Origin of the sequence: Mesorhizobium sp. L103C119B0 (assembly GCF_000502235.1) — a bacterium.
Classification (GTDB): domain Bacteria; phylum Pseudomonadota; class Alphaproteobacteria; order Rhizobiales; family Rhizobiaceae; genus Mesorhizobium.
On the sequence record NZ_AYXE01000019.1, the window covers coordinates 1 to 93,849 of the forward strand.

The window sequence follows — 93,849 nt, forward strand, 5'->3', positions numbered from 1 at the left end:
CGCGGAAGCGCGTGCCAACATGCCGACCGCCGAGCAGATCGGTTCCGAAATGGTGGTTCCGGACGCCGAGTGGGATCAACGCAAATAAGGCAGTGCTTATCAACCGCTGCAACGCCTGGATCCAGAACTAACCACCTTCCCTAAGAGCGGGGGCCTGCGGCCCATAGGCCAGGTAGATCCACTTTGCATTCTTCACTGGGGTTCGAAAACATGTCGCTGACACAAGACGTCGCCAATACGGTCGCCAGCCTCACATATGACGAGCTGCCGGATCATGTACGCGACAAGGCGAAGCTTCTCGTCCTCGATCATGTAGGCTGCATGATTGCGGGAAGCACGACGCGCGGGGCCCATCAGATGACACCCTACCTGGCGCGCATCGATTCAGGTGGCCCCAGCACCGTTTTCGGCACGTCGCTGCGCTTCCATCCCGCTAATGCGGCCCATGCCAACGCGCATGGCGTCAGCATGTTGAGCCTCGACGATTCCTACATCCTCTTCGGCCATCCAGGCGCGTCGATTATCCCAGCCGCTCTCGCGGTCGCCGAAGACGTCGGCAGCTCCGGCAAGGAGTTGATTACAGCGATTGTCGGCGGCTACGAAATGTCCCTGCGCCTTGGCACCGCCATGCGTCCCAGCGAGGACCGCGACCGCCAGGTCAAGGGCTACGCCACTTGGCAAATCTTCGGCGCGTGCACCGCGGCAAGCCTGTTGTACCGGTTTACCGCCACGCAGATCGTCGATGCCTATGGCCTGACCCCAATGCATGCCCCACTCCCCTTTCTGCGCAAGTTCCACTCGCGGCCGATGAGCCTTTTGAAGAACAATTACGGATGGGCGAACAAGGGCGCCATCACGGCGGTCGACCTTGTACGCGCCGGTTTCCATGGCAATAGCACCATCTTTGACGGCGATGACGGGTTCTGGGCCATGGCTGGGTCCGATCGCTTCGCACCCCGGGACATGCTCGACCAGTGGGGCGAGCGCTATTTCATCCTCGAGACCGGCTTCAAGCCGTTTGGCGTCTGCCGCTGGATCCACACGGCGGTTGACTGCTTGCGCGCTTTGCTGGCCCGCCACCGTTTCGGCCGCGCCGACATCAGTGGCATTCACGTCGAAACGGTGAGCGAGTTCGTCCGCGACTTCAACGGCCCTTGGCCGCAATCGACCGTCGAGGCCGCGTTCCATATCCCCTATGCGCTTGCTCTCGAACTGCACGACAAGTCGTCCGCGACGGGCCTGCGCGAAGACGACTTGGCGGACAAAGACCTCCAAGAAACAGCGTCGCGAATAAGTCTCACAACACTCGCCGGCGCCGACGAGAAGTTCTATGCGGAAAAGCGCCTGCCGGCTCGCGTCAGTGTCACCCTCGAGAGTGGCGAAACTCTCTCCGCCGAGGCCGAGATTCCGACCGGTGCCCCCGGCGGGCCGGCTTTTGGGCCGTCGGAGGTGGAAGCCAAGTTCCTCACTCTGACAAGCCCCATTATCGGCGAAGCGAATGCCGTGCGTCTGAAGGAAGCTCTCCTCGAACTGGAGTCTCTTTCCGTCCGCGACGCACTTAAATCATGCGCCGTGGCGTGAGNTGTGGGCCCGGCGGGCCGGCTTTTGGGCCGTCGGAGGTGGAAGCCAAGTTCCTCACTCTGACAAGCCCCATTATCGGCGAGGCGAAAGCCGTGCGTCTGAAGGAAGCTCTCCTCGAACTGGAGTCTCTTTCCGTCCGCGACGCACTTAAATCATGCGCCGTGGCGTGAGATCGCGCATACGTGCGGCGCCGTCCGGCGCGGTCGCCGCCAATATCGGCCATGGCAACGAGCGCGTATGCGACGCCATGATCGACGGCGCCCCATGCACCTCCCAAACACAGCACCGTATCCTGGATGTTTTTCAGCGTGAGGCGCAGCGAGTGCATCCATCGCTGCCCACCTACTGATCCTGGTAGTTTTTGAGAATCCCATCCCCGCATAGTTTGTGGGCGGTCATTGCGGGCCATACACCCCATCGCCCAGCTTGCATCTACTTACAACGTGATTGGTGGAACATGAACGCGACCGTTCTGAAATTCGGGGGCTCTTCCTTTATGCATCCTGAAGACTACCGTCGAGTTGCTGGGCACATAGCCGACCGACTGGCGGCTGGCGAAAACAAAATCGTTGCCGTGGTCAGCGCGATGTCGGGAACAACTGGCAACCTGAAAGCAATCATGCTCGACGTCAACAAGCAAGCATCACCATCGAACCTCGATGCGGCACTTGCAACCGGTGAGATGCTCAGTGCTTGCCTGTTGGAGGCCGCCATCAGCCGGCTAGGAGTTCCCGTGACGTCTTTGAACGGCTATTCCCTTGGAATACGCACGAATTCAAACTTCGGTCGCGCGTCAATAGAAAGCGTAGACCCTAGGCCAATTATGGCAGCATTGCAGGAGCATCCCATTGCCATTGCCGCGGGCGCCCAAGCAATTGATCAGTCCGGCAGGTTAACGTTTCTGGGCAGAAACAGCTCTGATTTGACAGCTATCGTAATTGCGTCAATGTTAGGAGAGCACGCATGCGAAATCTACTCGGATGTTCCAGGCGTCTATACGGCAGACCCTTATCTTGTCCCAGGGGCACTACTAATTCCGCAGATCGACTATGGGACGATCGCACAGATGTCGCGACATGGCGCAAAGGTACTGCACCACAGGGCAGTGGAATACGCCGAGAAGCAGGCGGTCACCATTGTTTGCAAATCTCTCACCTGCGACGGAGCCGTCACGGGCACGATCGTAACAGGCCATGGGAACGCCCGTTCCGTCACAGTGGCTCGCGATGCAGCGGTGATATCGTGCGCCAGCCTTACAGAACGCGCCAACCTCCGCGCGCTTCTTGATCAACACGACATCAGCGCGATCTGCATGGAAGACAACTGCGGGACCGGCATATGCATTATAAGCGACGTTGATTTTGCCGTACGGTTGGTCAAGATGACGAGCACTTGCTCGGTCTTTATTGGATCAAAAACCGCGGTGACAGAGCTCGATTTATCAGTGTTGCGCGTCCACTTGGAGGACGATTATGAGCGCGCCATTTTCCTGGCGCGCCAGATCCACGAACGGATGTACCCTGGACCGGTTGGCGAACCGTTTGGGTCGAGAACGGCTAAACAGTGCTCGCCTTATAGTTCGCTGCTCACCCGCGCAAATAATGCGCCGGGAAATCAGCAGTAGCCGCGTCGCTCGGCGATCTAATCGAGCTCGTGGGCGACCCGCTCGCCCGAGAGCGAATTGTAGCGATCGTATGCAGGCATCCCCGGCTGAGTTGTCGACGACCACCGGACGCGGAACCCACGACCATCGTTCAGTGTGTCGGAGACCGAAGTCCAGGCTCCAGCGCTTCGCATCCCGCGGGATGTAGCGATAGAGGCGCGAGCGGTGCCCGCCAGCTCGCACGGGTGAAGTCCTAAACTTGCTGGAAATTGAGGGCGGGGTGCATCCTCTGCTGAGGAATCAGAAGCCCATGCCGGTTGGCGCCGGCAGCAAGGATGCACCCCATGACGACGAGAATACCGGCAACGATGCGCACCCGCCAATCCCTTTCCGACCTGATTGAAGGGCGTCTTTCCACACCGGCGGGTCGCTCGGAGCTGATGAAGCTTGCGACCCGCCTGATCGTGGAGGAAGCCCTGGAGGGGGAAAGCCGGGATGCGGTCGGGCGGGACTATTACGAACATGGCGCCGAGCCCGGCCATGGTTACCGCAACGGCGTGCGCAGCGGACGCCTGAAGACGGCGGAAGGCTTTGTGGAATACTCGGCCCCGCAGGTGGCGGGCCGCGACGAGCCGTTTCGTTCCGGAGATCCGCGAGCATCTGAAGGGACGCACGGAGGCGCTCGAGGACCTGGCGGTGGAACTGCTGGCACGCGGTCTTTCGGTGCGCGGCATCGAGGACGCCTTCCGGGACGAGACAGGGCGGCTGCTCCTGTCGAAGACCGCGGTCAGCGAGATCGGCGAGCGGCTATGGGCAGACTACCAGGAATTCGCCACGCGCGATCTTGGCGAATATGAGATCGCCTATCTGTTCGTCGACGGCATCGCCGAACGCATCCGCCCCAGGCAGAAGCGCGAGCCGGTGCTGGCCGCCTGGGGTTTTACGGCATCTGGCGCCAAAGTGCTTCTGCATCTGATGGCGGGTTCCAAGCAGGACGCCCAGACGGTGAGCGCCTTCTTCCAGGACATGCGCGGCCGCGGGCTCGGCGATCCGCTGCTCGTCGTGTGCGACGGGGCAGCCGGCATCATCAAAGAACCTGGAGCAGCAGATCATCTTCAGCGGTGCCGCCGATGGGGCGGTTCAGGAACACCATCTCCACACCGGAACGACGGAACTCGCCCATCAGCAGCGCCTGATGAGCGTAGCGGCGGGCGAGCCGATCGGGAGCATGGACGTAGAGACGCGACGTGGCCACTGGCAACCGCATCCCTCAGCCGCTCCAACGCCGGGCGAAGCAGGATCGAACCGCTGTAACCGTCATCCTGATAGCTGTAACCTGGCTCAAGCACGAAGCCATCGGCGGCAATGCGTTCGTGCAACGCAGTGACCTGACTGGCAATCGTGTTGTCGCGCGTCTGGGCCTCGCTCGACACCCGCGCATAAAGTGCACATCGCGCCTCGGTCATTGCTCACCTCCCGATCTCGCTGTCACGCCCGTCACCTTCGATGACAGGCCCGTGCGACGTGCTGGCCGCTGGCTCGTGCGCCGGATGGTCGGCACAAGCCGAGCATAGGCCTCGAGCAGATGTTGGGGGCCGGTTCTTGTCGCTTCGAACGACACGTGCACGCGCAGCACAGGGCGATCCATGCGCCGGACCATGTGCGCCTCCATAGGCCGGCTCACAGCCGGGCCGTCGATGGCGCATTAAATCCTGTGGTGGCCCTGATTCGCCCGCGACAAATCGACTCGCATCCCGACCACGACAGGTCTCAACAAGCTGCCACCTACGGCTTGGACGCTCGACGCATACCGACCACTCAAAGCCACATTTGGCAACATTGTACGGGGGTCTGTGGAACGCTTCTTTGCCTGGATCAGCCGCAACAGACAGCTATGCATCAGCCGCATCCGGACGTCTATTCGCGCATGCCGATGTGAGGTCGGTCTGCGTTTGTATTCTTGTTTGAGGCAGGACGATGGCACGCCGGCTAATTGAGGCGGTCTGGTGAACCAGCAGTCGTCATACAAGCATCGAAGTCAACTGATGAGACATTGGAGACATTAAACGTTCGTTGCGATGTTACATATTCAGAAAAACTAGCGCAACCAACACTTAACTTAAAATAGCTTTGTGTGTTGCGGTGATGTGATAGAGCTTTGGCGATGACGGCCCGCAGAGCCGCAGCCTTAAAGCCGGCTTTGTGCACCTGTGCATCAGTGAAAACATCCAGCGCTGGCTGCGGAGGAGAGACCATGGAGCGCCCGCGAATGACTGCGGTCTCTCAACCTGGCGGGCTGGCAACCAGAGTGTCCGACCAATTTTCTTTCGCTTCGTCGATGCATTTACCGAAGGCAGCTAAGGAGGCGTTTGCAGTCGCGTTCGGCCGATTTCTCGACCAGACTGATGCTGTTGCTCAATCCGAGCAGTTGTTCGACCTGTTATCTGCTTTTGCCCTGAATTTTGATTGCCCGTGGATCGCCTATAGCTCTCTTACACCCGACCAAAGATTTTTCAAGCCGCTTCGACGCGGTCCGGCGGTCATGCTGAATTATCCTGATGAATGGCAGGAGCGCTACTTCGAAATGGGTTATGATAGGATAGATCCTATCATCAAGACCAGTCGAAAGCGGGCGGGCCCCTTTCGATGGAGTGACGTGTACAAAGACACAGGCACGACTGAAGACGAACGGCGCGTTTTCGATGAGGCTGCGACGTTCGGCTTAAGGTCAGGCATCAGCGTTCCATTGCACGGCCCCCATGGCAGCTTCGCGATCATGAGCTTTGCTCAACCCTGGAACCGCGAATTCCAAAATAGAACAGTCACCTACTTGCAACTTGCCGCGTTTCATTTCCACTTAAGGGTCGCGAAGTTTAAGAGCTCGAGCGGCTTCCAGGAGGTTCCTAAGCTTTCTCCAAGAGAAATTGAGTGTATTTTATGGGCAGCAAGAGGTAAATCGTCGTGGGAAATAGGAAAGATTTTAGGTATATCTGTAAATACTGCCAATTTTCACATTAAAAACGTAATGCAGAAATTGAATGTCGCTAGCAGAACGGTCGCTGCCATAAAAGCTGTACACCTGGGAATTATCGAATTGTAAAAAACGTCGTCCAAAAGACGTCGTCACGACGGGCACGAAACGCGCATTCTTACGAAAATTTCAGGCATCTGAACCGCGATCGCGCCTGTCTTTTCCCCTCTGTAGGCAATTGTGGGACGGAGGGTTTGTTCAGGCTTTTCGGAATCGCACGCTCTGCCAGAGCGGGGAGTTGGCACGCACTGGACATGATTGCAACTGCTCTGTTTCTACTCGTACTCGGTTGGGCGAGTAAACGGCCAGTGATGGCACTATCATCCTGGGTAGGTAGCACGGGCCGAGGTTGCCGCTTAAAACCGCTGAGCCACCGCGAGATTTCCGATTAGCACTGGCTTGCGGTATCGAGACGATCGGTCTTGGCGCGCGGGTGCTCACGCGACACCGCAACGCCTCCACCTTTCCCCCTAGATGCCTGCCGAGGCGGTCGAGCTTCTCGATGGGCGTGGGTCCAAAGGTGAGCGGATAGCGTTCGAACTTTTCCAGCATGTTCTCTCCGGCAACACGTGGTTGAGCTGAAATTAGCTGCACGGGTCATTCTAAAAGGCGTGTTGGATTTGGGGTTTAGCTGCATCCTCCAACGTTGCAGAAGAGCTCATCATTATTTCCAGCGCCTCGCACGGAGACGAAGCAGCCCGCATGCCGGCGTGCTGCGACGGCTCCCATGCCTACGGAACCCAAATAGCTGCATCTCGCGCCATTAGATGTCCCGGGATGCGGTCACCTCCGCCCATTTCAAGCGTACCTATTCTTGAACGATCAGCCCAATATCCGTGATACGAAAGTGGCGGAAATCCGAGCTCTGATCTTGTCACGGCCGCGCCTCAAGGGGGCAGCAGCGATATAGCTAGCATTAGATTTTGGAGCGAATCTGCCGAGTCACTCGTCACCTCATAATGATCTGGCGATTGGCATCCAACGTCCTCGCAACTGCCGAAATGCTCAGCCATTTGGCCAGCTCTGCTAGCGCAGCTAGACCGCCAGATCAGAAAGAGCACGCTTGCGAAATAGGCGACCTGGAGGAGCAGCGAACAAGCCAGCGTTGTGACGACTACTGCGCGGATGGAATGAGAAGCGAAGTAGACAGTTAGAGCGTTGCTGCATAGGACCAGCCACAGGACGCGATAAAAGATTCTAAAGGGCAACGGCCGTTCTCCTGGTTTGTCCGCAGATCATGCAGCGACCTTGTCGGCCGCAATATGGGTCTGGCAGTTCTTCGGGCAGACGCGGGTGCAGGCTCCGCAGCCAATGCAGCGGCCGGCATGGTCGACGACGATGATCATGCGATTGAGCTCGCCATCGAAATCGTCGTCATCGCCGTCGCAGACGCCGAGAATTTCACCCGCGTCATCGACGCCATAAAGATGCATGACCTCGCGAGAGCAGACTTTGAAACAGCGGCCGCAGCCGATGCAGGTCGTGCCGTCTATAGCGGTGAGATATTCCGGCATCCATCCGGAGCCGTCGCGGGTGGTGAATGTGCTCCTCATCGTAACATCTTCATTGCAGCGAGCTCTCTCTTGGCATCATCCAACTCGGCAAAAACGGCCGACGTTTCCTCGGCAACTTCCTCTATCTCCGTCCATTTTCGCGGGAGATCCTCTGCAAGGTCGCGCAATTTCATCTTGGCAACTGCCGCGCGCAGCTGAAGCTTTCGGACTTTCTTCCCCATCTCATCTAGCTTTGACATAGATCCTTCCTCGAAATCGGTTTCATCACGCCGGCGCCACGCCGGGATAGGCTTCAATGGCTGCAGTCGCATCGTCGACCAGTTTCGTACCGGCCTCCGCGAGCTTCCTGAACGTCTCGAAGCCGAACCTGTGGATGTCTCGACAGAGCGACCAACCGCCCGGCCGTGAACACCAGGCGTCCGAAGCCCCCATGGGTTTCATCTCAATCATTGGCGGTGTCACCAGGCCGGAGCGCTCCTCGATCGCAAGCCCCACGGCGGTGTAAAACATGTCGAGCCTCCACAGCACATCCGGATCGGGATCTCCGATGACAGGGATCGCACGGCGCTGTTTTCTGGTGACGATGAAGTCCGCCAGCAGCTCGGCGTCCGATTTGCCTTCCCATGAGCCGTAGGACTCCTGAGCACGGGATCAGCCGCACGAGGCATTTGACGAACGGGGTGGCAAGGGCCGCCGCGTCCTCGTTGACAGCAGGGCTGACCGCGGCTTCAGACATTTCGTTCTTCTCCTCATGCCAGTCCTCTTCCTCGAAGGACGATTTCTTTTTTCGGGGACGCCTACTTCGGCCACACTTGCGCAGCCGGCGCCCGGCTCGGGGCGGCCGATTCCACGCAATGGATGTCCCAGTGGCCGACCTTGGACACGTCCTCGACTGCGAGGTCTTCCACCCCGGCCGGAATTCGCGTCGAGCATCGCTTCCGCCGCGATGCGGCCGGAGGTCATCGCAAGATTGGAGCCTCGAACCCGCTGCAAGCGATCCACACTGTGCTGCATGGAACCGACTTGCTGCGGCCGCGCCAGGGAAATGGACGAATTGGCCAGTACACATTCCAACCGTCACCCCCTTTTACGGGCGGCGCTTTGACACCTTCGGCAAGAAATTCTTTTGCGGTGCCGCGCAGAGAGCGCCGTGACAAACCTTCTCATCCTTGTAGTTGGCCAAGGCCTGTAGCAACTCCGGTAGAAGGTGCTCTTTCAGTTCGTCAGGGATAGGCTCCGGACCGTCCAGCGACTTCAGTGCCAGCTCGACCAACTCGATCGCGCGATTTTTGTTGCCGCTCTCATGATAATACCGAGCGACCGCCGGATAAGACCAGAACTTTGGGCTGTCGCCTTGCGGGGGATTCAGTGCCAGCACGTGTTCGGACAGCTCTTTGCCTATCGCGAAGCGCTCAGGAGACGGAAAGCGCGAATGGTCAAGGTTCGGATGGAAGAGTTGGTTTAGCGCCGCGATCATCCAGTCCTCGGAGTTTCTGTCGATCGCGTCGCGAACCAATTGGTGCATGAGGGGCAAGCCGGTCCACATGTCGTGTATTTTGTGAAGCACCAGAGTCGCATGAGCCAGGCGGAAATTGAGGTTGTCCGGCAACAAGGCAATGCCCTCTTCGATCGCCGAGAGCGCCGTCTTCCAATCCTCTGTCTTCACCGCCGCCCAAAATCTGTCATCGATCGGCTTCTTCAACGCTTGTTCGCGCGCCATGCGTTCGTTTTTGGCGATCCGCTCCGTATCGGCGGATTTCGCTTGATCGCTGGTGCGCCAGCTGCCGTTATGCACTTTCGGCAAAACCTCATCGAGTTCCGTCGGAAGACCGATAAAGGCGATGTGGCCGTCTCGGTCGACCACGAACGAGGTCGGAATCGCGACAGAAAAGCTGGGTTCCATCCAAAGCTTGTTCATTTCGCCTGTGTAGTCGAACGCCATCCGATAGTTCAGATTCGAGCACTTTTCGGTCAACCACGCGTCCAACTTGGTTCGGGCCTCGACGGCCGTTGGAGCGTCTTCATCAGCCGCGATCCCGACGACCTCAAGTCCGCTGTCCCTGTATTTCTCCTGGAGCTGCATCAGATGGGGCATCGCCGACACACATGGTCCGCACCAAGTTGCCCAAAATTCGACGATATACACTTTGCCGGGCTGGAAGTTCGTGAGGGGCTCGCCACGCAGCCAGTTCTCCACTTTGATCGAAGGAGCCGGTGACTCCATTTGCAATACCATGTTGCTCTCCAAAGCTATGGCCAGAGGTTGCGCGACTTTATGCGCGAGCTTGTTTCCCTCTTAGAGAGGGGCACACGGGCAGGGAAAGGAGAGCATCGCTCGTCGCGCGCGTCTGCGTGCAGCCAGCCTTCCCTCAGTGTTGCCGCATCTCAATTCGCAAAGGCCGTGCCAGCGCGCTCAGCGGGCAGTAAAATCTTGATTATACTTAGACAACTTTGGAGTGCCCAAGATAGCCGGTTGTATTGAACGCGACATGTTTTCTGCCACTGTCAGGTCTTGGACACGCATCAGGCGCTTCGCGTCGCCAGAGAAGCGTGGCCACGGACGACTCGACTTATATTCTGGCCGAGGGACGAGCAGATGGACATCATGACTGCGTTGGCTACCGCCAGGCTCGTGATCATCGTCCGCCTCAAGCCTTGCTTGAGCTTCTTGCCGTTTCGGTCGCTCAGCTGGAAGCGGAACGCCATTGCGATTGCAGGGGCCGCTCCACCCGAGCATCGCCCCTGCCCTACCTCTTCCGCTTTGCGCTTTCCTGGCTCGCAACGCAGAAGTTTCACGAGGAAGCCGGTCATGTCCGGCTGCGGGTCGCGAATAACGCCAGATTGACGATGATGATCGTGGCGAAGAGAGCCGGGATGTGTGCCGGCATGTGCCAGGCCGGTGAACTCTCCCGGCTTCCTGCTTTTTTGTTCTATATTCCCGTGCACAGGTCCAACAGGGACCGCCTGGTGCGAATGTGAGCGTTGTGGGAATTGACCGGCCTCAAGGCCGCTCGGTCGCCACGCGGGCCGGGCCGGACAGAATGAAAGCACTGAAGACGCGGCCGTCCTCGCTGCTAACCCGGCTACCATCCCACGCGATGACAACGTGATTGATGCCATCAATTGCCGCCGACTCCGGCAAGAGCCCGACCGGTCCTTACTCGAAGTTGACGGGCCCCGGCCACGGCACGGTCATCGCGTTGTTCAGCTCCCGGCCAAAATTGAGGAGATCGGGATAGCGCCCATGCGCTGCCGCTACGGGTCCGAACGCGGCCTGCCGCGCTGAAACGACTCTCTTTGACCTGACGCCGACCTGCGATGCTATGGTGTGGGCTGCATTGAGGACTGCCCATACCTCTGCCCGGCCATTGGTCTCCGCATTACGGACCAACTCGGGCGAGCAGAACCCCCGAGCGCGCGTTAGAGACATCCGAAAGGTTCTCGGTGAGGGCGCGTGCAGATTGGCTCCGAGGAACTCCGCGAAAGTTGCGCGTTTGCCGCGACCTTTCTCCGACTTGGCATCAGGATAGGTGATCCAGGGAAGTAGAGCGTCAAACAGCGTCGGTGCTGCTTTGGAATCCGTCAGCGAGCCAAAAACAACGGCAATGCCGGCTTCCCAACTATCCATCTCGTCACGCCGCCGAAGAGCCGCTCACGCAGCCGGCGATTGCCATAAGCGCCCATGACTATCATGTCGGCAGACGTGTCGATTGCGTGCTGTGCGAGCACCGTGGCTGCCGATTTTCCGGCGCTCGCCAGCAGCTCAATCGACACCCTAGCACCGTGCCGAGTGAGATAGGCAGCGATGTCTGCTCCCGGCTTGGCGCCGTTTCCGATGCAGGTCGCCTCCGGATCGACTAGTGCGACGCGAACTTCCTCAGCACCGGCTAGCAGATGCAGCGCTTCGCGAACCGAACGGGACGCCTCGACTCGTGAATCCCAGCCGACCAGCACGCGCCGCGGCGACAGAGTCGCCTCAGCGCCCTCCGGCACGACAAGCACCGGCTTTCCGGTGTCGAACAGGCTGCCGTTGATAACTAGGGGTCCCAGGTTAATGTCGTTGAGAAGTGCGGGCCCGACGATTGTCAGGTCATTGCAAAGCGCCCGCTGTCGCACCGCGTCACCGACGCTGGCCTGATCGCAGTTGGCAATATCGACATCATAGCACCGCCACGTGGCTCTCAGCAGTTTGTGAATTTCCCTGGACCTTTTTTCCAGACTGGCCGTGTCCTGTGAAAATCTCTCGATTTGCCTGTACCGTTTTTCCGGTGCGGCAATGTGGTGTGCGCGATGTCTAGGCCACTCGGGGATGCCACCGCCCAACGGCGGAGGGGACCCAATAAGCGGAGGCGACATCAGGAGCGGCGGAGGCGATATAATTAGTACGGAAAGATACGCGCCGACCTCGGCGCATAAGCGAGCAGCTATTGCGACGTCCTGATCGGAATGGTCAGCTCCCGTCACACTGAGTATTTTCTTGAAGGCCATTTTGGCTGCTTCCCCCTGAGATGTCGGGCCCGTAGCGCGTTTCGAAGCCGTAAGAATTCCCTTCAGCAGAACGAAGATGGAGAGTGGCACACTGCCGTTCGCTATTCAGTCGTCCGGCTTCTCGAGCGAGTAGCCGGCAGACCTGACAGTACGAATGACGCTCCCTGGCGAGGCCGCCTTCAGCGCCTTTCTGATCCGGCTGATATGGACGTCGACAGTGCGTTCACCGATATGGATATTGTCCGGCCAGGCCGCGTCGATCAGCTCGTCTCGGCTGAATACCTTGCCGGGAGCCTCAAGAAATTGCCGCAGCAGGTTGAATTCGAGAGGTCCGAGATGGATGTCGTGGCCATTACCTCGAACCCGGTGAGCATCGAGCTTCATCTCAAGGCTGCCGCAACAGAGCCAGCTGCCGTTTTCGATCCCGTTTGAACCCGGCTTTGGCAGCGCCAGCTTCATCCGTAGACAGTCAAGCAGCTTGGCCGGCGCGAAGGGCCGCACAAAGCTCTCGTCAATGCCTGCCTTCCAGAGATCGAGGTGCTGGTTCTCGGCGCCAGGCGCGATCAGGGCAATAACGGGCAGGCCGCCGGTCCGGGGCTCCCCCTTGAGCCGGGCGCAGATTGTAGAGCCTGTCGCGCTTGCTGGCCCGCAGTCCAGCACTACCGCCTGGAGCTCCCGTTCATCGGCCAATGCAAGTGCTTCCTTCACCCCGCCTGCCGGCTCACTCGTAAAGCCGTCCACTCCCAGAATGTGGCTGAGGAACAGATACAACTCAGCATCTTGCGAACAGATCAGGACCAGTGGCTTCATCAGCGCTACCCCAAGAACCACATCGGCATCGACCGCCTCGGTTGAGTGGGCTGGCCACGGCATGTCCTCAAGGCCTGACATGATCCCCTTGATCCAAAATCGGTTCCATCACGCCCGCGCCACCTCGGGATAAGCCTCAATGGCTGCGGTGGCATCGCCGGCCAGTTGGGTACCGAGCGCAGCGAGTTTCCAGAACGTCTCGAAGCCGAACCGATGGACGTCGCGCAGGGTCTTGGACAGAACGACCAGTCGCCCGGCGGTGAAGAGCACGCGCCCGAAGCCCTCGTGGCTTATCTCCATCATCGGCGATGCCATCAGGCCGGAGCGCTCCTCAATCGCAAGCCCGACGGCGGTGTAGAACTTATCGAGCCTCCACAGCACGTCCGGATCGGGATCGCCGATGATCGGGATCGCACGGCGCTGTTCTCTGGTGATGATGAAGTCGCCCAGCAGCTCGGCGTCCGATTTGCCTTCCCATGACCCGTGGGAATCATTGGCACGGATCAGCCGCACGAGGCATTTGACGAACGGGGTGGCAAGGGCCGCCTCATCCTCGGTGGCGGCAGGGCTAACAGCGGCTTCAAACATTTCGCCCACTCCTCATTTCAGCTTTCGTCCTCGAAGGACGGTTTCTGTTCGGCGACACCTGCCTGCGCCAGCACCTTGCGCAGCCAAGGGGGAGGACACGTCCTGAGCATCATCTGCGTGCGCAAGAGCACCTCTTGGATGGTTTCGGGGTGCGGCACTTTGATCGGATGAATTTTTGCCGAAACAAGTTTGGCTGCCGAAGGTCCGCCGATCGCCAGACAAAACAGGAGATGACAGCCCTTCAGCGCCTCCACCTTCGGCGTGATGCGGTCGCCCCCCTCAGTTACATGCTTTCCGCTCTCGTCGGAAACGCCATCGAAGGCCACGGCCTCGACGAGATTCCACTCCTCACGCGTCACGTCGTAAACAGCAAAGCGCCTGGCCGAACCGAAATGGGCGTTGAGGTTCTTCATGTCCTGCGTGGCGATGGCCACGCGCAATGCGCCGGCTTGGCGTTCCGGCTTCGGTGCGTGAACCTCGTCAGTGACGAGCGAGAGGCGACGAACGGAGCGCATCTGGCATTTCTCGCTTACGGAATGGATCAAGCGCCTCAGGCGTCGGCGCGTGCCGGTTGGCTTCAAAAATGTTGGCGACCTCGAAGATCAGGTCGCGGGTCCCCTGGTAGAGGATTGTGAGCTTGTGCTGGCTGCCGAGCCGGTCGAAGATCGGGAAGCCGACCCGCATGAGCGGAATGCCGAGGCGCTGCGCCGCCTGGCGGCCGTGGGAATGAGTAACGAAAAGATCAGCACCGGCGCCAAGAGCTTCCAAATCGCCGAGATCGCCGACCTGAACCGACTGCGCCGGTACTTCCTCCAGAATTTTCGACATAGCGGCCGTTGTGACCGCCGCCGCGATTTCGGAGCCCATGCCGGTGAAGAAGGTCGCGAGTTGGTAGAGTTGGTCTGGTTCAGCAGCGATCGCAATTTTCTTGCCTCCAAAGTGGAAATGTCCGTCGAGCAACGCGTCCTGCAACTGCGCCCGGCGACGGCGCACCCCAGCCGGCGCTGCCGCGCCCGAAACCGCGGACAGCAGCGAGACGAACCGGTCGGCGTCCTTCAATCCAGTCAGCGACCGGAACAGCACGTAAGGCACGCCGGTCAATCTCTGCAGCAGCTCGGCCGGGCGGCGCATATGCTCACCGATGACGATGCATTGCTCGGCCGTGCCAAGCTCACGGATATCCTCGACACTGGTGCCGCCATAGGTGGTCGTGACCCAGCGGTCGGGCACCGTACCGTCGAGCGAGCCGGAGATGTCCGGCAGAATCACCGGCTTCAGTCCAAAGCTTTCAACCATCTCACGCAAATGCTCGATGTCAGCCACAGTCAGGTTCCAGCCAGGCAGGATCACGATCTTCTTCGACTGCCGCGCCTGCTCGCCGGGCCGCGTAATCCCTTCGATCATAGCGGTGACAGCCTTGGTCCAGCCCTCTTCGATCGCGCCCTCGAAATCCGGTGTGTTGGCTAGCACCACCTCCGTACCTGCGAGTTCTTCCATGCGCTTCAGCCTGATATTGGCGACATCCCCTGCGCAGTCTTCGCCCCGGGTTTCCACCAGCGCGGTCGTGCAAACCCCGATCAGCGTTGGCTTTGTGCGGGCCTTGAGGTTGAGGATCGCCTGTTCCAGATGGTCCGCCCCGCCAAGGATCGTCGCCACCTCATCCATCGCCGTTGTCTGCAAGGGAATGGCTTCCTTGAAATGTCGCACCAAGAGCACGAGCGCGAAGCTGGTGCACCCCTGGCTGCCGTGGAACAACGGCATCGCGCCGTCGACGCCAAGAAAGGCCAAGGCGGCACCTAATGGCTGCGATGACTTCAGCGGATTGACCGCCGCCGCTTTGGTCTGGGGAAGGATCCGGCCCATTGGCTTCCTCAACACTCGCCGAAATCGCCGGCCGTCGTGCCAGAGAATTCCTGGACAGCATGCAAGGTCACGGTATCGCTTCTCGTGCGCGGCCGTTCCTCCCTCACCGTAGGCTGGCAATCCCATGGTGCCGGCTCCCGCACCTGCGCCCAGATCGGATTGTGAATGGCGATGTCGATCTGGCGTACGAGTTCCACCATGCCGTCATAGCCGGCGTAAGGGTGTTGGCGCTCCTGGTTGATATCGAGCCAGGGTGTCTTGGCCTTCAGCGCGATGAATTGCGTGCGCCCGCCCGACAGCAGGATATCCGCCTTGCGTTCTGAGAGCATGGCGTAGAGCTCGCGCGGCGCCATCTGCTCAAATATGTGGTTGTCGTCCTTGAGGATCTGCTTGATGCGCGCCTTGTCTTCGACGGTCGACTTCTTGACAGAGGTTCCGACGATCTCGATGCCGATCTCCATCAGCGCATGGACGACCGACCAGGACTTCACGCCGCCGGTGTTGAGCAGCACGCGCTTGCCTGCGAGCCTCGGCCGGTAGGCGGCTAGCTTCTTCCAAGCGATCGCCTCTTCCTCGGCAATCAATACCTCGGTGCGGCCGAGGATCTCCGGATCGGCGCCCTTCTTCACGAGCAGCTGAGATATCTGTCGGAGCGCTTCAGAGGTGTCGGCGATGCCGTAGAAGGAGCCCTCGAAAAACGGGATGCCCCAGCGCTGCTCCATCTTGCGGGCCAGATTGATGAGCGCGGTCGAGCACACGACCATGGCCGCCCGGGCGCGGTGCGCGGAAGCAATGTCGAGGTAACGTGCGTCGCCCGGAACGCAGGCGCGCACCCGGATGCCGAGCCTATCAAGGAGCGGCTTCACCAGCCAGAATTCGCCCGAGAGGTTGAATTCGCCAAGGATGTTGATGTCGTAAGGGCCGGCATCGTCGGGCTCGGCCGTGCCGATGACATGCTCGAGCAACGCCTCGCCGGCAAGCTTGTTGCCGAGATTCTTGGAGCCGACGAAGCCCGGCGCATTGACCGGCACAACGGCCAAGCCGAACTTTTCCGCCGCGCGCTTGCAGACGGCCTCGATATCGTCGCCGATGAACGCCGTCACGCAGGTCGGATAGACGAAAATGGCCGGCGGCCCATACGCTTCCTTGATCTCGCGGATCGCTTTGAAGAGCTTCCGTTCGCCCTGCCCCATGACAACATCGAGTTCAGTGAGGTCGGTCGTGAAGCTTGTGCGCCACAGGGTTGGCCCGGACGAAGCCGTACCGCGGTTGTCCCAGGAATTGCCCTCGCAGGCGAGCGGCCCATGGACCAGGTGTGCAACGTCGGTGATCGGCTGCAGCACGATCTTGGCGCCATCGAAGGCACAGCCGCCGGCCGCCGCCCCGGGGGTCAGTGGCTTCGAACAGCCCTCCTTGCGCGCCTTGGCATCTTTGCCGCGGTTCTTTTCGCAGCCAGGCTCGTTGAAGACATCCTGGATTTTGGCTCTGAGCAAGGACATTGCGTCGGTCTCCAAAGTCCCTCGGGAAGACGACCGGCCGAAGCCGACCGTCACGCTTAGCGGGTGAGGTCATACGAATAGTCCGTCACGCCCGTCTCGCTTGTCTCGCGATCGAGCTTGTCGAAGATCTTGTCGAGGATCGTCGTCAGGACGCGCAGCCCGCCCTGGTAGCCCATAAGGGCAAAGCGATGGTGATGGTGGCGATCGAAGATCGGAAACGTCAGCCGGATCAGCGGCGTGCCCGTGTCGCGCTCCAGATACTTGCCATAGGAGTTGCCGATCAGCAGGTCCACCGGCTCGGTGAAGAGCAGCGAGCGCAATGCCCAGAGGTCCTTGCCCGCCCAGACTTGAGCACCCTTGCCGAAGGGCGATGATGCAAGCAGCTCCTTCAACTCCGCTGCCCACGCCGAGGTGCCGTTGGTGGCGAGGCAATGGCTCGGCTCGCCGCCCGTCTCCATGATGAAGCGGGCCATGGCGTAGACAAAGTCCGGATCGCCGTAGACGGCGTATTTCTTACCGTGCAGCCAGGATTGGCTGTCGGCCATGGCGTCGACAAGTCGGCCGCGCTCCAGGCGGATTGCCTCGGGGATTTGCTTGCCGGAAATCGCGGAGACCTCCACGAGGAAGTCGTCGGTTGCCTGGACTCCGAGCGGGTAATGGAACGAGGACGTCGCCTGCCCCACCCCCTCGCAATACTCCAGTGTTTTTCGGGTGTTGTAATGCTGCAGCGACAGCGTCGCCTCGGCGTTGAGTGCCTTCCTCACGTCTTCGATCTTCGTGCCGCCGTCATACATGCGGTATTCGCCGTCGGACGGCGTGTCGAATTGGTCAGAGGCGTCTTGGATGAAGGTGTAGGATACGCCTATCAGGTCGAGCAGGCGCTTGAGTTCCCGGTTGTTGCCGACACAGAATCCGTCGAAGCCCGGAATGACGTTGATGGTCCCCTCGGCTTCCGTTCGCTCCTCCCCTTTCCAGAAATGCTCCAAAATGCCCTTGACCGTAACGTCATAGCCGTCGACATGGCTGCCGACGAAGGCCGGCGTGTGGGCGAAAGGCACGTCGAAGTCGCGCGGGACCGAGCCTTCGTCCTTGGCGTTCTCGATGAAGCTGTGCAGATCGTCGCCAATGACCTCCGCCATACAAGTGGTCGAGACGGCGATCATCTTCGGGTCGTAGAGTTGGTACGTGTTGGCGAGCCCATCGACAAGGTTCTTCAGGCCGCCGAACACTGCCGCGTCCTCGGTCATCGAGGAGGAAACCGCCGAAGCAGGCTCCTTGAAATGGCGCGACAGGTGCGAGCGGTAATATGCCACGCAGCCCTGGCTGCCATGGACGAAGGACATGGTTCGCTCGAAGCCTGCGGCCGCGAACACCGCGCCGAGCGGCTGGCAGGCCTTGGCGGGGTTCACGACCAGGGCTTCGCGAGCAAGGTTCTTTTCGCGGTATTCCCACGTCTTGGTGAATTCGCGTTGGTCGGTAACGACCTGGTCCGGGTGCGGACATTCGAAATTCAGCCTCTTCTCGGCGAGCATCTGCCTGTATTCCGGCTCGCGGAACAGGGGCGCGTGGTCGAGAACTTTTTCAGCCGACTGCGGCATGGGTGATTACCTCTTTCCATCTGGCCCGCCATAGGGCGGCACAGGGACGTCGAAACGTTTCAGGTCTCCCGCGGACAAGCGGCCACAGGCGTTCACTGCCTCCCGGCTTCCGGGAGGCCAGGGTTTCATTCGGCTGCGATCGCCGCCGACGGCTCGGCTTTTTTCTTCCAGGGAGCGTCGTAGAGGTTCCAGACCGGGTTGTTGATGGCCAGGTCCATGTCTCGGGCGAAGATGGCGAAGCCGTCGTAGCCGTGATACGGGCCGGAATAATCCCAGGAATGCATTTGACGGAACGGTATGCCCATCTTCTGGACCGGGTACTTCTCTTTGATGCCGGAGCCAACGAGATCAGGACGGATCCCTTCGATGAACTTCTCCAGCTCGTAACCAGTCACGTCGTCATAGATTAGGGTGCCCTTCTTCACGTAGTGGCCGGTGCGCTGATAGTCGTCGTTATGGCCAAATTCGTAGCCAGTGCCGACGATCACCATGCCCAGGTCCTCATATGCCGTGACGACGTGACGGGGGCGCAGCCCGCCGACATAGAGCATCACCGTCCTGCCTTCGAGGCGCGGCCGGTACTTGGCGATTATGGCATCGACCAAGGGCCGGTATTTGGCGATGACCGCCTCGGCCTTGGCCTCGATTTCCGGCCCGAAGTGCTTGGCTATCTTGCGCAGAGAGGCTTCAGTCTGGGAGGGGCCGAAGAAATTGTACTCCATCCAGGCGATGCCATACTTTTCCTCCATGTGCCGGCAAATGTAGTTCATCGACCTGTAGCAATGGATGAGATTGAGCTTCGCCTTTGGCGCTCGCTCTATTTCGGCCAGCGTAGCGTCGCCCGACCAGTTGCCGACCACGCGCAGGCCCATCTCCTCGAGCAGGATGCGCGAAGCCCAGGCGTCTCCGCCGATGTTGTAGTCGCCGACCACATTGACATCGTACGGGCCGGCCTCGAACTCCACTTCCTTCTTCTCGAAAACCCAGTCTCGGATCGCGTCGTTGGCGATGTGGTGGCCGAGGGATTGCGAGACGCCGCGGAAGCCTTCGCAGCGCACCGGCACGATTGTCTTTTCGTGCTCCTTGGCCTTGTTGCGGGACACAGCTTCCGTGTCGTCGCCAATCAGGCCGATCGGGCATTCGGATTGCACAGTCATGCCCTTGTTCAGCGGAAACAGTTCCTCGATCTCGTCGATGATCCGTTCGAGCTTCTTGTCGCCGCCGAAAACAATGTCCTTCTCCTGGAAATCGGAGGTGAACTGCATGGTGACGAACGTGTCGATGCCGGTCGTGCCGACGTAGTAGTTGCGGCGTTGAGACCAGGAATATTGCCCGCAGCCGACCGGCCCGTGCGAGATATGGACCATATCCTTGACTGGACCCCACACCACGCCTTTCGAGCCGGCATAGGCGCAGCCGCGAATCGTCATCACGCCGGGGATGGACTTGATGTTCGATTTGACATCGCATTCGGAAAGGACCTCGCTTTCCTCGCCAGCCTCGTCGCCGCTCTTTGCGACGCTGAGGTGCTTTTTGCGGCGCTTCGCCGACTTGTCAGGATATTGCGACAGCACCTCCTCGATAAGCTTCGCATGGAGGGCACCGTCATTCTCGTATTCCAGGCTCATGGGACCCCTTTCAAGGTTCAGGGTGACGCCTCACAGACGAGGCGCCGTTCTTTGAAAGGCGCACCAGGTCAGGCGGCGCCTCATGTCGGCAGCAGTCGCTACTGTGCGGCAGTCTTGGCCGCTTCCTTGACCTGAAGCTCGGCAAGCATCTGCTCGTCCGTCTTCATGATGCCGAAGTCGAGCAGCATGTCCTCGAGCTCCTCCATGGTGATCGGGGTCGGGATGGTGCCCTGGCCCGAATTCCCATGGATCTTCTCGGCCAGCGCCCTGTATTCGCCGGCCTGCTTGGAGTCCGGCGCATACTGGATCACAGACATCTTCCTGAGCTCGGCGTGCTGGACGATGTTGTCGCGCGGCACGAAGTGGATAAGTTTGGAATTGAGCCTGGAAGCAAGCGCCTCGGCGAGGTCGAGCTCGCGATCAGTTTGGCGCTCGTTGCAGATCAGGCCGCCGAGCCGCACGCCGCCCGAATGGGCGTATTTCAGGATGCCCTTGGCGATGTTGTTGGCGGCATAGAGCGCCATCATCTCGCCGGACATGACGATATAGATTTCCTGGGCCTTGTTCTCGCGGATCGGCATCGCGAAACCGCCACACACCACATCCCCGAGCACGTCGTAGGAGACATAGTCGACGTCGTCGTAGGCGCCGTTCTCCTCGAGGAAGTTGATCGAGGTGATCACGCCGCGGCCAGCGCAGCCGACACCTGGCTCGGGTCCGCCCGACTCCACGCATTTGATGCCTTTGTAGCCGACCTTGAGCACGTCCGCGAGTTCCAGGTCTTCCACCGAACCTTCCTCTGCCGCGAGATGCAGGACCGTATCCTGCGCCTTCGCGTTCAGGATCAGGCGGGTGGAGTCGGCTTTGGGGTCGCAGCCGACGATGAGGATTCTCTGCCCGAGGTCGACCAGGGCGGCGAGCGTATTTTGGGAGGTGGTGGACTTGCCGATGCCGCCCTTGCCGTAAAAGGCGATCTGACGCAAACCTGACATGTAGCTTTCCTTCCTTCGTTCCCATTCATCGCGGCTGCCGCGACTTGAATGCCGGTCGGGCAGCTCTAGCCGCCTCGCACCTAAGGATCTCAAGACTCATGCCAATTTGGCTGATCCAACCAAGAATAATTTCATGGTTGCTTTTCAGGGGTTTAGCTTGAGTTCCAAGAAAGGATCGTCGGAACAGCCCGTGTAGCGGACGCGACATTGGCGACACAAAGCGTCGGATCGCGATCCTCAGTCACCGCATTCGGTTGAACCGCATCGTTGTATTGAGGTGGACGAACAGCATCTCGACCCTCTGCGGGATGCTGCGAACTCTTCTGTGCCCGCGAGCTGACGTGCTTGCTCAACGCGTGTCCAAGTGGACACTCCGCCGACTTTGCGCGCGATCCTAGCATACCACCGATCCACGGCCACTCATCCGGGGCCACGGGCGAATAGTTCCGCTATATCAACCCGAGGGACGGTTTACTTCTCGGCGCAGGAGTTCAGTATCGGCGTCATCGCCTTCACATGTCCGTCGATCCGCTCGAGCACCTTCGCTGCGACAAGGTCGCGCTCAGGCAGATGCCACCAGTGTTCGTTGACGAGTTTGACCGTCTCGACCACTGCATTCAGGACTGCTGGCTCCGGAAGCCGTGCACGGTTCGCAAATGCTTTCCATCGCGGTGCTGCTAGCGCCTTGAACGAGCGCTCTCCTCCAAGCGACAGCGCCATGGCGTCGGCGGGAATATATGGCACGGTGGATAGGAGGTCGTAGATTGGTGCAAGCGCCGGCTTGTCGCCGTTACCCGGATAGATCAAAGACCAGTTCTTCAGGTGCATGTCGCCATTGCCGGTGATGACGATCAGTGCCAGGCGGCGGACGAACTCGAGAGCCGCCGTAGGCGAGACGGCCACGCCAAGAGCCAAGGCTATGTCGTGATAAGCAGCCCCCTCATATTTGCGCAAGGGGTATACACCGAAGACCTGAGCGAAATCCTCGATGTGTATCCTCTCGCCACCGGCGCCGCGATCGAAGCGTTTGACGAGAAGGACCTTGCCGTCAGACAGCGTGTTGAATTCTTCGGGAACGCCCTCAAAATCGGACTTCTCGACCAGTTCGCATTCAGGAACGTCGATGCCGATTGCTGCTGCGAGCGCCAGGTTGGCGTATTCGTTCTCGGAAACGCCCGGAAAGGCCGTCGAAGGGAACTTGGCAATGTACCGGCCCTGCTCGTCGTCCATCGGCAAGGTAAGGCCGCCGCCTTTTCCAATGTTCTTCATGACCGACAGCTTCATCTGCACGCCGGCAAGCGAGAACCGTGCCTTGGGCTGATCCTTTGAAGCATCCTGCGAAACCGCTATCGCGCCGTCACTGGGCAACGCCCGTACGGCTCCCGGCAGATCGGCGCCTAGTGCCGCTAAAAGATCGAAGTCATTGCCTGGCCGCACATTGCCTTCGTGGTGCCTTTCCATCGCCTCGCGCAAATTCTCCTCCGGCAGGAGGTTCGCGAAGAAAGCGGGCAAGGCGCTTGCCAGAGGCTTCGGATCTTTCCGCAATCCTCCCGTCGCTGCCCGGAACGACAGGCTGAGAACCGGAAAGCCGCCCGTCGCGCGGTAGGCCTCATCGAAGTTGAATGCATTGAAATCGCCCGGCGTCCTGACGATTGTGCCGATCTTCACTGCATTCAAGAGCACGTCCAGCGACGGGATCGCCTTAGGTGCGCGAAAGACTGGAGCCATGATCGTCATCGTCAGGTTGAGTAACAAAGGCGGGTCGATCGTCATCATCATGCGGACGCAATAGAGCCTGGACAGCCGGCACCATGACTTGCGGAACCAGCATCATTTCCAGGCCGAGCGCGCGAGCGATATTCATGAGCGTCGTTGCACGCGCGGCTGCGGCTCCCTTTTCGATGTCGCGATATCGGGGACGGGATATACCCGACAAATCAGCGACCTGCTCCTGCGTCATCGCAGCGGCCAGCCTCGCCTGCCTGAACAGCCCGCCGATTTCGCGCAGAATTTCCGATTGAGAGTCCATATGATATGTAAACGATCCATTCCAATGCTAGAAGATATGGCAGCGTATCTTATCTAGCGATCGAGGTCAACGACCTATGATCTGTTAACGTATCTTCCATAGGTAGAGTGATACGCTAAGAGATCAATCTTCCTGCCTTGGCGTCCCCGACGGTGAACGCGGTCCGAAACTAACCCCCGATCAGCGCTCCGAACCCATCGGCATGTTAAATCAAGGCAGTCCGGCAGATGAAGGCGCTCGTCTCTTCGCGTCCATACGACCGACCGGCGCATGACTCGGAATCAATGTGGATCGCTACTCGTTCATTGCAATGGCTTTGTACCATGTACTCCCTGCCGGTCTCCCGCCGCACCTGGTGTTCCGACCCTTTCAGGGGCTCAGCGCGGTTCGCGTGACCGATCATCCTGGATCAAGCATCGACATAGCCGTCGAATACCCTTTGCTCTCGGCTGTCCGTTCGAGCATGGCGGGGCGCCTCCCTGATCACGAAGTAGCACCCGAACAAGCCGCGACCAGCGCGAATCCCCCCGCTTCCGAGACTTTCCGACCCAGATAAGACTAGGCGCCCGCCGCGACGTGCGGGCGACGCCGGCATCAACCGGCGGGCAGATGAGCCAAGGGCAACAAGCGCGCCTGACGCAACGCCGCCAGATCAGCCGAGCCGGTGCAGAAGCAGGCGACGGCCAACTGGCGAATGAGGATCTCGAAATGCGCGACAACCGCCTCGGTGGATACGGTGGCCGCGCGCAGCACGCCGGCTGCCTGCCCCGCGATGTCCGCGCCCAGGCGGATGGCCTTGGCCACGTCGACGCCGTCGCTGATCCCGCCCGACGCGATCAGCTTCACCGCTGGCATCGCCCGACGTACCGCCTGCACGCTGGCCGGGGTCGGGATCCCCCAATCGGCGAACGCCATCGCCACTGCGCGGTCGGCGGCATCGCAGGCGCGCTCGCCCTCCACCGCGGCCCAACTGGTGCCGCCGGCGCCGGCGACATCGATCACCGCCACGCCCGCCTGAACGAGCGCACAAGCCACCGAGGCCGAGAGGCCCGACCCTACTTCCTTGGCCACGATCGGCACGCCGACGCTGCGCGCGGCGCGAGCGATCTGCGCCAGGACGCCTCGCCAGTCGCGGTCGCCCTCCGGCTGTACCGCTTCCTGCAGTGGATTGAGATGGACGATGAGTCCATCGGCCTCCAGTGCATCCACCGCCCGGCGCGCCAGGTCCAGGCCGTCGGCCTCGCGCAGTTGCGCGGCGCCGATGTTGGCAAGTAATGGAACGTCTGGGGCCAGGCGGCGCAGCGCGCGCGTCAGCCCATGGGAGTTGGGGGATCGCAGGCTCACGCGCTGCGAACCGACGCACATGGCGATCCCCAAGGCTTGCGCTGCCTCGCTCAGATGCCGGTTGATGGACTCCGCGCGTGGCATGCCGCCGGTCATGGAGCTGATCAGCAGCGGCGCGCGCATGGTCTTGCCAAGCAGCGAGGCGCTGAGGTCGATCTGCGTCAGGTCCAACTCGGGCAATGCGCAGTGTTCGAAACGAATGCACTCCCAGCCGGCGGCCTTGGCCCACGCCGTTCGCCGATCCAGCACGATGTCCAGGTGGTCGTCCTTGCGCCGGCTCAGCTTGGTGTCGCTGATGCTCGCCCCATCCGCCGCATCGCGCGACGGCGTTGCGTCGGATCGGACCGACGGCAGCGCGCGCACGCCGGCGTTTCCCGCGCGTTCAGGCCGGCGCACGCTCGCCTCCCCCCGCAGCGTCGCTGCGGTAGCGGCTGGTTGAGGTCTGGTAGTACTGCGCGCGGATGGCCGCCATGGCTTCGATCAACGGTCCCCACGGCGGTGGAAAGGGTTCTTGCGCCATCACCCGGTGCAGCATGCGCGTATGGCCGGCCAGCTCGTCGTTGAGGAACTCCACCACAGGCATAGCCGGATAGCGCTGCAGCAGCAGGATCGCCGCGTTAGCTCCCTCGCCGGCCGACTTATCCTTTTCGCGTCCATGCAGATCGTTCTGCAAGCGCCCTATCGCGGAGATGAGCCGCAGGACCTGGCGAAACGCCGGATGCGCGCGCAAGCTCGCCATGTCCAGCCCCCACAGCAAGGACAGGCAACAGAACACGTTCGTGTAGGCGATCGAATCCACGCCGTTCTGCAAGTACTCGGCGTAGGACCAGCGCTCTGCCCCTGCCGCCTGCGCGTGTCCGGCACGCAGCGCCGCGCAGTAGCACCGGGTATGGTAGAGAAGCTGAGCATAGTCGCGACGATCGTAGGCGAGCGCGGCGAGCGAAGCGCGCAGCACAGCACAGCCCTCGAATCCGGGGAGCGCGCACGGCACGCCTTGCCCCAGCGCCTGCTCCACCGCGGCGAGCTGCTCCGGCGCGATCAGGTCAAGGTCGTTGCAATCGTCGAGCCAGAACAGCAGCGCCAGTTCTCGATAGAACGCCACGATCAGCGTCTCGTCCAGCGGATCGCGGCCTGTGCGGGCGCTGGTGTCGCGCAGGCTCGGGTGGATGCGCTGCAGGATGTACTGGCCGCCCCTGACTGCTTCCAGGCCATACTCGTCGGTGAACCCAGTCAGGGAACGCCCCCATTCCAGCACCTGCTGCAGCGCGCGATCGGTCGGGATCATGGCCCGGCTCCTGCTCCCTCGGCCGAGACGCGCCGCCCCCAACGAAGCGCCAGCCACAACCCGGCGAGTTCGGCCACGCGCACCACCCGCGTGGGGCAATACAGTTCCTTGCCGATCCACAGCGGCGTCTGGGGCAATACATGCGCCGCGTGGCGAGCGAGCATCCACTTCAGCGCACCCGCCACCGCCTGCGCGATGCGCCGACGCCCTGCCGGCTCTTCGCTCCCGTCCATCACGTGCAACGCGAACAGCGCATAGGCGGTTTCCTCGAATGAGGACGCGCGACCGGCGCCCCAGCCGCCATCGTCGCGCTGCGCCTGCAGCAGCGCTGCCAGCGCGCGCTCGTCGCGCCACTGGGGCTTGCCTTGCGCCAGCGCAGCGACCGCATGCGCGGTTGGATACAGCCAGGAAACGTGCCATTTTTCGTTGTCCCATAGACCGTGCGGGTTGCGATTGGCCTCGACGTAGGCGCTGGTGCCGGCGGCGGGCTTTCCCAAAATTCGCAACGCATGCAGGGCATGGATGTTGGTCGACACCGAGGCATTGCGCTCGCCGGGGAAGGTGACGAAGAGCTCGCCGGTTGCGAAATGGCGCAACGCGTCGACCGCCGGGTCGCGGCCTGCAAGGCGAAGGACGCACAACGCAACGGCGGTGTCGTCCGCATCGGCCGCGAAGTGCAAGGCCGGGCCCAGACCGCGCGCTCCGAGGCGGGCGTCGAGCTGCGCGATGATCACTTGCACCGCCTCGGCGAAAGCGGGATGCGCGAACAGACCGGCCAGATGCAAGGTGTACAGCGACCAGCATGGCTCGAACACATTGATCGGCCAGACGTTGGGAACGACACCTTCGATGCCGCTGCGCGTCGCCCGCGATGCCGCCTGCAGATACCCGTCGGCGCGCCCGACCTGCGGCGTGTTCCCCTGTGTCACGGCGTGGGCACGCCAGGCGGCGGTGGCCGCTGGACTGATGCCGATGCTGCCGTCGTCGTCCGGGCATGCGGTGGCTGGCGACGTCCCCCAGGCTTCCCAGGAGTGCAGCAACGGATGGCCGCTCGGCAACGTCGCCACAGCCCCCAGCTTGACCAGGCGTGCTTGCCGCAACGGCAACAGCGCCGGGTGGCGCGGAAACGCCAAGCCGCCCAGCAACGATGCGGCCTCGTCGCACAACTGTGGCAGGATCAGCTCCGCGCCGATGGGCGCGTCTTCCGGCACCGAATGCGCGTAGGGATCGGGCTGGCGCTCGAGGAACCGGATTGCAGCCTGGGCTGCGTCGGCAGCGTCGGCAGCGTCGGCAGCGTCGAGAAGAGGATCGGCACGCCGCAATGCCAGCAACGCCGCCCACGTGGGCGCATGGCGAAACAGCGGGAAGTCCGCACTTCCCCATCCGCCATCGGCCTGTTGCTGCGCGATGAGCCACGTGTACGCGTCCTGCCGACCGGTGACGTTGCCGTGGAACTGCAGAGCTCGCGCCGTGTCGTAGATGGACGGGCCGACGCTGCCGCCGTCGCTCATCTCGTTCAGCAGGTGGCGCAATTCGGAAAGGATCTGTTCGGACAGCGGGGATGTTCCTTCTGCAGAGGGCTAACGAGAACAGAAACGGGCAGACGCCGCGCACGTCGCCGCCGACACGGACACAGTGCAGCATGCAGCGCCCGCCGGCCGATCGCACCAGCACAGGGGCGAGTCCTTACGGATGGGCGCGCTCATGCGTATGGCGCGGACAGATAGACGTTGGCCCGCTGCAGCATCTGAGCCAACCCTTCCGCACGCGGCCCCAGAGGGGCGATGGCCTCCCCGGCGTCGTGCAACAAATACAGCGCGAACTGGCGCGCTGCCTGCAGCCCCATGATTGACGCGCAGGTCGGCTTCTGCGCCGCCGCGTCCTTGCCGGGGGTCTTGCCAAGAGTCGCGGTATCCGCCGTCGCGTCGAGAATGTCGTCGGCCACCTGCAAGGCCAGGCCAAAACAGGCGGTGTAGCGATCGAGCGCACAGTACAGCGCAGCGTGCGCGGCATCCTCCGTGATGGAGTATAGCGCGCCCATGCGAACCGACGCGCGCACTAGCGCTCCGGTTTTCATCCGGTGCATCGCTAGGATCCTGTCCAGCCCGGCGTGCTTTCCGGCCAGGGACAGATCCATGGCCTGCCCGCCTGCGGCACCCTCGGCGGACACCGCCTGCGCCAGTTCGCGCACGAGCGCGATACGGTTGTCGCCCGGCGCATCCAGGCTCGCCAGCGTCAGGAAGGCGTGGGCCTGCAGCGCATCGCCGACCAGGATCGCAGTGGCTTCGCCGAACTTTACGTGCACGGTCGGAAGGCCGCGGCGAAGCACGTCGTCGTCCATCGCAGGCAGGTCGTCGTGGACCAGGGTACAGGCGTGCATCATCTCGATGGCGGCGCCAACGTCGTCGAGCATGTGCGCCGGCGTGCCCGCCAGTGCGCCGGCAGCCAGACAGAGCAAGGCGCGGGTGCGCTTCCCGCCATGCAAGGTGGCGTAGCGCATGGCCGCCATCAGCTCTGTCTTACCGTCGTCTTCGGCGCAGAGCAGACGCGCCAGCGCCTGTTCGACCCGCTTTGCGCCGTCCTGCATCCAGATCTGCGGGAGCAGCCCGCCAGATGCGCCGCGCGCCTGCGCGCCCAATCCGCCGGATGCGGAAACGCCGATTCGGTCGCGTGGAGTGGAACCGGTCTGCATGTTTTCATGTCCTTGTAGCTGAGACGGCCACGGCGAGCGCAAGCCGTCACGGTGTCGCCGGCGTCACACGAGCGCGTGCGCTGAGTGCAGCAATGCCGCGCCCCGCCGGCGCCGCTGCCTTGCCACACAGGGCATGCGATGCCAGCTCATGAAAAGCCTATTCGAATTTTCATTGACGGATGTGCGGTAGGGTAATAGCGCCGGCCTTTTTCGACCTCGCTCAGCAACTGCGGCCGCACCCCGGCCTTGTGCATGGTCAGCGCCAAGGCGATGCAGAACTGCACCATTTCCAGCCATACCAGGTGGTAGCCGATGCAGACGTGTGGGCCGGTACCGAACTGCAGCATGTCAACCGGCCTGATCGGCTCTGTGCGTAGCAGCCACCGCGCCAGGCGGAACTGATCAGGCGCCTCGTGCAGCAGCGCCGAGGTCGAGAAATGCAGCAGCGGGATGCATAGATGGGTGCCCGCGGGAATGCGCCGTTGGCCGAGTTGCAATTCCTGCAGCGCGCGACGCGGCAGGAGCGTGGTCGCCGGATGCAGACGCAGTGTCTCGCGGAACAGCGCCTCGGCGACCGGACACTGCGCCAGGTCTGCGTGCCGGGTCGGCACCGCGCCCACGCGTTGCGCCTCCTCGACCAGGGCGTCCCACAGCACAGGCTGCCGCGCCAGCTCGATCACAATCCAGGCCATCGTCGAGGCAGTGGTGTCGTGACCGGCAAGCAGCAGCAAGCGAATATTCGCGATCAGGACATCATCGGAGAGCGGACCGTCGCTGCGGTCGAAGGCGCTCACCATGTCGTTGATCAGCCCGGTGCGCGCGGCATGCGCGCGCGCATCGCGGACAAACCGGCGCAACTGCGCGTCGATCCAGTCGCGGGCGGCGCGGCCGCGCCGCAAAGGCAATCCGGGCAGGTCGACCGGTGGCGCGACGATCAATTGCAGCAATTGCCGGTACTTGCGATGCCATCCCGGCAGGTCCTGCGCGGGGATTCCCATGAGGCTGAAGATGAGCTTCAGCATGAGGTCGCCGGTTTCGCGCAGGATGGGTACCTCGCCGCGGGCGCGCCATGCCTGCACCCGCGCCTGGATCACGGGCGCGAACAGGTCGCCGATCCCGGCCTGGGTCAGTCCCTTGGGCAAGAACGCTGCCTTGATGGCATCGCGCGCCTGCCGGTGCGCGCCGCCGTCCAGGGCGACCAACGTTCCACCAAGCAATTCGGGCGCGATCTCTTCGATCAGCGCCGAGGACACGTCCTTGTGCTTGAGCAGTGAGAATGCGTCCGGATCCACGCAGGTCATCAGATGTCCGGCAGGGCCGAAATCCAGCCAGAAGTGGCTGCCCAGCGTCCGTTCTGCTCGCTGCAGCAGGCGCGGCAGGTCGCAGACAATGGCGGGAAGATGCCCGACCAGGGGGAAAGCGCCAGGCATGACCGGGATGTCGCACCGCAGCCGGTGCCGACGGTTGAGCGGGTTGAGCAGCATGTCCATCAGCAGCGCGCCGCCGCCGCCGATTCGGTGTCGCCTGCAGGGCGCGCGGCGCAGCTGTTGCCACCGTCGGCGTATGTCGGCACATGCGCCAGCATGCCGCCATCGATGCACACGACCTGGCCGGTGATGAACGCAGCATCGGCGGAGAGCAGGAACGCCACGAGCGCGGCCACGTCCTCGGGGCGGCCGACGCGCTGCAGGAGCTGGTGCCGGCGCAGATGCCGTTGCATGCACTCGTCCAGCTTGGCGAGGAGACGCTCGGTCATGATAAGACCCGGCGCAACCGCGTTGCAGCGAATCTGCGCATGACCGTACTGGGTGGCGAGCGAAGCCGAGAGCATGTTCATCGCCGCCTTCGACGCGCCGTAGGACGTCTGCGCCGTGTCACCGCTGAGCCCTTGGCACGACGACATGTTGACGATCGCGCCACCGCCACGGTCGATCATCCGTGGGATGGCCTGCCGGCAGCAGAGCAGCGTGCCGCGCAGATTGGTCGCCATGGTCTGGTCCCAGACTGCCAGGTCCAGGTCGAGGATCGCGCAGTCGCGCGGGGTCAGATGCATGGCGCTCGCATTGTTCACCAGCAGGTCGACCCCCCCGAAGTGCCGCTCCGCCGTCTCGAACAGCGCTGCCACCGCCTGCTCATCGGCGATATCCATGGCTATGGGCAGCGCGTGGCCTGCTTCGGCCGCGATCTGCGCGGTGCAGGCGATGGCCGCCGAGCCATCAATGTCGGCCACCACCACTCTGCCGCCCCCGCGCGCGATGGCGAGAGCGCATGCCTTGCCGATGCCGGCGCCGGCGCCGGTCACCACGGCCACCTTGCCTTCAAACCTTGCCATCGTGTCTCCTGAATTGCATTGGTCTTTCGCAGCATGCCGCTCGGCCTGCGCCGGAGAAGGCGCAGGGTCCGCGCTGGCGCGCTCGTCATGGCCAGCATCGCTTTCGATGACCCGAATGGCGGCGACCGGGCACTGGTTGGCCGCAAGCCGCACGGCGGCGTGCAGCGCCTGCGGGACCGTCGCCACGCACACTTCGGCCACCCCGTCCGGTTCGCGCTGGCGAAAGGCGCCCGGCAGCGTCAGCACGCACTGCCCGGTAGTTCCGCACAGATCCTGATCGACCACGACGCGCATCTCAGCCCTCCTGCCGATGCAGCCGCACCGGCAGCGCGCGGAACGTCCTAAGGAACGCGGAGGGCTCCCAGGTCGGCTGCTCGGCCAATGCCAGCGTGGGGAAGCGCGCCTGGATCCGCGGCAGGCTCTCGGCCAACTGCACCCGGGCCAGTTGCGCACCAAGGCAGAAGTGGATGCCGTGGCCGAAGGCCAGCATGATCTTCCCGTCGATCGATATGCCAGGACTGGTGCCGTAGAACCGCACGGGATCGAAGCGGTCCGGATCGGCGAAGGCGTCCGGGTCACGATTGCCGGCCGCGATCAGAACGCGCACGTCCGCGTTCTTCGGGATCACCACGCCGCCCAGTTCGATGTCGCGCTGGGCGATACGCGGAATGGAGCTGAACATGGCGGGCGCGTCGTAGCGCAGGGCTTCTTCGACGAATGCCTTTACCCCCATGGCATCTCCTTTCAGCCAGTGCCGCTGTTCGGGATACGCCAGCATCGCCAGGACAGCATGGCCGATGGCCGCGGCAGTGGTGGCGAAGCCGCCCAGCAACATGCCCCAGAGCATGCTGATCAATTCCGTATCCGACAGCATCTCGGCATCGCCGTCGTGTGCGCCGACCAGCATTGACACGATGTCGTGGCTGGAATCGGAGCGCTTGCGCTGTATTAGGTCGCCGAAGTACGCCTGAACCCTGGCGCTGGCCGAGTCCGCCGCGGCGAGCTGGGGATCGCTGGCGTGCGGGCTCAGGCCTTCCAGAATGGCGCTGATGCCGGTGACGAGCCCGAGAATGTCGTCCGGGGGCATGCCGAACAGTTCGCCGAAAACCAGCATGGGCAAGGCCAGCGCGAATTCCTGATGCAGGTCCACTGCCTCCCCGCGCTCCAGTGCGGGCGCCATGCCGTCCAGGCGCGCTGCGACAATGCGAGCGATGGCCGGCCTCAGCTTGTCGATCTGGCCGATGGTGAAATCGCGCGAGATCAGCCGGCGCAGACGCGTATGCGTTGGAGGTTCCTTCATCGCCAAAGTGGACGCCAGCAGACTTAGCGACAGGCTGGTCGCCGCACGCGGGAAATAGCGCGCCAGTTCGCCTGGTGCCGGCCCCCGAAAAGCATCGCCAGTGGCTTTAAGCGCCCAGTAGATGTCGGCGTGGCGGCTCAACAGAAAGAGGCCCGACGCCGCGCGATGTACCGGATCGTGCTCGCGCAACCACCGCATGAATGGGTACGGGTCCTGAATGCACGCTGGCGACGCGAGTTCGGCGAAGGCGTCCCGGCATGCTGCCGTGGTTTCTTGCACGTCCATTGGTCACCTGTTGGTTGGCTGATCTGATCGGCGCGCGGCAGGGGCGCCGGCAATTCGAGGACATCGCGATTCCTCGTGGCGTCCGCGCATCACCAGAGCACCGGGAACTCCACGAACCCGCCAGTGATGATCTCCTTGCGCAACTCCAGTTCTTCGGGCGCCACCGCCAGGCGCAGCGCGGGAAAGCACTGGAAGATCGAACCGAACACCGCTTTTAGTTCCAGCCTGGCCAGCGCCAAGCCGATGCAGCTGTGCGGCCCGTAGGAGAACGCCAGGTGCGGGTTTTCGTCACGTCCGATGTCGAAGATTTCCGGGTCGTCGAAATGGCGCGGATCGAACGACGTCGCCGGCAGGCCGACCAGCACCTTGCTCTCTGCGGGAACATGCACGCCCGCGATGGTCACGTCGGTCCTCGGATAGCGCATGATGCCGTCCCAGCCGGCGCCCGGCGGGTACATGCGCAGGATTTCCTCCACGGCCTTGTCCACCAGGGATGGATCGCCCACCAGGCGTTCGCGCTGTTGCGGATGGCGGAACATGGCCAGCAGGCCAAATTCGATCTGTGCCACGGTGCTCTCGTGCCCCGCCACCAGCATGCCTGCCGCCAGGCCGATCGCCTCTTCCTCGGTCGCCTTGCCCTGGTCGACCGCCGCGAGCAGATCCGTCAGCACGTTGTCGCCCGGATCCTGGCGCTTGTCCCGCATCTTGCCGCGAATGTAGGCGCGGAGTTCTTCCCAGGCCAAGCGCGACGCGCTTCGCGGGCCGCTTTCATGCTGGTGCGTCATCACCTCGTCGGACAGCCCTGCAAAAAAGGCGTGATCCTCGTAGAGCACGCCCATCAGCGCGCCAATGACCATCGCAGGAAGCGGAAAGGAGAGGTGGCGCCGCAGATCGGCGGGCTGGGGCTGGGCCGCCAGCGTCTCGAACAACTGCGCGGCGATCGCCTCCACCTGCTGCGCGAGCTGCTTCACCCTGCCGTTGCTGAAGGCCGGCGCCACGATCGTGCGTAGCCGCGTATGCTCGCCCCCCTCGTGCGAGACCAGCCATCCTGGCGAACCGAGAATCACCGAATCCGGGGTGAATGCCGCCGGCGGCATTCCCGCGGGCCGGAACGCCGCGTCGATCAACACCGCCTTGGCCTCGTCATAGCCTGTGACCCACCAGCCTTCGTGCCCGGACGGGAAGCGCACGTGGTGGATCGGACCATTGGTGCGTAGCGCCAACATCTCGGGCGATGGCTCAATGTGATCGAGGCGCCACATCGGCAGCGTCGGCAAGGGTTGTTCGGACATGGTGGCACTTCACTCAATAGCGAGGGCGGAAGGTGACCGGCGAGCGCTGCGGCAGCGAAGACCTAAGACGGCATATAGATGACGTCCTCCGAAGGCAGACCGATTATCAAGAACGGCTAACGCGTAGGCACATCGCGCGGCGAGATGCGGAACGTTATCTTGCACCTTCTAGGTCAGGAAAAAGTCGGCGCGGTGGGCATTTGAGCCGCCGCCGGCCAAGCTTTCCTGCGCAAGGGTCGACAAGGGCGGCGAGCTGTTGGGTAAGGGCGGTTTCGCCGAGCACACCATGCCCATAGACGCTATCCGACGCGGATTTGACATTTTGCTTTTCTTTCTTCGTTCCATTCGTGCCATCCACGAAATGAAAGTCGGTCGGCGGCTCCCGGCCCGCAACGAAGAGGCTTCAAAACTCGTGCCAAGTTGGCCGACCGAAGAAAAAAATCTGTGATGCTTTTAGGGGCTTAGCCTGAGGCCAGAGAAGAGCTAGGCGAAATAGGCCGGTGTCGCGGACCAACAAAGGCGACCGAACAGTGTCGGACAGAACGCCTCGGCGACCTTTAGGTCGGGCTTGCGACATTCTGGTCCAGTTTCGAACATAAGAGGGCAGCAAACAGACACGATTGGGGAATTCGATCCTCACGGGGCCAAGGCGCTTGCCCAAGAGCGTGCGCTCATGTTGCCGCGAAAGGCGCGTGTTCGCGGTGCCTGCGCACCCATGAATGCTAGCGGCACACGCTACGCAATGACTGGAGTGCCCGCCAGCCTCAGGTAGTGCATCGGCTCGGCTTCCGGTCTTCTTTGCCCAGCCGGGGCCGAAGCGCCGAATATCCGCACCACACAGCATCGTTGTTGCCTGTGTGACGAGGCGGTTAAAGCGCGCGCCCGATCTTCCAAGACACGGCCTCCGAGAAGGAGGGGCGGTCCAACGGCACCTCTATTCCAAATGGCACGCCGCTTGCTGCTCCTGGTTAGAGCACCATCAAATCACGATGAAAGCGACTTGTGCCATGCCCGATACGCGAAGCTCTAGACCGTGGCCTGAGGAGACGGTGCCCCTTGCAGCTGAACATCGGGGCATCGTCTCCTCCGGAAGTCCGTTCTGGATGGCCGCTTTGCGCATGGCTGGTCCGATGCCGGCACGCCAACACGGGCAGCGCGCGCAAATGCGGTTTGCCGGTTCTGTTCAGCATGTGAGTGCCGAAAAGCCTTGTCAAAGGGTCGTCACCCAAGCCAAAGCCGGCGGGTCACTGCCACATATCGACAACATGCTGAACCAGTCCAGTGACGCGGAATCCAGTGAAGCGGGTCTGTTGCGTGAAGTGACATTTCAGGCCCCCACATGCTTTGCGATATTGGCTCCTTCCGGCCGCTATCCCTTTTCCAAACGCACTATCGCTAGTGACCGATCCCGCTTCCGGCGCCATAGCCGTGGAAAGCAACCGGCTCGACGGTGTCCAGCTCGCTCAGATCGATTGCGTTCGGGTGGCCAAGACCAACCGCCAAGACGTTCCCATACGTCGGGAGGGAAAAAAGGAGGTTGCGAGCCGCGAGGCCCTCATCCGTGCCGGGGATACGAGCCATTGCCCGGTATTGCGCCAGCCTCTGCCAGAATTCAGCGCAGTCTTCTTCAGGAGCAACTTGATGACAGTTCGAAACAAAGTTCCCTTCGTCACCTTTCTCACGCGTGTTCACGATAAGTCAGTCCAGGGGCCAAATCCATATCGCTGGCAAGAAAAAACATCTGACGACTACTTTGCCGGCAAGCGGGTCATCCTGTTCTCGCTGCCTGGCGCCTTCACCCCGACCTGCTCGACCTACCAATTGCCCAAGTTCGAAGAGCTCTATGATGAGTTTGCGAAGCAGGGAATTGACGCGATTTACTGCCTCTCAGTCAACGATGCCTTTGTCATGAATGCGTGGGGGAAGTCCTTGGGCCTGAAGCAGGTCCAGCTCATCCCCGATGGCTCAGGCGAGTTCACACGCAAGATGGGCATGCTGGTTGCCAAGGACAATCTCGGATTCGGGATGCGCTCATGGCGCTACGCCGCCCTGATCAACAATGGCGTGGTGGAGCACTGGTTCGAGGAGGAAGGTTTCTCCGACAACTGCGAGGCCGACCCGTATGGCGTCTCATCCCCGCAAAACGTTCTCGAAACGATGAAAGCCGCCGCATGACCTAGAAAACGTCTCACTGGCGCCATTGCAGGCCCCAAGAGGCTCCTCGACGGGATTATCGCACACACCATGCAATCTTCAGCAAGCCTGTTTCAGCGCCAGAAGCAATCCATCGTCGCATCGCCTCAACTCATTGAGTCGATTCGCTTGCTGCAACTGGCGCATACCGAACTGCATCAGTTCGTGGAGGGGGAAATCGAGAAGAACCCGCTCTTGGAATCTGCGTCAAACGATGGCGGGCCTTTTGACGATGCTTCGATTTCGGGAGCGGATCAGCCTGTCGGCTTTGGGGCAAACGCCGTTGAAGGTCCGACCGGGGCAGGGTCGCCTGAACGGCTCGGGCAATGGAAATCACTTCGCAACACGACCAACAACCCGCCGGGCAATGGCCCTTCCCTCGACGAGTTTGCCACACTCGCCGAAACATTGCACGACCATGTCGCTCGTCAGATCGCCCTCACTGCGTTCACACCACAGGAGCGGCTGATCGCTGGCCAGCTTGCCGCCGATCTGGAAGACACTGGCTACCTTCGGGCAAACCTTTTGGAGCTGGCCGAGAGCCTAAATGTCCATGAGGCTGTTGTGGAACGGGTTCTCGGAACCTTGCAACAATTTGATCCACCGGGAGTTTTTGCGCGAAGTCTCAGAGAATGCCTCGAGATTCAGTTGCGCCAGCGAAACCGGCTCGACCCGGCAATGGCAGCTTTGGTTGCCCATCTTGAAATGCTTGCGCGACGCGATTTTGAGGCGCTGAAGCAGCATTGCGGCGTCGATGAAGAAGACCTTCTCGACATGATGCATGAGGTTCGTGCGCTCGATCCAAAGCCTGGGAACAGATTCGAATCCGGTGCCTCTGAATCAATCATACCCGACGTCTGGGTCACACCCTCGCCGCAAGGCGGGTGGCAGATCGAACTTGATCCCGCCACGCTGCCGAAGCTGCTGATCAACCAAACCTACTATGCCGAAGTCACGCGTCAGACTGCCCAAAATTCGAAAGATCAAGCATTTCTCGAAGAATGCTTGCAAAACGCGAACTGGCTAATCCGCAGCCTCGATCAGCGCGCCAAGACGATTGTTAAGGTTGCGGCTGAAATCGTGCGTCAGCAGGAGGCCTTTTTGGAACATGGCGTCGCCCACCTGCGGCCTCTCAATCTTAGAACCGTCGCTGACGCGATCGGCGTGCACGAGTCGACGGTAAGCCGGGTGACCTCGAACAAGTACATGCTTACCCCGCGCGGAGTTTTTGAACTGAAGTATTTTTTCACCGTCGCGATCGCGTCCTGCCAAGGCGGCGATGCGCACTCCGCCGAAGCTGTCCGGCATCGGATCAAAGCGATCATTGCCGCAGAATCTCCCGGCGACGTGCTTTCCGATGAGGACATCGCTGTCCGGCTGAAGGAAACCGGCATCGATGTTGCGCGCCGCACCGTCACAAAATATCGCGAAGCAATGAACATCCCCTCCTCCGTGCAACGCCGCCGGGAAATGCGCTTGTGTTTTTAGATTTGGGTCAAGGCAGCCAACATCACGTTGCATTGCATCAAAGTGGAGACTTCGTTCATGACCCAATCCGCAGCAGGCGTCATGGACGCTGTTCTGCACGACCCAGAAAAGCCCGTCCCACCGTCTGGTCCCGCCTGGGGTGCAGTCATTTCGCTTTCCTTGGGCACATTCGGGCTGGTCACGGCAGAGTTTCTGCCTGTCAGCCTGCTCACGCCCCTCGCGCATGATCTCGGTATCAGCGAGGGAGNCGAGGGAGCGGCTGGACAGGCGATGACGGCGACAGCTATCGTCGGGGCGATCTCGGCGCCGACGGTGGCCATCATCACAAAGCGCCTGGACCGCAGGACCGTCATGTGGACCATGACGCTGCTGCTGATCCTGTCGGATGTTCTGGCGGCCGGCGCGTGGTCGCTGGCGGTTCTCCTGACTGCACGCGTCGTGCTCGGCATAGCGCTCGGAGGCTTCTGGTCAATGTCGGCAGCACTGGCGATGCGGCTCGTTCCAAGCCACCTCCTGCCGCGCGCTATGTCGATCATCCTTACCGGCGTTTCCGTAGCTACCGTCTGCGCAGCTCCAATCGGCGCTTATGTCGGCGATATCTGGGGATGGCGAAGCGCCTTCATGCTCGCCGCAGCCGGCGCCGCCGCTACACTGCTCGTGCAACTCATAACCATTCCGAGACTGCCTCCGATTGGAGTGGCTAGCTTCCGAAGCCTGCTGGATGTGGCCAAGATTCCGATGGTCAAAATTGCGCTTTTGGTCGTCCTGCTGGTCGCTTCCGGCCACTTCGCCGGAATCACCTATATCCGCGCCTTCCTCGAGAAGATTCCCGCGCTGGATGTCGAGACGATCTCGCTTGTGTTGCTGGCTTTTGGCATCAGCGGATTCTTCGGCAATCTGGCCGGCGGGCTTCTGGCCGAGTACAGTCTCAAGGCAGTCGCGGCCCTTGCACCGCTGCTCATAGCGATAGCCGCTGTTTCGCTACTGACGGCGGGAGCATCGGCCTTTGCCTCGGCGATTGCTGTTGCCGCGTGGGGGTTTGCCTTCGGCGCGGTGCCAGTGGGATTGCAGACGTGGATGGTAAGGAGGGCCGTTCCCGAGCAGGCCCAAAGCGCCGGTGTGCTGCTGGTCACAGTATTCCAAGTGGCAATCGCAGCCGGCGCGATTTTCGGCGGACTATTGGTGGAGAATGCGGGGATTACCAGCGCCATTGCCTACAGTGCTGTTGCCACGTTCGTCGCTGCCCTCATAGTGTTCCTGCTCGGCCCGAAGCGCGAAACCTAGACCGCCTGACAGGAGAGATCTCAGCAGCGCAGCGGGACGAGAGATGCGATGCACGGCGCGGCGCGATCCTCGGCTTGCATGGACCAGCGGAAGCGCCTCGCCGGCTTCACCTCCGGGCCATGGCGGCCTTCGCCGGCAGACACGTGAACCTGGCGGCACCGGTTTCCATTTGGCGACGGTGAGCGCTGCCGGCGCGATGAAACCCTTGCTGGCCGTCATATCCTTCACGACAAGCCGGCATTCTGGGCAAGCGACAGCTACGCGCCGGCCATGCCCGTCAGAACGCCGGTGACGATGCCGCTCGATAGCGCAGACAGGTCGCGAATTGCCAGTCGTGTCAACGGCGGCCGGATTATCATCGACCGCGCGTACCTTGTTTCGGCCGAAGACTATCGTTCGGCAGCTTGATGATTTTGACCACATAGCCTAGGAGCTATATATGACTTGGGAAGTCGTTTTTGGCGATGAGTTCGATGGGGAGTTCGAGGCCTTGCACCAGACAGTCCAAGATGAGCTATTGGCCTCGGCTAAGCTGCTCGGTGCGTTCGGGCCCCAGCTGGGGCGACCGCATGCGGATACCTTGAATGGCTCGTCGTTCGCGAACATGAAATAACTTCGCTTCGACGCTGATGATGGTGTCTGGCGGGTTGCGTTCGCATTCGACCGGAAGCGGATCATCAAGGAACGCCTGCTCTTGTTCGTCCCAAGGCGGATCGCGAACCACGGGAGCGTTGAACGGGTCCTTCCAGGTCGAGAAAAAATACAACTCGAGTCGGCGACTCTCGAATTCCGTGACCCGCAGCAGATGGTCCCCGATCTCTATGTCACCTCGGCGGACGAAAGCTGTTTGTAGAAATTGCGGTGACCCACCCTGCGGCGAAGAAAAGATTCGACGCATCCGCCAACACGGCGTTGCGGCGATAGAAATCGACCTTTCGCACATACCTAGGGATGCCGCGCTAGAGGTGGTTGCCGACGCCGTAATCCGCTCGGCCCCCAGGAAATGGCTGTTTAACGAGGCGATCGACCGCGCTGTTGTGGAGCTCCAAAAAGAAGCTACCGCAGCAATGGCGGCCGCTGCGAACAAACTGACGGCCGACGCTCGACAGAAAGCCCGCGCCTACAACATCGCTCTGGACTCAATGCCGGAACCTCTACCCATATCGACCATCGATGTCTTGCGTGGAATCGGCCTGGACGAACACATCGGGTTAGAGGTTGCCGGGTATGGCTGCTTCACCACGCATCCCAGCAACTGGCAAGCGATTGTTCTCGCCGATGTCCTGTACGGCAAAGGACTCGGAAAGAAGCTGCCAACAGCGATTTCAGCGACGAAGCACCTTGTAAGCAAGGGCCTTGTCCGCCCGGAATTCAGATGGATGAGCAACGACCTTGAGGCGGCCATCGAGGCGCTAGACAATCGCTTTGCTGCGCCATGGAAGGCTGTGGAATTCTATCTGAAATATCTTACCGGAGTCGGCGTCGCGCTGGATTGGACGCACGGTTTCGCAATTTCGCCGGCCGTGGCCTCGTCTTGGTTCGATCAAGTCATGGAAGAGATGAGCAGGTCTTCCGCCCGAACGGGGATCGAAGAAACGGTACGATGGCTTCTTGACCAGCTGCCTGACGAAGAACGCGGCGGTATGACGGTCGAGGATTGGCTGAACATGATCAACCCGGAGACAGCTGAACCGTACGCAGCCCTGCTGGCAAGCACGCGCACGATGCAACCAGTAGAAGCTGAGTTGCGCGCCATCGTTGGCCTTTGCAACGGCACTCGCACTGACGTACGTGAACTTTTGGGCCTTCCGATTGCAAACGAATGCGATCGTCGCCTGGCTGTTGTTGCCACGAAGGAGGCGGAGAAGAAGGCCAGAGCTGCCGTGCAAGCTGAGACAATCAAAATCAATCGGCAGAAAGAGCTTGCGGAGTACGCCGAAACGGTACTCAACGACCCGGGCTCATGGCTGAACGAGTCACATCCTGATCTTGACGGTCGCTCGCCTTCGGAGGCCGCCTATCATTTCTATCACGCCGCCGGGAAGGCGCGTGAAATCCTTTCCGCGATTGAACGCCGCCAACGGGCTGACCGTGACAACCTAGCCGAAGCAAATTTGTGGCGTCAGAAATTGCGGAAAGCGGTTGAACAGCGATTGAGCAAGGATGAGGCCGAAGCGTTCCTGAGCGACAGAGATGAGGATTACAATCGCTCGACAGCCACCATCTTCTGCCGAGACGAGGCAAGCTTTCGATCGGTCCTCCGTAAGCTAGAAATCTGGATCAACGCGTTCGTCTCTAGGCGCCACCACCCATTTTGAGATCTGCAGGCTTGTACAGCCCTTGAGACCAAGGGTTTGAGAAACAGGCCAGAAAGGGCTGGCGGACACACGCACCACCAGTCCGGCCTTAAGCTACGCGGATTTTTAGCCTAAGAACCGCGCGAAAAAGCCAGGTCTTGGCACGCGGCGCATGACAATAGTGCCGGCCGTACTCAATGCGGCTTCGGCCTTTCGGTTGGTCCAGTAGTGACCAGAGAGCTCGCCGGTCCTTGCGATGAACTCGACAATGCCGGCCCCGTAATGCTGTCTCACGTCAGTCGGTTCAAGACTGGTGTTATCCAACTGTTCATAGACGTAGCTCAGCTCTGGCCGATCTGGCTTTGCCCAGCGTGGACGAACGAAGCGAGTGCGGCTCACTTTTTTTGTTCCGTCCGGCGTAATTTCGATCGAAATGTCGAACAGGCTCGATTCTATCGTGACAGTCGCCTTGGTAACCAATTCATCGGCTTGTGTCAGTCCCGTGGCGAGAGCATCGAAGGAAGGAGCTTCGCGCTTAGCGGCCAAGTACAAGCGCTGCACCTTGGGCCAGTTGGACCGAATTTCCGCACGCCATTCCCCGTCAAGCCATGGAAACCACCAGTATTTCGCAAAAGTTATCCAGTGCAGAACGCGTAAAATTGGTCGGATACTAAGCAGCACGATTGCGCAACTGATGAATAGTGCAATTTTGGAAGTCCATTCAAAAAGATCTCGGGGACTTGCCGCATAGCCAAAATGGAGAATTCCCACGCAGAACGCCACGATTACCAGCACGAGCGTACTCAGAATCAGACTGCGACTCATTGCGAAGATCATTGCAAAGCCCCCTCACTCCCGGCCGCGATCGCGTGCAGCACGGTAGAACTCCTCTTTACCTCGATGGAACACGGCCAAGCCGAAGTCACGACTCGAAATGCCGGTGGCCAGCACCCCGGGGAGCGTCGATCCAAACAACGCGGCGAGATAACGCCCACCGAAGCGTTTCTTTCTGTCAATGCGTGCCGCAGGAACGATAGGTGGCGAAAAATATTGAGCAACCCTGGTCACTTCGAGGTTTGGCTTAAGAACATGAAAGCCATCATGAAGTTCATGCCAAGGATGCGAGATCGCCGCCAACGCTGTTGCAGTTTCGGCATCATCGGTGAGATTGCTTGTCGGGCGCAGCGAAATGATCGGCAAGTATTCAGGAGATTCCGCCACTATCAACCCAATTCCGGAGAAATCTGACCCTGCGCGAACGTCGACTTCCTCAAGAAGGCTCACCAGTTGCTTGATCAATTTTTTGGGTGCGGCCGACGTCATGGTGCTGAACTGCGCGCTTTTGGAATCGAATGCAAACCGTTACAACATTGTGTTTGTGCGAGCTGATCTGCCCAATTTTGGTTACCTGAAGCTGGGGTGGTCCAGAGGCGCATGGTAGAAATCCATTCGTCTTTCAGACCAAGCCTGTCCTGGCGCGCCATCCTGGACCCGATCGGATCTGAAAGTGGCGCAAGGTCTAGCACAAACAGTCAAAACGGCAAAAAATCAAGCCTTCGTCAGACTCCTGTACATATCGCGCCTATACTCCTTGAATCCCCTGCCTGCCTCGCCCATGTTGAGGTCAAAGTAAGAATGGGCCAGGTGGGGAATGACTCTAGCAAATGCGCACGCGCTTTTTTACGGCCTCAAAGCCGAGCCGAGCTATCTGGCGAACCTAGATGTAAGCGACGATGAACGCGCACAACTGATGGAAGCGCGCAGTGAAATTCGCGCGACATTGAAGGCCGCGGCATCACAAATCCAACTGACCGACAGCTACTGGCAGGATTCGTATCGTCAGAAAGTCAGCTGGCGGCAACGACCCGAAATCCAAGTCAAGTTCATGACCCAAGGCAGCTTCGCCTACCGGACGCTCAACGAGCCCGCGCAAAAGCCCAAGCAAGAAATCGACCTTGACGACGGCATGTACGTGCCCGTCCAGTTCATCGCCAACGGCGAACCCGCACTTGCCGCGAAAGGCTTGTTCGAGTTTGTGGATTCAGTGCTGATACCGCTTTGCGACGCGCGAGGCTGGGTCCGTGATACGACCAAAGCTTGTTGTGCAAGGGTGAAATTGTGGCCGGGTGCTCACATCGACATTCCGATCTATTCAATCCCACAGGACCGCTTCAATCAACTTCGTGAAAGTCTCGCAAAGGCGCATATAGCCGTAGCAACACGCGGTTCCGTTAAAGGTGGCTGGAAACTACCTTCAGATAAGATCATGTTGGCTCAACGAGACGGGAGTTGGGTTCAGTCCGACCCGCAGATGATACACGATTGGGTCGACGGCCGATCGGAGAGATACGGGCCGCCGTTTCGACGTCTTTGCCGTTTCTTCAAGGGCTGGCGCGACTACAGTTGGGAGAAGTCGGTGCTCTCCTCGATCTGCCTGATGCGTGCAATCGACATGGCTCTCTCGGAACTCCCGGGCCTTCCGAGAGGCGATCGCGACGATGAGTTGATACTGGACATTGCGAAGCGCCTGCCCGGTATATTCGACGGAACGATCGTCAACCCGGTTCTGTGGCATCTTTGCATCAATGACTGGAGCGACCAAGATCGCGACGAGATCGTAAGAGGCGCGGTCGCGCTTCGAGGTGAAATGGAAGCCGCCCTCGAACGCACGGGCGACGCAGAACAGGTTGTGCTGAAACTGCGGAACCGTTTCGGCACGCGCATTCCTTATCGGCCCGACGCGATTAAAATGGCGCCAAAAATTTCAGCGATCCAAAAGGCGGCGGCCGCGGTTGTCCCCGCACCGCGTATTATTGCTTCGACTTCGGGCTAATGAATTCAAGGGACGCACTGGCTATCGTCGATGCGACCTTGCGCAATGCCGGCTTCGCTCCTGCCGGTGTAGGGCCAGCCGATTATGACGGCCAGATAAGAGTGCATGGCAGGCCCGTCGATGTTTCCATATCGATCCCCGATATGCGCTTTGCAACTCGCCCTCGGATCACACTCAAAGATCGCACTCAAATTCCGGTCGAAACTCTCGCGCATATCGAAGAGGAGACCGGGATTTGCTATGCCTCCGGGGCTGGGCTTCCTTTAGATCTATATCAACCTGGCGAGGCGATTTTGCGAGTGCTCGAAGAAGCGAGCAGGACACTGGAGCTTTCCTACCGAGGGAAAGGCCCCGCCGAGTTGATAGACGAATACCAATCTTACTGGAAGTCAGACCTGACAGTGCGCTGCATGCTTCCGCGAGATGAGGTTGCAGATGGCAGGCGTGCAACTCTCTTTCTTGCCAAGCGTGAAGGCAAGGTGGAATTTCTATGCATCTCAAGTGAAGAGAAACTACGCGGCTACGAGTCAGCATTTCCCCGCGCAGTTGAGTTCTGGCGAACGGAAAAGCTCGTTGGGCCTATAGGTATCATGATGGCGCCGCGGACGCTCGCAGACCTCAAGAAGTGGCTGGTAGGACATCCTGATCTGCACCGCGATTGGCGAAGGCTTGTGCAGTTCCTATGTGCGGACAACTGTCTCTTTATCTCCGCGCCAAACGCTCTGCTTGGCATTTCCGTCAATTTTCCGCAAGACCTCAAGCATGCAGTGTCGAAAGGTAATATACGTCAACAGGCGCTGCTTGGTATCGCAGAAACGCTAGCCACCAAAATCACTCTGGACAGATATTCGGGTCAATGGTCGAGTCTGACTGACGTGACAAATCGAAACAATCAAAGCGAAAATACCCTGCAGCAAAAATCGGTAGCCCTCATTGGCTGCGGCACGATTGGTAGCAATCTTGCTCGCATGCTCGTCCAGATAGGCGCGGGCAGTTGCAAGCCTTTTAGCCTCTTCGACAACGAAGTTTTGGCCCAAGGCAACATCGGGAGACATTTGCTTGGCTTTACCGACATCGGAAAACCAAAAGCCTCAGCTGTCGCGGCCGAGCTAGAGCGGTTTCACCCGCAGGTGCATGTAGCTGCCTACGAGCAAGATGCGCTCGAACATTTGGACGTGCTGGCTCAACATGATCTGATAATCGATGCGACAGGTTCCTGGAACGTACAGTCGGCCATCAACGAATGGTATCTAGATAACTCCGCCATTCAGACTAGCGCACTTCTTCACTCTTGGGTGTTTATGAACGGCGCGGGCGTGCAGAGCTTTCTCAATTTAAGAGACGAGTTCAGTTGCTTCCGGTGTTTGAAGCCCGTCTTCGATGGACCTTGGCGCTTTCCGGTCGGAGACGAGAAGGACGAACTGAATTTGCAGCCTGCGACTTGTGGGGACGGCTCATTCATCCCCTTCACGATCGATGCTCCGATGATGGCAGCCAGTCTGACAACGCGTGCGGCGCTCGATTGGGCTAACGGCCATCCGGGTCCGCGGCTCAGGTCCGCTGTGGTCGATCTGCGCCGCGGGCGGGTGCAAGGACCACGTTTTCCGAGACCTTCTGAATTCTGCCCCGCATGTGCGTCGAGACGAACGTCAGCATGACGCAGGTACTTGTGCCGAAATCGGTCTTGGATAAAATTCGCGAACACGAAAATAACTGGCCGAGACTAAGCGAACGCGGCGGTCTTCTCCTCGGCTACCGCAAAAACGATGCAATTCAGATCGACAGCGCTACCTTCCCGGGGCGGTGGGACTATGCCACTCCAACCCTCTTCCGGAGATCTGAGCAAGGTCACAAGCTTCGGGCCGTTCGAGAGTGGGTGCGCTCGGGGCAGACGATCGATTGGGTTGGCGAATGGCATACACACCCAGGCGGAGTAGCCGAACCGTCCTTTGTCGATCGGCGCAGTTGGCGGCGCATCGCGGGTCATACAAAAAGACTGATGGCTTTTCTGATCTTCAACGACACTCAAATGTATGCTGGTTTGCAATCGCCGCACGTGAGTCGCGTTAAGAAGCTGACGCTCGACGAGGAAAACGACGTAGCGAAACTCTTTACCTAAACGTTTGGCGTAAAATCAACTTGCCGCTTGACCGCCAGGCTCCGCTACTTTGAAGCATGCGTTCTTCATTCGTCAGTTAGCTTGAAAGCTTCAGAAAATTTGGCTTGAGAAAGTCGCTGCTGCCAGCCTTAGTTGCCTCTGAAACGCGAGGTTTACGGGATCTCACTCGCTAGGAGGACGCGGGATGCGCGTGTTGGTGCGCTGAAAAGGGCGATTTGCGAAACTCCTCTCAGCCCATGCGGTGGTCCACGGAGCTAACCGGAAATATAACCGGCATAGATAGCGGTATGATTCGCATCTTTTCCCATGAAATCCGGCATATACAAGCGGCATGAAATGCGGCATAATTTCCGGCATGGGCACTAGCGCGATGGAACCGATGCTACCCGAAGAGGGTGTGCGCGATCTTGAGGACACGACAGCGCAGTTGCTGTTGGATGCCGGCCGCCTTGCCGGCCGCATGCACCCGATCGTGCGGGAGACTGTTGGTGCGCTCGTGCGCTCGATGAATTGCTACTATTCAAACCTGATCGAGGGCCACGATACTCATCCGCGCGACATCGACCGTGCGCTGGCAAATGACTTTTCGAGTGAACCCAAGCAGCGCGAACTCCAGCAGGAGGCTGTTGCGCATATCTACGTGCAGCAGTTGATCGATGAGCAAAAGGATCCGGAGATCTGGCCGGCGACTGCAACCTACGCTCGCTGGCTGCATGAGCGATTTTGTGAGCGGCTGCCAGAAGAGTTCCTTTGGGTCGAGAATCCTGACACGGGCGAACGGCTCCGAGTGGTGCCTGGCCAGTTAAGAACCCGCGATGTCCGTGTTGGGCGTCACGAACCTCCGCTTCACAGTGACCTGCCACGATTCCTCGCCCGGTTCGATCAGGCTTATACGGCCCCAACTCTATCGCGCCTACGTCAGGTCCAGTCTGTTGGCGCTGTCCATCATCGCTTCCTTTGGATCCATCCCTTTCTCGACGGCAATGGGCGTGTTGCGCGACTGATGTCACACGCGCTCCTGAAACGGCTTGGCATTGGCACAAGTCTTTGGTCGGTCGCGCGCGGCCTTGCGCGTGAAGAGACCCGTTACAAACAGTTGCTGATGGCGGCCGATGGTCCTCGGGAAGGCGACCGCGACGGGCGCGGGAACTTGACACAGCGCGGTTTGGTCGCCTTCTCACGATTCTTTCTTGAACGCGCGCTCGATCAGATCGCCTTCATGAGCGAGTTGCTTGAGCCCGACGTGTTACTGCGCCGGATGGAACTGCATATCGAGGAAGAAGTCCGTGCCAAGCGGCTGCCACGAGGTAGTTTCGTGGTACTCCGAGAGGCAGCGCTCAATGGCGAGGTCGAGCGCGGCCGGGTGCCGTCTCTCACAGGCTACGAGGAACGCGCGGCGCGGATCATCAGTTCGGCGCTGATCGATCGGGGCATGCTGACATCGTCGAGCAGTCGGGCACCGCTTCGGCTGGGTTTTCCGGCCAATATAGCCGAGCGCTGGTTTCCGAGGCTCTATCCGCTCGATGCAGGGTCAGGGCCGTGATCGGCGCCGTCCCCCTTATCCGACGGTTCACGCCGATCTCCCGCCATTATCAGGACGCAGATGTCGACCTTGAAAACATCTGGACGATCCTCGATCGGGGTAAGCGCCTTGAATGGGGATCGCTTCGCGACGCTTATCGATGCGTGATCCTTGCCGATGCCGGCGCGGGCAAGACGTTTGAGCTTAAGGCGGAGGCGGAGCGTCTTGCGGCACGTGGCCGCAATGCCTTCTTCATCAGGATCGAGGATATCGACGAGGCGTTTGGGGCCGCGTTCGAGGTCGGCAAGCCGGAGGCTTTCGAGGCGTGGCTAGCGGGAACCGGCGAAGCTTGGTTCTTCCTCGATTCCGTGGACGAGGTCAGGCTCGAGGCGCCGCGCGCGTTCGAGACGGCCATTCGCGCCTTTGCCAGCCGTATCCACGATGCACGGCAGCGCGCGCATGTCTATATTTCGAGCCGGCCATACGCTTGGCGATCTAGGATCGACGGTGCGTTGATAGAAGAACTGCTGCCCTATGAGCCGCCCGTACGCGAGGCGACCGGCGATGAGGCCGAGCCCGAGGTGTCAGCGGCCAAGAACGATGCCAAGCCGGGCCTTGAACTCTTTCGACTTGCTCCACTTGACCCCGACGATATCCGCATCTTTGCCGGCCATCGGGGAGTGAGCGATGCCGACGCGTTGATCGAGGCGCTCGAACGCACCGATCTATTCGTCATCGCCCAGCTTCCGTTCGATCTGGAAGACATCCTCGCCGTCTGGGGGGAGACCGGCTCGCTTGACAGTCGCCTGGCGGTACTCGAACGCGGTCTCCGGCGCAGACTTGCGCCTTCAGCCGGCAGGCTCGTCACACTATCGTTAGAAAAGGCGGTGGAAGGCGCCCGCCGCATCGCGATTGCAACGACACTCACCGGCGAGGCCAACATTCAGATGCCCGGGGCCTCTGGCGGGGGGATCGATGCCGTCGCAGTTCTGCATGACTGGACGATCGCCGAGATCCTTGAGCTGCTCGGCCGGGGAGTGTTCACCGACGCGATTTACAAAATGGTGCGCTTCCGCCATCGCGAGAGCCGCGAACTGCTGGCGGCGCAGGAGTTGGCCAACGCGCTGGCGAACCCCGAGCTTCGCGCCAAGATTGAGGCTTTGCTATTCCGCGAAGTCTACGGGGAAGCCGTGGTCGTGCCGCGCACGCGTCCGCTGCTACCATGGCTCATCCTCTTCGATGAGCGCGTACGAGATCGGGCTCTCGCTTTGCAACCGGAGATCATCACCGAAGGCGGCGATCCAGCCCGCCTGCCGATCGAGGTTCGGAAGCGCATCTTGCGCGATCTTGTCGAGCGCATAGCCACTGGAGACTCACGCGGTGGCGACAACAGCGCGATTGCCAGGATCGCACAACCCGACCTTACCGATGAGACGTTGGCGTTGCTCGGCGCCTATGGTGACAATGATGACGTCATCTTCTTCCTCGGCCGGTTGGTGTGGCAGGGTGCTATGGCGGTCGCCGCCGAACGACTGTCCCCAGTCGCGCGTGATCCTGACCGTGGCATCTACGCGCGTATTGTTTCGACCCGTGCGGTCTCGACGATCGGCGGTGCTGATGCTGGCAGGGAGTTATGGTCTGCGCTGAATGCATCCGGTGTAGTGCTGCCGCGCCGGCTTTTGGGCGAACTTGTCGATGGGGCGCCACCAAATCTCGCTTCGGTCGACCTTTTGCTCGCGTCACTAGAAACGGTCGAGTCGCACGAACGATTCGAGACCACAGGCCTTAGTCAGGCTATTCGCAGTCTGATCGATCGGCTACCGCTAACCAGCGACACTGCCCCGGAGCGGCCATTAGTTCGACTCATCGAGGGATTGGCCGATTTCCTCGCGCGCGAACCGCATATCCAACGACGCGAATGCAAGATCTCGGAAGCCTTCCGCTGGCTGATGGCGCCGGCAATGCATGCCGTCGAACGCCTAATCGTCAGCCGCTCGCAAGCCTGCTTCGACCCCGCCCCGCTGGCGGTACTGAGCCAGGCGCCTGCCCTGCGACATTGGGGCGCCAGCGAAGAACACGAGCATCGGACCAAGCTTAACAAGTTAGTCCCGCGGTGGACGGCACTGAATGATGCACTGTTCTGGCACACGGTCGCGATGGTACGCGAAGCACGTGAGGACACTGACAAGCCGGTGGACGACGACTGGACCGTCAGTTGGATGGGTCACTTCTGGGCATTTGACGAACCAAGCTTCTCGCGCACGCTTGGTTGGACCAGAACGCGTGACTTAGCTGATGATCGTTCGCTGGCATTGTCCCGGACGTTTCGTACCTATGCGCAGAACCGGCGTCCTCGTAGTTGGCGCCGGCTTCTGTGGCGGTCGGTTGGCGGCGATCCTATTCTGGAATCCAAACTCAAGACCTTAATGCGCCCGATGGCGTCGCCAGAGCGGAGGCGGTGGCGCGCCAATGAGCGCAAATGGGCACAACGTCGCCGCAGGCGCGACGAGAATGAGGCGGCCGGCCGGGCGGCGCTCGTCGCACGACTCAAGGCAAATCCCGACCTCGTGCGCGAGCCGGCTGGCCTAGAACCCGGACAGATGAGTTGGGACCAAGCTCATCTGCTGCAGAGTGTTGAGGGCGATGGGATGCGAATCAGCCGCGGCGCTGGTAGCAAATGGCAGATGCTCATTCCCGAATTCGGCGAGGCGGTCGCCGTGGCTTTTCGCGATGGTGCTCAGCTACATTGGCGCGCCTATCGCCCAACCCTGTGCTCAGAAAATGGCGGTAGCAACTCCATTCCCTATGCGTTGATCTTCGCAATGGCAGGGCTCGAGATCGAGTCCGGCGATGATGGGAGGGGCCTGACCCAGCTCGGCAACGACGATGCGTTGCATGCCCTGCATTACGTCTTCTCCGAGTTGAATGGTTTTCCGCACTGGCTTGAACCGCTCTACCGTGCCCATCCTGAAGCCGGTTTCGATCTGATTTGGGGCGAGACGCGCTGGGAACTGGCCAATAGCGGTGCCAAGCCGATGCATTACATGCTCCACGACCTGGTCTACCACGCGCCTTGGCTACACGCGGCCTTGGCACCGTCGATCCATGATTGGCTGTCCGAGCATGGTGCCGCGAATGGCGATTGCCTGCGCCATGGATGCACGATCATGATCAGCGGTGGACTTTCGACCGCCTCTCTCGCCGCCCTCGCCCGTCGTCGTGTTGAGGACGCGACTACTCCCGCGAACCAGTTTGCCAGTTGGCTCGCCATGTGGGTGGATTGCGCTCCCGACGCAGCGATCCCGGTCCTCGACGCTCATCTCGAATCGCTCTCGTCGCCCGACGACGCACGCTTTGCCGAGGAGTTCGTCGTCTCTCTCGTAGGCGGCAGTTATCAGTCGGGCTTGTCGACTAGCGCCTGGAAAAGTCCGCAATTTCTCAAAGCGCTCTATGTGCTGATGCACCAACATATCCGATCGAGGGAAGACCTCGATCGTGCGAACGGCCGCGTCTATTCGCCCACGACGCGCGATGATGCCCAAGATGCCCGTAACAGTTTGTTCAATCTCCTTTCGGCGATCCCAGGCGAAGCAACCTATCGGGAGATTTTGACGCTTGCCGAGGATCATCCCGAGCCGAGTTACCGCGTACATATGCGCCGCCGGGCTTATGCCCGAGCGGTGGAGGATAGTGACCGGGAGTGGTCGCTCACCGACGCGCTGATCCTGAGTGGGCAGATGAGGCGCAAAGCAGCCAATTAAACGTAAAATATTCGGGGCTGGTATTGACCCGCGCTACCGGGCTTGGGTGCAACTCAGAAAGGTCGAAGAGAGTGCGCGAACATACGCGATTCTGCCGGTGCGGCCGTCTGAGTCCCTTTGATACCAGCGCCGGGACTCGGTTGAAGCAAAACCAGATCTAAACCGCATAAACTCACCGCGAATGGTCCGTTAGCAGACGATCTCTACAACAGCGCTGTATTGGCGGTAGCCCTCTCCCGACTCGAACCCCCGAATAGGCGGTTCGATCATGCTCGCATCACTGTATGTCCAGGGCCGTCAACTTCCTTCATGAGCGCGCGAAATTCAGCTGGAGGCGCAAGGCAGAAAGTTCGAAAAGCTTCCAGGAACCCCAGCGCGCGCGCCGCCAGAACCTGGCCGAGAATGATGGCGGAGCCGGCAGCAACGAAGTTGATGGCGACGCCGGAGACAATCTGGCCGCCCCAATGGGTGATCGAGGCGAAACTGTGCACCAGCGCGAACAATGACGGCGGTGAACCGCGGCCGCCCAGGCGCCGCAACCGCCAGGCAGGCGAGCAGCAATGGCCCGGAGAACACCAGTTGCTCGGCGGCGATGGTGCGGGTCGCATCCCGCACCGCCATCATGACGGCGCCCGCCGAAGTGAGCATGGCGACTAATCGGACAGCAGGCACAGCATTCAATCCCCGAAGGCGTCTTCGTAAGAGACATATGGCGCGGCGAGGGCTGCGGCTGTACGACAGACGAAAGCGGTTCTTAATCCGAGGCGATGCCGTTCTTGATCCGTGTGAGGCGGCTTTCGCCTTCCTCCGGGCCGAAGCAGCTTTCGACATCATTGCATTCCCGGCAACTGGGCGCGCTGCACAGCGAAAAACCTTCGGCCTCGCAGAGCTTGCGGTAGAAGTATTTCTTCCATTTCATGTTTTGGGTGTTGCCGGCCGCCAGCGTCGGAAAATGCGAGGCGAGCAGGCGGCCGAGCTCGGTCCGATTAAAAAGGCCAAGCTCCTGCCAGAGGTGGTCACTGCGCATGGCACGCCGGGCGATGATCCTGGCGAAGCGGGCGCTCGTCGGGTCGCCAGGACGGGCATGCGCCAACAGCAGTCCATGCAGCAGTTCTTCCTCCAGATCCGGCTCGGGCTCGCTCACCTCTTTCAAGGCAAACGCGTTGATTGGAATAGCAGGAAAACAGCGGGACAGGACATCGCGCAGCTCGGCGCGCGAAAGTCCGGTTGCCTCCGTCACAGTCGCCTCGCCGGCCTCGATCTCCTCGAGCGCACGTGAAAGCACACAGGCAAGCACATGCTGGTCCAGCTCGATCTGCGGCGATTGGCCGGTGCTGAGCCGGGCATAATGTTGAGCAAATATGGTGCGTTCTCCTGGTTTGTCCCTATCAATTCATGCAGAGACCCGGCCTGCCGCAACATGGGTCGGGCAGTTCTTCGGGTGTACGCAGTCGCGGATCGCCTCGCGGTCGAGTAGTTCGGAAATTTTCGTCTGGTCCACTCGGCTCTGTCGCAAATTCTGGGATTAGAAGGAGGCGTTTCGCGAACCCCGGCCCTGCCGTTTGCGCCTCACGGGGAACACAGGCGCCGGAATGCCCCCGCAGAGTTGGACGTGAACCGTGCGGGAGAGAGGTCGCGTGCTGAGTGCGGCCACATGGTTCAAGCCGCCAGACTCACGGTTGAATGAGTCCGATGCAAAACGCGCAGCGGGTGAGTTCCAGCGCACGTTCAGGACAGGATCGCGCGCCTCGCGATGCAGGCAGCTCCTCCCCTTGCGCAACTTCAATGTCACCAGGCAGGATGTAACCCTCGTCATCAAGCTTGAAGATGTCCGGCGCTTGCGCCGCGCATCGCGCGTGACCCTGGCATTTGGCATTTTGGACGATGATGCGCATGGCGCTGCCTCCATTGTCGGTGCCCCGGCTCGGGGCGGGCCTAGGACCAGTCTAGGATCAAATTCTCGATCCCGAACACATGGCCGCCAGAGGTTATCGGCGCCGTACCCTGCTTGATCCTGAAAGCCGGGATGCGCGCCAGCCACTCCTCCAGGCCAATGACAATCTCGCGCCGGGCAAGGTGTGAGCCAAGGCAACGGTGGGGACCATAGCCAAACGCTGCGTGGCGGTTGTCCTCCCGCTCCAAATCAATCGTGTTGGGGCATTCGAATTCCGCCGGGTCACGATTGGCAATCATCGTGGCGCAGGAAACATAGTCCCCCTTCCGGATCGGCGCGCCTTCGAAGTCGATATCTTTCGTGGCCACGCGGATCAACTGAATGGGCGGATAGGCCCGCAGCAATTCTTCGGTTGCGAGCGGGATGCGGTCCGGTTCGCTCCGCAGCAATTGCTGATCTTTGAGGTTGCGTGCGAGGTACGCCAAGTCAAAGCCTATAGCTGCTGCGACCGTGTCGAGCCCAGCGACGAAGACAAGCACGCCGATGCCGCGGACTTGGGTGTCAGTCAGCCGGCGGCCCTCGACCTGTGCCTGCACTATAAAGGTCATGAAATCGTCAACCGCCTGATCGCGGCGCATGGCTGCAAGTTCGTCGATGAATGCCACGATCGTCCGGGCAGCCACAGGTCGTTCCTTATCGTCGCCGTGGAGCAGATCTTTCCCCCAGCCGACGAATGTATCGAGTCGGTCATCAGGCAACCCCAGAAAGCGAAGAAAGGTGCTCACCGCGAAAGGAAAGGCAAAATCCTTCATCACGTCGCAGCTTGTGCGCGACGCGGCGATCCTTTCGATCAGCTCGACCGCCCGTTCGCGGACAGCCGGTTCCAAAGCCAACACCCGCTTTGGCGAAAGCAGCGGATTAAGCAGTGAGCGAAAGACGCCATGGGCCGGTGGATCGAGCTCAAGCGGGATCGTCGGCCAGTTCTCACCCAGTATGGAGGAGAAGATGCTGCGATGGCTGGAAAAAGTCTCTGCGTCCTGCAGCACCTTCCGCTGGTCCGCGGCACGGGTGATGACCCAGGTACCCCGGCCATCTTGCGTGTTGTAGCGGGAGTAAAAGATCGGAGGCCCGTCATGTACGCAAGCGACAGCTGCGTGTGGATCCCCGTTGGGTGTTGGTGGCATCCCTGGCGATGTAAACAGGCTGAAGTCCCTCACCATTTCGGGCGGGACATGATCTGGAACGGGGTTGGTCGCCATTTTGTTTTCTCTACATTGGCGTTCATGGCTCAATTGAGATTGCACCGCTGTTCATAAAGTCGATTTCCAGCATGGGCACGTCTCTTGTCGGGCGCCTTCTAGATTCTGTCGCCTGATACAGCCCACCTGCACCAGCGCGGATGAGATGGGTTGCGAAGTCGATCAGAGGGGCATCTCCGCCGCGCTCCGGTCATGAAGCAAAGCGGCCGCTTCCCCGTTAGGGTTGAGAGACTGGTCAATCACCTCTGCCCTGCTGATCAAATTGTCGAAGCAAGTCGCGTGCCGGATAGGGTAGCCATGGCGGTGCACCAAGCAATGCCAGCCTGCGCTGGGTCTGCCGCTGATGATCACCTGTCCATCATTCTTATGACAACGTCCGACAACCGACATCCGTGGTCGGTTTTGTCGAGCCCGCGACATCGGGCTGTTCGGCTTGGCTGTTGCTGCACAGCCTGCCGGTCGACGAGCGAGTAGATCGCTCGCACGGCCCGGATTGAGCAATGACGCGATCCAGCGCAAGGATCGGGTGCGGTCCGAGAAGACCCGACGGCGCTTGCGCGAGACGATCGGAAATATCAAGAAGGTCAAGCCGCGCTTCGGTTCGGCGCTGATGGCGTATGCGTTTTATCGCTCGCAGGCGCTGCAAGGCTTTTCCGGCAGACGGCGATGCACTCGTGCGCACCGGTGCCGACCGGCGACCAGCTTGACTGTATAGATGCGGTCCATTCCGGCGTGCATCACCTGACCATGCGCATGCGCTACGACGGCATCCTTTCCGCCCATGGACCTAGATTTGCTCGCGAGCCGCTGTCGGAACGTGGTGCTGAGTCCTATCGCGGCCAATTCAATCCGAGGACCTGTCGGCAGTCAACACACCCCTGGAGGTCGGACCGGGAACGCGTGGCAGACTCTCGGCCAGAAACCGCCAGTCGCTGCCCTCGCGTTCGCCTTCCTTGCGCGTGCCGAAGAACTGGATGATCATCTTGCCGTCCGCGCCATAGGCTTCAATGGACGTAACGTGACCATCCCTCGTCGGCTTGCGCACGGCCCAGACCTCGCGGATGCGATGGGTCCTAAGATGCAGATGGAAGGTCTCTTCGAGCACATTGATCCGCGGCCCGATCTGCTTGACCGACCTGATCGGGCCGGAATGGATCTGAATGCAACCACGATTGCCGACAAAGCACATGATCGGCATCTCGTCTTCGGCCGCCTGTTGGAACAGGGCGCCAATGGCATCATTGTCGAGTAGCCAGGCGTCATCCTCGTCGGCCATACGCATCCCCTGGCAGCGGCTGAGCTTCAGTGTCTTCAACATATGGTAGAACTGATGCACGTCGCTTAGCCGGCCCCAGTGCTCGCGTAGGTCGTCGACCGTGGTGGCGTGGTCTGGACTCACTGCGTTATCGCGCGCCCCGCTCGCCTCGAGCGATATGATCGGCTCCTGGTCGGGGGATACAAGCTCTGCCGTCAGATCCTGATAGGCCTGCAGGTTCGAGGCGGGCGTGAGATGAGCTTTGTGCATCGCCTCGCCGGTGGCATCAAAGAATTGCAGGCTGCGGCGGATCTCGTCCCCCTCGCGCTTCTCGACGGCGAAGCCATACGCCCACGCTTTCGGGAAGATGCGCAGGTCGATCTCGTCGCCGAGCAGTATGGCATGCTGGTTGCCGGTGACCACTTTGCCGTAGACGCCAATCTTTTGGTGCACGGCACTTTCGTTGCTGGTGACCGCCATCACCTCGCCGACCGCTTCGAGGCCGGTCAGCAGATCATCGACGCGCGGCTCGATGCGCACCGCGCCGTGACCACAATGCGCCGCGACCAACTCGGCTTCCGAAATGCCCAATCGAGCGGCGAGATCATGCTCCCGGATCTTCGGATTGTCTTTGCACGCCCGCCGGATTTCGTCGGGCGACGGTTTCTCGCGTTGGTCCATGCTTACCCCTGTTTCTACGACGTGTGAGGATCATCTGCCCTGCCCGGGAACCTTCAGCCGATAAGGCGCGCCGAAATGCTCGATCCTGATCTGCTGCTGGCCCATGAACAAGGTGTCGCTGGACAGCGTGCGCACGGCGTCGCACCAATGCGAAAACCAGCGACCAGCCACATGCCGATGGCATGCCATCGAGCCGGTCGGGGGCTACTGGGCGGTGGTGAGCGAGTTGTGGATGTTGTCGCAATCGGCCAAGCGGGCATTCGGATGCCATGGGCGGCGCTGCTTTGCCAAACAACGCGTATCTGACCACGGTCCTGACATGTTGCTCCCCTGCTTCGCCCCATCCATCGCGATGGCACCCACGGCATGGTTGTGGATCGGCATGCTCTTGCCGTCTCGCCAAACGGAGCTTCAAAAACCGTGCCAATTGCGCCGAGGCAAGCTCAGAAGAAGTTCTGTCCTTGGTGATGTGAGTTCACCCAAGAACTCAGGCCAACATCCCTCGTGCCGGACCCGACAAACCCGACAGCACGTGTCGATTGGCCGACACCTTATCAGCAATCAAGAGGCACCAGTGCGAGAGATGCCGCGCTGTGTTGAAACGTTTTTTGGCTTTGGCACGGTGCATGCGACGTGATGGGCAAGCAGGTCCCGGACTGAGGAGAATGGAGCCATGATTACGCTCACCGACAACGCTGTTGCTGCCTTCAAGACTGCTCTTTCCCGCGCCAGCGAGCCGGCGGACGGCTTTCGCATTATGGTCGAGGCCGGCGGCTGCGCCGGCTTCAAATACTTAATGGGCCTGGAGAGCGTGTCGCGCGAGGGCGACGCGATCACTGACACAGATGGGGTCAAGCTGTTCGTGGACGCGGGCTCCCAACCCCATGTAGCCGGCATGACCGTCGACTTCCTCACCGGGCTCCAATCTTCCGGTTTTGTCTTCGATAACCCCAATGCGCGCGAAAAGTGCGGCTGCGGCAAGTCCTTCAGTTAAACGCCCGAAGCGCCTGTACGGCCGACACACTGATTTTGCGCAGAGGAGACTTATATGGCCGGCACAACAGATGTCCCCGTCCTAAAAAACAAGACAAGGTCAAAGCCGATCTCGGGACCGCCATTCGCTCCCAGTATTCAAAGAACGTCGCCTCCCGAAGCAGCTCGGTTCCTGGTGGCACCCGAGCTGCTTGCGGACAAATCGCGCCGCTGCCAAATTCGGCTCATCGGTAGCGTTATCGTGTTCGCGCGTCCTGGCCTGCGGCCACTGCGAACATGTCCATATCGACGGAGATCCGGTTTACGTCAAACACTCCGGGCGCCTGCGCGCGCTGCCAGTTCAAATGATCATCAACGGCATGCCCAGAGGCTCAACGAGTCGGTCTAGCGCTCGCGTCATTCTGTTTAACTGAGGATCGCACCTATGAAGCCTGTCTACCTCGACAACAACGCAACCACACGGGTCGATCCTGAGGTCGTGCAAGCGATGTTGCCGTTCTTTAGGGATCAATTCGGCAACCCTTCGTCGGCACACGCTCTTGGCGCCTCAGTCAGTGCGGCGGTGAGAAAGGCGCGGAGGCAGTTGCAAGCTCTGATCGGCGCGGAGTTCGAGGATGAGATCACTTTCACCTCGGGTGGGACAGAAAGCGACAATGCAGCGCTTCTTTCAGCGCTCGAGGCGGCGCCCAACCGAACCGAGATTGTCACGTCCGCGGTCGAGCATCCCGCCGTGCTGACGCTCTGCGCGCATCTTGAGAAGACCCGCCGCCTCAAGGTGCACAGGATCCCGGTGGATTGCCGTGGTCGGCTCGATCTCGACGCCTATATGGCCGCCCTCACCCCACAGGTTGCAATCGTATCAATAATGTGGGCGAACAACGAGACTGGTGTGATCTTCCCCGTCGCAAGGCTTTCCGAGTTGGCCAAGGAAGTGGGCGCCCTATTCCATACCGATGCTGTGCAGGCGGTCGGCAAGCTTCCGATGGACCTGAAGTCGACCGCAATCGACATGCTGTCGCTCTCCGGCCACAAGCTGCACGGGCCGAAAGGGATCGGTGCGCTTTTCGTAAAACGTGGCGTCGATTTCCATTCGCTGATCAAGGGGGGTCACCAAGAACACAACCGGCGTGCTGGCACCGAGAATACGCCCGGCATAGCCGGGCTCGGCACGGCGGCCGAACTCGCCTTGAAATTCATGGACGACGAGACCACACGGGTAAAGTCGCTCCGCGATCGCCTGGAGGGCGGGATCCTCCAGCGCATCCCAAGCACCTGTGTCACTGGTGATCCCTTGCAACGATTGCCCAACACCGCAAACATCTCCTTCGAACATGTCGAAAGTGATGGAATTCCACTTCTCCTCAGCCGCATTGGCATCGCGTGTTCCTCTGGCTCGGCCTGCACCTCCGGCTCTCTGGAACCAAGCCATGTCCTAAGCGCGATGAAAACGCCACACGCGGCAGTCCGCTTCTCCTTGGCGCGGGACAACAGCGAAGAGGACATCGACCGGGTGCTCGAGGTCATGCCGGGAATCGTGGGGAAGCTGCGCAGCTTTTCCGGTTCTGGGCCGGGTAATCCGGTCTATGCGTGAGCCGCAGAAGAACAGGCTACCTGTCATGACCCGTCATGTCTCCCTCAACGATACGACCTTGCGCGATGGCGAGCAGGCGCCGGGCGTCGCCTTCACCACGACGGAAAAGCTGGAGATCGCTGAGTCTCTTGCGGCGGCCGGCGTGACAGAGATCGAGATCGGCACGCCGGTCATGGGCGTCGACGAGATTGAAACAATTCGCGCCGTGGTAGCGCGGCGTCTTCCGGTTCGGCTCATGGCCTGGTGCCGGATGACGTCGTTGGATCTCGATGCAGCGATCGAGAGCGGCGTCCAAGCGGTCAATTTGTCGCTGCCTGCGTCGGACATCCAACTTGCCGCCAAGCTCGGCCTCGACAAGGCGGGAGCGCTCCAGGTCATCGATCATATGGTCAGGCGCGCCGCCGCCGCCGGCTTCTTCGTCGCGGTGGGCTGCGAGGATGCCTCGCGGGCCAATCGGGATCATCTCGCCCGCGTCATCGAGACGGCCGCACGCGCCGGCGCAAGCCGCGTGAGGCTGGCCGACACAGTCGGTGTTCTCGACCCGTTTTCGACCTTCGAACTTGTCGCCCAGCTCGTGGTGCAGTCTCCAATCGACCTTGAATTTCATGCGCACAACGATCTCGGACTTGCTGGCGCCAACACGCTGGCGGCGATCCGCGCAGGCGCGCGCCATGCCTCCGTCACCGTCCTGGGGCTCGGCGAGCGTGCGGGCAATGCCGCGCTGGAGGAGGTGGCCGCCGCAATGGCGATCTTCGACGGCGCAGACACCGGCATTGAGCTGACCGCATTGCCCGGCCTCGCCGCCCAGGTGGCTTGGGCCGCCCGCCGGCAGACCGCAGCCACTAAGCCGGTCGTCGGCGCCGATGTTTTCACCCACGAATCCGGCATTCACGTCGCAGGGCTGCTGAAGGACTCGCGTACTTATCAGGGGCTCGATCCGACTCTCGTGGGCCGCTGCCGGCGGATCGTCATCGGCAAGCATTCCGGCGCGACTGCGATTGCCCATGTGCTGAGCGAAAGCGGTCGCGATCTCGACCCGGATCTGGCAGCCGCGATGGTGGCCCGCGTCCGGCGCGAGGCGGTCGAGACCAAATCGACTGTCACTGCAACTCGACTGGTCGAGCTCTACGATGGAATGTGCAGCGAGGCATCCCTCATCGAGCTGTGCGGGTCCAAGTCAGCCGTGCGCGAGCGCACAGAGGCCACAGTTTTGCGACCAGGAAGAATGCAATGAATTGTTCCGCTGACAGCCGCCCCATGGATGTCACCGACATCCTCGCACGACTGAAGCGCTTGTCGGCTGCAGAGGAATTCTTCTCAGCCCTAGGCGTCGCCTATGACCCGAAGGTACTGAATGTCTCGCGGCTCCATATCATGAAGCGTGTGGGCCAATACCTCGCCGAAGAAGATTTCTCCGGTCTGCCCGACCAGGTGATTGCCGCGAGGGTGCGCGCGACGCTCGAACGCGCTTACGAGGATTTTGCGATTTCCTCGCCGCTCACGCATCGGATCTTCAAGGTGCTCAAGGACCACGATCCGAACAAACCTGCCGCGCCGGGTCACACCTTTGTTCCGTTCGACTCGGTACTGAAGCGGTTCGGACGGGAATGATCGGCGACAAGGGTGCGACGCGACAATGTCGAGCAGCCGCCAAATCAGGTCATCACCACAGCGCCGTCAGAAGCAACCAGCCGAAGTTGTAGGAAAGGGGGAGCTCAAGAGACTTGGCACGAATAATGCGGATCAAGGAGATAACCGCAATGCCGCACCCAGACAGGAGCCTAGAGAAACCGCCAATGCACATCGTAATCTGCATCAAGCAGGTGCCGGACTCGGCACAGATAAGGGTCCATCCGGTCACGAACACGATCATGCGCCAGGGTGTTCCGACCATCATCAACCCTTACGACCTGTTCGCCCTCGAAGAAGCGCTCAGACTGCGCGACGCACATGGCGGCGAAGTCACTGTGCTCACCATGGGTCCGCCCATGGCAGAGGACGCGCTGCGCAAGGCGCTCGGTTACGGCGCCGACCGAGCGGTGCTCTTGACCGACCGCTATTTTGCCGGCTCCGACACGCTGGCAACCTCGTTCGCCCTTTCCCAGGCAATCGCGAAGATTGGCGAGACGTTCGGCACGCCAGACCTCGTCTTCACCGGCAAGCAGACGATCGATGGCGATACCGCCCAGGTCGGGCCCGGCATCGCCAAGCGCCTCGGACTCCTGCAACTGACCTATGTCGCGAAGATCCCTTCTGTCGACCTTGCTGCACGCGAGATCAAGGTCGAGCGCCGCTCCGAAGGCGGCACACAGATGCTGAAGAGCAGGCTCCCTTGCCTCATCACCATGCTGGAAGGCACAAACGAGATCCGCCGGGGCTCGATCCAGGACGCCTTGTGCGCCGCGCGCAGCCAGGTCTTGAAATGGAGCGCGGCCGACGCCGGCATTGAGGATCTCACCAAATGCGGCCTGCGCGGTTCACCGACGGTCGTCAAACGTGTTTTCGCCCCTCCTGCTCGAGCTGAAAAGGCGGCACAAATCGACACCGCCGAGAAGGCCTTGCGCGATGTCGCTGACGAACTCATCACCGCAATCTTCACCCGCCAGCCGGCGCTGGAACATGAGCTCGCCTTTAACGGCGGCGCGTGACGGCAAGGAGCAAAAACGATGTCGACCGCGAACGGAGAAACCCCTCGCCCTGCCGCCGGCCGCGCCGGCATAAAGAAGGAGTTGCCCGCCCATTTCAAGGACTACCGGCACGTTTGGGTTTTCATCGAGCTCGAACGTGGCGAGGTCCATCCGGTATCGTTCGAACTGCTCGGCGAAGGCCGCAACTTAGCAGACAAGCTTCAGGTCCAGCTTGCAGGTGTCGTGCTTGGACCGCCGGGAGAGGCCGTCGGGAACGCCGTTGCCGAAGCATTCGCGTATGGCGCTGACCTTGTCTACATCGCCGAGGCGCCCCTGCTCGCCGACTATCGGAATGAACCTTTCACCAAGGCGCTGACGGATCTGGTCGATACCCACAAACCCGAAATCCTTCTTCTCGGTGCCACCACACTGGGCAGGGATCTTGCCGGCTCCGTGGCGACGACCTTGCAGACGGGGCTCACGGCCGACTGCACCGAACTCGATGTGGATACCGACAGTTCGCTCGCCGCCACGCGTCCGACTTTCGGCGGTTCCTTGTTGTGCACGATCTATACGCTCAATTTCCGCCCGCAGATGGCGACCGTGCGGCCGAGGGTCATGCCCATGCCGCAGCGGACGGATAAACCGGTCGGGCGTGTCATCCGGCACAAGCTTTCGCTTGCCGAGGACGAGATCGCTACCAAAGTCCTCGGCTTCCTGCCGGACAATCAGTCGGCGAAGGCAAACCTTGCCTATGCCGACGTCGTGGTTGCGGGAGGCCTTGGTCTTGGCGCGGCGGAGAACCTGCAGCTTGTGAAGAACCTCGCACGAGCAATCGGCGCCGAGCACGGCTGTTCGCGTCCGTTGGTCCAGAAGAGCTGGATGCCAGCTGATCGGCAGATCGGCCAAACTGGCAAGACGATCCGGCCGAAGCTTTACATAGCGGCCGGGATTTCCGGCGCCGTCCAGCATCGGGTTGGCGTGGAGGGGGCGGATCTCATCGTGGCCATCAACACCGACCCGAACGCGCCGATTTTCGATTTCGCTCACCTCGGAATCGTCACCGACGCGATCCGCTTCCTGCCCGCACTGACGGAAGCCTTCACCCGGCGGCTGTCGCCCCACAGTCGCGATAAGCTTTCGAGCTAAGGGGATGGACATGATCGAGGAAAACTTCGACGCCATTGTTGTTGGGGCAGGCATGTCCGGAAACGCAGCTGCTTACACCATGGCCAGCCATGGCCTGAAGGTGCTGCAGTTGGAGCGGGGTGAATACCCGGGCTCCAAGAATGTCCAGGGTGCCATCATGTACGCGAACATGCTGGAGAAGATCATCCCGGATTTCCGGGATGATGCGCCTCTCGAGCGGCATTTGGTTGAACAGCGGCTTTGGGTGATGGACGACACATCCCATACCGGGATTCACTATAGGTCGGACGACTTCAATGAGGCGAAGCCCAACCGATACACGATCATCCGTGCCCAGTTCGATAAATGGTTTTCGCGTAAGGTGCGCGCGGCCGGCGCGACCGTTCTGTGCGAGACGACCGTGACGGAACTCATCCGTGATGCCAAGGACAGGGTGATCGGCGTCCGCACAGACCGGGCGGGCGGGGCCATCTACGCGGACGTGGTCGTTCTCGCAGAAGGTGTCTGCGGACTGCTTGGCACTCGAGCCGGCCTGCGCGAGATGCCAAAGCCGCAAACCGTGGCCCTCGCCGTCAAGGAAATGCATTTCTTGCCCGAAGAGGTCATTGAGCAGCGGTTCGGCGTAAAGGGCGATGAGGGCTGCGTGATCGAGGCGGTGGGCACGACCTCCCGCAGCATGGCCGGGCTCGGCTTCCTCTATACCAACAAGGAGTCCATCTCACTGGGCATTGGCTGCCTCGTCTCCGATTTTGCCGCGATGGTCGAGAGCCCCTACGTTCTCCTTGATGCCTTGAAGAGCCATCCTTCGATCCGGCCGCTGATCGCCGGCTCGGAAGTGAAAGAATATTCCGCACACCTCATTCCCGAAGGCGGCTACAAGGCTATTCCGCAGCTCTTTGGCGATGGTTGGGTCGTGGTCGGCGATGCCGCGCAACTGAACAACGCGATTCACCGCGAGGGTTCGAACCTCGCCATGACCTCCGGCCGCATTGCGGCTGAGGCAATCGTCGAGGTCAAGAGCCGCAACGGTCCGATGAACAAACGGAATCTCGCCCTTTACAAAGCCATGCTGGACAAGTCCTTCGTGGTCAAGGACCTGAGGAAATACAAAGACATGCCGGCCTTGCTCCACACCAATTCCAGCAATTATTTCACGACTTATCCTCGGTTGATGTCGCAAGCTGCGCAGAACTTCATGCGTGTCGACGGCACGCCGAAGATCGAGAAGGAAAAGGCGACCACGGCGGCCTTCATCAAGGCGCGCTCGCGCTGGGGGCTGGTCAGCGACGCGGTCCGCCTTGCATTGGCGTGGCGCTGAGGGGAGACGATATGACCAGCGCAGCGACGAAGTCACGTGTCGATGACAAGCTTTACCAGAACCGCTACTTGGTGGATTCCGGCCGCCCGCACATCAAAGTGCGACCGCACCAGAAGCCGAGCGCGAATTTGCTCGCGCTGACCCACGTCTGCCCGGCGAAATGTTATGAGTTGAACGACAAGGGTCAAGTGGAGATCACTGCCGACGGCTGCATGGAGTGCGGCACCTGCCGGATTTTGTGCGAGGCGAGTGGTGAGATCGAGTGGAACTATCCACGCGGCGGTTTCGGAATCCTCTTTAAATTCGGATGACCGGCGCACGCACACTTAAGGCGGCGATCATCCAGTACAGCTGAGTCTCGGCCATGCCAATTTTTGCTTTAATCGCCACTAAATGAAGAGAAATTGCACGAATACTGTTCTTGCATAATTCAGCCTCAGATAAAAAATGCAGGTTCACTCTGGACGACAACCGCTGAAGTCGTCTCTATGAGCCACCGGGCCGCAGATCGGGTCGACGAGGCCCTGAACCGCCCATCCAGCATGCCCTAAGCAGATACCCGCTCAGGGACTCTACGATATGTGAAGGTGCCGACCGCCCCGAGCGAGCTGGAGATTACGCTCGCCATACGCTGGCCAATTGTCGTGAACGTCCTGCCCGCTTTCTGCAGACGGGTAATTGAGCGATCGTCGTCCTGGACGCTGAAGGAGAGCCGCAGATTGCCGGCACTGCCGGCAATACCCACGCACCTCAATCAGGCACTCGCCGCCTCATATCACAGGCCGTAACAGATCAAGCGAATTGCAGCTGCCGGCCAGTCGCATCGGCGCCTCCGCAGCAAGGTATCTCCTCTTACGGCCGCATCCGAACCATGCCGCTTGTCGCCCGCATCTGACGGAACGCAACCGGCTGATCGACGCGATTGACAAGGCCGGTTGGGTTCTGCCTGGGCGGCTCGTATCCTCGGCCTCACGCCATGGCAAATCGGCTACGCCCTGCGCCGGCATGGTATCAGGGTGAAGAAATTCCAGACGTCGCGATGACGTCAAGCGCAAGCAGCCCGGAGTGGTCTCGCTCACACTCTGCGCGCCCGAGGCTGCTAGCCTCGCGACCCTATTTGCTTGTCCACTGTCGTAAGCCCGACAAAGGTGTGCAGCAATCCGAAGGAATCTGACACGAGAAGCCTATTCGTGAACCGAAACAGCTCTTTGAGCTGGCATAGCTCTTGCGCATTGAACTGCGACATCACGCAGCAACGGAGCCGTTCATGTCTGCACCGGCAATTTCGCTTGAGAGCCTCAGCACGACATTCGGTGACCAGTTGCTTGGCACCATGAAACTCGGGGGCTGCGCGTCTTCGTCCTGCGGCTCGTCGACAAAGCCCGACGACACGGATCCGGCTGTCTGGGAGAAGATCAAGGATCACCCCTGCTTTTCAGAAGAGGCGCATCACTATTTCGCGCGTATGCACGTCGCGGTCGCGCCGGGCTGCAACATCCAGTGCAACTACTGCAATCGCAAATATGACTGCGCCAACGAAAGCCGGCCTGGGGTGGCCTCTGAAAAGCTGACGCCCGATCAGGCGCTACGCAAGGTGATCGCGGTCGCCAATGAGGTGCCGCAGCTTTCCGTGCTCGGCATCGCCGGACCGGGCGACGCCTGCTACGACTGGAAGAAGACGAAGGCGACCTTCGCCAGGGTCGCCAGGGAAATCCCAGACATCAAGTTTTGCATATCCACGAATGGGCTGGCGCTGCCCGACCATGTCGATGAGCTTGCTGACATGAATGTCGATCACGTGACGATCACGATCAACATGGTCGACCCTGAGGTCGGTGCAAAGATCTATCCTTGGATCTTTCACGATCATCGCCGCTACGTCGGCATTGAAGCCACCCGGATCCTGCACCAGCGGCAGATGTTGGGCCTGGAGATGCTGACCGCGCGGGGCATCCTCACCAAAATCAACTCGGTGGTGATCCCGGGCGTGAATGATGAGCATCTGATCGAGGTGAATAGATGGATTAAGGAGCGAGGCGCGTTCCTGCACAACCTTATGCCGCTGATTTCGGACCCGGCCCACGGCACGCACTGCGGTCTGAGCGGGCAGCGCGGCCCAAACGCAATGGAGATGAAGGCTCTTCAGGATCGTGTCGAAAACGGCGCCCAGTTGATGCGCCACTGCCGGCAGTGCCGGGCAGATGCCGTGGGCCTGCTCGGAGAAGATCGTGGCCAGGAATTCACAGTCGACCGGATTCCCGGCGAGGTCACCTACGATTCCAGCAAACGCAAGGCCTATCGGGAGCTGGTCGCGGAGGAGCGCCGTGATCACGTCGAGGCTAGGAGAGAAGCGATCGGATTGGTCAAGGCAGCGAGCCCCGGCAAGTCCCTTCTCTTCGCGGTGGCGACCAAGGGCGGCGGCCGCGTCAATGAGCATTTCGGCCATGCGAAGGAATTCCAGGTTTATCAAGCCTCGCTGAAAGGGATCAGCTTCGTCGGGCATCGGAAGGTGGACAAGTATTGCCTTGGCGGCTGGGGCGCAGAAGCCGCCCTCGATGGCGTCATCGCAGCGCTTCAAGGCATAGATATCGTGCTGTGCGCCAAGATTGGAAATTGCCCGCAGGATCAGCTCGCGGAGGCTGGAATCAGAGCCACCGACGCCTGTGCCCATGACTATATCGAGACAGCAATCAGCGCGATTTACATCGCCGCATCTGGGACCCCCACACTCGCGGCGACGGCCTGAGCTGTCTCATTCATTCGGACCAGGAGTTAAAATGGCTTTCAAGATCATCGCATCCCAATGCACCCAATGCGGCGCCTGCGAATTCGAATGTCCTTCCGGCGCGATCAAGTTCAAAGGCGAGAGCTACGTGATCGAGTCACAGAAGTGCACCGAATGCGAGGGGGTCTTCGATGCGCAGCAATGTGCCTCGGTATGTCCGGTGCCGAAGACCTGCGTTCCTGCGTAACGGACATTGGACTGCCGACATGGTTGGGGGCTGCCTACGCAGGACGCCTGGAACGCCTTGTTCGCAATCTCAGCCGCAAGAGAAATCAGGGAACGGACATGTCGCTCGGACGCGAAGAGGAGATCGAAATCCGCAGGCCTCCACGATTCATGCCGGGAGAGCGGGTACGTGCCACTCGCCACATAAAGAATGACGGCACCTATCCTGGCAGGGAGATCGGCGAAAATCTCGTGCGGAAGGGGGACGAGGGATATGTGCGCGACATTGGCACCTTTCTCCAGCAGTTCTTCATCTATGCGGTCGAGTGGATCGACCGTGGCACCGTAGTCGGTATGCGAGCGCGTGAACTGATGAGCCTCGACGAGGCCGAGGCGCCCTGCAGTGCTGAAAGCAATACCAATGAAGGGACGGCCAGATGAAAGTCATGATCCGCAGGACCGATGCTGGTTTGTCAGCGTATGTCCCCAAAAAGGACCTCGAAGAGCCGATCATCAAACTCGAGAAGGAAGAGTTGTGGGGCGGAACGGTCACGCTCAGGAACGGGTGGCGGCTCCTCCTACCCGATCTCCCACATGATACGCGTCTGCCGATCACCGTCGAGGCAAGGAAGATTTCCGAAGAGGGCTGATGCTGCCCCTAGGTGCGTCGCGAGGAAACGAGATGAACACGATCCTGACATGGGGCCACCTCGTCATTGTGCGGGACAGTTTTGCTGAAAAGCTGCTTGACCTGGCGAAGGAAGCGCTCGCCGCCGATGAGGTGATCCCCTATCTCGGTCCGGGTCTTCTTGAGTTGAACTGTGTGGAACCGCCTGTGCCGCATACCCCGGAGGTTGTTGCCGCGGCACTCAATGCACGGGCTCCAGCCCCTTCCAGGATCCGCACCAATATGTGGTCGGTTGCACAGTTCATCGAACAGCGCCGGCATCGCCGGACGCTTCAAGCTTGGATGACCGACATATTCGCAGCGCCGGTGGGGCCGACCCCCTTCCACGCCTGGCTCGCAAGGCTGCCACTCTCCCTCATCATCGACAGCTGGTATGACAGCGCGATGCGCACGGCTCTGGTAGAGACCGGCCGAACGGACGTCCTTGAGATACAAGGCGTCACGCGCGCGAATGAAATCGGCGACATTTGGACGAAAACCTACGATTTGTCCGGGAGGGAGCTCGACCCCCGATTGGGGGCCAAGACGGTTCTCTATTCACCTCACGGGAGTATTACGCCCGCGCAAAACTTTCTCGTCGCAGATTCCGACTACGTCGAAGTCCTGTCCGAAATTGATATCCAGACACCGATCCCAGACGCTGTGAAGGAACGGCGCATCACCCGTGGATTTTTCTTCGTTGGCTGCCGCTTCAACGATCAGATGCTGCGCACCTACGCCAGACAGATCATGAAGCGCTCCCGCGGTCCCTATTGCACCGTAATGGACGCGGAAACCCTGACCAGAAACGAAGCGCGTTTTCTTGCGGCAAGCGGAATCACGGTGATCGACATGCCACTAAGTCAAGCGGCGGCTCGGCTTGTGGGAACGGGCACGGCTGCAGGTTGAGGACGGGATTAACAATGGCGGATGCCTTTGATGATGTCTGCTTCGGCTTTCCTCGAAGGCGCAAAATGCAGTCGGGAATACACCCGTGAACAGTGAAGCTGTCAGCGGCGCAACGAACGCACTGAATTCGTTGGCCCATGTTGAAGCGGCGCGCTGGGGCCGGGATTTGAGTACGCTGTTGCGCATCACGCGTATGAATCTGCGCCATCCGTGGCAGGTCGCCCTCGCTATGGGCTCGACGATCATGGCGGCAATCCTCCAGTTGCTCATTCCCCATCTTCTCGGCCGGGCTGTCGACCAGACCCAGACAGCTATCGGGGGCGGTGTCGCGGGGGCTGCGGCAGGACAAGCGCTCTGGGCCCCGGCTCTCCTGCTGCTCGCCGTCAGCGCGCTACGCGGCGTTTTCACGATGGCGCAGAACTATTTTGCCGAAGCCGTCGGGCATCATGTCGCGTACGAATTGCGGCTCGCCTACTACGACAAGATCCAACGTCTCAGCTTTTCCTTTCACGACCGGGTCCATTCAGGCGATCTGATAACCGCCGGAATGCTCGATCTCGAAGGCGTGCGGATGTATTTTTCCACCGGGCTCATGCGGGTGCTCCTGCTGACGATGCTGATCGGGATTGGCGCTTACATGATGATCTCGACCGATCCGATGCTCGGCTTGGCCGCGCTCAGCTTCGTGCCTTTTGTCGCTTGGCGCTCATCGACCACACAGCTTAGGCTGCGCGCCACCTGGCTCGACCTCTATGAGCGCCTTTCGGTACTAAGCCGCGTGATGAAGGAAAATCTCGCAGGTATCCGTGTGGTCCGCGCTTTTGCGGCTCAATCCTATGAGATGCTGAAGTTCGACGGCGCTTCCAAGAACGCGCTCGACCTCGCCAACGATCTCGTTGACATCTACGTACCCAACACGTCGGCGATGACCTTGTCCTACTTTTTCGCAATGGGATTGGTGCTTGGGATCGGTGGCAACAAGCTCGTCGCTGGCGAGATCAGCGTCGGAACCATGGCGACCTTCCTGACCTTCATGACCATGCTGCAAATGCCAGTCCGCCAGATCGGTCTCATGGTCAATGCGTTTGCCCGCGCTTCTAGCTGCGGTTCGCGGCTTTTCGGTCTCCTCGATCAGGAGATCACCATCAGGGATGCTCTCGAGGCCAGACCGCTTGAGATAAGTGACGGCACTCTGCGCTTCCACAATGTCTCATTTGCCTACCCCAACGCCGAAAACCGCGCCATTCTGAAGAACCTCAGCTTTGAGGCCCGGAGAGGCGAGACGATCGCTATCGTCGGTCCGCCGGGTTCCGGCAAATCGACGATGGCTCATCTGGTCCCCCGCTTTTACGACGTGACCGGTGGCGCCATCACGTTGGACGGCCAGGACATACGCAATGTCACCCTCGAGAGCCTTCGCAAGGCGGTCGCGGTTGTACAGCAGGATGCGTTCCTATTCACAACAACGATCGAGAACAACATCGCTTATGGCGATCCCTGGGCGAAGAGACAGCGAATTGAACGCGCTGGAGAATTCGCCCAGCTCCACGACTACATCCTCGGGCTCCCGGCAGGGTATGAGACGGTCGTGGGCGAACGCGGCGTTTCTCTCTCTGGCGGCCAGCGCCAGCGTCTCACGATTGCTCGCACCATGATGCTGCGCCCCTCCGTCATCATTTTCGACGACTCGATGGCCGCGATCGATGCCGGCACCGAGCTGCGCATTCGCGCGGCGATGCGGCGCTTCGCAAAGGATCGGGTGACGATCATCATCGCGCACCGGCTGAGTGCGCTTAAGCATGCCGATCAAATCCTTTTTGTCGATAAAGGCGAAATCGTAGAACGCGGCACGCATGAAGAGCTTCTGGCGAAGCGGGGACGCTACAGGGCCCTTTACGATCTCCAGACGCGCCCGGGTGATAGCATTATTAGCCAGGATGGGGGCGCCCGCTGATGGACCAGGGCCGCGGCGAACTCGAAGCCGAACGTGACGATGGGAGACGCCCTCCGCGCGCGGTCGTCGGCTCGCACCGGATCGAGGAGGAGATGTTCGGCCGGGCTTTCGACAAGAGCATCCTCCGTCGCATCTGGGGCTTCGTCCATCCCTACCGGGCAAAGGTAGTTGTCACGATTGTCGCGATGCTGATCTTCACCGGGACGCAGCTTCTCATCCCCTTGATCATCCGCTACGCGATCGACCTCGGCATGAACCCGGCAAGGCCCGATCGCTCAGCCCAGCTTGCGGCCGTCGGCGCGTTCCTTTCGGCGATTTTGGTCAATTTCGCCGCCGGCTACATGCAGGAAGCCTTGGATGGGAAAATGGCCGAAACTGTCCTGTTCGACATCCGCCGCGCCATGTTTGGCCATCTGCAAAAGGTTTCGCTCTCTTTCATGGACAAGACCGAGGTCGGACGCCTGATGTCGCGCCTGCAAGGCGACGTTAACTCCATACAGGAGTTCCTGGAAACCTCGGTATATTCCCTAGGCGATGTTGCGCTTCTCTTCGGCATCGTTTTCGTAATGCTGTGGCTCGACTTTCGCCTCGGCCTCCTGACGCTATCGGTTCTGCCGATCCTGGTGATCGTCCGCATTGTCTGGTTGCCGCGTGCCCGCGACGCCTTCATGGCTGCACACGAAACCAATTCCGTCGTCAATGGCGCGCTGGCCGAAGCCATTCACGGCGTGCGGACCATACAGTCAATGGACCGCCAGCAGGTGAATTTCAGTCTTTTTGACGATCGGGCCCATGCCAACCTCAGGACCCACCTGATCGCTGCCAGATATGCACTGGTCATGGTGCCCATCGTCGATGGCATCACCGGCCTCGCCTTGGCCGCCGTTATTGTGGTCGGCGGCTCGATGGTCATGAATAGCCGTATAGATGTGGGCGTGTTGGTAGCCTACCTATTTTACATCCAGCGCTTCTTTGACCCGATCCGCTCACTCACCCTGCAATATTCGGTCATGCAGCGCGCCATGGCCTCAGGCAAGCGCCTGACCGATGTGCTCGACGTCAAGATCGATGTTAAGGACAAACCCAATGCCGAGGTGCTTTCGCCCGAAATGGACGGCTCGGTCGAGTTTAGGGACGTCACCTTCGGCTACGATCCGAACCGTTCGGTTCTGAAAAATGTCTCGTTCAAGGTCAATCCGGGCGAGACGGTCGCACTAGTCGGACCGAGCGGTTCTGGCAAATCGAGTGCGATGGCCCTGGTCCACCGCTTCTATGATGTTCAGCAGGGTCAGGTGCTGGTCGGCGGACATGATGTACGCGACCTCACCCAGGAATCGCTCGGCCGCCAGGTCGCCATGGTGCTGCAGGAGCCATTCCTGTTCACCGGGACGGTCTTCGAGAACATTCGATACCAGAAGACGGAAGCCACGCGCGACAAGGTGATCGAGGCGGCCAAGGCTGTCGGCGCGCATGACTTCGTCATGAGCCTCGCCGACGGGTATGAGACCCAACTTGGCGAACGCGGCGACAACTTATCTCTCGGCCAGCGCCAGCTTATCAGTTTCGCCCGCGCCCTCGTCGCTGACGCCAAGATCCTCGTGCTCGACGAAGCTACCGCCAATATCGACAGCTACACGGAATTGCAGATTCAGAAGGCTCTGATCAAGCTGCTTGAAGGGCGGACTGGCCTCGTCATCGCCCACCGTCTCGCCACGGTCCGGGGGGCCGACCGCATCATCGTGCTTCAGAATGGCCAAGTTATTGCGACTGGCAACCACGATGAGTTAATAGCCATGGGCGGACTGTATTCCAAACTCTACTATCTCAACTACGCCTCCTTCGACGACCTTCCCGAACACGATACCACCGTCCAAGCTGGCTCTCAGACCTGACATCTTGGCGGCCTTGTGGTAGTGGCGTTGACTTTCGGGCGTGTCGGCAGACCACTCAGGCCACCGCATCCGGCCAGCAGCCAGCATTCAAGAACGAGCACTCCTCGCAATTCGTGAAGACCGGCTGCGAACGATTTCCTCCAGCATCGTATCCGACCGCGGTGCACCACCATCATCGGGCGAGCTCGCTGGAGGTGTTGGCTGGGCGTCGCAAAGCCGCTCGCGAGCGCGCCCTCAATAGCGCCGTAGCGAGTGACGGCTTTGCCACCGACGGGCCGCTGATGAAGCTGGATTAGTGGGCGCCGCACCGACGCCGCCCCGGGCGAGAAGAACCTCCTGCGGCTGGCTATGGGCAACGACTAGCGCCAGCGCGACGAGCAGACGCGTGCCGGCATCGTGACGCGCTCGGCTACCCTCTCCTTAGGATCGTGCATGTTCACACGATGGCCCAGACGCCAGCCAACGCACAAGGCTGGTATTCTGTGCCGCCTGCTCGTCGTCAGTTTGGCCTCCTCCCGATTGCCCGCCCCACCACGTGCAAGCTCGAGCACATGGTCAGCCAAGTCGAGCCATGATTTCGGATTGAATGGTCCTCGCGGTGTAAAGGGAAGCATCTAGCGGCAGATTTCCAAATGCCATTTGACAAAGCAGGTAGTTGGCACCTGCCTCTTCCAACTGATCTAGCAGAGCTTTTCGCACAGACTCTGCTGATCCTACCACGCACAATTCACTCTCGACTGCCGCATCGAAGGTCAGCGGCAAGTTTGGTGGAGTGGGGATAGCGTTAAGCTCGTAAAGGAATTGGAAGCTCTTGAGCCAGCGTGCGTAAGCAGGTGCCGCGAGCGAATAGGCATGTGTGTCACAACGCCCAATCACGACCATGCGGAGCAATCCGACAAATCTCCCTTGATCCCCCCCGCCTGCGTTGTCCTCTCGATAGGCGCGGAACGCATCAGTAGTTTTGCGAACAGAAGAGGAAGGTCCTACACACGCGATATTTGTTCCATTCGCAGCGGCCCAAGCTGTGGACTCGGGTCGATTGGCAGCGACCCATGTGGGCGGATGTGGACGCTGATGAGGTCTTAGCGTCAAAGGAACGTCATTGAGATCAAAATGGCGACCTTGATAGCAGAGCGTGCCGACCTCGCTCGAATTAACAAGTATTTGCATAAGAATTTCGCTGGCTTCGGCATAACGGCCCGGCACCGCGTCAGCACCAATCCCGAAGTAGCCCAATTCGGTCGGGAGAGCACCGCGCCCTATGCCCAGTTCGAGCCTGCCACCGCTCAACTGGTCCAGCATACAGATCTCTTCGAACGCACGCAGCGGATGATAAAGCGCAAGCAGCATCACCAAGGGTCCGAGACGCAAGCGCCGGGTGCGCTGGGCGACGCTCGATAAGAACAGATTCGGCGATGGACCTCTCCCATGGGGAGTGCAGTGGTGTTCTGCGAGATGATAGGCATAGAACCCTAGCTGATCGCACGCCTCTGCTAATATCAGGCGATCTTCGTACTGCCGGCCTATATCGCGGCCATCCTCATCCAAATGATCGAAGATGCCGAAAGCTAGGTTTGAAGGAAAGACGTTTGTCACTCTTTAAGTCCCCGATTTTAAAAGCAGGCTGTTTTCTTGCTGGGGTCACCAAGCAAGTCGGAAGAGATGTGTGTGATCGCCGATTAGCGTCAGCGTAACGAAGAAGCAGAGCCTGACGCTTCCCTGCCCCTGAAGCTTGGCACCGTTAAGCTTCCAGCGATGTCGCCAGCGGCAGCAAGAAATTCATCCATCTGCTCTTTTGTGCCGATGCTGACGCGGATACAGTGTTCCAAGCCTTTGTCCGGAAAAAACGCGACAAGTATCTTTTGCCTCTCCAATGCTGCTTGCCACCATGAGCCGTCCTGTCCCGCGGGCACACGGGCCAGCAAGAAATTTGCGCGGGAGGGTGTTACGGAAAATCCGAGTTGCGATAGTGCAACTGTCACTCGCTCTCGTTCATCCTTGATGTGCTTGTGGTTGTCTGCGTAGGCGCCGCGATGCGCAAGCACGCTGATACCAACGGCATGCCCGATCACGTTCATGTTGAAGACGTTCTGGATGTTTCGCAGCCTTCCAATAATTTCAGGGTGACCGAAACCGAAACCGACGCGAATGCCGGCGGCGGCATAGCTTTTCGAGAATGACCTCAAGATCAGAAGGTTCGAATACCGGTTGATGAGGCGCAGTCCGTGATCGGGTGCAAAGTCGACGTATGCCTCATCAAGGACAATCAAGCGGTCCGATTGTGCTACGAGGCGTTCGATATCGCTGATCGGGAGGAATGTTCCGGTCGGATTGTTTGGATTGGCCAACATAATAAACTTGGCGTCTTTTGCCGGACCGGAAAGCAATTGCTCCATTGGCAGGGAATGAGCTTGACATCCGATTTCGAGGAACTCAGCGCCCTGAAGCATGGCAAGTTTGCGGTTGAACGAAAACCCTGGCGACATCATCGCAACCTTGTCGCCGGGTGCGAGGAAAGCTCTGTAGATCAGTCCGAGCAGTTCAGACGACCCGTTGCCAGCGATGACCTGATCCCTGGAAACGCCATAGGTGCTGGACGCTGCTTCCCTCAATCTGAAGTTATCGTCATCCGGATATAGATACTGGCGCTTGAGGGCCGCCACTGCACTTTGCATTATGATTGGCGGCAACGGAAACGGGTTCTCATTCGTATTCAGCTTGATAAAATTTGCGTCCGGCGCTGGTCCGTTGGACGGCAGAGCATCCAACTGTCGTGTCACTTGCGAAAGAGCCGAAAGCACAGTTTGCAGTTTTGCATCGGACATATTTAACTCCGTTTCAGTCACACAGGGGCATCCGTATGAGCTCGCAACGAGAGCAACATGGCGGACGGGATTGACGATGGCAGGGTTGCCTTTCACACAATGGTCGCAGCGCCGGCTGACATGGGAATTCAGCCAGGCTGTCCTCGGTCGAATCGAGTTGACGCGCACGCGGATCTGCATCGCTGCGCGGCGCCAAGGCGCTAAGCGGCTCAGCTCATGCCCAGGGTCATGCTTTCAAAGACGCTTGATCTCGACGCCGTATTTCCTCAGCACGTAGCCAATCTGTCGCGGGGTCAGCCCAAGCAAGCGCGCTGCCTTTGCCTGCACCCAGCCACATCTTTCCATGGCAGCAATGACGCGCTCTATATCGGGCGTCCTCGCGCCAATTGGGTGGGTTGCGCCGGCAAGCGGGTTAGTCGCGGCCGAACTGGCGGCCTCGTCCGGGGGCGTGGCCAAATTCGCTGACTCCGGCAGGATCGGCGGTGGTTGCAGCGCGGCCTTGCCCGATCTGCACTTCCACAGCGCCTCGGCAAAGCATTGGCCTTGGGAGCAGGCAAAGTCGTTTCTCCCGATTGACAGTCCCTCGGCCAGGATCGCTGTCCGGTGCACGCAATTTTCAAGCTCGCGAATGTTGCCGGGAAACTCACATTTCATCAGCACTTCAATCGCACGCGGATCGAAGGTGAGCGTACAGCCGTTCTCGTCGTTGAACTTCTTGAGAAACTCAGCTGCGAGGAGCGGAATATCGCTGCGCCTTTGGCGCAATGCTGGTACCAGCAAGGGAACCACGTTGATGCGGTAGTACAGGTCGGCGCGGAACTCATTCCTTGCAACCGCCTCTTCCAGGTTCCTGTTCGTGGCGGCAATCACGCGAACATCGACCTTGATGGTCTGATTGCTGCCGACGCGCTCAAACTCCTGCTCCTGCAGCGCGCGCAGTAGCTTTGCCTGGAACGAGGCCGAGATCTCGCCAATCTCATCCAGAAACAACGTCCCCTTGTCAGCGAGCTCAAAGCGCCCCTTGCGGGAATTGAATGCGCTTGTGAAGGCACCCTTCTCATGACCGAACAATTCGGATTCCAGGACTGTCTCTGGGAGCGCTGCACAATTGAGTTTAACGAAGGGCCGCTTGGCGCGCGGCGACAACTCGTGAATTGCCTTGGCAGCCAGCTCCTTCCCGGTACCGGACTCACCTCGCAACAGAACTGTGGTTTTTGCCTTCGCTACGACCGCGATCTTCTCCAGCAGGGCGCTTATCGCCGGACTGTCACCAATCATCCCCTCGACGTGAACCTTTTTGCGCCGGGGTGCAGGGTGCTTAACATCAGAAAATTTCGTTTGCAGCCGATGTTCCAGCTCCGGCGCTCGCTCGCTGTCGGCCGCGTAGAAGCGATGCAACTTGACTGTCTGTCCCACCATGTTGGCAATCATGGTGAGCAGCCGGACATCATCGTCGAGCCCATAGCTTGACCTGCTTTCCAAAACCCGGTCCAAAGTCAGCGCGCCTATGGCGTTCCCATCAACACGAATGGGAACGCCGATGAACGACACGGTGTCGGAGGCCCCAAGCACCTCGATATCAGTGGCAGTGAAGGTCGGATGCATCGCTATGTCGTCGGCGACGAGCGGCGTGTCGGTCGTCACAATCTGATCGATGGCGTTGCGCGGCAGGCGCGACCGGGAGGGCTCATTGCCGTTCGTGCCGCAGCCGCTGGCCACTGTGATGTCCAGTCCGCCCTCGGCATCGCAGAGAGCGATGATGCCGTGCCGCATCTGCACAAACGAGTGCAGGAGGTCGACTACCTTGGCCAACTTGAGTTCGAGCCGGGCGGCATCGGCGAGTACTTTCGATATTTCGAAGATGCCGGTTAGCGCGCGCTCGTGCAATGCCACATTCGCAGGATTCGTGTCGGGCTTTGGACAACCCTTTATCGCATTCGGCAGCGATATGCCGCAGTCGCGGGCATTCTGTTCTGACTTGCTAATGTTGTGGTGCATGTGATCCTCGATCTCGCGCCATCAAATCTAGGCTGGCGGCATGTGCGCCCGCGACGTCGCGGGCACGCGCGAATATGCTCCGACGTGAACTCGTGCCGCCGCCGTGTGGTCGAGTGCAAAGCGGGTCTAGCCCTGACGCATCGCTTGGCTACTCCCTCCACGAAGCTTGGCCATGTTATTGGCTTGCCCCGGGCAAACACACGTTGTTTTCAAAAGACTGGAGCGAGGCGGCATAGTCAATCGAGCTTTCTTTCATCTGTGAAAGGAAACCTCGCGGCCTATGATAGGATTCATCAGTTCTATCTTTGCGTTGAAGCAGAAATACCTGGGCCGGCCATGCGTTGCCCGAGCGGCTGACCGCGCGGAGTGTAAATGCGGGGCCGTGCCATTCACCAGCGCCCGCGAAGGAGGGGCGGGAGCGAGATAACCGCCAACGGCACTGGTCGGTTGCGGCAACCGCCATCTTTCTCGAGTTGATCAGGCGGCGGCGATGTCGGGTGTGAAGGCGCGAAGCTGGCGTCGAGTACGACTTCGTAGGCGGTGCTCGCAACTTCTGAATCGCATCGTCGTGGTCAGCACCATCACCGGCCTGGGGCCGAAATCGGCACACTCAATGAGCGCATCGAAAAGTCTGAACAGATTACGATGCGACCGCTTGAAAACGGCTGCCCCTGCTGCGGGCGTTCATTTGCAAAATGGGTCGTCCAAAGGACCGTCCGAATTTATTCTGTGCATTGCAGTGGCTGCACGGTCGTAGGCTGTCCAGAAACGAGCGCTTCCGAACAGGGGTAAGTTAGCCTGTCATCTGGACGGCCTTGAACAGGCGACACGATGGGGCCCGGTCCAAAGCCGGCTAACGAGGAACCCACCACGCTCTGTGCAGCAAACCGCTAGCCAGAGGGATCGACCGGCAGCACTCTGCCAGAGACCATCAAGGGCGTTCGGACCGCGACCTTGCCCGCTGGTCTGACACCGCATTCCTCCATCATTGGCGAGCCCACGTCAGTTCAGGTGATGCGGATTCATCTGGCATGGGTATTGCGGCGGCGTTGGTGCAGCGTTCGACCGGAGCGCCGCGATAGGGAGAAGCCCGGGAGAAGTCACGCCACCTCGATCCGGTCAGGGAGAGAGAAACAGTGTCAGCTGCACAAGTCCGCGGCGCGAGTCCCGCGCCCCGCAAACCCTTCTACACCAAGCTCTACGCCCAGGTGCTTGCCGCCATCGCGCTCGGCGTCGCAATTGGCTATTTTTATCCGGAGACCGGCGAGAGCCTGAAGCCGCTGGGTGATGCCTTCATCAAGCTGGTCAAGATGATCATCGCGCCTGTCATCTTCCTGACAATTGCGACCGGCATTGCTGGCATGAACGATCTTCATAAGGTCGGCCGGGTCGCCGGCAAGGCAATGGTTTATTTCCTCACCTTCTCAACGCTCGCGCTGATCGTCGGCCTCATCGTCGCCAATGTCGTCCAGCCTGGCGACGGCCTGAACATCGATCCGGCCTCGCTCGATGTCCAGGCCGTGAATACCTATGCCGCAAAAGCCAAAGCGCAGTCGGTCACCGGCTTCCTGATGAACATCATCCCGCCAACGATCGTCGGTGCCTTCGCGGAAGGCGACATCCTGCAGGTGCTGTTCTTCTCGGTTCTGTTCGGCATGGCGCTTGCGATGGCCGGAGAGACGGGCAAGCCTGTCGTTTCCTTCCTCCAGGCGCTCATTGTGCCTGTCTTCAAGCTCGTCGGAATTCTGATGAAGGCCGCGCCGATCGGCGCTTTTGGCGCGATGGCCTTCACCATCGGCAGATATGGCATCGGTTCGGTGGTCAACCTCGCGATGCTGGTCGCGACGTTCTATTTCACCGCCTTCCTCTTCGTGTTCGGGGTTCTCGGCGCAGTCTGCCGGTACAACGGCTTTTCGATTTGTTCTCTCATTCGTTACATCAAGGAAGAGCTGCTGCTTGTCCTCGCAACGTCCTCCTCGGAGGCGGCGCTCCCGTCGCTGATGGAGAAAATGGAGAAGGCGGGCGCCAGGCGTTCGGTTGTGGGTCTCGTCATCCCGGCCGGATATTCGTTCAATCTGGACGGCACGAATATTTACATGACGCTAGCGGCTCTCTTCATCGCACAGGCGACGAACACGGATCTGTCCATCGGCGATCAGGTGCTGCTGCTGCTCGTAGCAATGCTTTCCTCCAAGGGCGCTGCAGGTGTGACAGGTGCGGGCTTCATCACCCTGGCGGCTACGCTCGCGGTAGTTCCGAGTGTTCCCGTTGCTGGGATGGCACTGATACTCGGCATCGACCGATTCATGTCCGAATGCCGGGCGCTGACGAATTGCGTCGGCAACGCAGTGGCATCCCTCGTCGTCGCACGCTGGGAAGGAGAGTTGGACCGAGCACAGATGAAAGCTGCCTTCAGCGGTCATCAGCTTACCGAGGCATCAAACCGGCTACCCTCCTGCAAGTAAGGTGGGCGGCCCACGACCTGTCAAGTCGCTTAGCTGGTCACATAACTGAACGACCGACCCGCAGCCTCTAAACGGCTCCTCACGGACCATGTATCAGAAGCGCTAAATGTGTGAGTGCAAATCGTCACCGCACTTTAAGCGAATGAGCCTTTCAGTATACCCGGCCGGTTTACGTCTGCAATGATGTTCGTCCAACACGTTGTGCCCATTCGTATGGGGACGTCTTCACTTTGCCACCCGAAACCGAAACGCGCTAGGCGGACAGAGAGCCGGCCCGCGTCAAAAACCAATCAGAATAGGACCTATGACCAAGCGCCCCACAATTGCCGATCTCGCCCGCGAAGCCCGAGTCAGCGTAGCAACGATCGATCGGGTTCTGAACGCCCGCCATCCGGTGCGCGAGGAGACCGCGCGGCGGGTCCACGACGCCGCCCAGGCGATCGGCTATCATGCTGCCGGGCTAATCAAGCAGCGGTTGCGGCGAGACCTACCGCACTACCGTCTGGGCTTCATCTTGAGAAAACCGGCCCAGCATTTCTACCAAGATTTAGCGCGCGAGGTCGAAGCATCGGTCAATTTGGCCCAGTCCTTCCACGGCATTCCGCTCGTCGAATTCGCCCCGTCACATATGCCGAGCGACCTGATCGCGCCGCTCAAGGAGTTGGGCGCACGCTGCCATGCAATCGCGATGGTGGCACCGGACCACCCGAAAATCACAGCAGCGGTTGAGGACCTCAAGGCCAAGGGCATTCCGGTTTTCTCGCTGCTTTCCGACTTCGCCGCCGGCGTGCGACAGGGGTATATCGGCCTTAACAACCGCAAGGTGGGGCGCACGGCCGCTTGGATGGTGTCCAAGGTCGCAAAACGGCCCGGCAAAGTGGCGGTGTTTGTCGGCAGCCATCGTTTCCAGGGGCACGAGCTCCGTGACGTCGGCTTTCGCTCCTATTGCCGTGAGAACGCGCCCACGTTCGAGGTGCTGGATCCGGTCATGAACCTCGAGAAACGGCAGATCACCTACGAGGCAACGCTTGATCTCATGCAGCGGGAGCCCGAGCTCGTCGGCTTCTATGTCGCCGGCGGCGGCATGGAGGGCGCGATCTCCGCGCTCCGAGAAGAGGGCAAAAGTCGGGATCTCGTCGCGATCGTGAATGAAATCACACCTGAGTCTCGGGCAGCGCTTGCAGATAACATCGTCACGATGGCGGTCGCCACGCCAATGCGCCGGCTTTGCCAGGAGCTGATAACGCTGATGACACGGGCTATCGAGACCGGCACCGCTGAAACACCCGGACAGACATTTCTGCCGTTCGACATCCATCTGCCGGAAAATATATGAAGGCGGAAGCGCGAGGTAGATTGCCTAGATCCGCAGCGTCAACCTCCACCGGCTTCACTTGCCAACATGCCCCACGTTCTCGTGCAGGGGGTGTGGTCAATGATCCCGCACGGCAAGAGCCGAGCGAGGCCAGCACAGTCCATTTGGGGTCGACCTCGTCGACCGCCATCTCCTCGCCTGGCTGCACGTGAAAAGCCGCGGCACAGCCGGCAAGGTAGGAATTTAACCGGGCTAACCATCTTCTGGGACTTCGCACGCAAATCGAGGCGGCAGTCAATTCAGTAGCAGCCCGGGCGTGTGTTCTGCTCGTTCCGGCCCCTCGCACTTAGCAAGGAACTGCGCCGCTCTGCCGGGCCAAAGGCCCGACGCCCGAAGGGCGACCGCTCCTACGCGATCGCGTCCGCCTCCAGAAGCCGCCATCGAAAAGAATGCTCGCGTCGTCACCACCTACGGCCATAGCGGGCAATCAAGGCAGCTGGCATCACTCTGCCACACATCCTCAACGAGCAACTCGCCTGAGATCAGCCCAGAACGTAGGTTACACGCGCCGCGCCGGCGCTTGTCGAACATGCTGATCAGCCTGTATTACAGGCGGTGATTAGGTGGGGCTCAACATCTTCCGGGACTTCGCACGCGATTTCGAGGTGGCAGTCGGTACCAAGAAACGAAAGGTCGGATCGGCGTGCCCGAGACGCTCAATAATTTCAGGCAAAGGCGCCAAGCGAGATGCCTCCTGCAACATCATTTCCCGCATCCACACGCTTGCCGGATCACTATTGTGAAGCTCAGGCCATTGGACGGCTTCCGTGAATGCAGGAGGAGGAAGTGGCGGCGGAAGTTGGACAATCCGCAGGGGTGTTGTTTTTGCGAAATGCTGCGCCAGCCGTAAGGGCATAGTCCCGATGCGGCTGGTGCCTGACAGGACGGGCGGGATCAGGCTAAAGCCCTGTACGACAACTTCGATACGTCTCTCGAAACCGTGCTCGAGCAAATACCATTCCTCCATGGTGGGCTGCCGGGTGTGCCTGAATTTGAGCACAACATGCCCCATGCACAAGTATCGCTCGAATGTAAGTGGCTCCGACAGCTGCTTGTTCGTGCCGCAGCCTACGCCTACGAGCTTATCTTCGAACAGGGCTGCCCGAGGATGTTTCGACATGAACACTTCCGGCATAATCAGAAAATCAACGTCGCCGCGCCGGAGAAGCTCCTCGGGGTCGTCGCAAATAGGCAGACATTCAAAGCGAACGGCGGGAGCTTCCCGCGCAGCGCGCTCTACTATCTTCCTAAAAAATACGAGCGTGATGTAATCGGAAAGCATGATTCGGAAGAGACGATCCGATTGGGCCGGGTTGAAGGCGTCGGGGGAAATAATCGATAGCTGGATGTGCAGCAATGCGTCCCGGACTGCTGGGGCGAGCCCGTCGGCGCGCGGCGTCAAAATGAGCTCGCGGCCGTTCATCGTAAATAGCTCATCGTTGAAATAGGCGCGTAGCCGAGCAACGGCGGCGCTCATGGCCGGCTGGCTCAGGTTGATACTGCGAGCCGCGGCAGTGACTTTACGCTCCCTCATCAGAGCGTCCAGCACAACGAGGAGATTTAGATCCAGCCCTTTAAAACGCATGTCATGTTCTATCCAACGTGTGGATGCGTATCATTCAAACAATCAATTTTACGAATTTACGAGCCATGCATTAGAGGAACGGAAAGTGAGCGACGTCAAGCTCAAATCGACGACACGGGCCGGAACTCGAGAGAGCGTCTGGCTCACCTTCGCCAACGACAACGGCTGAGTGCAGCCACCAACGCCGCTTTGGTCGAGTAATGCGGCCACAAAAACCAATATGAAGAGAGGTCCTGAATGCGCCATCAGGTGCAGTGGAAGTTGTGCTGGGAAAACGAGTTGCAGCTCTCCGATCACGTTAAGCTCGCCGAGTTCTTTCGTGATACGTACGGGCCGACTGGGGCGTCCAACGCAGAACCGTTCGAAGGTAGTCGAAGCTGGGCCGGAGCCAGGCCTGAACTCCGCGTAATCGCCTATGATTCAAGCGGTGTAGCGGCTCACATGGGCATACTGCGCCGTTTCATCAAGGTCGACGCGGTCGACCTGTTGGTGGCTGAACTGGGCCTGTACGGGGTACGTCCGGACCTTGAGGGTCTGGGAATCGCCCATTCAATCCATGTCATGCTTCCAATACTGCAGGAGCTTGGCGTTCCATTCGCTTTCGGAACGGTCAGGGACGCGATGCGGAATCATGTTGAGAGGTTCGGACGGCGATACAGCCCTATGGCCGTTTTGTCGGGAATTCGCGTGCGCTCCACCCGACCAGAGGCCCGCCTCGACCTGCCGCCCACACGCATCGATGACGCACTCACAATTGTTCTGCCAGTTGGACGGCCGATCAGCGAATGGCCCACGGGCACGATGATAGATCGGAACGGACCAGAGCTATGAGCCGGTCCGATTGCTTGTACGAAGTGCGCCGTGAGTGCTCTGACGGCACCGGCCGTCGAAGCGTTTATCTGACGTTTGACGACGGTCCCAATCCACTTTTCACACCGGAGATTCTCGACGTGCTGGCAGAGCAGCGGGTGCCGGCGACTTTCTTCGTCATCGGCGCCTACGCCTTAGAGCACCCATATCTAATCCAACGGATGATCGCAGAAGGGCACGAGGTAGGCAACCACACGATGTCTCATCCGGATCTGTACCAATGCGGTTTCGGCGAAGTGCAACGTGAGGTCTTTGAAGCGAACGACGCCATCATGAGAGCGTGCCCGCAGGCCTCGGTCCGCTTTGTTCGCGCGCCCTACGGCGCCTGGAGCGAAGAAGTCTGCACAGCATCACAGATCGCCGGGCTGGCGGCCCTTCATTGGTCCGTCGACCCTCGAGATTGGTCTCGCCCTGGAGTCGAGGCGATTATCGATAAAGTGCTCGCCTCCGTCCGGCCGGGCGCAATTGTACTCTTGCACGACGGATGCCCTCCCGGCGAGTTGAGCCAGGGCGCTCACGCCGGCATGCGCGACCAGACGGTCACGGCGCTGTCCCGGCTGATTCCAGCACTGCGTGAGCGCGGATTTGTAATCCGCTCACTTCCTCAACATCACTGAACAACGAGATCCCATGACTCTTCTTGGTACAACCAGCACTGTGGCCATTTCGCTTTATGCACTGCTCTCGACTGCCTATAAGAGCATGCAAGGGCTTTATGCTATGCCGACAAAGGATTCGTCGGCGTTGGAGGTTCTCGCCGGCTCCGACAAACTGCCCAGCGTCGATGTCATCGTCCCCTGCTTCAACGAGGATCCGCGCACGCTTTCAGAGTGCCTGGCTTCCATTGCAGACCAAGAATACGCCGGAAGACTTCGGGTCTATTTGGTTGATGACGGTTCTGGAAATCGCGAAGCCTTAGGAACTGTCCACGAAGACTACGCGCGCGACCCCAGGTTCGACATCATTTTGCTTCCCGAGAATGTTGGAAAGCGCAAGGCGCAGATCGCCGCGATACGACGCTCATCAGGGGATCTGGTGCTTAACGTTGATTCAGACACGGTACTCGCGCCCGACGTCATTTCGAAGCTTGTACCGAAGATGCGAGATTCAGCGGTCGGCGCAGTCATGGGTCAGTTGACGGCCAGTAACCGAACCGAGAGCTGGCTGACCAGGCTGATAGACATGGAGTACTGGCTGGCTTGCAACGAGGAGCGCGCGGCACAGGCTCGCTTCGGTGCCGTTATGTGCTGTTGCGGCCCATGTGCCATGTACCGCCGGTCTGCGCTCCTTTTGTTACTGGACCAGTACGAGTCGCAATTTTTTCGGGGCAAGCCAAGCGACTTCGGTGAGGATCGCCATCTCACTATCCTGATGCTGAAAGCAGGCTTTCGAACCGAATACGTTCCGAGCGCCATCGCGGCCACAGTCGTTCCGAACAGACTCGGACCGTATCTGCGCCAACAACTCCGTTGGGCACGAAGCACATTCCGGGACACACTGCTTGGGCTGCGCTTGCTGCCTAGCCTAAATAGCTATCTCACGTTGGACGTGGTCGGACAGAATCTCGGCGCGCTACTCCTCGCCCTATCGGTATTAACGGGCCTCGCACATTTCGCACTGACAGGCACTGTGCCTTGGTGGACAGGACTGATGATTGTGTCCATGACCATGCTCCGATGCAGCGTGGTAGCATTTCGTGCTCGACAATTTCGATTTCTTGGCTTTTCGCTGCACACGTTCATCAACGTCTTTCTCTTGCTTCCGTTGAAGGCCTACGCGCTGTGTACCTTGAGCAATAGCGATTGGCTGTCGCGAAGCTCTGCTGTCGCTACATCGAACACTGGGGGAAAACAGGCCCCCACCCAAGCTCCGATCACTGGTTCCAGCAGGGCAGAACTCTCGCCCCATTCGGCTCCGCTTCGCAGGCTCAGTCTTGCGCGGGATTCTTCGGAATTAGTCCTGTCGGACAACATTTGCGGCGACGATTGATCGCAAATACCTAATGGACGAAAGGTGCACGAGTTTGACCCAGAACGTGAATCATCAGTTGCTTGATCGGGAATTGGCCGCCGACGATCCGTGGGGCCTCGACGGCAATCCATTCGAGCGGAAGCGCCACACGCAAATGCTCCAGCTGGCGCTTGCCCAAGGCTCCATTACAAATGCCCTCGAAGTCGGGTGCGCTGCCGGCGCATTCACGGAAAAACTAGCCCCCTACTGCCAAGGGCTCACCGTCATCGATGTCGTGGCGCAAGCGATTGCTCGAGCACGTCAACGGATAAAGGAGCCGTCGCGCATCAACTGGATAGTCTGCGATGTTCAACAGTTTTCGACCGACGAGTTGTTTGACGTGATCGTTGTGGCGGAGGTCCTCTACTACCTCGGAGACATAGCCGAGATGCGCGCGGCCGTCAAAAACCTGGTGCGGGTGCTTGCGCCAGGCGGGCATCTGATCTTCGGATCGGCAAGGGATGCTAATTGCCGTCGCTGGGGTCACGCCGCTGGTGCTGAGCCGGTCATCGCCATGCTGAACGAAACGTTGATCGAGGTAGAGCGGCTTGAGTGTCGGGGCGAGTCGGTCAACGAAGACTGCTTGCTCGTCCGTTTCCGGAACCCGATTTCCGCTTCCTGATGAATCTCGAATCTATCGCCGTTAACGTGGAGACACTATGCGCATCTGTGGTACCAAGCTGACCCATGATGGGGCGATCGCCCTGGTCCAGGATGGACGGCTCGTCTTCTGCGATGACCAGGAAAAGCGGCACAACGATCCGCGTTACCAATCCATCGATAATCTCGACGCAATTGTCGCCGCTTTAGCGGAGCAGCGGCTAGATCCTTGTGATGTCGATCAGTTCGTTATCGACGGCGGGGATGGCGAAGACGAGTCACAGTTTCAGATCGGCAGGGAACCAAGCGACCGCCAGTTTTGTCGTCCCTCTCGGTAAAATGAACCCATGTCCATGATAGCGATCGACCTTACTGACGTAAGCAAAACTTATGACAAGCTCGTTGTCGACAGGCTGTCGTTCCGCGTTGCGGCGGGGGAATGCTTCGGGCTCTTGGGACCGAACGGCGCGGGCAAAAGCACGATTGCGCGTATGGTCCTCGGCATGACATCGCCTGATGCGGGGAAGATTACTGTGCTCGGCGCTCCAGTGCCGGCGCGCGCGCGTTTGGCACGTATGCGCATCGGCGTGGTCCCGCAGTTCGACAATCTTGATGCCGCGTTCACTGTACGCGAGAACCTGTTGGTGTTCGGGCGCTACTTCCGGATGAGCAGACGCCAGATCGATGCGGTCATACCATCGCTGCTTGAGTTCGCCCGCCTCGAGAACAAAGCGGATGCGCGCGTCGCCGAACTGTCCGGCGGCATGAAGCGGCGCCTGACGCTCGCGCGTGCGCTCATCAATGACCCGCACTTGCTGGTGATGGACGAGCCGACCACCGGCCTCGATCCGCAGGCCCGCCACCTGATCTGGGATCGGCTGCGATCGCTGCTGGCGCGGGGCAAGACTATTCTTTTGACTACCCATTTCATGGAAGAGGCCGAGCGGCTGTGCGATCGGCTGTGCGTTATGGAGGAGGGGCGCAAGATCGCCGAAGGTCGCCCGTCCGAACTCATTGACGAGCAGATCGGCTGTGACGTGGTGGAGGTCTACGGCGGCAATCCGCATGAACTAGGTGCGCTGATCCGGCCGTACGCACAGCGCATCGAGGTGAGCGGTGAGACGCTTTTTTGCTATGCACCCGATCCGGAGCAGGTGCTGGCGCAGCTACGCGGGCGCACGGGTCTACGCCTTCTGCAGCGTCCCCCCAATCTCGAGGATGTGTTTTTGCGGTTAACCGGGCGCGAGATGGAGGACTGAACAATGGGCGAACGTTATGCGGCGGGCATGCCCGCCAATGCGTGGAATTGGGTCGCGGTTTGGCGCCGCAACTATCTTGGATGGAAGAAAATCGGGCTTGCATCGGTTCTCGGCAACCTCGCCGATCCGATGATCTATCTGTTCGGTCTCGGCTTTGGCATCGGAACAATGATAGGTCCTGTTGAGGGCACTTCGTACATTGCGTTTCTCGCGGCTGGCATGGTTGCCACAAGCGTGATGGCATCGGCGACCGCTGAAACGGTCTACGGGAGTTTCGGCCGCATGGGCGACCAGCGCACCTGGGAAGGAATGCTATGCACTCAGCTGACGCTCGGCGATATCTTACTCGGCGAATTGGCGTGGGCAGCCACGAAGGCCCTCATGGCGGGCACAGCAATCACTATTGTTGCTACCACGCTCGGCTACGCATCGTGGCCATCCATCCTCTGCTTGCTGCCAGTCATCGCTCTCAATGGCCTCGCCTTCGCGAGTCTAGCGATGGTCGTCACGGCGCTTGCGCCCAGTTATGAATATTTCATATTTTATAATACGCTTGTTATTACACCCATGCTGTTCCTTTGCGGCGCGATGTTTCCGGTCAACCAATTGCCCGGCGCTTTTCAGTATGCTGCCTCCTTATTACCGCTCGCACATGCAATCGACCTAATTCGTCCAGCGATGCTTGGCCGTCCGATTGACAAAATGGGCCTGCATATCGGCGCGCTTTGCATATACACAGTTTTGCCCTTCTTCTTTTCGATTGCTCTTTTTCGTCGAAGGCTGATGCGTTGACGCTACTCACCATTCGAATTGAATGTTTGGTCGCAACCCATTCACACGCCGCCTAGATCAAGACATGCGTTTTAAGGGACTCGATCTGAATCTCCTCGTCGTGTTGGACGCTCTGGTCAGGGAACGTAAAGTCACCGCGGCGGCCCGCAGTATTAACCTGAGCCAGCCGGCAATGAGCGCCGCCGTTGCTCGGTTACGCGCCTATTTCAGCGATGAGCTATTTACGATGAGCGGCCGCGAGCTCATTTTGACACCTCGCGCTGAGGGGCTCGCCCCAGCAGTCAGGGAGGCATTGCTGCACATCCAGCTATCGATTATTTCCTGGGACGCCTTCAACCCAGCCCAATCGGATCGTCGCTTCCGGATTATCCTTTCCGATTACATCACGCTCGTATTTTTTAAGAAGATCGTAGAACGTGCTGCGCGGGAAGCTCCCGCCGTCCGCTTTGAATGTCTCCCTATTTCCGACGACCCCGAGGAGCTTCTCCGGCGCGGGGACGTTGATTTTCTAATTATGCCGGAAGTATTCATGTCGAAACATCCTCGCGCAGCCCTGTTCGAAGATATGCTCGTGTGCGTAGGCTGCGGCACGAACAAGCAGCTGTCAGAGCCACTTACATTGGAGCGATACTTATCGATGGGGCAGGTTGTGTTCAAATTCGGGGACACCCGGCAGCTCTCCATGGAGGAATGGTATTTGCTCGAGCACGGTTTCGAGAGACGCATCGAAGTTGTCGTACACGGCTTTAGCCTGATCCCGCCCGTTGTATCAGGCACCAGCCGCATCGGGACCATGCCCTTACGGCTGGCGCAGCATTTCGCAAAAACAACACCCCTGCGGATTGTCAAACTTCCGCCGCCACTTCCTCCCGCATTCACGGAGGCCGTTCAATGGCCTGCGCTCCACAATAGTGATCCGGCAAGCCTGTGGATGCGGGAAATGATGTTGCAGGAGGGATCTCGTATGATTCCTCTGCCTAAGAGCACCGGACGTCTCAGTTGTCCCCAAATTGAGAAAATGCCCCCCCCTCGACTATGAGAGGAGGCATGGATGGCGATGCCCCGCCGCCTGCGACCCCGCAACTGCTCAGCAGAAGGGCGAAGCGAACGAGAGTGAATCCATTTCGTAAATGTGTGCCTATCCAAGCAATCGATTTCTGCAATTGTCCGATGACGAATATGAACGCGCCTGAAGGTGTGGAGGCGGAAGCCTGTTCGGGCCCTTGCGGCCGACCACGATGAATCCCTTCCAAACCTTCAGCCNCTGAAGGTGTGGAGGCGGAAGCCTGTTCGGGCCCTTGCGGCCGACCACGATGAATCCCTTCCAAACCTTCAGCCGGACGGTGTTGTTGACGCGCTCCATTAAATGCCGGGACCAAACATATTCGGCGGGAGCACTGATCCTGAACCAGCGAGCGGATGCAGTCGGTTGCCGGTCGGGGAGCAATATAGGGAGCTGGGTCGCCAGCCTCCGGAGACTTACGTGACAACCATTCCTTAAAGGATTCAGCTTTGAGACCCTTCCCTCTGACTTCCGCGATTTGGGGCATTGTGTTGATCAGCGGCGTGGTCAACGTGCTTGCGCTCATCTCGCCGCTGTTCATGCTTCAGGTCTATGACCGCGTTCTGGCAAGTGGCAGCGTATCCACGCTAGTGGGGCTCGTCGTGCTTGCTGCGGGGCTTTATGCGTTCCAATGCCTGCTCGACATTTTGCGCGCCCGCGTGCTGCTGCGGATTGGCGAGCGTTTCGATGGACAGTTTTCCGGACGCGTTCACGATGCGATCGTTCGCCTTCCGCTTTCAACAGATCGGAAGAGCACACGNGCCCGCGTGCTGCTGCGGATTGGCGAGCGTTTCGATGGACAGTTTTCCGGACGCGTTCACGATGCGATCGTTCGCCTTCCGCTTTCAACGCGCATGCCGGGCGACGGCTTGCAGCCGCTTCGCGATCTCGACAATGTTCGCGGCTTCTTAGGTGGAAACGGTCCGACAGCGTTCTTCGATCTGCCATGGATGCTGTTTTATCTTGGCATTTGCTTCCTCCTTCATTTCTGGATCGGCATGACGGCACTTATCGGGGCGGTCGGTCTCACATCTCTGACACTCCTTGCCAACACTCTCTCGCAAGGGCCGATAAGCGATACCGTTGCCCACAACATGGCACGCAATGGTCTGCTGCAAGCAGCGCGTTGCAATGCCGACTTGCGCCTGCAGGTGCAATCGGCCATTCTTACCGTAGGTGCGTACCTTGTCGTCAGGCAGGAGGCTACGGCCGGGGTCATGATTGTCAGTTCGATCATGATGGGGCGTGCGCTGGCTCCGGTCGATCTGGCCATTTCAAGCTGGAAACCCTTCCTCATTGCGCGCCAGAGTTGGGCGCGGCTGGAGGACCTCTTGGAAAAGGTTCCTGAAACCGCTCCTGTTGTGCCTATGCCTGCACCTGAACGCGAACTGCGCCTCGAAAGCGTGACAATCGTTCCGCCCGGTGAAAGCAAGCCGACCGNAGGGCCGATAAGCGATACCGTTGCCCACAACATGGCACGCAATGGTCTGCTGCAAGCAGCGCGTTGCAATGCCGAGGTCGTGCAAGCTCTCGGTCTTGGAAAGCGGATCGCTGCCCGATGGCAAAAGGCCAATGCCAAGTGTCTGGCCGCCAACCGGAAAGCTGGGGACGTGGCAGGTGGGCTGGGTGCCATTTCAAAGTCGCTGCGCGTGCTGCTGCAATCGGCCATTCTTGCCGTCGGTGCGTACCTTGTCGTCAGGCAGGAGGCTACGGCCGGGGTCATGATTGCCAGTTCGATCATGATGGGGCGTGCGCTGGCTCCGGTCGACCTCGCCATTTCAAGCTGGAAACCCTTCCTCATGGCGCGCCAGGGTTGGGCGCGGCTGGAGGACCTCTTGGAAAAGGTTCCTGAAACCGCTCCTGTTATGCTAATGCCTGCACCTGAACGCGAACTGCGCCTCGAAAGCGTGACAATCGTTCCGCCCGGTGAAAGCAAGCCGACCGNTATGCCTGCACCTGAACGCGAACTGCGCCTCGAAAGCGTGACAATCGTTCCGCCCGGTGAAAGCAAGCCGACCGTGACCGGCATTGCGTTTGCCATTCAGGCGGGAAGCGCACTCGGGGTCATCGGCCCGTCGGGCTCGGGCAAGTCGACACTCTCGCGCGCCATCGTCGGCGCATGGACGCCGGTCGCCGGGAAGGTTCGCATCGACAGCGCAAGCCTCGATCAATGGGACCGGGAAGCACTAGGCCGCCATATCGGCTATCTGCCGCAAGGTGTTGAACTGTTCGACGGCACCATTGCCGAAAACATTGCTCGTTTTGAACATGATCCTGACCCTGAGGCTATTGTCGCCGCGGCGAAAGCAGCGGGCACGCACGAACTGATCCTCCGATTNATGGACGCCGGTCGCCGGGAAGGTTCGCATCGACAGCGCAAGCCTCGATCAATGGGACCGGGAAGCACTAGGCCGTCACATCGGCTATCTGCCACAAGGTGTTGAACTGTTCGATGGCACCATTGCCGAAAACATCGCTCGTTTTGAAGATGATCCTGACCCTGAGGCTATTGTCGCCGCGGCGAAAGCAGCGGGCACGCACGAACTGATCCTCCGATTTGAGCACGGATACGAAACTCCGATTGGTGAGGTCGGATCGGCACTTTCCGCCGGGCAGCGCCAGCTTATCGGTCTTGCCCGTGCCCTTTATCGAGACCCTTTCCTTGTTGTGCTGGATGAACCCAATATCCATCTCGACGCGGAAGGCGAAGCTGCAGTCGCTAAGGCGATCGCCTCCGTGCGCGAGCGCAAGGGCATTGCGGTTGTTGTCTGCCATCAGCCGAGCGTCATCCGCGCCGTGGATTTGGTGTTGGTGATGGAAGGTGGACGGCAGCGATCATTCGGTGCGCCTTCCAAAGTCCTGAAGGCCATCGAGTCTACACAGGATAACGTGGCAGAGCGCGCTGACATGGAGGATACCGGTGTCCGGCATTGATCAGAACAATGACGTTTCAAGCTCCATTCGCCGCCACCTGGTGGCGGGCTTTCTGGCGAGCGTGATCTTTGTGGGAGGAGCCGGAGCCTGGGCGACCTTCACGAATCTCTCCGGTGCGGTTGTNCTTTCTGGCGAGCGTGATCTTTGTGGGAGGAGCCGGAGCCTGGGCGACCTTCACGAATCTCTCCGGTGCGGTTGTAGCGTCCGGACACTTTGTCGTCGTTTCCTAGTGAGAAGATACAGCACCCGACTGGCGGGGTGGTCGGAGAAATCCTGGTGAACCCGGCATTTCGTACTACCTGGTGCGCCTGTCAGTTCCGATCTCGGCTCGCGCGAACGCGCTCCCTAACGTTCCATTGCTCGCAATGGGCAGTGCCGGCGCGACTCGGCAACACAGCCCCATGCCCGTTCTTCCGAGGGCGGCCCAACCAGGACGACCGGTTGCCAAGTTTTCCTGGACCGTTCTTTGAGTGTGAATGTTCGGGCCGATTGCCTGGGGCGTGTCCCCGCCGCCTGCGAGCCCGCAACTGCTCAGCAGAAGGGCGAAGTGAACGAGAATGCATCCATTTCGTAAATGTATGCCTATCCAAGCAATCGATTTCTCCAATTGTCCGATGACGAATATGAACGACTCAGGCAGGGGCATCATTAGGAGTATTTTCAATGGCAAAGATTATCGAAGGTGGCCCGGGTTCCGAAACACTCCTCGGCACCGAGGGTGTTGACTGGATCGAGGGTTACCAGGGCGGTGACTGGCTTGACGGTCGTGGCGGCAACGACGAGATCTCGGGTGGCGCGGGCAGTGACCGAGCCATCGGCGGCAAGGGTAACGACCGCATCTTCGGCGGAGATGGCTGGGACGATCTCTCCGGCGACAACGGCCGCTTCAACGCGCGCGTCTCCGGTGAGGACAATGACAGGCTCAGCGGCGGACCCGGCCAGGATGTCCTCTACGTGGGTGACGGCCAGGACACGTTGACCGGGGGCAGCGACAGTGACACGTTCGTGTTCCAGTTCCACAATCCGGTGCCTGGGGTTGTCGGGTCGACGTCGGACATTACCACTATCACCGATTTCAACCCGGCGGAGGACAAGTTCGCCTTCGATGCGGTGGGCCTCTACAACGATGGTTTTGGCGCGAACTTCGTCAACAACGCCAGCATACAGTCCGGCTACCCGGTGAGCAGCTTCTACAGCGGTGCGGCCTCGGGTGCGAACGGCGAACACGTCGTGGTGATCACTGGCGAATCTTTCAACTCTGCTAATGAGGCGGCGAGTGCGATCTCCGGCGAGCACGCCGGCGACATCATTGTCTACCAAAGCAGCTACACCGACAAACTCGCAACTCTGGCCTATGTCACCGCCGACGGCAGCGCGCACGAGTTCGCCCACCTGGGCGGTGTGGTCACCGTGGCAGACCTGGGCCTGACCGCGTCCGACTTCACCTTCGTTTGATCCAGAAAACCCATACGGAACCGCGCCCGCCCCGCCCCCTTGGGCGGGCGCTTTCCCGTTTCCGCTACTTGCCATGGGCCGGGGCGCCCGGGAGCAGTCAGCGTGTACAGTGACGAAGCCCTGCGCGTCGCGCTGGTCGTGCACCGAAATCCCACTGAAGGTGTGGAGGCGGAAGCCTGTTCGGGCCCTTGCGGCCGACCACGATGAATCCCTTCCAAACCTTCAGCC

The 93,849-nt window shown here is 60.2% G+C and carries 76 protein-coding genes and 9 pseudogenes; 45 read left to right on the top strand and 40 right to left on the bottom strand.

Annotated features, from left to right (window positions below):
- Positions 1-210 precede the first annotated feature (210 nt).
- From X728_RS141760 to X728_RS141740, 4 genes are all read left to right on the top strand, one after another.
- The gene (locus X728_RS141760) at positions 211-1,581 is read left to right on the top strand and encodes an MmgE/PrpD family protein (protein WP_023832685.1); all 1,371 of its coding nucleotides are present in this window, start codon (positions 211-213) and stop codon (positions 1,579-1,581) included.
- 457 nt (positions 1,582-2,038) lie between these two features.
- On the top strand, positions 2,039-3,205 hold the full coding sequence (locus X728_RS141745; RefSeq protein ID WP_023832688.1) for a uridylate kinase: 1,167 nt from the start codon (positions 2,039-2,041) through the stop codon (positions 3,203-3,205).
- 570 nt (positions 3,206-3,775) lie between these two features.
- On the top strand, positions 3,776-4,498 hold the full coding sequence (locus tag X728_RS01000000167175) for a transposase (RefSeq protein ID WP_050589961.1): 723 nt from the start codon (positions 3,776-3,778) through the stop codon (positions 4,496-4,498).
- Positions 4,499-5,453: 955 nt separating this feature from the next.
- Positions 5,454-6,284 (top strand): LuxR family transcriptional regulator, encoded by an 831-nt coding sequence (locus tag X728_RS141740; protein WP_245266208.1) that lies wholly within the window; start codon positions 5,454-5,456, stop codon positions 6,282-6,284.
- An 818-nt stretch (positions 6,285-7,102) separates the two neighbouring features.
- Here the strand turns inward: X728_RS141740 and X728_RS1000000169460 are convergent.
- From X728_RS1000000169460 to X728_RS141725, 6 genes and pseudogenes are all read right to left on the bottom strand, one after another.
- Entirely contained in the window at positions 7,103-7,423 is a 321-nt protein-coding gene (locus tag X728_RS1000000169460) for an exopolysaccharide production repressor protein (protein WP_081732483.1), read from the bottom strand.
- Positions 7,424-7,450: 27 nt separating this feature from the next.
- Positions 7,451-7,768, bottom strand: a complete 318-nt coding sequence (gene fdxB, locus X728_RS141735) for a ferredoxin III, nif-specific (protein WP_031195846.1) — start codon at positions 7,766-7,768, stop codon at positions 7,451-7,453.
- Positions 7,765-7,968: a CCE_0567 family metalloprotein gene (locus X728_RS141730; protein WP_023832693.1), complete on the bottom strand. Its 204-nt coding sequence runs from the start codon at positions 7,966-7,968 to the stop codon at positions 7,765-7,767. Before X728_RS141730 ends, fdxB begins: the two co-directional genes overlap by 4 nt.
- A gap of 25 nt (positions 7,969-7,993) precedes the next feature.
- A complete protein-coding gene (locus X728_RS01000000167180; RefSeq protein WP_081732484.1) occupies positions 7,994-8,329 on the bottom strand; it encodes a DUF269 domain-containing protein in 336 nt (111 codons plus the stop codon).
- A gap of 213 nt (positions 8,330-8,542) precedes the next feature.
- Positions 8,543-8,643: pseudogene (gene nifH / locus X728_RS1000000171790) on the bottom strand (nitrogenase reductase); the annotation flags it as partial.
- A gap of 173 nt (positions 8,644-8,816) precedes the next feature.
- On the bottom strand, positions 8,817-9,965 hold the full coding sequence (locus X728_RS141725; protein ID WP_031195847.1) for a TlpA disulfide reductase family protein: 1,149 nt from the start codon (positions 9,963-9,965) through the stop codon (positions 8,817-8,819).
- A gap of 314 nt (positions 9,966-10,279) precedes the next feature.
- Here X728_RS141725 and X728_RS1000000170525 point away from each other — a divergent pair, with 314 nt between their 5' ends.
- Positions 10,280-10,708: a hypothetical protein gene (locus tag X728_RS1000000170525; protein ID WP_155924027.1), complete on the top strand. Its 429-nt coding sequence runs from the start codon at positions 10,280-10,282 to the stop codon at positions 10,706-10,708.
- Positions 10,709-10,886: 178 nt separating this feature from the next.
- Here X728_RS1000000170525 and X728_RS1000000170530 read toward each other — a convergent pair whose 3' ends face one another.
- The 21 genes and pseudogenes from X728_RS1000000170530 to X728_RS141630 form a co-directional block, all read right to left on the bottom strand.
- Entirely contained in the window at positions 10,887-11,357 is a 471-nt protein-coding gene (locus X728_RS1000000170530) for a hypothetical protein (protein ID WP_155924028.1), read from the bottom strand.
- Positions 11,312-12,217 carry a universal stress protein gene (locus X728_RS141715; protein WP_023832699.1) on the bottom strand — a complete coding sequence of 302 codons (906 nt, stop codon included), beginning with the start codon at positions 12,215-12,217 and terminating at the stop codon, positions 11,312-11,314. The genes X728_RS1000000170530 and X728_RS141715 overlap by 46 nt, the downstream gene beginning before the upstream one ends.
- A gap of 105 nt (positions 12,218-12,322) precedes the next feature.
- Entirely contained in the window at positions 12,323-13,108 is a 786-nt protein-coding gene (locus tag X728_RS141710) for a response regulator transcription factor (RefSeq protein ID WP_023832700.1), read from the bottom strand.
- 27 nt (positions 13,109-13,135) lie between these two features.
- A complete protein-coding gene (locus tag X728_RS141705; RefSeq protein WP_023832701.1) occupies positions 13,136-13,615 on the bottom strand; it encodes a NifX-associated nitrogen fixation protein in 480 nt (159 codons plus the stop codon).
- A 17-nt stretch (positions 13,616-13,632) separates the two neighbouring features.
- Positions 13,633-14,130, bottom strand: a complete 498-nt coding sequence (gene nifX / locus X728_RS141700; protein ID WP_023832702.1) for a nitrogen fixation protein NifX — start codon at positions 14,128-14,130, stop codon at positions 13,633-13,635.
- On the bottom strand, positions 14,096-15,478 hold the full coding sequence (gene nifN, locus X728_RS141695) for a nitrogenase iron-molybdenum cofactor biosynthesis protein NifN (RefSeq protein WP_023832703.1): 1,383 nt from the start codon (positions 15,476-15,478) through the stop codon (positions 14,096-14,098). The genes nifX and nifN overlap by 35 nt, the downstream gene beginning before the upstream one ends.
- Before the next feature lie 8 nt (positions 15,479-15,486).
- Positions 15,487-16,977 carry a nitrogenase iron-molybdenum cofactor biosynthesis protein NifE gene (gene nifE, locus X728_RS141690; RefSeq protein WP_023832704.1) on the bottom strand — a complete coding sequence of 497 codons (1,491 nt, stop codon included), beginning with the start codon at positions 16,975-16,977 and terminating at the stop codon, positions 15,487-15,489.
- Positions 16,978-17,033: 56 nt separating this feature from the next.
- On the bottom strand, positions 17,034-18,575 hold the full coding sequence (nifK, locus tag X728_RS141685) for a nitrogenase molybdenum-iron protein subunit beta (protein ID WP_023832705.1): 1,542 nt from the start codon (positions 18,573-18,575) through the stop codon (positions 17,034-17,036).
- A 125-nt stretch (positions 18,576-18,700) separates the two neighbouring features.
- Positions 18,701-20,203 (bottom strand): nitrogenase molybdenum-iron protein alpha chain, encoded by a 1,503-nt coding sequence (gene nifD / locus X728_RS141680; RefSeq protein ID WP_023832706.1) that lies wholly within the window; start codon positions 20,201-20,203, stop codon positions 18,701-18,703.
- 98 nt (positions 20,204-20,301) lie between these two features.
- Complete coding sequence (nifH, locus tag X728_RS141675; RefSeq protein ID WP_023763052.1) at positions 20,302-21,195, bottom strand: nitrogenase iron protein; 894 nt, start codon at positions 21,193-21,195, stop codon at positions 20,302-20,304.
- A 471-nt stretch (positions 21,196-21,666) separates the two neighbouring features.
- Positions 21,667-22,923, bottom strand: a complete 1,257-nt coding sequence (locus X728_RS141670; RefSeq protein WP_031195851.1) for a HipA domain-containing protein — start codon at positions 22,921-22,923, stop codon at positions 21,667-21,669.
- Positions 22,898-23,224 carry a helix-turn-helix transcriptional regulator gene (locus X728_RS141665; protein WP_023813986.1) on the bottom strand — a complete coding sequence of 109 codons (327 nt, stop codon included), beginning with the start codon at positions 23,222-23,224 and terminating at the stop codon, positions 22,898-22,900. Before X728_RS141665 ends, X728_RS141670 begins: the two co-directional genes overlap by 26 nt.
- Positions 23,225-23,818: 594 nt before the next feature.
- On the bottom strand, positions 23,819-24,865 hold the full coding sequence (gene fni / locus X728_RS141660) for a type 2 isopentenyl-diphosphate Delta-isomerase (protein WP_031195855.1): 1,047 nt from the start codon (positions 24,863-24,865) through the stop codon (positions 23,819-23,821).
- Positions 24,866-24,950: 85 nt separating this feature from the next.
- Positions 24,951-25,853 (bottom strand): hypothetical protein, encoded by a 903-nt coding sequence (locus X728_RS141655; RefSeq protein WP_023832709.1) that lies wholly within the window; start codon positions 25,851-25,853, stop codon positions 24,951-24,953.
- Complete coding sequence (locus X728_RS141650) at positions 25,850-27,364, bottom strand: hypothetical protein (RefSeq protein ID WP_023832710.1); 1,515 nt, start codon at positions 27,362-27,364, stop codon at positions 25,850-25,852. The genes X728_RS141655 and X728_RS141650 overlap by 4 nt, the downstream gene beginning before the upstream one ends.
- 191 nt (positions 27,365-27,555) lie before the next feature.
- Positions 27,556-28,545: a polyprenyl synthetase family protein gene (locus tag X728_RS141645; protein WP_031195858.1), complete on the bottom strand. Its 990-nt coding sequence runs from the start codon at positions 28,543-28,545 to the stop codon at positions 27,556-27,558.
- Positions 28,546-28,691: 146 nt separating this feature from the next.
- Positions 28,692-30,035 carry a cytochrome P450 gene (locus X728_RS141640; RefSeq protein WP_023832712.1) on the bottom strand — a complete coding sequence of 448 codons (1,344 nt, stop codon included), beginning with the start codon at positions 30,033-30,035 and terminating at the stop codon, positions 28,692-28,694.
- Positions 30,035-30,877: an SDR family oxidoreductase gene (locus X728_RS0136050; protein ID WP_031195860.1), complete on the bottom strand. Its 843-nt coding sequence runs from the start codon at positions 30,875-30,877 to the stop codon at positions 30,035-30,037. The genes X728_RS141640 and X728_RS0136050 overlap by 1 nt, the downstream gene beginning before the upstream one ends.
- 168 nt (positions 30,878-31,045) lie before the next feature.
- A pseudogene (locus X728_RS1000000172290) lies at positions 31,046-31,171 on the bottom strand (ferredoxin); the annotation flags it as partial.
- Between the two features lies 1 nt (position 31,172).
- Positions 31,173-32,462: a cytochrome P450 gene (locus X728_RS141635; RefSeq protein WP_031195861.1), complete on the bottom strand. Its 1,290-nt coding sequence runs from the start codon at positions 32,460-32,462 to the stop codon at positions 31,173-31,175.
- Between the two features lie 89 nt (positions 32,463-32,551).
- Entirely contained in the window at positions 32,552-33,754 is a 1,203-nt protein-coding gene (locus X728_RS141630) for a cytochrome P450 (RefSeq protein ID WP_023832715.1), read from the bottom strand.
- 1,641 nt (positions 33,755-35,395) lie between these two features.
- On the opposite strand from X728_RS141630, the gene X728_RS0136055 reads away from it, so the two are divergent.
- From X728_RS0136055 to X728_RS141625, 3 genes are all read left to right on the top strand, one after another.
- Positions 35,396-35,929, top strand: coding sequence for a peroxiredoxin (locus tag X728_RS0136055; RefSeq protein ID WP_023741921.1), 534 nt, complete (start codon positions 35,396-35,398; stop codon positions 35,927-35,929).
- A 69-nt stretch (positions 35,930-35,998) separates the two neighbouring features.
- Positions 35,999-37,435, top strand: coding sequence for an RNA polymerase factor sigma-54 (gene rpoN, locus X728_RS0136060; RefSeq protein WP_031195863.1), 1,437 nt, complete (start codon positions 35,999-36,001; stop codon positions 37,433-37,435).
- A 57-nt stretch (positions 37,436-37,492) separates the two neighbouring features.
- Positions 37,493-38,719 (top strand): MFS transporter, encoded by a 1,227-nt coding sequence (locus X728_RS141625; protein ID WP_031195864.1) that lies wholly within the window; start codon positions 37,493-37,495, stop codon positions 38,717-38,719.
- 514 nt (positions 38,720-39,233) lie between these two features.
- Here X728_RS141625 and X728_RS1000000170535 read toward each other — a convergent pair.
- Complete coding sequence (locus tag X728_RS1000000170535; RefSeq protein WP_155924029.1) at positions 39,234-39,617, bottom strand: hypothetical protein; 384 nt, start codon at positions 39,615-39,617, stop codon at positions 39,234-39,236.
- A gap of 67 nt (positions 39,618-39,684) precedes the next feature.
- On the opposite strand from X728_RS1000000170535, the gene X728_RS141620 reads away from it, so the two are divergent.
- Complete coding sequence (locus X728_RS141620) at positions 39,685-41,037, top strand: hypothetical protein (RefSeq protein ID WP_023832721.1); 1,353 nt, start codon at positions 39,685-39,687, stop codon at positions 41,035-41,037.
- 105 nt (positions 41,038-41,142) lie between these two features.
- On the opposite strand, the gene X728_RS141615 is transcribed toward X728_RS141620, so the two are convergent.
- Together X728_RS141615 and X728_RS141610 are read right to left on the bottom strand one after the other, a co-directional pair.
- Positions 41,143-41,853: a hypothetical protein gene (locus X728_RS141615; RefSeq protein WP_023827185.1), complete on the bottom strand. Its 711-nt coding sequence runs from the start codon at positions 41,851-41,853 to the stop codon at positions 41,143-41,145.
- Positions 41,854-41,865: 12 nt separating this feature from the next.
- The gene (locus X728_RS141610; RefSeq protein ID WP_023724567.1) at positions 41,866-42,339 is read right to left on the bottom strand and encodes a hypothetical protein; all 474 of its coding nucleotides are present in this window, start codon (positions 42,337-42,339) and stop codon (positions 41,866-41,868) included.
- 328 nt (positions 42,340-42,667) lie between these two features.
- Here X728_RS141610 and X728_RS141605 point away from each other — a divergent pair, with 328 nt between their 5' ends.
- The 5 genes from X728_RS141605 (at position 42,668) to X728_RS141590 (ending at position 51,251) form a co-directional block, all read left to right on the top strand.
- On the top strand, positions 42,668-43,849 hold the full coding sequence (locus X728_RS141605; RefSeq protein WP_023832722.1) for a cyclic GMP-AMP synthase DncV-like nucleotidyltransferase: 1,182 nt from the start codon (positions 42,668-42,670) through the stop codon (positions 43,847-43,849).
- Positions 43,849-45,507 carry a ThiF family adenylyltransferase gene (locus X728_RS141600; protein ID WP_023832723.1) on the top strand — a complete coding sequence of 553 codons (1,659 nt, stop codon included), beginning with the start codon at positions 43,849-43,851 and terminating at the stop codon, positions 45,505-45,507. The genes X728_RS141605 and X728_RS141600 overlap by 1 nt, the downstream gene beginning before the upstream one ends.
- Positions 45,504-45,968, top strand: a complete 465-nt coding sequence (locus X728_RS1000000167945; RefSeq protein ID WP_050589962.1) for a Mov34/MPN/PAD-1 family protein — start codon at positions 45,504-45,506, stop codon at positions 45,966-45,968. The genes X728_RS141600 and X728_RS1000000167945 overlap by 4 nt, the downstream gene beginning before the upstream one ends.
- A 370-nt stretch (positions 45,969-46,338) precedes the next feature.
- Positions 46,339-47,511: a Fic family protein gene (locus tag X728_RS141595; protein ID WP_032898117.1), complete on the top strand. Its 1,173-nt coding sequence runs from the start codon at positions 46,339-46,341 to the stop codon at positions 47,509-47,511.
- Complete coding sequence (locus tag X728_RS141590) at positions 47,508-51,251, top strand: hypothetical protein (protein WP_023832726.1); 3,744 nt, start codon at positions 47,508-47,510, stop codon at positions 51,249-51,251. Before X728_RS141595 ends, X728_RS141590 begins: the two co-directional genes overlap by 4 nt.
- A 392-nt stretch (positions 51,252-51,643) precedes the next feature.
- Here the strand turns inward: X728_RS141590 and X728_RS1000000171795 are convergent.
- The 6 genes and pseudogenes from X728_RS1000000171795 to hemP all read right to left on the bottom strand — a co-directional run.
- Positions 51,644-51,751, bottom strand: a pseudogene (locus X728_RS1000000171795) (ABC transporter permease); the annotation flags it as partial.
- 254 nt (positions 51,752-52,005) lie between these two features.
- Positions 52,006-52,614 (bottom strand): nitrogen fixation protein NifQ, encoded by a 609-nt coding sequence (locus X728_RS141580; protein ID WP_081732485.1) that lies wholly within the window; start codon positions 52,612-52,614, stop codon positions 52,006-52,008.
- Positions 52,615-52,924: 310 nt separating this feature from the next.
- Entirely contained in the window at positions 52,925-53,146 is a 222-nt protein-coding gene (locus tag X728_RS0136080) for a ferredoxin (protein ID WP_031195870.1), read from the bottom strand.
- Between the two features lie 40 nt (positions 53,147-53,186).
- Positions 53,187-54,404, bottom strand: coding sequence for a cytochrome P450 (locus X728_RS141575; protein WP_031195871.1), 1,218 nt, complete (start codon positions 54,402-54,404; stop codon positions 53,187-53,189).
- 844 nt (positions 54,405-55,248) lie between these two features.
- The gene (locus X728_RS141570) at positions 55,249-56,340 is read right to left on the bottom strand and encodes a hemin-degrading factor (RefSeq protein ID WP_023832731.1); all 1,092 of its coding nucleotides are present in this window, start codon (positions 56,338-56,340) and stop codon (positions 55,249-55,251) included.
- A gap of 30 nt (positions 56,341-56,370) precedes the next feature.
- Positions 56,371-56,475 (bottom strand): hemin uptake protein HemP, encoded by a 105-nt coding sequence (gene hemP, locus X728_RS1000000170545; RefSeq protein WP_023672206.1) that lies wholly within the window; start codon positions 56,473-56,475, stop codon positions 56,371-56,373.
- A 538-nt stretch (positions 56,476-57,013) separates the two neighbouring features.
- Here hemP and X728_RS141565 point away from each other — a divergent pair.
- From X728_RS141565 to X728_RS141495, 16 genes and pseudogenes are all read left to right on the top strand, one after another.
- On the top strand, positions 57,014-57,334 hold the full coding sequence (locus X728_RS141565; RefSeq protein WP_023698282.1) for an iron-sulfur cluster assembly accessory protein: 321 nt from the start codon (positions 57,014-57,016) through the stop codon (positions 57,332-57,334).
- Between the two features lie 423 nt (positions 57,335-57,757).
- A complete protein-coding gene (gene nifS / locus X728_RS141560) occupies positions 57,758-58,924 on the top strand; it encodes a cysteine desulfurase NifS (RefSeq protein WP_023806336.1) in 1,167 nt (388 codons plus the stop codon).
- A gap of 25 nt (positions 58,925-58,949) precedes the next feature.
- Positions 58,950-60,158 carry a homocitrate synthase gene (gene nifV / locus X728_RS141555; protein ID WP_032898119.1) on the top strand — a complete coding sequence of 403 codons (1,209 nt, stop codon included), beginning with the start codon at positions 58,950-58,952 and terminating at the stop codon, positions 60,156-60,158.
- Positions 60,155-60,535 (top strand): nitrogenase stabilizing/protective protein NifW, encoded by a 381-nt coding sequence (gene nifW, locus X728_RS141550; RefSeq protein ID WP_031195875.1) that lies wholly within the window; start codon positions 60,155-60,157, stop codon positions 60,533-60,535. Before nifV ends, nifW begins: the two co-directional genes overlap by 4 nt.
- A gap of 185 nt (positions 60,536-60,720) precedes the next feature.
- Positions 60,721-61,572 carry an electron transfer flavoprotein subunit beta/FixA family protein gene (locus X728_RS141545; RefSeq protein ID WP_023672212.1) on the top strand — a complete coding sequence of 284 codons (852 nt, stop codon included), beginning with the start codon at positions 60,721-60,723 and terminating at the stop codon, positions 61,570-61,572.
- An 18-nt stretch (positions 61,573-61,590) separates the two neighbouring features.
- Positions 61,591-62,700 (top strand): electron transfer flavoprotein subunit alpha/FixB family protein, encoded by a 1,110-nt coding sequence (locus X728_RS141540; RefSeq protein ID WP_023685019.1) that lies wholly within the window; start codon positions 61,591-61,593, stop codon positions 62,698-62,700.
- A gap of 10 nt (positions 62,701-62,710) precedes the next feature.
- Positions 62,711-64,018: an FAD-binding protein gene (locus tag X728_RS141535; protein ID WP_023687350.1), complete on the top strand. Its 1,308-nt coding sequence runs from the start codon at positions 62,711-62,713 to the stop codon at positions 64,016-64,018.
- Between the two features lie 11 nt (positions 64,019-64,029).
- The gene (locus X728_RS141530; protein WP_031195876.1) at positions 64,030-64,329 is read left to right on the top strand and encodes a ferredoxin family protein; all 300 of its coding nucleotides are present in this window, start codon (positions 64,030-64,032) and stop codon (positions 64,327-64,329) included.
- Positions 64,330-64,909: 580 nt separating this feature from the next.
- Positions 64,910-65,061 (top strand): annotated as a pseudogene (locus X728_RS1000000171805) (helix-turn-helix domain-containing protein); the annotation flags it as partial.
- Positions 65,062-65,285: 224 nt separating this feature from the next.
- Positions 65,286-66,764: a nitrogenase cofactor biosynthesis protein NifB gene (nifB, locus tag X728_RS141525; RefSeq protein WP_023832738.1), complete on the top strand. Its 1,479-nt coding sequence runs from the start codon at positions 65,286-65,288 to the stop codon at positions 66,762-66,764.
- 31 nt (positions 66,765-66,795) lie between these two features.
- Positions 66,796-66,990 (top strand): 4Fe-4S dicluster domain-containing protein, encoded by a 195-nt coding sequence (locus X728_RS141520; protein ID WP_023672218.1) that lies wholly within the window; start codon positions 66,796-66,798, stop codon positions 66,988-66,990.
- 98 nt (positions 66,991-67,088) lie between these two features.
- Positions 67,089-67,409: a nitrogen fixation protein NifZ gene (locus X728_RS141515; RefSeq protein WP_023672219.1), complete on the top strand. Its 321-nt coding sequence runs from the start codon at positions 67,089-67,091 to the stop codon at positions 67,407-67,409.
- Positions 67,406-67,618: a putative nitrogen fixation protein NifT gene (nifT, locus tag X728_RS141510; protein WP_023672220.1), complete on the top strand. Its 213-nt coding sequence runs from the start codon at positions 67,406-67,408 to the stop codon at positions 67,616-67,618. The genes X728_RS141515 and nifT overlap by 4 nt, the downstream gene beginning before the upstream one ends.
- Positions 67,619-67,650: 32 nt before the next feature.
- A complete protein-coding gene (locus X728_RS141505) occupies positions 67,651-68,544 on the top strand; it encodes an SIR2 family protein (protein ID WP_031195878.1) in 894 nt (297 codons plus the stop codon).
- 85 nt (positions 68,545-68,629) lie between these two features.
- Positions 68,630-70,498, top strand: coding sequence for an ABC transporter ATP-binding protein (locus X728_RS141500; RefSeq protein ID WP_031195880.1), 1,869 nt, complete (start codon positions 68,630-68,632; stop codon positions 70,496-70,498).
- Positions 70,498-72,390: an ABC transporter ATP-binding protein gene (locus X728_RS141495; protein ID WP_023685024.1), complete on the top strand. Its 1,893-nt coding sequence runs from the start codon at positions 70,498-70,500 to the stop codon at positions 72,388-72,390. Before X728_RS141500 ends, X728_RS141495 begins: the two co-directional genes overlap by 1 nt.
- A 555-nt stretch (positions 72,391-72,945) precedes the next feature.
- Here X728_RS141495 and X728_RS0136095 read toward each other — a convergent pair.
- The 3 genes from X728_RS0136095 to nifA form a co-directional block, all read right to left on the bottom strand.
- Positions 72,946-73,986 (bottom strand): LLM class flavin-dependent oxidoreductase, encoded by a 1,041-nt coding sequence (locus X728_RS0136095; protein ID WP_031195881.1) that lies wholly within the window; start codon positions 73,984-73,986, stop codon positions 72,946-72,948.
- An 89-nt stretch (positions 73,987-74,075) separates the two neighbouring features.
- Positions 74,076-75,215 (bottom strand): histidinol-phosphate transaminase, encoded by a 1,140-nt coding sequence (gene hisC, locus X728_RS141490; protein WP_031195882.1) that lies wholly within the window; start codon positions 75,213-75,215, stop codon positions 74,076-74,078.
- A 234-nt stretch (positions 75,216-75,449) separates the two neighbouring features.
- Positions 75,450-77,213: a nif-specific transcriptional activator NifA gene (nifA, locus tag X728_RS141485; protein WP_023832743.1), complete on the bottom strand. Its 1,764-nt coding sequence runs from the start codon at positions 77,211-77,213 to the stop codon at positions 75,450-75,452.
- A gap of 1,136 nt (positions 77,214-78,349) precedes the next feature.
- Between nifA and X728_RS141480 the strand changes: the two genes are divergently transcribed.
- A complete protein-coding gene (locus tag X728_RS141480) occupies positions 78,350-79,678 on the top strand; it encodes a dicarboxylate/amino acid:cation symporter (protein WP_023706359.1) in 1,329 nt (442 codons plus the stop codon).
- 304 nt (positions 79,679-79,982) lie between these two features.
- Entirely contained in the window at positions 79,983-81,014 is a 1,032-nt protein-coding gene (locus tag X728_RS141475; RefSeq protein ID WP_023703127.1) for a LacI family DNA-binding transcriptional regulator, read from the top strand.
- 598 nt (positions 81,015-81,612) lie between these two features.
- Here the strand turns inward: X728_RS141475 and X728_RS141470 are convergent.
- Positions 81,613-82,638 (bottom strand): LysR family transcriptional regulator, encoded by a 1,026-nt coding sequence (locus X728_RS141470; protein WP_023698291.1) that lies wholly within the window; start codon positions 82,636-82,638, stop codon positions 81,613-81,615.
- 237 nt (positions 82,639-82,875) lie between these two features.
- Between X728_RS141470 and X728_RS141465 the strand changes: the two genes are divergently transcribed.
- The 13 genes and pseudogenes from X728_RS141465 (at position 82,876) to X728_RS141410 (ending at position 93,621) form a co-directional block, all read left to right on the top strand.
- Entirely contained in the window at positions 82,876-83,469 is a 594-nt protein-coding gene (locus tag X728_RS141465) for a NodA family N-acyltransferase (protein WP_023685029.1), read from the top strand.
- Complete coding sequence (gene nodB, locus X728_RS141460) at positions 83,466-84,125, top strand: chitooligosaccharide deacetylase NodB (protein WP_023672235.1); 660 nt, start codon at positions 83,466-83,468, stop codon at positions 84,123-84,125. The genes X728_RS141465 and nodB overlap by 4 nt, the downstream gene beginning before the upstream one ends.
- 13 nt (positions 84,126-84,138) lie before the next feature.
- A complete protein-coding gene (gene nodC, locus X728_RS141455; RefSeq protein ID WP_023687361.1) occupies positions 84,139-85,497 on the top strand; it encodes a chitooligosaccharide synthase NodC in 1,359 nt (452 codons plus the stop codon).
- 13 nt (positions 85,498-85,510) lie between these two features.
- Complete coding sequence (gene nodS, locus X728_RS141450) at positions 85,511-86,140, top strand: nodulation methyltransferase NodS (RefSeq protein ID WP_023685032.1); 630 nt, start codon at positions 85,511-85,513, stop codon at positions 86,138-86,140.
- A 37-nt stretch (positions 86,141-86,177) separates the two neighbouring features.
- Positions 86,178-86,411: pseudogene (locus X728_RS141445) on the top strand (carbamoyltransferase N-terminal domain-containing protein); the annotation flags it as partial.
- Positions 86,412-86,465: 54 nt separating this feature from the next.
- Positions 86,466-87,377, top strand: coding sequence for a nodulation factor ABC transporter ATP-binding protein NodI (gene nodI, locus X728_RS141440; RefSeq protein ID WP_023685034.1), 912 nt, complete (start codon positions 86,466-86,468; stop codon positions 87,375-87,377).
- A 3-nt stretch (positions 87,378-87,380) separates the two neighbouring features.
- Complete coding sequence (locus tag X728_RS141435) at positions 87,381-88,169, top strand: ABC transporter permease (RefSeq protein WP_023687364.1); 789 nt, start codon at positions 87,381-87,383, stop codon at positions 88,167-88,169.
- A gap of 64 nt (positions 88,170-88,233) precedes the next feature.
- Complete coding sequence (locus X728_RS141430) at positions 88,234-89,208, top strand: LysR family transcriptional regulator (protein ID WP_023703124.1); 975 nt, start codon at positions 88,234-88,236, stop codon at positions 89,206-89,208.
- A gap of 563 nt (positions 89,209-89,771) precedes the next feature.
- Positions 89,772-89,975 (top strand): annotated as a pseudogene (locus tag X728_RS1000000172295) (type I secretion system permease/ATPase); the annotation flags it as partial.
- Between the two features lie 15 nt (positions 89,976-89,990).
- Positions 89,991-91,568: pseudogene (locus tag X728_RS1000000171810) on the top strand (ATP-binding cassette domain-containing protein); the annotation flags it as partial.
- A gap of 16 nt (positions 91,569-91,584) precedes the next feature.
- Positions 91,585-92,166, top strand: a pseudogene (locus X728_RS1000000169490) (ATP-binding cassette domain-containing protein); the annotation flags it as partial.
- Positions 92,153-92,448 (top strand): annotated as a pseudogene (locus X728_RS1000000172300) (hypothetical protein); the annotation flags it as partial. The pseudogenes X728_RS1000000169490 and X728_RS1000000172300, both read left to right, overlap by 14 nt.
- 381 nt (positions 92,449-92,829) lie before the next feature.
- Positions 92,830-93,621 (top strand): hypothetical protein, encoded by a 792-nt coding sequence (locus X728_RS141410; RefSeq protein WP_023832747.1) that lies wholly within the window; start codon positions 92,830-92,832, stop codon positions 93,619-93,621.
- The last annotated feature ends 228 nt before the right edge of the window (positions 93,622-93,849 follow it).

Bases quoted from the DNA above. Each gene is read 5' to 3' on its own strand.
- X728_RS141535 (WP_023687350.1), top strand. From the start codon at position 62,711: ATGATCGAGGAAAACTTCGACGCCATTGTTGTTGGGGCAGGCATGTCC.
- X728_RS141705 (WP_023832701.1), bottom strand. From the start codon at position 13,615: ATGTTTGAAGCCGCTGTTAGCCCTGCCGCCACCGAGGATGAGGCGGCC.
- nifX (WP_023832702.1), bottom strand. From the start codon at position 14,130: ATGCGCTCCGTTCGTCGCCTCTCGCTCGTCACTGACGAGGTTCACGCA.
- nodS (WP_023685032.1), top strand. From the start codon at position 85,511: ATGGACGAAAGGTGCACGAGTTTGACCCAGAACGTGAATCATCAGTTG.
- X728_RS141605 (WP_023832722.1), top strand. From the start codon at position 42,668: ATGACTCTAGCAAATGCGCACGCGCTTTTTTACGGCCTCAAAGCCGAG.
- X728_RS141575 (WP_031195871.1), bottom strand. From the start codon at position 54,404: ATGGCGACCAACCCCGTTCCAGATCATGTCCCGCCCGAAATGGTGAGG.
- nodI (WP_023685034.1), top strand. From the start codon at position 86,466: ATGTCCATGATAGCGATCGACCTTACTGACGTAAGCAAAACTTATGAC.
- X728_RS0136080 (WP_031195870.1), bottom strand. From the start codon at position 53,146: ATGCGCATCATCGTCCAAAATGCCAAATGCCAGGGTCACGCGCGATGC.
- nodC (WP_023687361.1), top strand. From the start codon at position 84,139: ATGACTCTTCTTGGTACAACCAGCACTGTGGCCATTTCGCTTTATGCA.
- nodB (WP_023672235.1), top strand. From the start codon at position 83,466: ATGAGCCGGTCCGATTGCTTGTACGAAGTGCGCCGTGAGTGCTCTGAC.
- X728_RS141715 (WP_023832699.1), bottom strand. From the start codon at position 12,217: ATGGCCTTCAAGAAAATACTCAGTGTGACGGGAGCTGACCATTCCGAT.
- X728_RS141615 (WP_023827185.1), bottom strand. From the start codon at position 41,853: ATGATCTTCGCAATGAGTCGCAGTCTGATTCTGAGTACGCTCGTGCTG.
- X728_RS141710 (WP_023832700.1), bottom strand. From the start codon at position 13,108: ATGTCAGGCCTTGAGGACATGCCGTGGCCAGCCCACTCAACCGAGGCG.
- nifN (WP_023832703.1), bottom strand. From the start codon at position 15,478: ATGGGCCGGATCCTTCCCCAGACCAAAGCGGCGGCGGTCAATCCGCTG.
- X728_RS141610 (WP_023724567.1), bottom strand. From the start codon at position 42,339: ATGACGTCGGCCGCACCCAAAAAATTGATCAAGCAACTGGTGAGCCTT.
- X728_RS141730 (WP_023832693.1), bottom strand. From the start codon at position 7,968: ATGTCAAAGCTAGATGAGATGGGGAAGAAAGTCCGAAAGCTTCAGCTG.
- nifT (WP_023672220.1), top strand. From the start codon at position 67,406: ATGAAAGTCATGATCCGCAGGACCGATGCTGGTTTGTCAGCGTATGTC.
- X728_RS141430 (WP_023703124.1), top strand. From the start codon at position 88,234: ATGCGTTTTAAGGGACTCGATCTGAATCTCCTCGTCGTGTTGGACGCT.
- X728_RS141645 (WP_031195858.1), bottom strand. From the start codon at position 28,545: ATGCAGACCGGTTCCACTCCACGCGACCGAATCGGCGTTTCCGCATCC.
- nifK (WP_023832705.1), bottom strand. From the start codon at position 18,575: ATGCCGCAGTCGGCTGAAAAAGTTCTCGACCACGCGCCCCTGTTCCGC.
- nifD (WP_023832706.1), bottom strand. From the start codon at position 20,203: ATGAGCCTGGAATACGAGAATGACGGTGCCCTCCATGCGAAGCTTATC.
- X728_RS141520 (WP_023672218.1), top strand. From the start codon at position 66,796: ATGGCTTTCAAGATCATCGCATCCCAATGCACCCAATGCGGCGCCTGC.
- X728_RS141475 (WP_023703127.1), top strand. From the start codon at position 79,983: ATGACCAAGCGCCCCACAATTGCCGATCTCGCCCGCGAAGCCCGAGTC.
- X728_RS141640 (WP_023832712.1), bottom strand. From the start codon at position 30,035: ATGGACATGCTGCTCAACCCGCTCAACCGTCGGCACCGGCTGCGGTGC.
- X728_RS141505 (WP_031195878.1), top strand. From the start codon at position 67,651: ATGAACACGATCCTGACATGGGGCCACCTCGTCATTGTGCGGGACAGT.
- nifW (WP_031195875.1), top strand. From the start codon at position 60,155: ATGAATTGTTCCGCTGACAGCCGCCCCATGGATGTCACCGACATCCTC.
- X728_RS141530 (WP_031195876.1), top strand. From the start codon at position 64,030: ATGACCAGCGCAGCGACGAAGTCACGTGTCGATGACAAGCTTTACCAG.
- X728_RS141570 (WP_023832731.1), bottom strand. From the start codon at position 56,340: ATGGACCAACGCGAGAAACCGTCGCCCGACGAAATCCGGCGGGCGTGC.
- nifH (WP_023763052.1), bottom strand. From the start codon at position 21,195: ATGTCAGGTTTGCGTCAGATCGCCTTTTACGGCAAGGGCGGCATCGGC.
- rpoN (WP_031195863.1), top strand. From the start codon at position 35,999: ATGCAATCTTCAGCAAGCCTGTTTCAGCGCCAGAAGCAATCCATCGTC.
- X728_RS141745 (WP_023832688.1), top strand. From the start codon at position 2,039: ATGAACGCGACCGTTCTGAAATTCGGGGGCTCTTCCTTTATGCATCCT.
- X728_RS141545 (WP_023672212.1), top strand. From the start codon at position 60,721: ATGCACATCGTAATCTGCATCAAGCAGGTGCCGGACTCGGCACAGATA.
- X728_RS1000000170530 (WP_155924028.1), bottom strand. From the start codon at position 11,357: ATGGATAGTTGGGAAGCCGGCATTGCCGTTGTTTTTGGCTCGCTGACG.
- nifA (WP_023832743.1), bottom strand. From the start codon at position 77,213: ATGCACCACAACATTAGCAAGTCAGAACAGAATGCCCGCGACTGCGGC.
- nifB (WP_023832738.1), top strand. From the start codon at position 65,286: ATGTCTGCACCGGCAATTTCGCTTGAGAGCCTCAGCACGACATTCGGT.
- X728_RS141760 (WP_023832685.1), top strand. From the start codon at position 211: ATGTCGCTGACACAAGACGTCGCCAATACGGTCGCCAGCCTCACATAT.
- X728_RS141410 (WP_023832747.1), top strand. From the start codon at position 92,830: ATGGCAAAGATTATCGAAGGTGGCCCGGGTTCCGAAACACTCCTCGGC.
- X728_RS0136050 (WP_031195860.1), bottom strand. From the start codon at position 30,877: ATGGCAAGGTTTGAAGGCAAGGTGGCCGTGGTGACCGGCGCCGGCGCC.
- X728_RS141435 (WP_023687364.1), top strand. From the start codon at position 87,381: ATGGGCGAACGTTATGCGGCGGGCATGCCCGCCAATGCGTGGAATTGG.
- X728_RS141470 (WP_023698291.1), bottom strand. From the start codon at position 82,638: ATGCGTTTTAAAGGGCTGGATCTAAATCTCCTCGTTGTGCTGGACGCT.
- fdxB (WP_031195846.1), bottom strand. From the start codon at position 7,768: ATGAGGAGCACATTCACCACCCGCGACGGCTCCGGATGGATGCCGGAA.
- hisC (WP_031195882.1), bottom strand. From the start codon at position 75,215: ATGTCCGATGCAAAACTGCAAACTGTGCTTTCGGCTCTTTCGCAAGTG.
- X728_RS141630 (WP_023832715.1), bottom strand. From the start codon at position 33,754: ATGTCCGAACAACCCTTGCCGACGCTGCCGATGTGGCGCCTCGATCAC.
- X728_RS141515 (WP_023672219.1), top strand. From the start codon at position 67,089: ATGTCGCTCGGACGCGAAGAGGAGATCGAAATCCGCAGGCCTCCACGA.
- X728_RS141740 (WP_245266208.1), top strand. From the start codon at position 5,454: ATGACTGCGGTCTCTCAACCTGGCGGGCTGGCAACCAGAGTGTCCGAC.
- X728_RS141600 (WP_023832723.1), top strand. From the start codon at position 43,849: ATGAATTCAAGGGACGCACTGGCTATCGTCGATGCGACCTTGCGCAAT.
- X728_RS0136055 (WP_023741921.1), top strand. From the start codon at position 35,396: ATGACAGTTCGAAACAAAGTTCCCTTCGTCACCTTTCTCACGCGTGTT.
- X728_RS141595 (WP_032898117.1), top strand. From the start codon at position 46,339: ATGGAACCGATGCTACCCGAAGAGGGTGTGCGCGATCTTGAGGACACG.
- X728_RS141655 (WP_023832709.1), bottom strand. From the start codon at position 25,853: ATGATCCCGACCGATCGCGCGCTGCAGCAGGTGCTGGAATGGGGGCGT.
- X728_RS141650 (WP_023832710.1), bottom strand. From the start codon at position 27,364: ATGAGCGACGGCGGCAGCGTCGGCCCGTCCATCTACGACACGGCGCGA.
- X728_RS141495 (WP_023685024.1), top strand. From the start codon at position 70,498: ATGGACCAGGGCCGCGGCGAACTCGAAGCCGAACGTGACGATGGGAGA.
- X728_RS141725 (WP_031195847.1), bottom strand. From the start codon at position 9,965: ATGGTATTGCAAATGGAGTCACCGGCTCCTTCGATCAAAGTGGAGAAC.
- X728_RS141565 (WP_023698282.1), top strand. From the start codon at position 57,014: ATGATTACGCTCACCGACAACGCTGTTGCTGCCTTCAAGACTGCTCTT.
- X728_RS141665 (WP_023813986.1), bottom strand. From the start codon at position 23,224: ATGGACTCTCAATCGGAAATTCTGCGCGAAATCGGCGGGCTGTTCAGG.
- X728_RS1000000167945 (WP_050589962.1), top strand. From the start codon at position 45,504: ATGACGCAGGTACTTGTGCCGAAATCGGTCTTGGATAAAATTCGCGAA.
- X728_RS141465 (WP_023685029.1), top strand. From the start codon at position 82,876: ATGCGCCATCAGGTGCAGTGGAAGTTGTGCTGGGAAAACGAGTTGCAG.
- X728_RS141670 (WP_031195851.1), bottom strand. From the start codon at position 22,923: ATGGCTCCAGTCTTTCGCGCACCTAAGGCGATCCCGTCGCTGGACGTG.
- X728_RS1000000170535 (WP_155924029.1), bottom strand. From the start codon at position 39,617: ATGCGTCGAATCTTTTCTTCGCCGCAGGGTGGGTCACCGCAATTTCTA.
- nifE (WP_023832704.1), bottom strand. From the start codon at position 16,977: ATGTCCTTGCTCAGAGCCAAAATCCAGGATGTCTTCAACGAGCCTGGC.
- X728_RS141540 (WP_023685019.1), top strand. From the start codon at position 61,591: ATGTCGACCGCGAACGGAGAAACCCCTCGCCCTGCCGCCGGCCGCGCC.
- nifS (WP_023806336.1), top strand. From the start codon at position 57,758: ATGAAGCCTGTCTACCTCGACAACAACGCAACCACACGGGTCGATCCT.
- X728_RS141635 (WP_031195861.1), bottom strand. From the start codon at position 32,462: ATGGACGTGCAAGAAACCACGGCAGCATGCCGGGACGCCTTCGCCGAA.
- nifV (WP_032898119.1), top strand. From the start codon at position 58,950: ATGACCCGTCATGTCTCCCTCAACGATACGACCTTGCGCGATGGCGAG.